This is a genomic window from Azohydromonas lata (assembly GCF_034427735.1).
GTDB classification, from domain to species: domain Bacteria; phylum Pseudomonadota; class Gammaproteobacteria; order Burkholderiales; family Burkholderiaceae_C; genus Azohydromonas; species Azohydromonas lata.
In genome coordinates this window covers 1-97,043 of record NZ_JAXOJX010000024.1, presented here as the reverse complement: position 1 = coordinate 97,043, position 97,043 = coordinate 1, and the positions used below count along the sequence as shown (strand labels likewise).

Here is a 97,043-nt window from a genome sequence, read left to right as displayed (position 1 = left end):
GATCCAGACCTGCACGATTACCTTAGCGATGAATTGGTCTAACTACCATCTCACCGCTATCACCTGTATTGCGTGAATTCAGTCCAGCTTCACCGCGGAACGTTGAATGCCTTGCCAGTTGTGAGGGCGGATTGGGGATTCCACCATACTCGGCTTAGATGGCGCTGCACTTGCCTGTAGATGTCGATTACAAGCGCTGCATCAATTGGTTTTGGCGTGAAATTAAGCGCCGAGCGTTCCGAATTTCGCTGCTTCCGCAATACATAAATTTCGTCGATACGCGACATTTCGGGCGCGGCGTCATCCATCTTCAAAAACTCCGCGACCACAAAATATAGGCAATAAGGAGTAGCCTTTTTGACCTTGTCTGCTGTGCCGCTGCACTCATCCAGCATGTTTCGCTCGAGATAGCGCTTACATTCAATGGCCACAGCAGGGACTACAATAATGTCATTCTGTGATTGATCCGCACCAGGCACGGTCATAGTCAGCTCAAGACTGGATCCAATGACAAAGTCGTGATCTTTGCGGCGAATTGTGTATGCCGGGCACGAAACGAGGTCGTGAAGAGACCGAGGATTAAATGCCAAGTCAATAAATCCGGATTCCGGACGTCGAAGTAGTTCCAGCTCGAACTCGGCATCCAAATGACAAAAGAGATACTCAAAGAACTCTTCAAGAATGGACGGTTGAAGCACTTCCTGTGCGCTGTTAGGGCGCGCATCAAGGACTGGTTCCACGGCATCCTTGTAAGCATTCAAAAGCGTCACAAGAGCTGCAATTTCTTCGTCAGATCGTCCCGCAATGGCGAGCGATGCTGCACGCCAATTGTCATAGAGCGGCAAAAGTGCACGGAGGTCGCTTGATTTCTCGGCTTTCCGATACAGCTTGCTGCCGTGTACGTAAGTTTGGGGTTCGAGCTTATTCGACACTGATTAATTTTCCAATTTCGAGGCGATCATAGACATGACCCATGGTAAAGCTCGCCCTTCTGACAATTTCCACAACATCGGATTGCAGTTGGGTGAAAACGTCTACCTCAAGTGGCTTCTTCTCTCGTCTGGCTTGGCTGCGAACCTGTTTTCGCAACGTGTAAATCTCGTCGATTGATCCAGACGCATAGTTTTGGTCAAGCGAAAAATCAATTGTTTCCGTTACCAAAATATACTTTGATGCTGGGAACGTTCGCTTGAGTCGTTCGGCCGAATAGTCCAACCCATTTAACTTGTTAATGTCGATGTTGGTCTTGACCTCCATCGCAATTAATGGAACGAGAAATAGCTCTTCGCCATTCTGGCGCACAATTTTTTCGCGCCGCAATCCGATGCACAGATCCTGATTCTTGCGTCGTACGTCCCAGCCACCTCCAGCAGTCCCGGAAAGCGATACCTCGACAATCGAGTCTCGTGTTGAGAACAGCGGTGGAAAACCACGAGCTGTAAGTGCTATGCCGAGCGTTCGATAAATGAATTCTGGCAGGATGCTCGCTGCAAAATCGCTTCGCCAATTGAATCTAGAGAACGTTGCTTCGACTTCTTTCGCAAAGTCTAAGTACGAACCCACCGCTGCAACGGCTGCTCCGAGGTCACCGACAGCGATTCTTTCCGGCACGAGGGCCGCCAAGTACGCGGTGTACTTTCTATCAATTTCCTGACAAAGCGCTTGGTGATCTCTATCCTGGCTCAGACGGCACTTTTGGAGCAGGTTGTTCCGGTGAGACAACAACGCATCTTCGGGCATGAACGGGGGACGCACTAGACTGACTCCTCAATAAGAAAGTCAGCCCCAGTGCTGCGATCATGTTTCGATTGGCACCGAGATAAGAGGGATTGCAGTTCTAGCCCGATAGCTCGACCCAACCTAGGAGGCACTGAATTTCCGATTTGGTTGTACTGACTCAGGAAATCCTCATGTTCACGCCCGTACTTCTTAAGAAATCCGCTGCTCATCTGAGTTCGTTTTCCACAGAAGTAAAAGTTGTCGGGGTAACTCATGAGGCGTGCGGCTTCACGCGCCGTTAGATTCCGCGGTTGGTATGGGTGAACATATGTTGATTGAAAGTTGGCCGTGATACAGAGGGAAGGTATGTCAGCAACCAAACGCTGATTATTTGACTTGTACACAGTGACAGGACCTTCGGGGTGGTCCTTGCCCGTGCGACCCACGTCGTAACCTTTAGAACCTTGTGGAAGAGCAAGAAACCGCTCAACAAGTCGCGGCGTGTGCTTCATCGCAATGTGGTTGGCAACTCCTGGCGACCCTGCGCGCATCGCTCGTTGATATGCGTTCGCAGGACCGCTTCCGTAAGCGACAAACTCGTCTACTCCCTCCGAGGCACGAAGCTCTGGCAAGTCGCTAATCGCCTCCCAGCATGATATGAATGGCTCCGAGTCGAGGCGGTGGTCAGCACTGTGCGTCGGTAGTGGAAATGGCGAGCATGGAAATCCAAACCGAGATCCCACTATAAATATTCTACTTCTCAGTGAAGGCACGCCGTAGTCTGTTGCCTGAAGAACTTTTGAGGCAACTTCATAGCCTAGCCCGCGTAGCGCTGCTTCAAGATATGCCATCACAGGGTTGCCGGGCTTTATGTGGCCCGTGCGAAATCCGCCGACATTTTCTATTAAGACCAAGTTTGGTTCAACGGCCTTCACGGCACGAACAAACTCTTCAACCAAAGTATTTTGGTCTTTGATGTGACCATACTGCCGTTTGCCAGAAACCGAGAACCCTTGACAGGGTGGCCCTCCAGCAACCAAGTCAATCTTTCCTCGAAAACGATCTCGCAACAGTTCGCTTTCGAGAGACCTAATATCTGCCTGAATTACCTCAACTCCTTGGTGATTGCGCCGGTAGGTGTCAGCCGCCCACTGATCAATCTCCACAGCAGCCGTTACGTCAAATCCAGCCTGAGAGAGGCCGAGCGACAGCCCTCCACAACCAGCGAAAAGATCTAGTACTTTAGGCTGCATGTCGTACCTTATTCTGCATACGCTCAAGGGTGTTCCATACGGCTTTGCCTACAGCAGCCCCAAGCTTAGGTGGGACAGCGTTGCCAATCTGCGCGCGCTGATCAAGGAATACATCGTCGATGTAACCCTTTTTCGCTGAAAGCTTCTTGCTCAGCACGGCTCTCTTTCCTTTCACTACAAACCAATCTGGGAACGACTGAATTCGCATCATTTCTCGAACCGTGAAGTTCCGATGCAAATAAGGATGAATAAAGTTTGTATGCGAAGAGGCAACAATTGCATTGCAAGGCTCATCTGGGTTTTGACGACGACTATTTTGATCGTAGACAATTCCAGAAATTTCTCCACTGCTCCCTCGCTTTCGCGGCCTCAAGTGCGCAGGAACGTCAGCTTCTGACTGTCCATGTCCGATTGCCGCGAAGCGCTCAACAATGCGCTGCGTGTGTCGCATTGGCTCATGATTTTCAAGAACAAGCACCTCTTTTTCACGCATCTCGCTCTGATAAGCATTTGTGGGTCTACTGCGATACGGAGACTTTGGGACTGGATCGCCTGCGCAAAGTTGATGCAAATCTGCAATTGCCTCCCACAACGTAATTTGCCGCTGCCCGTTTGCCGCAGCGAAGAGATCGTCTTGCTCGGTCGTCGAGTGAGTCGCTGTTGGCCATTCAAACTCAACGTCAGAAAGATCGTCTCGAATCGCCACGACAAATAAGCGCTCCCGTCTCTGAGGAACACCAAAATCCGCGGCATTGAGAATTTTCCAATGCGCGAGGTATCCGATATCGCGAAAAGCTTGCTCGATTGCCGAAATCGCAGGACGCCCTGAACTCATTTTTGTTCGAAGCAGTCCGGGAACATTCTCAACTAAGCAGATCGACGGGCGAACCACTTTAGCAAAGCGTACGAAATCCTGAAACAGTGAGTTTCTGGGGTCTTTGGGGTCACGTTTGGTGGTATTGGCATGCGAAAAGCCTTGACACGGTGGCCCACCAACAATCACGTCTACCGGGTACTTTACAAGGTTTGCGATTTCGGAATTATCAATCGTTTGAATGTCTCGCATATGGACCGGTATGCTTGGGTGGTTTGCACTGTAAGTTTCCGCCGCCCACTTGTCCTGCTCGACTGCTAATGTTCCTCTGAAACCAATTCGCTCAAAGCCTAGGGATAGCCCACCGGCCCCGGCAAAAAGGTCAATGTAATTGTATTGGTTCACTTCAAGTTCCTGAATGCACTTCGGCTCGAACAACGCGCAGGCGAGTCCAGCAGCAAAGCAAGAGTGCCACGACGTTGGGCCGGTATTTCAAGTGCTAGCCCGCTTCTGCTTTGCCGGGGCGGCTTCCTACTAGGTGTTCGAACTCTTGTCCGAATCGCTAAATTCTTGTGGCTCCGTGAATAAGGCAGCTTGGCGCCTGTCGCGGCAATAAACCTCCGCATTGCGGACAAACCAATCCTTCAAGGTGCTGCCCGACAGAGCAAGCGCGGAATAAAGTTCCCGCTTGAGAGAAGGATCGACCTCAATGACGATTCGACCAGAGTCACCTTTTGCCATGTGTGTTATGTTACATCAGGCATGTGACATGCGCAATCGCACGACGAGGAAGAGCTGATTGGTCCGCCGTGATGGTGTGCTCAAGAGAACTCACCAGCTTTAGGGTCCGTCCAACATCTACTGCTCCACTGTTGACTCGGGATTGAGTAGAGGCGTAGTAATGCCGGTGTTGTCTTGCCTACGCAGGAGGTGCCGCGATGCGCCCCTACCTTCATGTGTGCCAGTGTCCCGAGTGCCTGTCGCAGGCTGACTGCGTATTCCACTGATCGCGGACACCCATTCCAGGCTGATCGCGGACAGCGTTCGGCCTGATCGCGGACACCCCGGGAGGGGTGCCTGAGTGACAGGCGCAATGGTAGTTCAGCTGCCCGCCATCACCGTGGAACGCTGTCCGCCTTCGCGTGGAACGCGGGCGCTGCGCCATGTCGGCAACCGCGGACAGCGTGCCGCAGATGCCGTCAGCCCTGCGGCGGGTCCCGGCGCAGCGACTCGCCCTTGAGCTCGATGATGTGCGCCCCGTGCAGCAGGCGGTCCATGATGGCGTCGGCGATGGTGGGCTCGGCCAGCCACTGGTGCATGGCGTCCGTGGGCAGCTGACTGGTAATGAGGGTGCTGCGGCTGCCGACCCGGTCGTCCAGCAGCTCCAGCAAGTCCTGGCGTTCCAGGGCAGTGATCGGAGCTGTTGTCTCCCGGGCTTTTCCACCTCGTCTTTCCCACGCAGTTTTGTGACGCGGGACGCGCGACTTCCCGCATTGGGCCCCCAGGTGACGCAATGTGGGTGGGCCGGTGGCGTAATGCGGATGGGCAACGAAGACGGCCCGGGGATGCCTGGCCGTGTTGCTTGGTGAGGGAGCCGAACTGGATCAGAACGGCAGGCCGTCGTCCGGGGGCGGCGTGGGATCGAAGGGCAAGCCGGTATCGCGCTGGCGGCGCTGCCAGGGGTAGACGGTCTTTTCGTGCAGATTGGTGCGTTTCGAGGGCAGAAAAGAAAGCGCATCAACGAGTTGGCGAACAGCGCGCTTGGTCGTCGTACAAATTTTCGTAAGTGCTTGCCCGACAATAAGAATTTCGCAGTAACCGCACTAATTTGCACGAAAAGTCTGCCTACCCCGGCATCCAGCTGCAAAGACGCAGGGATGCCAGCCGGCCACCCTATGCCCAGTCCATGGGCCCGATTGCAGAAGGCGCTCGCCGAATAAATGGACCTGCTCGCGGAATTACTGGACTTCAACAGTCCAAGCGATCATCGGGCGTTGCTCAACCTGCGCGGAGATCTGCGTCGTATGGGCTCGGCATGCGGCGCCGCCGCGCCGTGACGTGCGATGAACTCCATGACTGCCGTCACTGCGATGACCAGCTATTCGACCGCCGCTGTATGCCAACCGCATCGGCGAACTGCGTATTTCAGGCCAACGTGGACGGCATTTCAGGATGATCGTGGACGCCGCGTGGCGCGCAGCGCAGCAGCAATGAATCAATTCGCCATTGCTTACGGAGAGAGATTCATCAGGACCGATGTGGACCTATGAATGGGGCCTCACACACAAAATTGGGGACAACCCCCTTTTCGTAAACCCTTGTTCGACAATAGGAGTCTTGCAGCGAGTACACCAATCTGAACAAAAAATCCGTCCACCCTTTATTTCTCAACTAGGAGCGCGTCGTGAGGAAGCTTTTCTTTGAAACCTTATTGAAGTTAAATGCTTTCGAATATCTTTAGCGATTTCCACAGATATACTGCCCCCTTCAAGCAAAACCACCAATTTCTCCTCTATTTGGAATGCATCAAGTTTAGGACCGTCCTCCAAAAATTCTTCAGCTGGCGCCAAAACCCCTAGAGACAGTAGCTCATTATAGATGTTAAGCACACTGTTGGCCGGATCGAGTTTGTGAACCAATCCTAATGCTCTTACTTCGTGCTTGAAGTGCCACCAGTCTGCCACAGCAACTCGATCCAGTTGAAGGGAAGGCTTTTTAATATTTGGAATTTTAGGAAGTCTAAAGTTAATTTTTCTTTCCAATTTTTTCGTGGACTCTGAAGCCTCAATTCTTGCTCTATTTGTCAATTGATCATCGTCGTCAATATATCGAAAATCAATTTTAACATTTGGACGGTTTTCGAGCGCAGTAGCAATCTGTTCGACTCTTGTCTTCAGTTCTGATGCATCACGCCGACGATTTACCACCTCTACAACGAACATTTCCTCTGTTTCGTTGTTTATGGCAACCAAGTCAAAAACCATGAATCTCCCATCAGGAAGTCTGTGACGAGATTCCAGCACAACCTTGCAGCCACGACGCTCATATTCAAGAGCGACCAATTTCATCTGATATAATTCTTTTTCGGCAAGTGTTACCATGCGACCTCCTTGTTATTAAAAATCTCAACCTTTATTGCGGTACCAAATTCACCATTATTTTGCAAATCAATTGCATCAGCGATTGCACGCGCGTGCGGCAAAGAGACTAGTATGCTAGTCAAGCGGCTTTTTATGACGCGTTGCGCCACCACCCTGTCCACTTGCTTATCATTCTTCAGCAAAGAAGGAACCATTCCATCAACTGTATATTTTAAAACATTATCAACATCAGTATATTGTTTCGAGGCCGGAAATAAATAAACTTTCACCATAACCGACGCATCATAAGGCGCGCTTATCTTGTGAGGCATTTTGGCGGCTAACGCGGTGCGCGTCGCTGCATCTACGCCCTTCTTCCACGCCTGTTTTTTTTTGGACTTTCCGTTGACTGAAGCCGGACGCCCAGATATGCAATATTCAATGGGAAGGCACATGATTAAAGTTCATTTTCGAAGGAGTGGTTCAAGTTTATCGCACGATCGCCTATAAGGACAAACGTCGAAAATGTTATTTTGCCTCGTTTCCATCTGGCGGCTTTGATGGTGTAAATATATAGTTTTAGATCGTTCATCGTCCGAGATTTCGTCAAGGAAACACAGCAGTGAAACTGGCAAGCAGCCCTTGGGAAAATCTTCAGTTTGATTCATAAAAAACGACAGCTTCGTACAAATTTAAAATTTCACAAGCTTGTTCTCATGTAGCTGTTTTGAGAACAGAGCCAAGAGGCACGGCAACTGATATTTATAGCTGACCAATAAGCACAATGACGGCCGCCAGCAAGGTTAGTACAACTAGAGTCAATGCGGACCATTTAAGCCTATAAAACCAAGGCTCACCACGTTTAACACGCTGCCATTCCTCTTTGAGAATTACTTGGCTCGAAGCAACCACCGCAGCTTGAAACTGATCAAAATATAACCCTTGAGCTGCCCCAAGTGGCTTCCCAGGCATCAGCAGATCCACAATTGACTCAATGCTTCCAATTAACTCAATATGATCGTCCTCTTTTGGATTCAATCTGAGCCTGATCTTATGCCTCACTTCGCTAAGCTCAGCATGCTTAGGCGCAACAAAATCGGTTATGGCCCCACTCTTTTTCTCTTCGCTTAAATTCCTTGCACCCCAGGACACAAACCGTCTTATTATGTTAGCCGTAGCAAGAAAGCTGGATATATCATTGCGAAGCTCGTTTATCCACTCCTGACGAAATTCCGACGTTTTATTTTCCTTGGATATTATTATTCCAAGAAATGCTATAGAAGCAGTGATACACGCTGCAAAGACCGTGGCGATTGCCGCGTAAATAGGGAGACTTCCGGCGGGTGGCACTTGTTTTATAGCTCCAATGCGTAAAAAAAGATTTTACTAGATGCTTTCATATCTGACCGGGTTCTTCCGTTGCCATGTGGCCGGCTTGCCGTTGCACGGCTGTCCGTCAGCATGTAGCACTAGCACCGCCAAGGAGCGCCCGCCAGCGGCCAGCAACATTGGAGCGCTCGCACGAGCATTGCGCGCATGGGCAGCGATGCGCTAGCAGCGGAGCAGCATCTTCAGCGTCGTGGCCGTGACGTACAAATTTCACCGCGGCGCCCACGCTCGCAACAAGCCGAGTTTTATTCACTCTTCGCGAGTCACTAAAGATGGAAACTGTAGGACTTAATATTGAAGTCCTCGCGAGCACACCCATACCTCGACATAACTTTTCCCCTCTAAGCGTCTTTCTTTTATGAAGTGGGCATACCTAAGATTTAAAGAAGATTCAATCAAGCCTCCGTTTTGATCTCTTTTTTCTTTAATGAAGTGGAAAGTTGCAATTGCCTCTCGTGAGCTTTTAAATTCAATAAATCTCTGTATTTCCCTATATTCTGGAAAGCGTCGTTCGATGGCCGCATTTAGCTCAACTTCAACGAAGGGCGGAGGCGTGTAGTAGCTCATAGGCTCTTGACAATTCAGTGGTATTCTTGATGTGACTTTTCACTTATCCTGCAACAGTATGCGTTCGACTCAGGGCAAACCTATCTCAATCTGCACAGAGGCGATATATTTTCGGCAAACCTCTTTTGAGAGTTTAGCATCTTTTTACAATCGACCGGCTCCGCGTGCATTTTCTCAATGCAATGGCAGTAAGTTCAGCGCAAGGCTTGACATAAAGCCCGTTGAAATATTCGCCGACACACCACGCAGGAGCCAACTTCATTCTGCAAATCGCAAAGTAGAACGGAGTCGTGCAGATATAAAAAGACCAACATATGGCGCAGCGTCAGTATTTGGGTATGGAATCTATTCCGCCGTGCCTCTATCCTGCCGAGCGTCAATAAACCTTTTGCTGCCTGGAGCGTGCGCATACGCATTCCCCGGCCCGTGCTGCTGTAGTCAAACCGGCCAAACATGACTTCGCCCATGTATGCGGCCAGATGCCTGAGTTGACTCGGCGCGCGCAGCCGCAGGTCAGCAAAGGGATGTGTTCCATTTTTTCTCCATTTTTCAGCTTCTGCAGTGAATTAGGAACACAATGCCTTGATGAGCATCGACAGCCACACCCAACGTCTTGTCGCCCTGACCCGGCACAAGGGCGTGGTGCGCACTCATGAGGCGGAGGAAGTCGGCATCCCGCGTGTGGTGCTGAGCCGGCTGGCCGCGCGCGGCGTGCTGGAGCGCGTGGACCGCGGGCTCTACCGGCTCGCCGATGCGCCGCCGCCGCAGGACGAGTCGCTGGTGGCCGTCGCGGCCCGGGTACCCCAGGCGGTGTTTTGTCTGCTCACCGCACTGCAGTTCCATGAACTGACCACGCAACTGCCGCGGCAGGTGTGGATTGCTATGCCGCGCGGCAGCCATGCGCCGCGCATGGGCTACCCACCGCTGCGCATGGTGCAGTTCTCCGGCGATGCCTATGAGCAGGGCGTGGAGGTCCACCCGCGCGACGGCGTTGCGCTGCGCGTCTACGGCGTGGCCAAGACGGTGGCCGATTGCTTCAAGATGCGCCACGTCGTTGGTCTGGACGTGGCGCTGGAGGCGCTGCGCGAAGTGAGGGGACACCGGCGAGCGTCCGCGGACGACATCTGGCAGCACGCCAAGGTCTGCCGCGTGGCCAACGTGATGCGGCCCTACCTGGAGGCCATCGGGTGAGCGGCCAGGATCTCGCCGCCTCGGTACGTGCACGGCTGTTGAACATCGCCAAGGCCGAAGGCTCGGACTTCAACCAGGTGCTGGTGCGCTTTGCCCTGGAGCGGCTGCTCTACCGCGTGGGTGCTTCACCCCATGCCGACCGGTTCTTGCTCAAGGGCGCGCTGCTCTTCACCCTCTGGTACGACATGCCGCACCGGCCCACGCGTGACGCGGACCTGCTGGGCTTTGGGCCAAGCAGCCTGGAGGCCATGCGCGGCGCCTTCCGCGAGATCGCCGCGGTTCACGTTGCCGATGGCATCGTTTTCGAGCCGGACAGCGTGCAGGTGCAGGAAATCCGCAAGGAAGCTGGTTACGGCGGCGTGCGCGTTCTGCTCACGGGTGACCTGGCACGGGCACGCTGCCGTACACAGGTGGACATCGGCTTCGGCGACGCCGTGACGCCGACGCCCATGCCAGCGGTCTACCCGGTGTTGATTGACGGCTTGCCGGCGCCGCGGCTGCGTGTCTATCCGGCCTACACCGTCGTGGCGGAGAAGCTGCACGCGATCGTGCTGCTGGGCATGGCCAACAGCCGCGTCAAGGACTACTTCGACCTCGCGGTGCTGCTACAGCGCGAAGAATTGGACGCCTACACGCTGGGGCACGCCGTCGCGGCCACGTTCGCGCGGCGCAAGACGGCGTTGCCCACGGCCGTGCCGATCGGCTTGAGCGATGAGTTCGCCATCGACGCCTCGCGCCAGACGCTGTGGCGGGCATTCCTGCGCAAGAACGATCTGGAGGCCACGCCGCTGGCGGACACCGTGACGATGTTGCGCGAGCGGCTGTGGCCGGTGCTGCAGCGGGCGCGGACGGCGCAGGGCTGAGCGTTGGAAGACCACGGTGTGGCCCGGCATTGCTTTCCCACCAAGCTGGATGCCCTCAGCCTCCAGGGCCTGTTCACGCCACCAGCAGGAAGGGCTCGCCCAGCGTCAGCATCAGCCGGTTGGCCCAGGAAAAAAAGGCCACAGAGCCAACCAAGTCCAGCAGCTCCAGTTCGCTCAGGCCCATTGCGCGCAGCGTCGCGAGGTGGCTGGCGTTGGCCGCCTGAGGCGTTGCGGCCAACTGGGCCGCCAAGCGAATCTGGGCCTGCCAACGCGGGTTCTGGTGGGCCGCCAGATCAGCGCCCGGGGCCACGGCCAGCAGCGCGTCCACCGCGTTCACGTCGCCCGCCAGATAGGCTGCCTTGCGGGCGTGTACCGAAGCGCAGTAGATACAGCCGTTAACCTTGCTGCTGACGGTGGCCGCCAGCTCGCGCTCTGCGCGTGGCAGTCCGCCATGGCTGTAGAAGATGCCCTTGTCGGTGCGAGTGCGGTGCTCCAGTACCGGCAAGTCGCGCGCCAGCAGCATGAAGTAGTCCGAGCGCAGGTGGCCGGCCTTCTCCAGCTTGGCTGCCTCGCTGCCGGTCAGCGTGGCGTGATCGCGTGGCGCCAGCCAAGGTTCCCAGCCCAGCTCGTCGCGGGTGAAGGCAGTGGGCGCGGGCTTGCCGCTGCCGGTCTGCGGCTGGGTGTGCCAGGTACCGGCACGCACTTCCACCGGCACCGCCATGGTCTGGCCGGCAGTGCCGGCAATCAGGCGCAGGCCGGCCACCAGCCGGCTTTGGAAGCTGGTGTAGGCGACGATCTGCGCCAAGGTCACGATGGCGTCGGCAGACCAGCCTGCGGCTTCCAGTGCACGCAGGCTGGCCTGGCCAGCGCTGACCGGCGCAGTTGCCAAGCGTTGGACATGGACCAGCGCCGCTTGCTGGCGCACATCGTCGGCAGGGGCACCACCGACCGCGGCCAGGCGCTGACCGTAGTGGGCGATCAGTTGCTCATCCGCCTGCGCCTGGCTGGTTGCCAGCGCAAAGGCCAGGCGCTGGGCCAGGCTCAGGCGCTGCAAGTCGCCGCCCTCGAACAGCACGTGGCCGCTGGCCTCGGTGTTCAACAAGAACTCCTCGCGGGTGGCCAGGGCAGCGGCCAGCGCGCTGCCGGGCTGCACGCCGGCGAGTTGGGCGACCAGAGTGTCCTGCGGTTGCAAGACGGGTGATTGAGCAGACGTGCTCATCGGCTGATCTCCGAAGGCGGCGTGCCGTGGCTCAGTGAATGAGTCACCCGACTGGCGGCCCATTCATCGCCTTGTACTTCCAACTCGTCGTAGTCGCGCACGGCCTGGAACTGGCGCTCTCGATCAGCGGCGTACAGCCGGGCGACGATGCCGCGGGCCAGCCGCTCGGCACCGTGGCTGATGCCGGGGATGTCGCCGGTCAGCTTGCCCAGGCTGAGCAGGGCCGCAGCGGTAAACAGGTGCACCCGGCCCAGCGCCGGGCAAGCGCCGGGCGTCTTCTCGCGCAACGCATAGTCAGGTTCCAAGTCAGGAAAGCCGTCAAGCGCGAACCCCGCCGCCAGCGGCGGCTGGCGGTCGCTCCAGAAACGGATGTGCGGCGCCAGGACTGTCAGTTCGGGGCGGGCAGCAAGGTCCAGCGCATAGCCCGTGGCCAGCACCAGGTGGTCGGCGCTGAACGCGCCATGCGGCGTGCGCAGTACCAAGGCCTGATCAGCGGCCACGGTCAGCGCCGTCACCGGGCTGCTGAAGTGCAGGCGGATGGCGGGCTGGCGGGCCACGCGCCGGACGGTGTCCTGGGCGGGCGGAACCTTCTGCGCCTTCAGGAAATCGAGCAGCGGCTGGCGCTGCTCAGGCGTCAGTGCCAGGAAGCCGTGGACATGGCCGGGGTGGGTGTAGGCCTTCCAGTGGTTGATGCGCGAGAAATCAGCATCGCGCACGAAGACGTCCACCTGGGCGGCCCCGGCCTCGGCCGCGGTGGCGGCGGCGTCCAGCGCTGAGTCGCCGCCGCCGATGAGTGCCACGCGCTTGCCTCGCCAGGCGGAAAAGTCGATGTGCTCGCTGGTGTGTTGCCAGCGCGCGCGTGGCAGGCCGTCCACCAGCTCGGGAATGGCCGGGCCGCCCAGCCCGTCCATGCCGGTGGCCAGCACGAGGTGGCGGGCCAGCAGGCGTTGAGGCTGGGCGCCGCGCTGATCTTCGGCCTGCCCTTCAGGCCAGGCCTGGAAGGCGACACCGGGGCTGCCGTCGGGCAGGGTGGTGCCGGTGATGCCTTCGATGCGCGTGCGGTGGGTCACGGGCAATTCCAGCACTGTGCGGTACCAGTTCAAGTAGTCCTGCCACTGTCGCCGAGGTATACGGCCCAGCGCGTCCCAGCCGGCACGGCCGTACTGCGCCTCGTACCAGGCGCGGAAGGTCAGCGAGGGTAAGCCGAGTGCCGGGCCGGCCAGGTGCTTGGGTGAACGCAGCACCTCCATGCGCGCATGGGTCACCCACGGCCCTTCCTGGCCGGCCGGGGCGCGGTCGAAGACGCGCACGCGCGCGACGCCGGCCAGTTGCAGGGCGGCGGCCGCCGCCAGGCCCGCCTGGCCGCCGCCGACGATGGCAACGTCCAGCATCGGGTCGCCGGCCGGCCGGCGCAACCAGTCCTCAGCGGGCAGGTCCAGGCGCTCCAGGTCCTCGCGCAGGCGCAACTGCAGGGCCGCCAGGCCGGTGGCAGTGGTAGTGACAGTGGGAATTTGCGCGGGCTGATGGTCCGGCGGCGAGTGGGTCATGATCAGGCGACGGCGACGTCGGGGATTGAGAGAGAGGGCGCAGCGCGGCCAGGCACGGCATCGATGAGGCTGCGGGTATAGGGGTGTTGCGGCGCCTGCCAGAGCTGCTCCGACGTGCCGGTTTCGGCGATACGGCCGGCTTGCATCACTATCACCCGGTCGGCGATGTAGCGCACCACCGATAGGTCGTGCGAGATGAACAGGTAGGACAGGCCGTAGGCCTGGCGCAGGTCCACAAGCAGGTTCAGCACCTGGGCCTGCACCGAGACGTCGAGCGCCGATACCGGCTCGTCGCAAATGATCAGGGAAGGCCGCAGCACCAGCGCGCGGGCGATGCCTATGCGCTGGCGCTGGCCGCCTGAGAACTCGTGCGGGTAGCGCTGCAGGCTGTCGGCGGGCAGGCCCACCGCGTCCAGCATCTCGCGCGCGGCCCTTTGCCGGCCGGTCCTGTCCAGGTCCAGATGCAGCCGCTGCACGGCGTCCAGGATTTCGCCCACCGTGTGGCGCGGGTTGAGCGATCCGTAGGGGTCCTGGAACACCATCTGCGCCTGGCGACGGAAGGGCTTGAGCTGCTTGTCGGACAGCTCCGTGATGTCCTGACCGGCAAAACTCAAGGCGCCACCGTCCTCGCGCAGCAGGCGCAGCACCAGCTTGCCCAGCGTGGACTTGCCACAGCCCGACTGGCCCACCAGGCCCAGTGTCTCGCCGCGCCACAGGTCGAAGCTGATGCCCCGCACCGCGGCCAGCGGCTCGCCGCCACGGTGGAAGGTCTTGGCCAGATCGCGCACGGCCAGCAGCGGCGCATCGTTGCGGGCAGGTTCGGCCGTTAGGGCCACGCCCGGTCGCAGCGCGGTGTCGCTGAGCGCGAAGTCGTGGCCACCCTCGGCGCGCGGTGTCGTGCGGATCTCGGCCAGGCGTTCGTGCCGGTAGTGCCGTGGCGTGTCCTTACGCAGCGAAGCACCCAGCAAGCCGCGGCTGTACGGATGGGCCGGGTGGCTGAAGAGTTGCCCGGTGGAGGCCTGTTCCAGCACATGGCCGTCGTGCATCACCAGCACCCGGTCGGCTTGCTCGGCCACGACGCCCAGGTCGTGGGTGATGAGCAGCAGGCTCATGTCCAGGTCGCGGCGCAGTTCGCCCAGCAGGGCCAGGATTTGCGCCTGGGTGGTCACATCCAGCGCGGTGGTGGGCTCATCGGCGATCAACAGCCGCGGATTGCAGGCGATCGCCATCGCGATCATCACCCGTTGGCGCTGGCCGCCGGAGAGCTGGTGCGGGTACTCGTCAAGCAACTGCACGGCGCGTGGCAGGTGCACACGGTCGAGGAGCTCGGCAGCACGCTGGCGGGCCTGGTGGCCGTCCAGCGCGGTGTGCTGGCGCAGCACCTCGGTGATCTGCTCGGCGATACGCAGCACCGGATTCAGACTGGTCAGCGGCTCCTGAAAAATCATGCCGATCTGCGAGCCCTGCAGCATGCGGCGCTGGCGAGGGGCCAACGTCAGCAGGTTGCGGCCTTCGAAGGTGACTCGCCCCTCAGCGCGGCCGTTGTCGGGCAACAGCCCGGCAATCGCCAGCGCGGTGGTGGACTTGCCACAGCCGGATTCGCCGACCAGGGCCACGCATTCGCCCGCAGCCACTGAGAAGCCGATGCCGTGGACCAGCGCCTGGCTGTCGTAGCGAACCACCAGGTCTTCGACGCCGAGCACGGGCGCCCGGGTGGTGACGATGCTCACTGGTCCACCCTCCGCCGCAGCCGCGGGTTCAGCGCGTCGTTCAGGCCGTCGCCCAACAGGTTGAAGGCGAAGACGACGGTGGCAATCGCAGCGCCGGGCAGCGCGGTCAGGAACCAGGCCGAGCCGATGTGCTCGCGGTTGCCCCCGATCATCGCGCCCCAGCTGGCGACGTTGGGGTCGCTCATGCCCAGGAAGGACAGACCTGACTCCATCAGGATGGCGCTGGCGATCAGGATGGAAGTGGTGACGATCAGCGGCGGCAGTGCGTTGGGCAGCACCTCGTGGAGGATGATGTGTCCATCACCAAAACCTGCGGCGCGGGCGGCCAGCACGAAGTCGCTGTCGCGCAGGCGTCGGAACTCGGCGCGCACCAGGCGGGCGATCTCAGGCCAGGCGGCGATGCCGATGGCCAGTTGGATAACGCCCAAGGTGGGGGTATGGATAGCCACCAGCACGATGACCAGCAGGAAGCCGGGCACGGTCTGGAACAGCTCGGTCATACGCACCAGCGCGTTGTCGATGTAACCGCCGAAGTAGCCCGCCAACGCACCGACGGCCACGCCGATGCTCAGGCTGACCGCCGCAGCTGTCAGGCCGATCATCAGCGAGGCCCGGGTGCCGTGCACCAGGCCGGCCAGCACGTCGCGGCCCAGCGAATCGGTGCCCAGCGGGTGTGCGGGATCTGCCCCTGGCCATTGCAGCGGCACGCCGGCCATGTCCAGCGGATCACCTGGCGAGATCACCCCGGCCAGCGCGGCGATGCCTGCCACGACCAACAGGATGGCGATGCCAAGGGCGGCCAGCGGATCGCGCAACAGGGCCCGCAGCGCGCGGGCTCCCGGTGAGTGGCCGCGGATGCGTGTGGGACAAGGAGTCAACACAGTAACGGTCAAGGCAAAGGCTCCGTGGTTGAGAGCTCAACGTGACTGGATTCGAGGATCCAGCCACAACTGCAGCAGGTCGGTCAGCACGTTGACCACCACCACCATCAGCGAGGACAGCAGCAGGATGCCCAGCAACAGGTTGAAGTCGCGGGTCATCACGGCCTCCAACGTCAGGCGGCCCAATCCAGGCCAGCCGAACACGGTCTCGGTGACGGCCGCACCGCCGAAAAGCGCGGCGAAGTGCAGCCCGGCCAGCGTGGTGATGGGCATCAGCGCGTTGCGCAGCACATGGCGCAGCGCCACCCGCAGCGGCGACAGGCCCTTGGCCCGCGCGGTGCGCACGTAGTCCTGCTGCTGCACCTCCAGCATTGCCGCGCGCGTCAGCCGCCCGTAGACGGCGATGAAGAAGGTGGACAAGGTGACGATGGGCAGCACGGCGTAGCGCAGGCGGTCCAGCAGCCAGTCGCTGCCGGTCAGTACGACGTTGATGCTGTGGTGTCCGTTGGCCGGCAGCCAGCCCAACTTCACCGAAAACAGCAGGATCAGCATCAGGCCGATCCAGAAGCCCGGCGTGGAGTACAGCAGCAGGTTCAGCACCGACAGCAGCCGGTCGGGCAGCCGGCCCGCCCAACTGGCCATCACCGCACCGATCAGCACGCCTACCGTGATGGCCAGTGATAGGCCCCCGGCCGCCAGCAGCAGCGTATTGGGCAGCCGCTCCAGGATCAGCTCGGTGACAGGCACGTTGTAGCGCGGCGAGGTGCCCAGGTCCAGGTGCGCCAGCTGCTGCAGGTGGATCAGCAACCGCTGCGTGGCCGTGCCCACCAGGCCAAAGTGCTCGCGCAACGCCGCCATGCTCTGTTGCGTGGCGCCACCGGACTCTCCGGCCATCACGTCCACCACATCGCCCGGCACCATCTGCAGCAGCACGAAGTTGAGGGTCAGGATGCCGACGACCGTAGGCAGCGCCTGGAGCAGCGTGCGTCTAAGGGCTGGCAGGAAGCGGCCGGGTGGTGGTGCCGCGGGAGGCGCCTGGAGATCGCCGTTATCGGTTTCAGCAAGGGACATGGCGACACAGCCTCAGGCGGGCGTGACCGTCACGTCGGCCAGGTTGCCGCGCAGGCCCGAGGCCGTGCGGTTGAAGCCGTCCACCCGCTTATTGTAGACCGTGACGTTCTGCACCTGCACGAGCGCGATGCTGGGAACGTCCTTGATGACGATGGCCTGGAAGCGCTTGAAGAACTCGGCGCGCTTGGCCGGGTCGGGCTCGCTGGCGGCGGCTTCCAGCAATTGGTCTACTTCAGGATTTTGATACTTGTTGGCGTTGGACCAGGGCACCTGGCGGTTGAAGCTCTTGGACCAGAAGATGCGCTGCAGGCCCACCGTGGGGTCGAACATCGTGCTCACGCCACTGACGGTGAAGTCGAACTCCCGGTCGGTGTAGACGCTGCGGATGTAGCTGCCCGGGTCCTGCTCGCGCACCGTCACGTTGATGCCTGCGCGTGCCAGCGCGGAGCGGATGTAGTGCGCCGTACGCTTGTAGCCCTCGTTGAAAGGGTTGGCGTGCAAGGTCACCTCGAAGCGGTGGCCGCTGCCGTTGCGCCGGTAACCTGCGGCGTCCAGCAGCTTGTTGGCCTTGTCGATGTCGTAGGGGTACGGGTCTTTCGCGTCAAGGTGCAGGCGTGGAAAGCTGGTCTTGGACACCGGCGAGATGGTGACCGAGGCATAGCCGTAGAAGGCGATGTTCTTGACCTGCTCTCGGCTGATGGCATGGGCGATGGCCTGGCGGACCTCGGCCTTCTGGAACACCTCGCGCTCGAGGTTGAACTCCAGCATGGCGATGTTGGCGTTGTCCTCATAGCCCGCGGTGCTGGTGCCCAGGAATGGGTACTGGCCCAGGTTGGACACCTCCGACAGCGGGATGGGGCTGGAGTCGCCAATGTCGAAGGTTTTGTTCTGAAAGCCGTTCAAGCGCGCGGCGATGTCGGGGACGATGCGGAATACCAGCGTGTCGACCTGCGGCTTGCCCTTTTGCCAGTAGTCGGCGTTGCGCTCGTAGACGATGTGGCTGCCGCGCTCCCATTGCTTGAAGCGGAAAGGGCCGGTGCCGATGGGTGTGGCGTTCAGGGGGTTCTGCACCGCGCCGTCGGCGTGGTATCGGTGAGAGGGCAGGATGGGCGTCTCACCGGCGGACAGCGCCAGCAGCAGGTAGGGCGCGGGCTTGGCCAACTTCAGGCGCAGCGTGTTGGCGTCCAGCGCATCGGCGGCGGTCAGCTGCGAGAACGTGGCGCTGCCACGCGGGTGGTAGCGCTTGGCCAGCAGGATGGAAAAGGCTGCATCGGCAGCGACGAAGGGCTTGCCGTCGTGCCATTTCACGCCCTTGCGCAGCGTGAAGGTGTATTCCAATCCATCGGGACTGACCTTCCAGACGGTGGCCAGCTGAGGCCGCGGCGTCAGGTCGTGGTCGTACTCCAGCAGGCCTTCCAGCACCTTGGAGCTGACGGTGACGGTGGTGCCGGCGGTGTTGGAGAAGCAAACGAGTGTGGGCGGCTCGGGGTTGAGGACTGCGGTGAGCGTGCCCTTGGCTGAACCGTCGCTGGCAGCGACGGTAGCGTGCGCATCGGTAAGAGCCCAGGCAGGCACACCGGCCATCAGGGTGGCATGAGAGGCCTGCTGAAGGAAGCGGCGGCGGGAAGTCCTGGTCATGGCAAAAGACAACGGCAAGTGGAAAAAGTCGGTGGCGGGGACGGAGGTAAAGACAACCCAGTCCGACCCGGCTATGTGAAAGTGCGCCGATTGCATAACGTCCCGCGCCATCGACCAAGCGATCATTCCACCTTAACTCATGCGGTTTCAATATTTGTACGGGCGTGGATGCCTTGGCAACGGCATGGTGCTCTCGCGCGGGCAGCGAATGTCGCAATGCGCCGCGGACATGTGCTCATCCGGAAATCGTCGTTCGCATGGGGCAGGCCGGTCTGGAAGATGGCGGCCAACGCAACTACAAGAGTCATCGACATGCGACGCTCCCACTTCCTTTCCTTGATCGCGCTGGCCCTGTCCGGCTGGGGCACGGTACCCGTGTTGGCGCAGGATGGCGCGGTACGCGTGGCCTACCAGACGGTGGTGGAGCCGGCCAAGGTGGCGCAGGCGGACGGGCTGTACGAGAAGGCCACGGGCAAGCGCATCGACTGGCGCAAGTTCGAAAGCGGTGCAGAGGTCATCACCGCCGTGGCCTCGGGCGACGTGCAAGTCGGCTACGTCGGCTCCAGCCCGCTGGCCGCCGCCGCCAGCCGCGAACTGCCCATCGAGACCTTCTTCATAGCCGCTGAGATAGGCAGCGCCGAAGCCCTGGTGGTGCGCAACGGCAGCGGCATTGCCAAGGCACAGGATTTGGCCGGCAAGCGCGTAGCGGTGCCCTTCGTCTCCACGACCCACTACAGTCTGCTGGCCGCGCTCAAGCATTGGGGTGTGGACGCCAAGCAGGTCAACATCATCAACCTGCGGCCCACCGAGATCGCTGCCGCATGGCAGCGCGGCGATATCGATGCGGCCTACGTCTGGGACCCCGCGCTGGGCCAGATCAAAGCCGGCGGCAAGGTGCTCACCAGTTCCGTCGAGGTGGCGCGCTGGGGCGCGCCAACCTTCGACGCATGGATAGTGCGCAAGGACTTCGCGCAGAAGAACCCGGACTTCGTCACCGCCTTCGCCCGCATCACCGGCGAAGCCTATGCGGGCTACCGCAAGGATCCCAACGCCTTCACCGCCAGGACCGAGAACCTAGACAAGATCGCCCGCGTCACCGGTGCGAAAAAGGAGGACGTGCCCGCGCTCCTGGCCGGCAGCGGCTTTCCGACGCTGGCAGAGCAGGCCCGGCTGTTGAACGCACCCACCGTGCAGGCCGTGTCCGACACGGCGGCCTTCCTCAAGGCCCAGGGCAAGGTGGACGCCGTGCTGGCCGACTACAAAGCCTACGTGACTGCGCGCTACGTGGTGGATGCAGCCAAGGGCGCAGTGGTGGCGACCAAGGCGCCTTGAGGCGGGGCAAACGGCCGTGACGGCGCCTTTCATTTCCCCAATGCTGGAGTTGGATCAGGTCAGCGTGGGCTACGCCGCAGAGGCAGGCACGGCGCCGGTACTCGACGGCATCTCGCTGCAGGTGCCCGCGGGCAGCCTGACGGTGCTGCTGGGTCCATCGGGCTGCGGAAAGTCCAGTTTGCTCAACCTGATTGCCGGCTTCGTGCCGGTGCATTCAGGCCACGCCAGGGTGGCGGGGCGGCCCATCAAGGGCCCCGGTGCCGATCGAGGCGTCGTGTTCCAGGACGACGCGCTGCTGCCCTGGCTGGATGTGCTGGACAACGTGGCGCTGCCGCTGCGTCTCAAGGGGGTGCCGCGCGCGCAGCGCGAGGAACGCGCGCGTCTGCACCTGGCCCTGGTTGGCTTGCAGGGGCAGGAGCGGCGTGCCATTTGGGAACTCTCCGGCGGCATGCGCCAGCGCGTGGGCATTGCGCGGGCGTTGGCCGCCGATCCCCAGGTGCTGCTCATGGACGAGCCTTTTGGTGCGTTGGATGCGCTCACGCGCGAGCGCATGCAGTTGCTGCTTCTCAAGGTCTGGCATGCCACGGGCAAGACCATCGTGCTGGTCACGCACGGCGTGGAGGAGGCCGTCTTCCTGTCCACCGACCTCGTGCTGCTGTCGCGCCGGCCGGCGCGCATCACGCGGCGCTACGCACTGGACTTCGGCCGCCGCCAGGTTGCCGGGGTGCCGGCACGGGCCATCAAGTCCTTGCCTGAGTTCGTGGCGACCCGCGAGCAGGTGCTGGCCGACATCTACGCTCAGGAACCTGAACAACTGGAGGACGCAGCATGAACGCTGTACCCGTCGTCTCACAAGCACGCGCCGCCGCTGGCTACCCGGTCGTGCCCGCGCCGGAAGACGACATCGCTGCCACGCCGGCCGCCCTGGGGGCCTGGACAACCGCAGCGCCCGCCCCAGGCTCCTGGCGCCGCCTGTGGAACCGTCCCGGCGTGCCGGGGCTCGTGGCGGTGCTGGGCGTGCTGGGCCTGTGGTGGGGCGTTACGGCGACGGGCTTGATCGCGCCGCTGTTCCTGCCGCCGCCCGCGGCGGTCGGCGCCAAGTTCGTGCAAGTGGCAAGCCGCGGCTTCATGGATGCCACGCTGCTGGAGCATGCCGGCGCCAGCCTCGACCGGGTAGCGCTGGCCCTGCTGCTGGCGCTGGCCACCGCCATTCCCCTGGGCCTGTGGATCGGACTGTCGCGCAGCGCGCGCGGGCTGTTGGACCCGCTCATCGAGTTCTATCGCCCGGTGCCGCCGCTGGCCTACCTGCCGCTGATCGTGATCTGGTTCGGCATCGGCGAGCTTTCCAAGGTACTGCTCATCGCCCTGGCCATCTTCGCGCCGGTCGTGATCGCCACCAGCACCGGCGTGCGCACGGTGGACGAAACCCGGCTGCGCGCGGCGCGCGCGTTCGGCGCCACGCCGCGGCAGTTGCTGCGCCATGTGGTGTTGCCTGGCGCGCTGCCGCACATCCTCACCGGCGTGCGCGTGGGACTGGGCGTGGGTTGGTCCACGCTGGTGGCGGCAGAGCTCGTGGCGGCCACGCGCGGGCTGGGCTTCATGGTCCAGTCGGCGGCACAGTTCCTGAGCACCGACATCGTCGTGCTGGGCATCTTCGCCATCGCGCTGATCGCATTCGCGCTGGAGTTGGCCCTGCGTGCGCTGCAGCGCCGCCTTGTGCCTTGGGAAGGCAAGGCGTGAGGCAACCATGTCCCGGTCGCGCAGTCGCGCAGTCGCGCAGTCGCACTCAGCTTTCCGCTTCGGCCAGCGCCCGCTGCACCGCGGGCCGCCGGGCCATGCGTTCGTGATGCGCCTGCAGTGACGGAAACCGGGCCATGTCCACGCCGTCTCCATCCATCCAGCCGGTAAGGGTGAACAGGTAGGCGTCAGCCACGCTGTAGCGTTCGCCCAGCACCCAGGGGCCCGCGCCCAGCTGGATCTCCAGCAGGCTTGCGCAGGCCGTCATGGTCTGCGGCACCTTGAGGCGCATGGCCTCGATGGCCGCCGCGTCGTCGGCCCAGCGCGCGCCGCGTCGCTTGTGGGCATGGGCCACGTGCACGGTAGAGGCCAGGTAGCTGGTGAACTCCTGCAAGCGTGCGAAGGCGAAGGCGTTGTCCAGCGGCGCCAGGCCGGCTTCGGGAAAGCGCTGCGCGATGAACGCGAGCAGTGCCGGCGTTTCGGTGAGCACGCCCTGCGGCGTGCGCAGCGCCGGGACGCGCCCCTTGGGATTGATCGCGAGGTAGTCGGCGCTTTGCTGCTGCTGTGCTCCCAAGTCCAGCTTCACCAGCTCGAAAGTGGCGCCCGCCTCGTGCAGCGCGATATGGGTAGCCAGCGCGCACGTGCCCGCAGCGGTATAGAAGGTCCATCGTTCCATACGAGACTCTTGCTCCGATCAATATTGAAAAGGTGAGAAGTCGAGGCTGGTTTCACTCAGCGTGGACCTTGCCAGAGCGCCTTTGCGTACAGGCCCTCGTTGAAGTCGGCCGCGACCTCAACGCCGATGCGCCGTGCATGCCAGTCCAGATCGGCGATGAGCAGATCCCGGCCGAGATGATGCACGACGTTCGGAATGTCACGCCGCATGCTGGGCACGTCGCCCAACGGCACGCCGCGACTGACGAAACCCGCCGGGCTGTGCACGTGTATCAGGCCCAGCCATACGGCGGAGTGCAAAGGCGTAGGCGCAGCCGTTCTGGCCACCACCCACCAGCACCACGTTGTGGTCGATGCCCTCGCGCCGCGGTAACCCAGTCCTCAGGCAGCGGGCCGAGCAGGCGCAGTGCTTCGCGGGCGCCGTGGTCGGGATCGCCTGCGGCGTGGGCGGTGGGCGTCATGCCGCGTTCTTCCAGTCCACGGCACGGGCGGCGTGCTCGAGGCCTTGTGCCAGGTCGGCGATGAGGTCCTGCGGGTCTTCCAGGCCGACGTGCAGGCGCACCACAGGTCCGGCAGGCGCCTGTGTGCGCCAGTAGCCGTGGTCGCGCAGCCGCTCCGGCGGCGCCAGCAGCGCCAGGCTCTCATAACCTCCCCAGGATGCGCCGATGGCGAAGTGCCTCAGTGCATCGACGAAGGCCCGCGCGGCGCGGTCGTCGCTGTCCTTAAAGGCAAACGACACCAGCCCGCTGGCGCCGCTGAAGTCACGCCGCCACAACGCATGTCCCGCATCTTCAGGCAATGCCGGATAATACACGCGGGCGACGGTGGCCTGCTGCTGCAGCCAGCGGGCCACCTCGGTGGCATGGCGCTGGTGCTGCGCCAACCGCACAGGCAGGGTGCGCAGCCCGCGCAGTGCCAGGTAGGCATCGTCGGCACTGATGCTCAGTCCCAACGCCTCGTGCGCCGTAGCCAGTTTCGCGGCCAAGGCGGGGCTGTCCACCACGACGATGCCCTGCATCACGTCGGAGTGGCCCGCGATGTACTTGGTGGAGGCCTGGATGGAGATGTTTGCCCCGAGCGAAAGGGGCTTGTGGAACCAGCCACCGCTCCAGGTGTTGTCCATGGCCAGCGGTACGCCGCGGTCTCTTGCGATGGCGGCAAGCGCGGGCAGGTCCAGCACCTCGAACAGCAGCGAGCTGGGGGACTCCAGGTACACCAGCCGGGTCTTTGGGCGGATCAGCGCAGCCAGGTCTTCGTGTGCGGGGGAGAAGTACTCCAGCTCTATGCCCAGGCGCTGCAGCAGCGTCTGGTCGACCCTGCGCACCGGGGCGTACACGCTGTCGGCCACCAGCGCATGGTCGCCGGGCGACAGCAGCGCCAGCAGCACAAGGCTGATGGCGCCCAGCCCGGAAGGCGCTAGGAAAGCCCGGTGGCCGCCTTCGAGATCGGTGACTGCATCCTCTAGCGCCCGGTGCGTGTCGAGCCCATGTCGGCCGTAGGTGGCCACGCGCTCGCCGGCACTGCGCTGCCGGTGGAGGTCTTCATGGGCAGCCACGCTCCCGAACCGCACCGTGCTCGTGCGGACCACGGGCACGTTCACCGGGCCGCTGCCATCGCGCAGCGGGGGCGTGCCGGCATGCAACAGCCGCGTGGCCGGACCTGCAGGACCTCGCGTCATGCCACGTCCTTGCTGGGTTCGAACTGCGTGGCGTTGTAGTTCACCACCTCGCCGCTTTCCAGGCGCACGCCGATGCGGCCGGTGTGCTGCTCCAGCGGCTTGCCATAGAGGTGGAAGTGCAGCGTGGGCTGGTCGCCGACCACGTGGATGCTGTGCAGGTCCTGCGCCAGGAACTCGATGGACGTACCCGGCTGCACGGTCGCCTCGCGTACCAGCTCCAGCCGGGCGTGGGTCGGGTCGCTGCCATCGTCGGTGCGGCGGTAGACGCGGTTCTCCTCGCGTCCTTCCACGGCCACGATCACCGCCCAGCTGTCGTGGTTATGGGGCAAGGTCGTCTTGCCGGGGTTGATGGAGTTCAGGTAGAGCGCCAGCCCTTGCGACCCGTCTTGTGGGTTGAGGCGATAGCGCGTGGAGGCGCCCACACCTTCGCTGGCGGCAGGCGGCGGAAAGTCGGCACGCGGGAAGAGGTCCTTGCGCTCGGCCAGGCGGGCCAGTTCGGCGGCAATGGCCGCCAGCCCCGCGCGGTCGGGCTCGCCCGCGGCCAGCGCACGGATGCGGGCCAGCGTGTCGTCGACGGCCTGGCGGCGCACGGTACTCAGGGTCGGGGTGGCAGTGGTCATGGAAGGTCCTTGCAAAGGTGGGGTCAGAAGGAGGAGGCCGGGACGCGTAGCGCGGCAGCAGCGGTGCCCAGGGTGCGCTGCAGGAAGCTGCGCGTGCGCTCGTGCCGTGGCCGGTTGAACAGCTCGGCCGGCGGGCCGTGCTCTACGATGCGGCCGGCCTCGGTGAAGTACACGTGGTCGCTCACCTCCTCGGCAAAGCGCATCTCGTGCGTGACCAGGACGCACGTCATGCCTTCGCGCACGAGTTCGCGGATCACGGTGAGCACGTCACCGACGGTTTCCGGGTCCAGGGCGGAGGTCACCTCGTCGAACAGGATCAATTGCGGCCGCATGGCCAGCGCCCGGGCGATGGCCACGCGCTGCTGCTGGCCGCCGGAGAGCTCACCGGGATAGGCATCGGCCCGGTGCGCGAGCTTGACCTTCTCGAGCAAGCTGCGCGCGTCCTGCTCGGCTTCGGTCTTTGAACGGCCGGCCACGCGGGTGGGCGCGATCACCAGGTTCTGCAGCACCGTCAAGTGCGGGAAGAGGTTGTACTGCTGGAACACGAAGCCCACGCGCCGGCGCAGCGCGATGAGTTCGACCTCGCCGCGCAGCGTGTGCACCGCCGTGTCGCCCACGCGGATGTCACCACGTTGTGGCCGCAGCAGCCCTGTGATGCAGCGCAGGATGGTGGACTTGCCCGACCCCGAGGGGCCAATGATGCTCACCGCCTGACCACGGTGGACTTCGACGTCGATGCCCCGCAGGACGTCGGTAGCGCCAAAGGCCAGGTGCACGTCGCGCAACTGCACCAGCGGCGCAGTGGACACCACCACAGGTTTTGACGTTTTGATGAAGGACTCAGTGGCGTTCATGGCGGCGCTCCAGGGCGCGGGTAGTGCGGGCAATGGGATAGCAGTAGGCGAAGAACACCGCCAGAAGCGTGCCGTACACCAGGATGGTGAAGTCGGTGCGGGCGACGGTGTTGCTGGCGATCTGGGCCGCATCGACCACGTCGTGCGTGCCCACCAGCGAGGCCAGTGACGTGCTCATCGTGATGCTGGCGTACAGGTTCATCCAGGGCGGCAGCATGCGCCGCACGCACTGCGGCAGCACGATCAGGCGGTAGATCTGGCTTCGGCGCAGGGCCAGTGACTGCGCCGCTTCCCATTGCGCACTTGGAATGGACTGGATGGCGCCGCGGAAGATCTCGGCGACGTGCGCGCTGGCCGGCAGCGCCAGGCCCAGCACCACCTTGAGCCAGTCGGGGAAGGGCACCGCCACGCCGCCCACGCGCAGCTCGAACGGGAAAACGTAGGTGGTGAAATAAATCAGCACCAGCAGCGGCGCGTTGCGAAACACCTGCACGTAGCCTCGCACCAGCGCACGCACCGGTGCCAACGGCGACAGCGCCAGCGCGCCCAGTACCAGCCCGGCCACGGTGCCCAGCGCCATGGCCAGCACGCTGATACCGATGTTGGCCAGCATGCCCCGGCCCAGCGTCGGCGCCCAGTGCGCCAGGTGCAGCAGCGCCTGCGGGGTAGTGCCGGTGAGCTGCCAGTACGCCACCAGCAGTGCCAAGGCCACCGCGCAAACCTGCCAGGGGCGGACCTGGTGTGGATGGGCCACAGGGCGCGCGGTACGCGCAGCGGCGGCCGGGACGATGAAGTCATTGGCCATAGCCGGGCATCCTCAAGTGCGCTTCCAGGCGGCGCCCCAGGACGCTCACGCCCCAGGTCAGCAGGCCGAACCAGAGCAGGATCAGCAGCAGCAGCTCCAGCACGTTGTCGCGCTGGCTCCAGATCATGATGGACTCGTAGGTCACGTCGCCCACGGCAATGGCAGAGGCCACCGCGGTCATCTTCACCAGGTCCACCAGGTTGTTCACCAGCGATGGCAACGCAAAGCGCAACGCCAGCGGCAGCTCCACCTGCAGCAGCAACTGTCGGCGCGAGAAGCCCAGCGAGCGCGCCGCCTCCAGCGTCGTGCGCGGCACCGCCTCGATGCCGGCTCGCAGCGCCTCCGCATGGAACACGCCCTTGTGCAGCGACACTACCACCACCACCCAGACGAACGGTGTGAGCGGGTTGGTCTGCCCATGCAACTGGAACCGCTGCGTGATCAGCATGTTGACGACCAGGAAGGCGCAGTACAGCTGTACCAGGGTTGGCGTATTGCGGGTCACTTCCACGAGCGCGCGGGCAGGCCGCTCCAGCCAGGGGCGGCCGGACGTGAGCAGCGCGGCCAGCACCACGCCGGCCAGCAGGCTGCACGGCACCGTCAGCAGGCACAACTGCAGCGTCACGCCCATGCCACGGATGAAGGCGCCTCGCTCGCCAGGGTTGAGCACGAACGCATAGTTCAACCCCAGGCCCTGCAGCGTCTGCACCACCTCGGCAAGCCACTCGCCGCTCATGGCGTGGCCTCGAGGAGGTCCGGTGCACGCTCCGGCAGGCGCAGCGCCGCCACCGCCCTGGCGATGCGGCGCACGGCTTCTTCAAGCCGGGCCTCGCTGGCCGCGGCGGAGAGCCGGAAGTAGGGCGATAGGCCGTAGGCACCGCCGGCCACCACGGCCACGCCCTCGGCTTCCAGCAGCCAATCCACCACGTCAGTGTCGGTGGCAATGACGCGCCCATCCGGGCGCATGCGGCCGATCAAGGCGGCGCAATGCACATAGGCGAAGAACGACCCCTGCAAGGGCAGTACCGACAGGCCGTCGATGGCATTGATGGCTTGCGTCACCAGCGCTGCGCGGCGCGCATACGCCGCGCGGGCCTGCGTGACGAAGGACTGGTCCGGCGCCTCCAGTGCCGCGGCAACGGCAGCCTGCGCAATCGAATTGCTGCCGGAGGACACTTGCGACTGGATGGCCGTCATGGCCTCGACCAGGGCAGCCGGACCCGCGCCCCAGCCGATGCGCCAGCCGGTCATCGCATAGGTCTTGGAAGCGCCGTTGACCAGCAGCGTGCGCTCACGCAGGTCAGGCGCCACGTGCAGCCAGTGCAGCGGCGCCTCGGCCGTGAACCAGATGTGTTCGTACAGCTCGTCCAGCAGTATCCAGACGTGCGGATGGCGGCGCAGCACGGCCGCAAGCGCTGCCAGCTCCACCGGGCCGTACAGCGCGCCGGTCGGGTTGCTCGGCGTGTTGAGCACCAGCCAGCGGGTACGCGGCGTGATCGCGCTCTCCAGCGCCTGCGCGCTGAGCTTGAAGCCGTCGTCCTTGCCGCAGGGCACGATGACGGGGACGCCGTCGTTGACCTTGACCATGTCCGGGAACGACGGCCAGTAAGGTGCGGGCAGCACCACCTCGTCGCCCGCGTCCAGCGTGGCGGCGAAGGCCGTGAAAATCACCTGCTTGCCGCCGTTGGAAACGATGATCTCCTGCGGGACGTAGCCTAGCCCCTGCTCGCGCTCGTACTTGCGCACCACGGCCTGACGCAGTGCGGCCGTGCCCTGGGTGCTGGTGTACTTGGTCTCGCCACGCTGCAGTGCAGCCACGGCTGCCTGCTTGATGGTTTCGGGCGTATCGAAGTCCGGCTCGCCGGCGTTGAGCGCGATCACATCGCGGCCCTGCGCGGCGAGCGCGGCAGCGCGGGCACCAGCCGCGGCGTTGGGCGACAGCGTCACCCGCTGCGCGCGCTGCGACAACTTGAGCCCTGGGGAGGCCGATGCTTGCGTCATGGGAGAGCGCTCCTTACGGCTTGCGGGCATCTGCATGGACTGCGAAGTCGAAGGGCGCACGGTCGAACTGGCCCCGTTGCGCGCGCTGGTTGCGGGAGGTGATGTATTCATCGGGCACGCCGTGCTTGCGTGCCGTGGACAGCAGGAAGCCCATGCGGTGCCAGTCCTGCACCGCCTTGTCGACAAAGGCCTGCGTGTCAGCCTCGCCACGGCGCATCCACACCACGGTGGGTGACGGGATCAGCTGGTCCTCGGTGGCCAGCGTGTACGCTTTCCACTCGGCCGCGCTTGGGCCGTTCAAGGTGTAATGCAAGGCCGGCTGGACATGAACCGAGGCCGTGCAACTGCCGCCCTTGAGCGCCAACAGCGATTCCGGAATGCCCTTGAGCCCCTTGACGATGGCGCCGTAGGTCTCCTGCAGCGGCTTGGCGAAGTTGCTGCCCTGCGAGACGCAGGCCACCTTGCCGCGCAAGTCTTCCCAGCGCTTGATGCCGCTGGCCTTGGCGACCACGGCCGCACCGCCCACCAGGTCGTAGGGCGTGGGCGCGAAGCTCAGGATCTCGCTGCGCTCCTGGGTCCACTGCATGTTGGCCACGAGCAGGTCCACCTTGCCGGCTTGCAGGAACTGCACCCGGGTAGAGGGCGTGACCGTCACGGCCTCCAGTTGCACGCCCAGGCGCTTGGCAAGATCGGCTGCCAGCTCCGTCTGGTAGCCGCCTGTCCGGCCAGTGGCTGCATCGAGACTGCCGAAAGGCGGACTTGCACCGTCAATGCCCACGGCAAGCACGCCGCGCTGCTTGATCTTGCCCAGCGTCGCATCGGCGTGGGCCGTGCCGGACATCGTGAGGCTGGCCAGGGCAGCCAGCGGAAGGAGGGATAGGGCTTTACGGAGCATGGCGTACAGGCAGGCGCGTGTGGCGGCATCACGCCGGTGCAAACGCAACGGCGCGGGCCATGGCAAGGCATCGTCAGGCGCGGCGGGCCGCGCCTGGGTCAGGGGGCGGACTTGTAGCGGGCGTGCAATTCGGCGAGCAACGGCTGGGCCGGAGAGATGCCCAGCCGCTTCTCGGTGGCGAGCAGCCAGCCACTGCGATGCCATTCCTGCACCACGCGATCGACGGCGGCGATGGTGTCGTCTTCGCCCTTGCGCGTCCAGACCACCGACACCGCAGGCAGTATTTCGGTGGCAATGGGCGCGTGGTGGCTCGCCCATTCGGACTGCTGGCGCAGCAGCGGGTGTATCAGCGTGGCGTCGTGCACCGCGGCCACGCAGGCGCCTCCGCGCAGTGCCAGAAGCGACTCGGCCGCGCTCTTGAAGCCGCGCACCTGGGCGCCGTACTGCTCCTGCAACGGCTTGACGAAGCTGCTGCCCTGCGATGCACAGACGGTCTTGCCGCGCAGGTCTTCCCAGTTGGTGATGCCGCTGGTCTTCAGCGCAGCGGCGGTGCCACCAACGCGATAGAAGGGCGTCGGCGCGTAGCCCAGTATCTCGCCGCGGTCGGGGTTGTACTCCATCGAGGCAATGAGCAGGTCCACCTTGCCCGACTGCAGGAACTGCACGCGGTTGGACGGTTGCACTTGCACCAGTTCAGGTTCTGCGCCCAGGCGCTTGGCCAAGTCTCGTGCCAGCTCGGGATTCCAGCCTACCAACTGCTGCGTGGCCGGGTCGATGGCACCAAAGGGCCCCCCGCTGGCGAGCACCCCAATGACCACCTTGCGCTGCTGGCGGATCTTGTCGAGCGTGGCATCGGCGTAGGCCGCTGAGGACGCCAGGCCCACGAGAGTGCTCAGGCCGAGCACCACGAGGGCGCGTGGACGTGACGGCAGGCTGAACGGGGAGCGTGATCTCATTGTGCGGGGTCTGGCATTGCCAAGGTTGGTATGCCTTCAGTGTCCGTGCCGCTGATCATGCAGACAAAGAATGATTCGACACATGAATATGCGCGGCGTTAGAGTTCCAGGCGGAACGCGGCCAGCTCGTCTGGTGCGCACTGGGCGACCAGGCCGGTTTCCCATTGCAGGTAACGGCGCGCAGCGTCGAGGTTGCCGTCGTGGCGGTCGTGCACGAAGAACAGGTAGTCGATGGACTCGGCGTCCGTTGGCTGCTGTGGCGTGCTTTCCTGTGGCCAGCCTGCATCGGCCAGGGCGCCGGCGCGTGTCCAAGCCAGCGCTTGCCAGCCGGCTTCGCGCAAGTCCTGCGCAGCCAGGGGGGCGATGGCCACATCGTCAGCCACCAGCCACAGAGGCCGCTGCTGCGTGCCGGCAAAGGCTTGGCCCAAGTGATCCAGGAGTCGTGGACGGATGGACCATATCGAACCGACGGTATGCCCTTGCCGGTACTGGGACGAAGCCCGCAGGTCCACCAGCAAGGGCCATGTACGCCCGGACACCCGCCACGAGTTCAGTTCTTCGAACCCGATCTCCGCGGGTGCATCCGGCAAAGGTGCGGTGGCCGCGGGTCTTATGCGAAGCGACGCGCCGATGCCGCCACTGACCGTTGCCGCCTCGTGGCCCAGGCGCCGCAGCCAGGCGGCGACCACGGCGGCGCGGATGCCGTCGTCATCGAGCAGCAGCATGCGTGCACCGCGTACGCCCACATGCTGGTCCGTGGTCTGCAGCAACTGCCCGCCAGGCGCGTGCAAGGCGCCGGGCAGGCTGCCGGCGGCGAATTCCTCGGCGGTGCGCACGTCGAAGACGAAGGTGGTGCGCTGCCTGTCGTCAAGCCAGAGCTGGGCCTGCGTGGCGCTGAGTTCGGGTACGCCGGTGCGGGCTGCCAGGGCGCGTGCCTGCCGCTGCTCGGCGTCCCTTTGCGCCGGATTCGGTGCCCGAGGCAAGGTCCGCGGGCTGCCGCGTTCGAGATCGAGCCCGGCCAGTGCCCAGCCCTGAGTGCCGTTCTCCAGGGCATATACCGGGTTGGGCACACCCAGCTCACGCAGGATTTGCGCACCCACGATGCTTCGGGTACGGCCCGCGCAGTGCACGACGATCGGTGTTTGGTCGTCGGCCACCACGCTGCGCCAGCGCAGCGCCAACTCGCCATTGGGTAGCGGTACCGCGCCGGGAATGGTCATCTTGCGGTGCTCCTGCAGCGTCCTGCCGTCGAGCAGCACCAGCGCCTCGCCGGCTGCCAGCCGGGCGTTCAGCGCCCGTGCATCCATGTGCGGCACGTCGAAGACCTGCTCGACCTGCTCGCCGAAAGTCTTGGAAGGCAGGTTCTGGCCCTGGAACAGGGAGCGCCCACTGGCAGTCCATGCTTGCGCGCCGCCGGCCAGCGTCCAGACCTGGGTGTAGCCCAGGTCGCGGAGCCGGTGCGCCGCACGTGCGGCCACGCCAGCCGACGCCGCGTCATCCAGAAGCACCATCCGAGTGGTCAAGCGGGGCACCAGGCGGGGCACGTCCAGCTCCAGGCGGCTGTAGGGCGTGGACACCGCCAGGAACGGGTGGCCCTCGCCATATTGGCCGTGCTCGCGCACGTCGAGCAGTGCGATCTCGGTGCCGTCGTGCAGCCATCGCTGCAACGATGTCGCATCCACTGCCGGAACTTCAGGCGTCGAAGCGCGGGCGTGAGGGAAGTGGTCGGACTCGCCGATGTCGGGGGTGATGGTGGGCATGCGGGCAATGAAGGTGACGGTGCTTGAGGGCCAGCACCCTAAGGGGCGGACCTTGGTCCGGCTACGAAGCGTCGCGCATAAGCATGTGCGCCTGCTGGCAGATCAACATGCGCGGTATGCATGTTCAGCGCATTTGTCCATGCGCAATCATTCGTTCTCCGGAACGCGGGGGGCTTGAAGAATCGGCGGGCCCTGGCATTCGGACATCGCGGGTGCCGCCATAGCCGCGGGCTGCACGAGTACCCGTGGCGCAGAACCGGAACGTGTGCCATGTCAACTTTTTCCCGTCGGCGCTGGCTGGCTCGGGCTGCCGCCACCGTGTCCACTGCCGTGCTGCCGCATGCCGCATGGGCGTCACCGGCGGGCGGATGGCCAGCACAGCCACTGCGGCTGGTGTCGCCTTATCCCCCCGGGGGCACCAACGACCTGGTGGCGCGCATCGTGGGCAAGCGGCTCACGTCGCTGCTGGGCCAGCCTGTGACGGTGGAGAACCGTGGCGGTGCCGGCGGCACGCTGGGAACGCAGTCGGTGGTGCAGAGCGTAGCCGACGGGTACACCGTGCTCAACGCCTCCAGCGGCAACTTGACATCTGCGCCGCAGGTGATTGGCGCGCCTTACGACCCGCTCAAGGACTTGGTGGCCGTGGGCTTCCTGGGCCATGTGCGCTTCGTGTTCGCCGTGCATCCGGATGTGCCGGCGCGGACCCTGCGCGAGTTCATCGCCTACGCCAAGGCGCATCCCGGCACGCTCAACTACGGCACAGCAGGCAACGGCACCGGCGGGCACATTGCGGGCGAATACCTGCGCCAGCGTACCGGCATCGACATCGTGCACGTGCCCTACCGCGGTTCAGCCTTGGCGCTGACCGATGCGGTGGCCGGCCGGGTACAGCTCGTGCTCGATCCGCTGGCGGCCCAGCACGTGCGTGCAGGCAAGCTGCGCGCGCTGGCCTACTCGGGAGCGACGTCCTCGCCTGACCTGCCCGGCGTGCCCGCCATCGACGCGGCCGGGCTGCCCAACTGGGAAGCCACCAACTTCTACCTCGCCGCGGTGCCCGCGCGCACGCCGTCCGCGGTGGTCGACCAACTGGTGCGGGCCTTCGCCGAGGTCGCTCGCGACAGCGTCGTGGTTGAGGAGCTCAAGGGGCTGGGCGTCGAGATCGCACCGCTGGCACCGGCGCAGATCACCGCACTGCTGAAGTCCGAGATTGCAGTCAACAACCGCGTGATCCAGCTCGCCAACATCCGCGCCTGACGTGCGTTTCCGCATCATCCCCAACCACGCAACACCATGGCCATCGAACTCTACGGCACCCTCTATCCCCGGCTGTTCTCCGAAGTGATTCCGGCTCAGGGCCAGGCTTTCGACGTTGCGCACATCGAGCACACCGCGCGCGCGCATGAGGACGCCGGCTTCGATGGCGTGCTGCTGCCGCACAACGCCGGTTGGGCCGACAACTTCCTCACCGCCGCGCGGGCCGCGGGTGTGACGACGTCGCTGAAGTTCCTGCTCGCGCACCGGCCGGGGTTCATTGCCCCTACGCTCGCGGCGCGCAAGCTGGCCACGCTGGACCACTTCACGGCGGGCCGCCTGCGGCTGCACGTGATAACGGGCGGCCGGGACGCCGAGCAGCAGCGCGACGGCGACTATCTTGCCCATGACGAGCGCTACGCACGCACCGACGAGTTCCTGGACATCGTGCGCCGCATCTGGACCAGCCCGCAGCCGATTGACCATGCCGGCACCCACTACCGCGTAGCCGATGCTTTCAGCGAGCTCAAGCCGCTGCAAAAGCCCGCCATCCCCATCTCGTTCGGCGGGGCTTCCGAGCCCGCGCTGAACGTGGCCGCGCGGCATGCGGACCTCTACGCCCTGTGGGGCGAGACGCTGGCCGGCGCCGCTGAGCTCATTGCCAGGGTGCGCGCGCTGGCGCGCCCGCTTGGGCGTGATCCGGGCTTCAGCATTTCGATACGCACCATCGTCGCGGACACCGAAGCCGAGGCCTGGCGCCGTGCCCGCGAGATTGCCGAGCAGACCCGCGAGGTCGGCCTGTGGAGTCCGAAGAGCAAGGTCTTTGGTGGGCACACGGCATCGCTGCGGCCGGAGAACGAGGGATCGCGGCGCCTGCTGGCGCAGGCTGCGCAGGGCGAGGTGCTTGACGAGCGGCTGTTCATGGGCGTGGCCAACGCCACCAATGCGCCCGGGAACACCACCGCCCTTGTCGGCACGCCGGAGCAGGTGAGCGAAGCGCTGCTGGCGTATTACGACCTGGGCATCACCAACTTCCTGTTCCGCGGCTTCGACCCGCGCACTGACGCCGCCGAGTATGGCCGGGCGCTGCTGCCGCTGTTGCGCGAAGGTGCGACGCGCCGGGACGCCGCGGCCCGCCGGCTACAAGCCTGAAGCCCCCCTGTCGCTTACCGGCTGATACCGGGGGCCGGACCAATCCGGTGGGCCACGGGCATGCCAGCGTCACAAGCGCCGGCGGGCCGCGTAACCGCAGCTATCGCAGCGTGATGCCGGCGGTCTGGATGGCCCGGGCGTAGCGGGGGCGCTCCGCCTTCAGGCTTGCCGCCAGGTCCGCGGCGCTGCCGCCGGCCACTTTGAAGCCCATCTCCTCCAGCCGCGCATGCACTTCAGGCATGCTCAACACGGTCTGGATGTCGCGGTTGATCTTCTCGACGATGCCTGGGGGCGTGCCGGCCGGCGCGAAGAAGCCTTGCCAGCTTTCCACGGCAAAGCCAGGCAAGCCGGCCTCGGCCATGGTCGGCACGGTGGGCAGCGCCTGCGAGCGGTAGGGTGTGGTCACTGCCAGCGCGCGCAACTTGCCTGAGCGCACATGGTCAGTGACGGCGGCCAGCGTGATCAGCGTGGCATTGGCGTGCCCGGCCAACACGTCCAGCGTGGCCGGCCCGCCGCCGGAGTAAGGAATGTAGTTGACTTGTGCACCGGTCTGCTGAGCCAGCAGTTCGTGGGCCACGTGGGCGATGCCGCCGTTGCCGGGCAGAGCCAGTGTCAGTGTCCCCGGCTGCGCCTTGGCGCGGGCCAGGTAATCGGCGAAGCTGCGGATGCCCGTGCCGGGATTGACCACCAGGATTTGTGGGTTCACCACCGCTTTGATGATGGGCGTGAAGGCCTCGTCGGTGCGATACGGCAACTGGTTGAACAGGATGGCGTTGAGCGTGATGCCTTCGCCCTGCTGCATCAGCGTGTAGCCGTCGGCCGGTGCCTTGGCCACGCGGGCGGCGCCTATGGTGCCGCTGGCGCCGGCCACGTTCTCGACCACCACGGTCTGCCCCCAAAGCGCGGTCAGGCGTTCCGCGACCAGCCGCGTAAGCTTGTCGGCGCTGCCGCCGGCCGCTACCGGGACGATGATGCGCACAGGGCGCGATGGATAGCCCGTGGCGTCGTGAGCGGCGGACGCCGGCTGCGATGCCCACAGCGCCGGCGATCCGGCCACCATGCCGGCAGCCAGCACCGCGGCGGCCGCCTTGAGGAAGTGGCGCTTATGCAGGGGACGGCGTGAATGCCAAGTGCCGAAGCTCATGCGCGCTCCTTCGAGATCAGACGAAAGCCGGTCTCGCCTTCGCGCTGCAGTTGGGCCACCAGCCCCACCTCCCAGTCGAGGTACTGGCGGAATCCGGCGTTGCGGGCCTCCACGTCGGCATGCTGGTAGGGGCTGAACCAGTGGTCCTCCTCGCCGGTGAGCACGCCGGCCGCGCCGGCGGCGGTGGGCAGCCCGGCGCTGGCCCAGCCCTGTGTGCCGCCGAGCAGGCTGCGCACGTCGCGGCCCGTGCGCGCGGCCAGCTCGGCCGCGACGCTGTGCGCCAGTACGCCGTCCGGCGACGTCAGGATCACCATGTGGTCCGCAGGCAGCTCGGCAACCAGGGCAGCCAGCCGATCAGGAACCGCGAAGCGGGCGCCTGCGACATGGCGTTTCTCGAAAGCGGCGCGCCGCTCGATGTCGAAGACGCTGGCGCGACCGGCTTGCAGAAGTTCCGCGGCCTGGCGCGGCCACAGCCGGGATGCTGGGCTGTGCAGGTCGAGCACACGTACGGGCTCCGGGCCGGTCACCACGTCGGCATTGGCGGGCGGTGCATGGACGAACACCTCATGTGTGCCAAGTTGCGCCAGCCACGCTGCGGTGGTGAGGGCGCGCACGCCATCGGCGTCGTAGAGCACCACGCGGGCGCCTCGCGTGGCCAGGTATTCGTCAGTGGCCTGCACCAGCTGCCCGCCCGGCGTCCAGCGCCAGCCCGGGAGGTGGCCGGCCTCGTATTCCTGGCGCGTGCGCACGTCGAAACGGTAGAGAGTGCGCAACGGCGCCTCGGCCTCGAAGCGCTCCAGTTCCGTGGCGCTGATGCGTCGGACACCGGCGCGGGCGGCCACTGTCTCGGCGCGCGCGCGTGCCGCCGCGAGGCTCGCTTCCCCGGGGGTGGGTAGCGAGGCGTCGCGGCCGTGTGCGAGCTCGTGTCCTGCCAGCAGCCAAGCCATGGTGCCGTCCTTCAGCGAAACCACGCGGTTCGGGATGCCGGCGTCGATCAGCGTTTGGGCGCCAACGATGCTGCGGGTCCGCCCGGCACAGTTGACCACCACCAGCGTGTCCGGGTCGGGTGCCAGCTCCTGGATGCGGTAGACCAGTTCGGCACCGGGCAAGCTGTGCGCGAAGGGCAGGCTGAAGTCCGCGAATTCTTCAGCCGTTCGACTGTCCACCACCACCAGCTTGTCGCCACGGGTGACGCGCTCGTGCAAGTCGTCCGCCGAAATCCAAGGCGTGTGTTTCTGATGCTCTATCGCCTCGCCGAACGCCTTGCTGGGCACATTGGTGCCGCTGAAGAGCTCGAAGCCCGCGGCGGCCCAGCCTTCGGTCCCGCCCGTGAGCACGGAAACGTTGCGCCAGCCCAACCGCACCAGCTTGGCTGCCGCATCGTGAGCCAGCGTCTCGTCGGCATCCACCAGCACGACACGGGTATCGCGGCGCGGCACCAGCCGGTCGATGAGCACCTGCAGCCGCCACAGCGGCGCGGACGCGGCAAACAGCAGGTGGCCGCGCGCGAACACGCCGGTCTCGCGCACGTCCAGCACCGTGATCTCCTGGCCGTCGTGCAGGGCTGCCTTGAGCGCCTGTGGCGAGATGGCGGCATGCCGGATGGACGCCGGTGGCGCAAAGGTACGGTAGCTGCCGCCTTCGCGGCTGTCGAAGGCCACGCGCTTGGTCAGCCGCTCCAGCGCGAGCCCGTAGAAGTGCAGGTGCAGGCCGGTTTCCTTGCCGACCAGCTCGATGGTGTGCACGTCGCTGGGCGTGAGGGTGACCGAGCGGCCTGCAACGACGTCGATGCTGCGTGCCGGGTACAGGCGGTCTTGCCCCGGGTCACCGGTGCGCTCCCGTTGGTAGAACACGTTGCGCTCGGTGCCCGCGATGCCTGCAATGACAGCCCAGGTAGTGTGGTCGTGAGGGGGTTGAGCCTTGCCCGGCAAGCCCGCTGAGACGTACAGCGCATACTGTCCGTTGCGGTCCTCGGCCAGACGGTAGACCTGGGCCGGCCTTTCTGCCGACACGGGAAAGTGCTCATGCGGGAACAACTCGCGCTGCAGGCCCAGGCGCTCCAGCGCATTGGCAATCTCTTGCAGTTGCGCCGGGCTGGCGCTGTACTCCGCAGGCGCAAGGCTCTGCACGGACTGCAGGAATGCAGAAACCGCATGGTGACGGCGGGTTGCGATGTCGGGGTGGCCGTAGTTGATGGCCGGAGATGTTGAAGTCATGGCCGCAAGGTAGGTGCGGGATCTCTGACGGCCAACGAATCAAACGGTTTGTCCATATGCGCTCGACGCTTGAGGCACCGACAAGCCAGCTGCGAGCCATATGCATCTACGCGATCCTTCGTTGGGCCGGGTGTCATGCAGGCCTATCGTGCTTGCGTGCGCATCAACCAGATATGCAAGCAGAGAGGCTTTGGAGGCGGCCATCATGACCACGACATCCGCTGTTGAACATTCGATCCGTGCGGTGTTGCATCGCATCCTGGCGGTGACCATGGATCAGTGGTGGCCCTCGCCGACTGATAAGGCTTCGCTCGCGTTGCCAGCGCCGAGTACCGGCAAGGGCTGCCAACAGCCGCTTGTGCGCGGGCTGTATGAGCATGAGCGCAATGCGTCGTTCACGTTGCCCGGTCAGGCGCCTATGGTCAAGGCAAGCCCCAGATTGAACTTGGACCATGCCCAACCGCCGCCATGTCATTGCCAGCGCATTGGCGCTGCCCGCCGTCTGGCCTGCCCGCGTGCGCGCCGCCCCTGAGCAGCTGCGCATCGGGTACCAGAAGTCGTCCACATTGATGATCTGGCTCAAGAGCCGTGGCACGCTGGAAACAGCGCTGGGCCCGCTGAACGTAGACGTGAGCTGGCGCGAGTTCACTTCGGGGCTGCCGCTGCTGGAGGCGCTCAACGTCGGCGCCGTGGACGTGAGTTCCGACGTGGCCGACGCGGTGCCGCCTTTCGTGCTGGCTGCCGGCGCGCGGCTGAGCTGCTGGGCCGCCGAGTCGCCCTCGCCACAGGCACAGGCGCTGGTGGTGCGTGCCGATGCGGGCATCACACGCGTCGCACAGCTCAAGGGCCGCGAGGTGGGCTTTGCCAAGGGCGCGGGCACGCATTACCTGGTGCTGGCCGCGCTCAAGCGCGCGGGGCTGTCCATGCGCGACATCGAGCCGGCCTTCCTCAACCCGGCCGACGCGCGTGCGGCCTTCGAGCGAGGCGACATTGCAGCCTGGGCCATCTGGGACCCATTCCTGGCTGCAGTGCAGCGCCAGGCCGGCGCGCGGGTACTGAGCGAGAGCGTGGGCCTGTCAGACTACCGCCGCTTCTATCTGGCCAGCAGCGCCTTCGCGCAGCGCCGCGGCGATGTGCTAGCCGTGGTCTACACCGAGCTGCTGCGCGCGGGTGTGTGGATCAAGCGCAATCCGGACCCTGCGGCGCAGTGGCACGCACCATTGGTCGGCCTGGACGCCGCCACGGTGGCCGCCGCCAACGCCCGGCGCAGCTATCAAGTGCAGCCCGTGGACGCCGACGGCCTGGCCGACTTGCAGCGCATTGCCGACGCCTTCACCGACGAAAGCGTGCTGCCGCGCAAGGTGCACTTGGCCGACCTGGGCGTGTGGCGGCCGCCGGTGTGAACGCCATGGACCGCTCCGACCCGATGTTCTGGATCATTGGAGGGCTCGCGCTGCTCATCGCCTTTTTGTTGCTGCGGGGGCCGTGGGATGGTGGCGCCTGGGGCAGCGAGTCGAAACGTACCAACCGCGCCGATCCACCAGACGATGACTGAACAGGTCAGATACGCGAAACCCGTTCATGGGACAGCGGCCACGCCTAACGGGGGTTCCATCACGCGCAGGCGCGGCACGGGGCCGGTCCAACGCTCCACGTCCACCCGAGCCGTCTGCGCCGAACAGCCCTGACTGAGCGCCGAGCTGCCCACGTCCGGCGTGACCGTGTTGGGGTTGCCGTGGCGGCACAGCACCGAATCGGCGCCGGGCGCGTCGTCCCAGGGGTCGAACCAGGCGCCGGTGGCGATCTGCAGCACGCCCGGGCGGATGTCGCCGCTGACCCGGGCGCCGGCCAGGAAGGCGCCGTGCTCGTTCCACACTCGCACGAGGTCGCCGTCGGTGATGCCGCGTGCTGCGGCGTCCCGGGGGCTGATGGTCAGCGGCTCCCGGCCCTGGATTTTCGATGCCTGGCTCACCGCGCCATGGTCGTACTGGCTGTGCAGCCGCGTTGCCGGTTGGCACGACAGCAACTGCAGCGGCCAGGGCGAGGCCTCCGGTTCGTGCCAGCGCGGGTGCCCGCCTCCCCCGGCGTAATTCGCGATGGTGGCGGACGTGATCTCTATGCGTCCGCTGGGTGTGGGAAGCGGGCAGTTGACCGGGTCGGCGCGGAAGTCCGACAGCAGCACCACCGGCCGCGCGGGCCGCGGCAGCTCCACCAGGCCATCCGACCAGAACTGCTCGAATGGTGGCAGCGCCAGCCCATGCGCCTGGGCTCGCTCCCGCGAGGCGTCGTACAGGTGCTCCAGCCACTGCCTCGGCGTGCGGCCCTCGGTGAACTTGGCTTCGAAACCCAGCCGCGCCGCCAGGGCCGCGAAGATGGCGTGGTCGTCCCGCGCCTGGCCCACGGGCGGCATGGCCGCGCGCATGGCCACCATCCAGCGGTCGCTGGCGGCGCTGCCGATGTCCTCGCGCTCCAGCGCCGTGGTGGCCGGCAGCACCAGGTCGGCATGGCGCGCGGTGCTGGTCCAGAACGGGTCCTGCACCACGATGGTTTCCGGCCGCTGCCAGGCCCGGCGCAGCCGGCCCAGTTGCTGGTGGTGATGGAAGGGATTGCCGCCGGCCCAGTACACCAGCCGGATGTCGGGGTAGCGCAGGCTGCGGCCGTTGTAGTGAAAGCGCTCACCCGGGTGCAGCAGCATGTCGGCCAGGCGCGCGACCGGGATGAACGCCTGCACCGCGTTGCTGCCCTGCGGCAGCCGCGGCCCGGAGAAGGGTGCGCGGCCGCTGCCCGTGTTGTTCATGCATCCGTAGCCCAGGCCGAAGCCGCCGCCGGGCAGGCCGACCTGGCCCAGCATCGCCGCCAGCACCACCGTGAGCCAGAAGGGCTGCTCGCCATGGCGCGCGCGCTGCAAGGCGTAGGCGCAGTTGATCAACGTGCGCTGCGCGGCCATGCGCCGCGCCAGCGCCACGATGGTGTTAGCCGGCACGTCGGTGCGCGCCTCGGCCCAGGCCGGCGTCTTGGGCACGCCGTCGTCCTCGCCGCACAGGTGGCGCGCGAAAGCCTCGAAACCCATGCAATGGCTGTCCAGGAAGGCGCGGTCGTGCAAACCCTCGGTGAGCCAGACTTGGGCCAGCGCCAGCATCAGCGCGGCGTCGCCGCCGGGACGCATCGGCAGCCATTGCGCATCCACGCCTTCTAGGTCCGAGCGCAGCGGGCTGACGTTGATGAAGCGCACCCCCGCGGCGCGCAGCCGCTGCAGCGCGCCGCGCAACTGGTGCTCGCCGGCGCCGCCGGGGCTCACCTGCGCATTGCGCAGCGGCAGGCCGCCGAAGGCGACGAACAGGCTGCCGTGCCGCGCGATCTCGTCCCACGAGGTGTGCTGGGCCAGCAGCGTGTCCATGTCGGCCACGACGTGCGGCATCAATACCCGGCCCGCACCCAGGCTGTAGGTGTCCACGCTGGCGGTGTAGCCGCCCAGGCCGTTGAGAAAGCGGTGCAACTGGCTTTGTGCATGGTGAAAGCGCCCGGCGCTGGACCAGCCGTAGCTGCCGCCATAAATGGCTGCGTTGCCGTGGGTACGGCGCACGCGCTGCAGCTCGGTGGCGGCCAGGTCCAGCGCCTCGTCCCATTCGATTTCGACGAAGGGTTCGTCGCCCCGTCGCCGCGTGGCCGCGGCTGCCTCGCCCCGGCGCGCGGCCTCCAGCCAGGACGCGCGCGCGGCGGGGCGGCGCACCCGCACCGCCGCGTCCACGCCCTGCACCAGCGACTGGGCGAGCGGCGAGGGGTCTGGGTCCCAGGGCGCGGGCTCCAGGGCTCGCAGCCTTGCGCCGTCCACCACGGGCCGGTACACGCCCCAGTGCGTGGAGGTGTAGCGCGGCGGCGCGGCCGTCATGCCAGCACGCGCGCCAGGTGGTCAGCCACCCGTATCTTCTGCGGCAGGATGCGGCGCTCGCTGAGCCAGTCGGCGGCGAACTGCAACTGCTTCACGAAGGCGGCATCGTCCACGCCGTGGAACTCGTAGCGGCGCTTGTAGCCCACGAGCGTGTCGCGCACGGCGTCGCTGTAGCCGCCTTCCTGCTGGTTGAGCAGCTCGGCCTCGCGCGGGTGGGCGCTGGCCCAGGCGCCCTCGGCCGCGAAGGCGGCATTGACGGCGCGCACCAGGTCATAGTTCTCCTGCGCGAACTTGCGCTGCGTGAGCCAGGAGCTGAAGTCGATGCCGAAGTCCAGGTCCGAACCCTCAAAGAAGATGTTGCGGCCCTTGTGCTCGGCACGGGCGATGTCCACGCCCGGGCTCCACATCGCCCACGCGTCCACCTTGCCCTGCGCGAAGGCCGGCGCCGCGTCCGGCGGGTTGAGGTACACGAAGCGCACCTGGGTGCGATCCACGCCGTGCTTCTCCAGCGCGGCCGCCAACAGGAATTCGCCCAACCCGGAGCGGTTCACCGCCACCGACTTGCCCACCAGGTCTTTCACGCCGCGAATGCCGGAGTGGTCCTTGACGATGATGGCCGTGCTGCGCGGATGGACGACCAGGAAGTTCGTGAACACCAGCGGCGAGCCGGCCAGGATGGCCGCCAACGCCGGCGTGGTGCTGCCCCCGAAGCTGAAGTCGGCGCTGCCGCCGGTGACCGCCTGCATGGAAGGCGCGTGGTTGGGAAAGGGCCCCACCCATTGCACTTTGATGTCCTCGGCCGCGAGCCGCTTCTCGAACTCGCCGCGCTGCTTGGCCAGCAGCGGGAGGCCGCCGCGGCCCCAGCACAGGCGCACGGTGTCGGTGGTGCGGCCGCCACGCGGCGCCGCGTAGGCCGGCGCCTGCAGCGCGGCACCGGCCAGCAGTGAGCCGCCGGCCTGCAGCAGCTGGCGACGGGACAGGGTTTCAACAGGCATGGGTTCTCCCGGCGTATGAAAGTCGTGATGGAGCGGGCCGCGCGCGGCGGCCGCATTGAAGGAAGCGGATGGCGGGCGCTTCAGGCAGCCAGGTCGGCCGCCACGCCCAGCTCGGCCAGCAGCGCCAGGCGCAGCGCGGCGGCCCGATGGTGGGCGCGATCGGCGCGCGCCGCAGCCGGCACCGCGTGCTCGGCGGCAATCGCGCCGCGCCGCATCACCAGCACGCGGTCGGCCAGCGCGATGGCCTCGTCCACGTCGTGCGTGACCAGCAGCACGCCGGGGCGGTGACGCGCCACGAGTTCCTGCACGAGGCCGTGCATGCGGATGCGCGTGAGCGCGTCCAACGCGGCAAAGGGCTCGTCCAGCAGCAGCAGTGCCGGTTCCTGCACCAGGGCGCGCGCCAGCGCCACGCGCTGGGCCTGGCCGCCGGAGAGGTTGCGCGGCCAGTCGTTGAGCCGCGCACCCAGGCCCACCTCGCCAAGCGCGGCTTCCGCGCGGGCGCGTGACGTCGGCGCCTCGTCCAGCGCCAGCGCCACGTTGCGCCACAGCGGCTCCCAAGGTAGCAGCCGGTGCTCCTGGAACACCACGGCCGGACGGCTGGGAGCGTCTATGCGGCCGCCGTCGATGGCGTCCAGCCCGGCCACGGCGCGCAACAGCGTGGTCTTGCCGCAGCCGCTCTCGCCCAGCAGCGCCACGAACTCGCCGCGGGCGATTTCCAGGTTCAGCGCGTCGATGACGGTGCGCTTGCCGTAGCGGCGGCGCAGGCGGTGCACGCTGAGGGCCGGGTGCGGGTCGCCGACAGGTTGGGGCAGGGTCATGTCATCAATCCTTGGTGCTTTGCGGGTGTGGATGCGCGTGAAACGTCATGGGCGCGGGTCGGCGGCATAGTTGGCATGCCAGGCCAGCAGCCGGCGCTCCAGCGCGCGGGCGATGGCGTCGGCCGCCACGCCAATGAGGGCGTAAATGAGCACGGCCAGGACGATGACGTCGGTGCGCAGGAACTCGCGCGCATCCATGGCCAGGAAGCCGATGCCGGCGCTGGTGGCCACCGTCTCCGCCACCACCAGCGCCAGCCAGGCGGTGGCCAGCGCGTAGCGCACGCCGGTGAGCACGCTGGGCAGCGCGCCAGGCAGCACGATGCGACGCACCAGGCGCGGCGTGGACAGGCCCAGCACGCGGCCCAGCTCCAGCAGCTTGGGGTCCACCTGCCGTATGCCCAGCACCGTGTTGATGTAGACCGGGAAGGCCACGCCCAGCGCCACCAGGAAGATCTTTCCCCCCTCGTCCACGCCGAACCACACGATCACCAGCGGCAGCAGGGCCAGGAAGGGGATGGCGCGCACCATCTGGATGCTGCGGTCCAGCACCGCCTCGGCCAGCCGCGAGAAGCCCACCAGCGTGCCCAGCGTGAAGCCGATGCTGCCGCCGATGACAAAGCCCACGGCCGCCCGCAGCAGGCTCACGCCCAGGTCATGCGGCAGCCGGCCCTGGAGCGTCAGCTCCCAGGCCGTGGCGGCGACGCGGCTGGGCGCGGGCAGCACCTGCGGCTCCAGCCAGCCCACGCGGGCCAGTGCTTCCCACACCAGCAGCACCAGCGCGGGCACCAGCCAGGACAGCCAGCGCAGTGCCCGCGGGCTCCGACGCCGCCGCGGCGCGACGGGGGTAGGCTCTCGCGCCATGGCGGCCGCAGTGGGGGTGGTCACCGTCGGCAGGGTGGCCAGCGCATCGGACATGGGACTTCACTCCAGGAAAAGGCAGGAGAAGGCGGGCGCCGTAGTGCAGGGCGCCAGCGCGGGCAGGCGCGGCAGGGCGGGCGCAGCGCCCGCGCAGGCGTCGGGCGTTCAGGCCGCTTCGCGCAGCGGCACCGCCGCTTCGCGCCGCGACAGCAGCAGCCGCGCGGCCTGGTCCACCGCCTCGGCGATGCGCTGCTGCAGCGCATCGCTGCCGACGGCGTAGCCGTCGAAGTCGCCCTCGCAGGCGTACACGGCCGAGGGAACGGTCAAGGCGCGGAAGAAGGCGAACAGCGGGCGCAACTGGTGGTCCACCACCAGCGCGTGGCGCGGGCTGCCGCCGTTGGCGGCCAGCAGCACCGGGCGGTCCACCAGCGCCTCGGGATGCACCAGGTCAAACAGGTGCTTGAACAGCCCGCTGTAGGAACCCTTGTAGACCGGCGTCACGGCGATGACGAGGTCGGCGTTCTCTATGGCCTGCACGGCCGCGCGGCCCGCGGGCGGCAGCTCCTGCGTGAGCGTACCCACGCCTATGGAGGGCGCGAGCTGATGGATTTCCAGCACGCGCAGCTGAATGGGCAGGCGCTGGGCCAGCGCGTCGGCAATGGCCTGCGCCAGCGCCTTGGTGCGCGAGCGTTCGCTGACGTTGCCGATGACGAGGGTGACTTGACGGGTGTTCATGGCCTCCACCGTAGCGTCCACCACGCTGGGCCGGAACGAAGCATTGTGCAGAACGGCATGCGTCTTGAGCATGATCAATATCTACGACAATGCGTTTTGATAATGGATGCACCTTGGCGGCAACCGGCCGCATGGAGCCCGCGCCGGGTGCCGGCGCAACCACGCGGCCGCGTCTGCCTTCAGGGCTTGACGAATTTGAGCGTCATGCGGTCGGACTCGCCTATGGCGAGGAAACGCTCGCGGTCCACCGCGCCGCCGCGCAGCGTGGGCGGCAGCGACCACACGCCGTCAGGGTGGTCATGGCTGTCGCGCGGGTTGGCGTTGATTTCGCTGCGCCCCGCCAATTTGAAGCCGGCGGCCTGCGCGCGTTCGATCACCAGGGCCTCGGTCACGTAGCCGGTGGCGTTCATGTGCTCCAGCGACGTCCCTGGCGGAGCACGGTGCTCCTCGATGCCCAACACGCCGCCGGGCTTGAGCGCGGCGCGGAAGGCGCGCAGCGAGGCGTCGAGGTGGCCGTCCTGCAGCCAGTTGTGCACGTTGCGGAAGGTCAGCACGCGGTCGGCGCCGCCCTCAGGCGCGATGTCCAAGAAGCCGCGCGCGTCCACGGGCTGCGTGCCCAGGCGCACGTCGCCGTACACCGCCGGATCGGCGGCCAGCTTGGCGGCAAAGCGCTCGCGCGACTGGCGCCGGCCGGGGTCTGCGGCGTCCGCCGGGTAGTGCGCCGCGTACAGCCGCCCGTTGCCGCGCAGGTAGGTCGCCAGGATCTCTGGTGTACCAGCCGCCGCCCGGCGCGATCTCGATCACGGTCTGCGCGGGGGCCACGCCGAAGAAGCGCAGCGTTTCAAAGGGATGCCGCGCCGCGTCGCGTGCGCGGTTGGCCGCGCTGCGCGTGGCGGGCAGGCACGCGGATGCCTACGCGCTGTGGGGCGAGTCGCTGGCGCGGACGCGCGAGCTCACGCAGCGCGTGCGCGCCAAGGCTGCCCAGCATGGGCGCGGCATGCGCTTCTCGGTGTCCTTCCGCCCCATCCTGGCGGAGACCGAGGGCCAGGCCTGGGACCGCGCCAAGCGCATCCTGGTCGACACGCGGCGGCTGCGCACCGAGGCCGGCTGGTCGCGCGGCGGCCCGCAGCAAAGCGAGGGCGCGCGACGCCTGCTGGCCGCAGCCGAGCGCGGCGACGTGGTGGACGAGCGGCTGTGGACCGCGGTGGCGCGCGAGACCGGCGCGCTCCAACAGCACCGCGCTGGTGGGCACGCCGGAGCAGGTGGCGCAGGCGCTGCTGAAGTACGTGGAGCTGGGCGTGGACACGCTGCTCATCCGCGGCTTCGATCCATTGGACGATGCCGTGGATTTCGGCCGCGAGCTCATCCCGCGCGTGCGCGCCCTGGTGGCCGAGCACGAGGACGGTTGCAGCAACGGCAGGATGCGCCGGCACTCGCCTGAGCGATAGACGCGCGGCAAAGCGCAGCACATGTCTCGCACGCCGCGCAGCGATGACGAATTTCGATATTCGCCTCGATTCGTTCGCAACCGCCGAGAGCCAACCTAAGGATTTATCCGTAAATAATATTGATCTTCAACGGAACCTTGCGGAAGGCGATGATGGCCGCGGCCAGGTGGTTGAGCGCGACGAAGCTGCGTTCGAGCTTCTCGTAGCGCACGAGCAGCTTGCGGAACCGGTTGAACCAGCCGTGACAAGCCTCTACTACCCACCGCCGAGCTCGCTTTTTCGGGTCACGCCGCTTGGTCTCGGCCTCCTTGCGACGATCGACGACGTGAGGGATGTAGCCGTGCTTCTCGATGATGCTCAAGCACTCAGCACTGCGAAAGGCAGCATCGGCACACAGATGCTTGCTACGGCGCACCGGCGGGGTCTTGCGCTTGACCACGATGGCGCTGAGCACCTCGTCAAGCCGCTGGCCGTCATTGATGTTGGCCCCGGTCACGATGAGGGACAACGGGACGCCACACCCGTCGACCAACAGGTGACGCTTGCTCCCGTTTTTTCCCCCGATCCGTCGGGTTCGGGCCAACAGCTTCTTGTGCCAGGGGAGCCTTCATCACCGCCCCGTCGATGCTCTGCCAGCGCCAGGCGATGCCCTGCATGTCGTCGTACTCGGCAAGGCCAGCCATCCACAGCGCCTCGAAAAACCCCGCTTCCTCCCATTCGAGGAAGCGCTTGTGAATGGCACTGGCGCTGCCAAAGCGCTCCTTGGGCAGCGCCTTCCACTGGCAGCCCGTGCGCAGCACGTAGACGATGCCCTCGAACACCTGACGCGCGGGCTTGGGCGGCCGACCTGCACCGGGCTTGCGAAGGTAGACCTTATCTGGTGAGGGCACACGCTGTGGCACCAGCGGTTCCACCCGCTGCCAGAAGTCGTCCGTCACTTCCCAGGATTCAACCCGCTTGCCCAACCTCGCGCTCCATCGCCGCGGCGCCGCAGCTCGGAGTCAGTTTACCTAATAACGGATAAATCCTAAGCTGAATGCCCGTTTGACTCAGTACCCGTTGCGGTTTGCCCATGAAACGACGTTTGCACCTGTTGGTGCTGGCCGGCCTGAGTGCCGGCCTGTTCTCCGCCGCCGTCCACGCCGACCAGGTCGATGACATCAAGAAAAAAGGAGAGATCGTGTTCGGCGTGCTCGGCACCGACGAGCCCAACAGCTTCGTGGATCCGAGGACGCGCGAGGTCGTCGGCTACGAGGTGGACTTGGCGCAGGCCATTGCGAAAAAGATAGGCGTCAAGCCGGTGTTCAAGCAACTCTCCGTGGCAGCCCGCATCCCCGAGCTGCAGCAGGGCCGCGTGGACGTGCTGGCTGCCTCGCTCACGCACAACAAGGAGCGCGAGGCACAGATCGACTTCTCGCTCACCACCTTCGTGACGGGCCAGAAGGTGCTGGTCAAGGCCGCAAGCGGTATCACCGACGTGCCGCAGCTCGCCGGCAAGAAGGTGCTCACCGTCAAGGGCGGCACGCAGGAGCCCAACATCCGCAAGGCCGTACCCTCGGTGGACGTGGTGACCTTCGAGACCACGCAGCATGCCTTCCTGGCGCTGCAGCAGGGCAAGGGCGTGGCCTACGTCAACGACGAGGCCTCCATCTACAACGACCACGCCAAGCTGGGCCCTGCCCGCAAGGACTACGTGGTGCTGCCCACGAGCATCAGCGTGGAGCCGCTGGCGCTGGGCCTGCCCAAGGGCGAGGTCGGCCTGAAGCAGGCCGTCGATGGCGCCTTGCACGACCTGGAAAAGTCCGGCGAGGCCGAGAAGCTGTTCTTCAAGTGGTACGGGCCCACCACCAAGCTACAGTTCGACAAGCGCAATTTCAAGATCGACAGTGACCGCATCTGAACCGGGCCTGCTGACTTTGGAGCTGTGGAGAGGGTTGCTGGAGGCGCCTCTCCCTTGATCTCTGCCGCGGCTCACGGGCCCCGGCAGAGTTCTTTTTTCCCCAGGTACTGATCTTGAGTTTCGATCCCGATTGGCTGCTGCACGGCACCTATGCCGGCTGGTTGTGGCAGGGCCTGTTGACCTCGCTGCAGCTGACGCTGGTGGCGCTGCTGTGTGCGCTGCCGCTGGCCGCGGTTGTTGCGATGATGCGCATGGCGCCGCAGCGGCCGTTGCGCGCGATGGCCGCCGGCTACGTGGAAGGCGTGCGCGGCGTGCCGCTGCTGGCCCACCTGCTGTTCTGGTATTTCGGTGCGCCGGAGCTGCTGCCGGAAAGTTGGAAGCAGGCGCTTTACGAACATGACGTCGAGTTCGCCGGCGCGGCGGTGGCGCTGACGCTGTATGCCGCGGCCTACCTGGCCGAGGACATCCGCAGCGGCCTGCGCGCCGTGCCCGTGGGGCAGTTGGACGCTGCGCGCGCCTTGGGCCTGGGCTACGTCACGGCCATGCGGCTGGTGGTGCTGCCGCAGGCCGTGCGCACTACGCTGCCGCCGCTGCTGTCGCAGACGCTGAACCTGTGGAAAGACTCCAGCGTGGCCACCGTGGTGGGCGTGGGCGAATTGATGTACCAGGCCGCGCGCGTGGAGTCGGCGAGCTTTCGCAGCGCCAAAGCCTTCACCTTCGCGACGCTGGCCTACTTGACCGTGTCGCTGGCACTCACGGCGCTGGCTGCCCTGCTGCAGCGGCGCTGGACGCCAGGCGGCGCCTGAGACCGCCATGCTGGACCTCATTCACGACTTTGGCCTTTACTTCCTGATCGGCCAGTATCCCAACGGCCCGCTGGGCGGGCTGGCCTTGACGGTGCTGCTGTCGGCGCTGGCGCTGCTGGCCGCGATGCCGCTGGGCTTGGCCCTGGCGCTGGCGCGCGCCAGCCGATGGCGGGCGCTGCGCTGGCCCGTGGCGGCGCTAATCACCGTGGTGCGCGCGCTGCCGCTGCTGATGGTGGTGTTCTGGGCCTACTTCTTCCTGCCGGCCCTCACGGGCCAGCGCACCGGGCAATTCGGCACCATGCTGATGGCGCTGGTGCTGTTCGATGCCGTCTACCTGGCGGAAATCGTGCGCGCGGGGCTGCGCAGCGTGCCGCGCGGCCAGCGCGACGCCGCACGCGCGCTGGGCATGAGCGAGGCCGCGACGCTGCGCTCGGTGGTGCTGCCGCAGGCGCTGCGTGCCGTGCTGCCATCGCTGGTGAACCAGTTCGTGGCCACGATCAAGGCCACCTCGCTGGGCTACATCATCGGCCTGGGCGAGTTCTCCTTCGTCGCCACACAGGTCAACACGCTGGTGTTCACCCGCGCCGCCGAGGTCTACACGCTGCTGGCCTCGGGCTACTTTGTCCTGTGCTTTGGCTTGTCGCGCCTGGCCATGACGCTGGAGCGGTGCCTGTCGATGCGGGGCGGCGCGGTCAAGGACCGTGGCGCACGCGTTAACACCGCGGTACGCCTGGAGACAGCCGCCGGCCGATAGTCACCTGCGCTTGAATGCGCACCCGGGTTGGCAACAAGCCGGCCCGTGCGCTGTGCGCTCTTGGGCGCACCGGCGGCGCCTGCTATCGAACGCGCCAGCCAAGGGCAGATCGTGGTGGCGGCCGAGATCCGCGCCCACGAACAACGACGCATTCCTTCGATGGATATGCGTGCGCCGTCGTGTCATGTGCGCTGGAGAAAGCAGCAGCGCGGCACCGGACGCGTATATGCGGGCAGCGGCTATGCAGCGCGAAATTCATTCGTAGGCATGCGGCGACCGCTTTCCTACATTGCATCGGCCGAAACCTGTCATGACAGGTCAGATCCGATAGAGATGCCAACGCAACTACATATGTCGTCGACTGAACAAGCCACGCTGCACGGCCGCATCCGCGAGGAGCTGCGCGAGCGCATCCTGGGCGGTACCTGGCAGCCGCACGATCGCGTGCCCTCGGAGAGCGCGCTGATGGCGCAGTACGGCGTGAGCCGCATCACGGTGCGCCAGGCGTTGGGCGAGCTCGAAAGCGCACGGTTGATCTTCAAGGTGCCGGGCAAGGGCTCCTTCGTGGCCAGCGGCAAGCCGTTCCAGGAGCTGGGCCGGCTGCAGGGCTTCGCGGAAGCCATGAACGGCATGGGCCACGAGACGTTCAACCGCGTGCTGTCGCTGCACGACGTGGCTGCTGGCGCGCAGGTTGCAGAGCGGCTAGGGCTGGAGCCAGGCGCACCGGTGACCGAGGTGCGGCGCGTGCGCTACCTCGACCAGCAGCCGGTGTCGCTAGACCTCACGTGGCTGCCGCAGCGGCTTGGCCAGCGGCTGCGGCGCGAGGAGCTGGCGCGGCGCGACATCTTCCTGATCCTGGAGAACGACTGCGCCACGCCGCTGGGCCATGCCGATCTGGCGCTGGACGCCGTGCCGGCCAACGCCGAGGTGGCCGGCGCGCTGGGCCTCCCAGAAGGCGCGCCGGTGCTGCACATCGAGCGGCTCACCCATGACCAGGCCGGGCGGCCTATCGACTACGAACACCTGTACTGCCGCTCCGATACCTTCCAGTACCGCATGCGGCTGCAGCGGCGCTGACCCCTTTCCCCCTAAAGGCACCCAAAGAGGCATGACGATGCAGAGGATCGAACAGGAAGTGGACGTGCTCGTGATCGGCGGCGGCACGGCCGGGCCGATGGCCGCCGTCAAAGCCAAGCAGGCCAACCCCGAGCTGCGCGTGCTGCTGCTGGAGAAGGCCAACGTCAAGCGCAGCGGCGCCATTTCCATGGGCATGGACGGCCTCAACAACGCCGTCATCCCCGGCCACGCCACGGCCGAGCAGTATGTGCGCGAGATCACCATCGCTAACGATGGCATCGTCAACCAGAAGACGGTGATGGCCTATGCGCGCAACAGCTTCCCGATGATCGAGGAGCTCGACCGCTGGGGCGTGCGCTTCGAGCGTGACGAGACCGGCGATTACGCGGTGAAGAAGGTGCACCACATGGGCTCGTACGTGCTGCCCATGCCAGAGGGGCACGACATCAAGAAGGTGCTGTACCGCCAGCTCAAGCGCACACGCGTGGAGATCACCAACAGGCTTGTGGCCACGCGGCTGCTCACGGGCGAGGACGGGCGCGTCGCCGGGGCCATGGCCTTCGACTGCCGCACGGCGGACTTCCACGTTATCCGTGCGAAGTCGGTGGTGCTGTGCTGCGGCGCGGCGGGCCGCCTGGGCCTGCCGGCCTCGGGATACCTGTTCGGCACCTACGAGAACCCGGCCAACGCCGGGGACGGCTACTCGATGGCCTATCACGCTGGCGCGGAACTCTCGGGCATCGAGTGCTTCCAGATCAACCCGCTCATCAAGGACTACAACGGCCCGGCCTGCGCCTACGTCACCGGTCCCTTTGGCGGCTACACCACCAACGCCGAAGGCCAACGCTTCATCGAGAGCGACTACTGGAGCGGCCAGATGATGTGGGAGTTTTTCCAGGAGCTGCAGGGCGGCAAGGGCCCGGTGTTCCTCAAGCTCGACCACTTGGCCGAGGAGACCATCTCTACCATCGAGACCATCCTGCACACCAATGAGCGTCCGAGCCGCGGGCGCTTTCACGCAGGGCGCGGCACCGACTACCGCGAGCGCATGGTGGAGATGCACGTCTCCGAAATCGGCCTGTGCAGCGGGCATTCCGCATCGGGCGTGTGGGTCAACGAGCACGCGCAGACGACGGTTGCGGGCCTGCACGCCGCAGGCGACATGGCTTGCGTGCCGCACAACTACATGCTGGGTGCCTTTGTCTACGGGCGCCTGGCCGGCGAGAGCAGCGCGCGCTTCTGCGCCGAGCACGACTTCGCCACGGTGAACGCGGCCCAGGTCGAGCGCGAGCAGCAGCGCGTGTGGGCGCCGCTGCTGCGCGAGCGCGGGCTGCCGCCCAACCAGGTCGAATACAAGCTGCGCCGCATGGTCAACGACTACCTGCAGCCGCCCAAGGTGACACGCAAGATGGAGATCGGGCTGGAGCGATTCGAGGACATCCGCCACGACCTCGAAGCGATCAAGGCCCGTGATGCGCACGAGCTCATGCGCGCGCTGGAGGTGCACGCCATCCGTGACTGCGCCGAGATGGCGGCGCGCGCCTCGCTGTTTCGCACCGAGAGCCGCTGGGGCCTGTACCACGCCCGCGTCGACTTCCCCGAGCGCAACGACGCCGAGTGGTTCTGCCATGCCCAGCTCCGAAAGGACGCCGCCGGCCGCATGGTGAGCTTCAAACGCCCGGTCGGGCCCTACATCGTGCCCATCGACGACACCGAGAAAACCGCCTACCACCGGCTGCGCATCCCGGCGGTACAGGCCGTTGCCGCCTGAGAAGGAGAGCCTCGCATGCAACTCGCCCCCATCGCCCAGCATCCCGCAGCCGTGCCCGTCACGGTCGATGCCGACAAGTGCATTGCCCACAAGGGCTGCACCGTCTGCGTGGACGTGTGTCCGCTCGACGTGCTGGCCATCGACCTGGTCAAGGGCTCGGCCTACATGAAGTTCGACGAGTGCTGGTACTGCATGCCCTGCGAGAAGGACTGCCCCACCGGTGCCGTGCACGTCGATATCCCCTACCTGCTGCGATAGACGAGGGAGCCTGCCTTGAATCCATTGAAATCCCTGCTCGGCGTGGCCCTGGCCACAACGCTGGCCGCTGCCCAGGCCGGCGAGACCATCCGCGTGGCCATCGGCACGCAGGACACCACCATCAACTGCGTCACCGGCGGCCTGCTCATCCGCGAGCTCAAGCTGCTGGAAAAATACCTGCCGCGCGACGGCCGCTACAAGGACGTGCAGTACGACGTCCAGTGGAAGAACTTCACCTCGGGCGCGCCGCTGACCAACGAGATGGTGGCCGACAAGCTCGACATCGGCTCCATGGCCGACTTCCCCGGTGCCAACAACGGCGCCGCCTTTCTCAAGGCCGGCAAGCAGAGTCTGTTCGTCACCGTGCTGTCGGGCAGCACGCTGGGCAGCGGCAATGGCATCGTGGTGCCGCGCGACTCGAAGGTCACGGCACTGTCGGAGCTCAAGGGCCGGACCATCTCGGTGCCCTTTGCCTCCACCGCGCACGGCATGCTGCTGCGCGCGGTGGCCAACCTGGGCTGGGACCCGCAGAAGGACGTCAACATCATCACCCAGGCGCCGGAGGTGGCGGGCCCGGCGCTGCAGGCTGGCAAGATCGAGGCGCACGCCGACTTCGTGCCCTTCGCCGAGCTGTTCGAGCACCGCGGCATCGCGCGCAAGATCTTCGACGGCGCCCAGGCCAACGTGCCCACCTACCACGGCTCGCTGGTCAACGCCGAATACGCACGCAAGTATCCGGAAGTGCTAGTGGCGTTCCTGCGCGCGGCCATCGAGGCCGACCGGCTGCTGGCTGCGGAGCCGGAGAAGTACAGCGAGCTCGTCGAGAAGGTCACCGGCATCGAGGCGGCGGTGGTCTACCTCTACCACGGGCCGCTGGGGCTGCAGACGCGCGACTTCACCTGGAAGCCCGAGTACCGTGGCGCGCTCAAGACCTCCATCGAGACTCTGAAGCTCATGGGCCGCGACTCGCCGCTGGACGCCGCCACCTTCGTGGACGACCGCTTCGTTCGCGCCGCCTTCAAGCAGTCGGGCCTGGACTACGAGGCGCAGCTGGCGCGCCAGGACAAGCTGCTGCTCAAGGCCAACGACGCGCTCAACGGCAAGCCCATCACTGACGTGCAGCGCGCCGCGGGCTTGTGGGTGCAGGGCGAGCCCCGGGTGCGCCACTACGCCAGCATCGAAGGCGCCTTCGCGGATCTGCAGAAGGTGCAGCAATCCGGCGGCAAGGCACGCGCCGTGTACGTGCACGACCTGATCCACCGCATCAAGCTGCTCGCACCCAACGCCTGGTTCGTCGCCGATGCCAAGGGGCAGCTCAGCGCCTTCCTGCAAAAGGACGCCGCCACGGCCTACGCCGCTGCCAACAAGGGGCGCGTGCTGGACTTCGGCGCCGCACAGGCCTCGGCCAAAGCCACGCTGTGACGGGTGCCATGAGCAGTCTTCATCCTCCTTCCGCACTGGCCGCACTGGCCGCCGTGGCCGCCGAAGCGCCGCGTGCGGCGCTGCCTGCAACTGCCCATGCGCGGCGTTGGGGCCGCCTTGGCGCGCAGTTGGCCTCGGTTGCGGCTTGCTTGCTGATGTGGCATCTGGCCGTGCAACTGCGCCTGAACTTGGGCCTCATCACTTTCGCAAACGTGCCCTCGCCGGCCGAGGTGCTGGAAGCGGCCTGGGCACTGCTGCACTCGCCCAAGCTCGCCGGGCACCTCGTCAGCAGCCTGCTGCGCGTGGGGCTGGGCTTTGGCATCGCGGCCGTGCTGGGCGTGGTGCTGGGTCTGGCGGTCGGGCGCTGGCGCTGGGCACGCAATTTCCTGCTGCCCCCGCTGGAGGTGCTGCGGCCCATTCCCGCGGTGGCGTGGATCCCGCTGTCCATCCTCATGTTCCCGTCGTCCGAGGGCAGCATGGTGTTCATCACCTTCGTGGGCGCGCTGTTTCCGATCCTGCTCAACACCATCCACGGCGTGGAGTCGGTCGACGCAAGGCTCGTGGCCTCGGCGCGCAGCCTGGGCACGCGCGGCTGGCGCCTCTTCAGCGAGGTCATCGCGCCAAGCGCGGCGCCCAGCATCGTCACGGGGTTGTCCATCGGCATGGGCACCTGCTGGTTCTGCCTCGTCACCGCCGAGATGATTGCCGGTCAGTTCGGCATCGGCTACTACACCTGGGAGTCCTACACCGTGCAGAACTACGCCGGCATCGTGGTGGGCATGCTGCTCATCGGCGCCTTGGGCATGGGCAGCAGCGCGATCATCCGCCGCGCCGGCGAGCGGCTCATGCCGTGGCACCGGCCGCAGGGAGCGGCGCAATGACGGCCGTGCCGACTCCGCATGGCGGGCGCATCGCCGTGGAGCGCGTGAGCATCGAGCTCGGCACGGGCGCGGGCCGGTTCGAAGTGCTGCACGACGTGTCGCTGGCGGCCGAGCCCGGCGAACTGGTGTGCCTGCTCGGCCCCTCGGGCTGCGGCAAGTCCACACTGCTGGGCGCCCTGGCCGGGCACCTGCAACCCGCGCGCGGGCGCCTGACGCTTGACGGTCAGCCCATCGCGGGACCGGACCCGCAGCGCGGCCTGGTGTTCCAGCAGCACACGCTGTTTCCGTGGAAGACGGTGCTCGACAACGTGGCCTACGGTCTGAAGATGAAGGGCGTGCCGCGCATGCAGCGGCAGGAGCAAGCCGCCGAGATGCTGGCACTCGTGGGCCTGTCCGGCTTCGCGCACCGCTACCCTCGCGAGCTCTCCGGCGGGATGCAGCAGCGCGTGGAAATCGCGCGGGTGCTCGTCAACCGGCCGCGCGTGCTGCTCATGGACGAGCCCTTCGGCGCGCTCGATGCGCTCACGCGCTCGCGCATGCAGGAACTGCTGCTGGAGCTGTGGGCGCTCCTGCGTACCACCGTCGTCTTCGTCACCCACGACATCGATGAGGCGCTGTTCCTGGCCGATCGAGTGCTGGTGCTGGGCCCGCGGCCCGGGCGCATCGTCGAGGAGCTGCCAGTGCCGTTTGAACGCCCCCGCCACGCGAGCCTGCTGACTGACCCTGCCTTCGTGGCGCTCAAGCGCCGTTGCCTGGAGCTCCTGCGCCCTGATGCCGGTGCCGGCGCTCCAGCCCTCGACCGCCTCTCGCCGCTGGGCGCTGCCCGGCCTGTTGCCCGTTACGCCGCCTGATGCCAATGACTGCCCCTGCCTTTAACAATTCCTTTGAGTACGCGGAGCTGCTGCGCCGCCTGGTCAGCGAGGACCCCTCCGAGCGCCGCGTGGCGCTGCTGGAGGCGGCCGACCTGGGCGACGAGGCGCTGCTGCCCGCGCTGGCGCAGCGGCTGCGCAGCGACCCCGAGGCGGCACTGCGCGCCGAGGCCGCGCGCGCCCTGGCCGGCTGGGACGACGCCGACGTGGTCGAAGCGTTGGCGCAGGCGCTCACCGACGAGGCGGCCGTACGCGAGGCCGCCGCGCAGGCGCTGGCGGAGCTGCGCGATCCCGCCACGGCGGCGGGCCTGGTGCAGCACGCGTGGCATGCGGACGCTTTCACCTGCGCGGCGGCGCTGCGCGGGTTGCGGGAGCTGCGCCTGGACACGGCGGCAGCGCCGGCGCTGGCCGCGCTGCAGCGGCCTGAAGGCCCGGTGCGGCGCGAAGCCATCGGCGTGCTGGGCTGGCTCCGGCACGCGCTCGCGCTGCCTCTGCTGGCGCGTACGGCGGTCGAGGATGCGGATGCCGAGGTACGCCGCGCCGCCACCGGGGCCCTGGGGTTAGCCGGCCCGGACGAGCTGGCTGTTGTGCTGCCGGCCCTGCTTGCGGCACTGAACGATGCGACTTGGCCGGTACGGGAAGAAGCGGCCACCACGCTGGGCAAGCTGCGCCCGGAGGACCCCGCCGCGATCCGGGCACTGTGCGCGTCAATGGAGGATGACTACTGGCAGGTACGGCTGCGGGCCGCGCGCGCCCTGGGGCGGCTGCGCTCGCGCGACGCGCTGCCGGTACTCACCGAGGCACTGGCACACCCGGCCGGCAACCTGCGCAAGGAGGCCGCGATCGCACTGGGTGAGATTGGCGACGCGCGGGCAGCGGTGGCGCTGCACGTGGCCGAGGCCGACCCGGACCCCGAAGTGCGCAAGGCCGCGCGCCTGGCGCTAACGCGGTTGGCCCCGCTTGCAGGCGCATGAGTGCCGCTGCGCCCGTGACCATCGAACTGAGCCCCGATCAGCTGCGACTGCGCTGGCCCGACCGGGACACGGCTCTCGATGCCGGCACGCTGCGGGCGGCCTGCCGCTGTGCCGGATGCCGCGCGGTGACCCTAGCCAGCACCGGCCCTGAAGCCAGGCAGCGCGTAGAGCTCACCGGCGCGGAGCCAGTTGGCCACTATGCCCTGCAGCTGCGCTTCAGCGACGGGCACGAGCGAGGCATCTACCCGTGGTCGATGCTATGGGAGCTCGCGCAGGGCAAGCAGGAAGTAACCGGCGGGTATGGTTGAACCAGTGACCCTTGTCTGTCCTGCCGTCGTGCTTGTGCGCGAAGCACCTCTTGCCAAACCAGATTATTACGGAGCAGTTGACGTAATGCTCGTAGTCAGCACGGAAGTAGGAAATAAGTCCAAATAGGCGGAGCACTGACGTATCACTACCGAGCCGCTATGCGGCGCTTAACGAACTGACATAATAAATTCCATGCACTGGTACCGGCGCGGTCAGGAATCAAGCTTTCCGGGGTCCCCTGCAGTTCCGTAGCCTTCGGTTCGGCCTGACCACTCTCGATTTCCCCTGCGCTTTGGCGCATTAGAGTTGGGCCGCTTTGAGCCCCAATCAACTGCCGAGCGCTGCCAAATTGAGTTCATAGGACTTGCCCAGCCAAAGCGCCGAGTCACGATGGTCACGCAGTTCATCGCCTGTGTTTGGATGCACGAACACATCCAATGTGTCGTGATTTAGCGCGAGCCAGCTAATGACCTGCGAAAAGTTTCCCGGTGAGAGCGCCAGCTGATAGCTCCACATAGGGTGCGGACCAACAGGTTTTTCATGAAAACGGCCAATTTCCACTTGGCTAGCGAGTTCTATGTCGATCGCCTCACGGAGCGCCCAAGCCTTAGATCGACTGGCTGAATCGAAATACACATGAGCGTGCCAGCTTTCAATGATCGAATGGTCCCGAAGCTCCATATTCCTATCCTTGTGCAAGCGACTACACTTTTACAAAGGCCGTCTTCTTTTCCTTCTTCCAGATCTTTCCAGATCTTTCCAGAAATTGCCCGCTGTGGCGGCCTCTTCGTACCTTATAAGCCTTCTGAGCCCTCTGCTTGACTCAAGGCAGTGGAAAACAACGCGCGCATGGAGGCGCTGGTGAAGATCACAAGCGCGGCTTCCTAGCCGTGATCGCCGCTCTCGCGGCGTGCAAGGCCATGGAGGAGGCGCTACGCCGGCGCGTGGCCGTTCTTAAAGCGTTGGTTCGGCCACGGCGCTGCTGTTTGATGCGCAGGGAGTTGCTGGTGTCAAGGAGCAAGGGTGCTGCTGCTGAGGCGCTGCGCGATGGCCGCCGCCGAGCCTCCTGCAGCACGAAGGGCTGCCAAGCTCTGCGCTACGAACTGGTGGACCTGAACCCCAATGACGGCATCACGCCCTACGTGCGCTTTACCGGCCAGTCCTATGCGGAGAGCTACCCGGCACACCGCTACCACTTCACCGTCTACGCCTTGAAGCTCGACAAGCTGGAGTTGCCGCCCAAGGCCACCGCCACCGCCACCGCAAGCCTGGCCGGCTTCATGGTCAACGCCAACGCCTTGGGCAAGGCTAAGTTCACCAGCACTTATCAACGCTGAGCGGAAGGCTGGCGTCGAGGATCGACGTTGCCGCTGCTGAGGTTTAAAGCTGGTGCCAGATGGCGGCACGCTTTGAGCCAGTCAGAGGTCTTGCATGTGCGATCTCGTCCACGCCGGCTCACCTGCGAGACGGCTGGGCAGCAGCACAACCGTGGCGCCATGCCTGGCCAGCGTGGAGCAGGCCTTGGTCCAGCCGGTGGCAGAGGCCAACGCCCGCACGCTCAAGGAATTGCGAATGCGGCCAGGGGCATCGCTCACAGACCAATCCGCGCCGTGCCGCTTCATTGACACGAACAGCCTTGGTGCGGGCTGGGGGCGAGCTCAAGGCGGAAATCCCGAGTCCATCCTCCTTGCGTAGTAGTGGTGCGATGCGCTGCCATCCTTCCATCAGCCGACACCGGCAGGCCAATGGGAGGATGTCGCGGCGGCCACGATGCGTCGACACTTCCATGCCCCGGCAGCATCAAGCCCGGCGCGGTTCGACGACGATCAAGAGGATGTCATGAGTGGATGTGGCGGTGGTTCGAGTGGCGGTTGTGGCTGTGGCTGTAGCGGCGGCGGGCGCTCGCGACAGGGGCAGACGGTGAGCGCGCTGACCGTGGACCCGGCAGCCCCGGTGGCGCGCGTCAACGGTGTTGCGTTGCACGCGCCGGACTGGTGCCCGCCCCAAGAGGAACTACGCCAGCGCGTGACTTTCGAGTTGCTGCGCCAGGCGGCACAGCGCGATGGCTTGCTCGACGCCCGCGACGTGCCCTATCTCGACGGCAGCCTAAGCACGACGGCCGGCTTGGCCATCGACACGCTGCTGGAGCGGGAGCTGAAGCTGCCGGACACCGGCGACGAGACACAGCAGCAGCAGGCCTGGGTACAGGCGCTGCGCCAGTACCTGCGCCAGTTGGTCGCTCAGGCGCGGCTGGAGCGCGTTGACTTCGAGGTGGTGAGCGACGCGCTGCTGGCGTAGTCCGTGCAGCGCCCTGCTGCATCGGGTGGCGTGCCAGCCGCTGCGTCTCCAGCACGTGCATGTCGGGCTCACTTGTCTCGGGCGCCCGACTGCTAGCGCAGCAGGTCGCCAACGCTGCACTGCAGCCTCCTGTGCAGCGAGCGGCCCGCCGGTGCGGTATACCGCTTCGCCACGCACGCAGCCCTGCCCAACGAAAGATGGGCTTGCTCGATGACCCGACGCCATTTCCAGCTGCGCAGCTTCGCCATGCGTTGAGCGTGAATGAGAGCCGCCGGCGCATTCGAAACCAGGGCGATGCGGCTTTCGGGCGCCGCCCTCGCCAGCGTGACCGTGGAGTCACGGCGGTTGCATGATCAACTCCGCATAGGAAGGCTTCACGCAGTCTCCCTGCCTGACTCGGCGCGCAGGAACTCGCGGTCCTGCAAGACGCGCCACAGCAGCTTGCCCGAGTCCAAACGCGGCAGCGAGGCCACGAACTTCACGACACGTGGGCACTTGTAGGCGGCCAGGTGCTGTCGTGTCCAGTGCATCAGCGCACGTTTGTCCACGTCGGCAGAGCTGGTGCGGCGCACAACCAAGGCCTTGACCGCTTCGCTGCGGCGCGCGTCCGGCGTGGCCACCACGCAAACTTCCTGCACCGCGGGATGGCGGTACAGCAGCGCTTCGACCTCGGCCGGCCAGACCTTGAGGCCACCGCAGTTGATCATGCGCTTGAGCCGGTCGGTCATGAAGAAGTAGCTCTCTTCGTCCACGCGGCCGAAGTCGCCGGTGCGCAAAAAGCGCTTGCCCTCGATGCACATGAACGCCGCGGCATCGGCTTGCGGCTGGCGCCAGTAGTCGCGCATGAGTTGCGGCGCGTGGACGACGATCTCGCCGCTGGCACCGGGGGGCACCTCGCGCAGCGTGCGCGGATCGATGACGCGTGCGTCGACGCCAAACAGCGGCAGTCCCAGGCACTGCGCCTTGGGACGGTGTGGCGGGTTCAGGTGCGTGGCGGCCATGGTTTCCGACAGACCGTAGCCTTCGATGTAGTCCAGCCCCGTGCGCGCCTTGAGCTGCTGCGCGACGGCCTGCGGCATGGCCATGCCTCCGCCGCGGATCCGCACGTGTCGTCGCCCGTGGGCGCGACGATGACGTGCTCCAGTGCCGGGCTCCATGGCGGGCCATGGGCTGTCACGAAGGCGACCTTCGCGCCGCTATCCGCGCAGCGCTCGTGCTGCTCCTGCTCGCTGGCGCCCGGATGCAGCGGCACCACGACCGCATCGGCACGCAGGATGGCGTAACAGGCCAGCGCCCAGTGCGGGCCGCTGTGCAGTGCCAGCACGACGCGGTCGCCACGCGCAACGCCGGCGGCGTGCTGCAGCCAAGCCGCGAGGACATCGGCCTGTGCGAGGAACTGGGCGAAGCTCAATGCCTTGTCGCCGCACACGATGAAGGGCTTGTGCGGATGGCGTCGCGCCGCGGTCTCGACAATGCAAAACAGGTGCGTCGCTGGTGGCACCACGTCATGGGGCACACCCGGCGGCCAGTGTGGCGAAGGCGCCGCTGCCCCGTGGCAGTCAATGGCTGGCAACGGAAGGCCTCCTTGCAGTCGATGAAGGTGCCACAGCAGTGCTCTCGCCGAGCGCGGGCTGCCGGCTGAGGCGCGGTCCTCGTCGTCCTAGAAAAAAGGCCGGCACTTGGCCGGCCTAAGAAAACATCCGGGGCGAAGGGTGGACGCCCAAGAAGGAGGACAACGCCGTCGCGCCTGGTCCGAACACAGCCTGGACTGGTTTCGGAGCCAATGACGTTGACGACGAAACGCATCGTAGCAACGGTACAAACGTTGTCCTTGAAGCAGTTCAAGACACGAGCAATGAATAGCCTGATGGAAAAAAGGCCCTTCGGCAACGAGGAAAACTTCGTGCGGGACGCAACACGCCTGCCATGGCGACCCGCCGCAGCTTCAACCTGGGTTGTGTAATCGTTTAACTTCGCAACCATACACAGAAAAATTACAGTCGCGACTCTGGATTTATGGAGTGTCGAGCCGGCTTCTTGCCGTACTGCTGGTGTTTCTCAAAACCACACCGAAGGGCTCAACGCGTTGCCGAACCAAGGTGTCGAGCCTGCAGGTTCGCCAATGTCTGACCCCGGTCAACCTCGGGTTGGTGACTCCACAGGGACACTATCCGTAGTGTTTTAAACCAGCTGCAGACCATACATCTAGCGCATCAGTATGATTGACTCCATCGCCTCACTGCCTCAGGAAGACGGCTGTACCTGCGCGCCCGTAGCTGTCGTCAAGCGCGAAGGGAAACTCGTGGCCTTTGACGCCTCGAAGATCGAGCGCGCGCTGGCATGTGCCGGAGCGGCCACTGGCGAGTACGACGCCCTGCAAGCCACGGAGTTGGCCAGCCAGGTTGTGGCACGGCTGGCAAGACGCGTGGCCAGCATTGAATACATCCAGGACCAGGTGGAGCGCGTGCTCAATGAACGGGGCCACTTCGCCACCAGCCGCGCCTACATCGTCTACCGCGAGCAGCATCGCGCCCTGCGGCTGGACCGTGCCACCGCCGTGAACGTCGAGCGCTCGGTCAATGAATACCTGGCGAGGCAGGACTGGCGGGTGCAGGCCAATGCCAACCAGGGGTACTCGCTGGGCGGGTTGATCCTCAACGTCTCGGGCAAGGTCATTGCCAACTACTGGCTCAATCATGTGTATCCGCCTGCGATTGGGCTGGCCCACCGGGAAGCGGACCTGCACATCCACGACTTGGACATGCTGTCGGGCTACTGCGCCGGCTGGTCGCTGCGCACGCTGCTGCACGAGGGCCTCAATGGCGTGCCCGGCAAGGTCGAGGCAGGATCGCCGCGCCATCTCTCCAGCGCCGTAGGCCAGATCGTCAACTTCCTCGGCACGCTGCAAAACGAGTGGGCGGGCGCCCAGGCGTTCAGTTCCTTCGACACTTATCTCGCGCCTTATGTGCGCAAGGACGCTCTGTCCTATGAGCAGGTGCGCCAGTGCATGCAGGAGCTGATCTACAACCTCAACGTCCCCTCCCGCTGGGGCACACAGACGCCCTTCACCAACCTGACGTTCGACTGGACCTGTCCGCAGGACCTGCGCGAGCAGGTGCCGGTGATCGGTGGCCAGGAGCAGCCGTTCTGCTATGGCGACCTGCAGGACGAAATGGACCTGATCAACCGTGCCTACATCGACGTGATGATGCAGGGCGACGCCAAGGGCAGGGCGTTCACGTTTCCCATCCCGACCTACAACATCACCCGCGACTTCGACTGGGAGCACCCCAATACGCTGGCGCTGTTCGAGATGACCGCGAAGTACGGATTGCCGTACTTCCAGAACTTCCTGAATTCCGACCTCGATCCGCACATGGTGCGCTCCATGTGCTGCCGCCTTCAGCTGGACCTGCGCGAGTTGCTCAAGCGCGGCAACGGCCTGTTCGGCTCTGCCGAGCAGACTGGCTCGCTGGGCGTGGTCACGCTGAACTGCGCGCGGCTGGGCTACCTGTACGCGGGCGACGAGCCGGCACTGCTGCGACGCACCGACGAGCTCATCGAGCTGGCGCGCGAGAGCCTGGAGATCAAGCGCAAGCTCATCCAGGGTCTCATTGACAACGGCCTGTTTCCCTACACCAAGCGCTATCTCGGCACCCTGCGCAACCACTTTTCCACGGTGGGGGTCAACGGCCTCAACGAGATGATCCGCAATTTCACGGACGACGCCGAGGACATCACCACGCCGTGGGGCGAGGAGCTCGCTTTGCGCTACCTCGACCATATCCGTGGGCGCATCGTGCAGCTGCAGGAGCAAACCGGGCATCTCTACAACCTGGAGGCTACGCCGGCCGAAGGCACCACTTACCGCTTTGCCAAGGAAGATCGCAAGCGCCTGCCCGGCATCCTGCAAGCAGGCACGGCCGAGCAACCGTACTACACCAATTCGTCGCAGCTGCCCGTGGGCTTCACGAGCGATCCCTTCGACGCCTTGCAGCGTCAGGAAGCGTTGCAGCGCAAGTACACGGGTGGCACCGTCCTCCATTTGTATCTGGGTGAGCGGGTTTCGTCAGCCCTTGCATGCCGCGAGCTGGTTCGGCGCGCGCTCATGCGATTTCGGCTGCCTTACATCACCATCACGCCGACCTTCTCGATCTGCCCGACTCATGGCTACCTGGCCGGCGAGCACGCCTACTGCCCCGAATGCGATGAGCAGGCGCTTGCGCGCAAGGCCCGAGCGGCGGCTGCTGAAACCGCCTGACCGACCGACTCTTTCACGACCCCACCTAGGAGTTTTCATGAGCAACCATCTTTCGACCACAGCCCACCCTCAACTGGCCGAACACGAACGCCAGCGCTGCGAGGTCTGGACGCGTGTCATGGGCTATCACCGCCCCGTGGCGTCGTTCAACATCGGCAAGCAAGGCGAGTTCAACGAGCGCCTCTACTTCGCCGAGCCGCCGCAGGCACGCACGACAGTGCATTCCGGTGTCTGAAGTACTCTTGGTGGGCGGCTTTGAGCCATTTTCCACGACCGACTGGCCGGGCAAGCTGTGTGCGGTAGTGTTTGTGCAAGGCTGCCCATGGCGATGCGGCTATTGCCACAACCCTGGCCTGCAGCCGCGGCAACGGCCGGAAGGCACGCCGCACTGGCGCGACATCCTGGTGTTCCTGGAGCACCGTCGCGGCCTGCTTGACGGTGTCGTGTTCAGCGGCGGAGAGCCCACCATCGATCCGGGCCTGGGCGATGCCATCACGCAGGTCCGGGACTTGGGATTTCAGGTGGGTCTACATACGGCGGGTATCCACACGCGACGGCTGATTTCGGTGCTGCCCCAAGTGGATTGGATCGGTCTGGATCTCAAGGCCGGTGAGGCGGCCCACGACCGCATCACCGGCGTTCCGGGCAGTGCCAGAGCCGGGCTCGACGCGCTCACGCTCGTGGCGGGCAGCGGCGTGGAGGTCGAAGTCCGCACGACTTTCGATCCTGGGCTGCTCGACGACTTGGACCTGTTAGAGATGGCGCGGACGCTACGCGGCACAGGTGTTGGACAGTGGACCCTGCAGCGACGCCGCTGGTTGCAGCCTGAACCGCACATGGCGCCACCGCCTTCGCAACGGCTGCTTGACGAGATAGGGCAGTTGGGCCTGCGTATCCAACTGCGTTGACCCGCAGTGGCAGCAAGGCTGCAGCGCCCATCCATCGGCACATGAAGGCGCGGCACATCCATCCAACAAGGCGCGCTGCCGGCGGCTGCAGTCGTGACATGCCAAGTCGAGGAAGAAACCCGCGGACGCGGCCTGAAACCGGCTTTTCTCCTTCACCGGCGCCCCGCAATGGGCTTGCTGCCGCGAGGCTGACCCACCGTATTGGGCGGTCAACGCATGTGTCGCTGACAAGGCTCAAAACCATGAGGGCGGCGGCCGGCAAGGATGCGCGCAACCGCCCTCGTTTCTACAACCTTGACTGCGCCGCCCATGCCTGCTGCACACCACCCGGATTTCCTGCCTCTCGTCTACAGCTGTTCCGGGTGCTCCAGTGCTGCGCAGTTCGCCAATGACCTCGCGTTGCGCCTGGATCGGGAGGGCGTGGCACAAATGTCCTGCATTGCTGGTGTTGGCGGCAACGTCCCCAGCCTGGTGCGTCGGGCACAGGAGGCCATTGCCAGCGGACGACCCATTCTGGCCATCGACGGCTGCGTGCTGGCATGCGCCAGGGCCTGCTTGGACCAACGTGGTGTGCGTCCCACGGAACATCTGCAACTGGGCCAGGAGGGCGTGAAGAAGCAGTACCACACCGACTTTGATCCGCAGCAATTCGAACGCCTTTATGCGCAGCTCAAGGCGCGCGTGCAGGTAATGGCAGTTGCGGCGCGACCGGTTGCCACAGCCACACGCCGCTGAAGCGAAAGGCCACGAACGCAGGGAAGTTCTGCACTTCCAATCCCCGGCCTGGTCGAACCGCAACTCGGTGCCACCCATGCCGGCAAGCTCACGCCGGCGCAATACCGCGAGCTGGCAACGCAGGTGGAAGCCGAGGTCGGCGGCATCGTTGCCAACTGCAGGCTCGAACCGAAGCCCGACGCGATGCTGCGCCTGGTGATCGCCGATATCGGCGCGGGCACCGACGCAATGGCCGGCAAGGACGCCAAGACCCGCCCGGCGCTGGGCCTGGTCAAGATGGCTGAAAACCTCAACCAGTACGGCAGCCATTTCGACTACCCTGGTTTCGAGCCGATCCACAACGCCCACTGAAATCCCAAGGAGACGATCATGAAGTTCACGACTCCTCAACCCCTACAACACGAACACGAAGCCCTGCACGAGCAGCTGTACCAGGCCACGCAGGCCGGCGGCGAGGTCAGCGAGGCGGCCAAGAAGTTGGTGCACCTGATGCACCCGCACTTCGCCAAGGAAGACCAGATCGCGCTGCCGCCGCTGGGCCTGCTCGCAGCGCTGGCGCGCGGCGAATGGAACGCCGAGATGGTGCAGGTGCTGCCGCTCACCGAGCAGCTTGAGGCTGAGCTGCCGCAGATGCTCGCCGAACACCAGAGCATCGTCGCAGCCTTGAACAAGCTGCGTGAGGTCGCCGCGCGCGCCGGCCGCGGCGACATCGTCGCGTTCGCCGAAGCCCTGGTCGAACATGCACGCACCGAGGAAGAGGTGATGTACCCGGCCGCGGTGCTCGTGGGCCAGGTGGTGCGGCAACGGCTGGGCCAGCGAGCAGCTGCGCCGGCGCAAGAAGTGCGAGCATGAAGACGCCCGCCTTCTTCGATGCAGTGCCGGCGATCGTGGTCGCCGATCCGTTGGCCGAGATGCTCGGTGCGGCCGAGGGCGGGCTGATCGAGTACCAATACGTCGATGCGGTCAAGCTCGCCGGCCACTCGTGCCCGACCGTGGCCGGTGCCTGGCTGATGACGCGTGCGGCGCTGGCGCGGCTGTACGCGAGCGAGACACCGCGGCGCGGTGAGATCCGCGTTGAGTTGCGCCAGGGCGTCGACGGGGGCGTGGCCGGTGTGATCGCTGGCGTGGCGGGCCTGGTGACCGGCGCGGCCAACGAGGGCGGCTTCAAGGGACTGGCGGGCCGCTTCGCGCGCCAGGGCCTGCTGCGCTTCGGTGTGGCGATGAGCGGCGACATACGCTTCACGCGGCTGGACAACGGGCGATGGGTCGAACTGTCGCACCGGCCTCAGGCGGTACCGCGGCCCGCCGGCTTGAGCGGGCTGCTGCGCGATGCTCTGGCGCCGCAGGCGCCAGCCGCGGCACGGCGCGCTTTCGCCGACGCCTGGCAAAGCTGGGTTCAGGCGATCCTGACCGAACATGCCGACGACCCGGCGTTGATCGGGTTGGTGTCCTGAGACACATGGCGCGCCGCGAGATCGCGCCCGCGGCCTTCCTCGCCGGCGTGCCGCTGTTCAAGGCACTCGACGCCGCCACCCTGGCCCGCCTGGCGGCCGCCACCACGCGGCGTGCGCTCAAGCGCGGCGAGACGCTGTTTCGCAAGGGCGATCCGGTCACCGGCATGTACGTCGTTGTCTATGGCGAGGTCAAGCTGATCGCCACCACGCCGGCGCGCGGGCAGCGGCTCGCGGGCATCGTCGGGCCAGGGCAGAGTTTTGACTCCTGATGTCGCGCCTTGCTCGACGCCTCGATCGTGCGCGCCGGCAGTGCGGTGGCGACCGTTGTTCTGCGAAGACCGCGGGGGTGGCAGCTTCTTTACGCGGGCAGTCTTCACTCCGCCAGCCAGCGCGCCGCGGGCCAGTGCTTGCGGTCCACGGCTTCCCGCATGGTTTCGACCAGCAACTCCACGACGCAGCGCACGGGCAGGGTCGTCTGCCGGTTGGTGGGCAGCGCCAGCACGATCTTGCGTAGCAGCGTAGGTTGCGTAAGCGGGGCTGCGTTCAACAGGCCTCGCGCGATGTCTTCCGCCACGGCGATGGAGGGCAGGATCGTCAAGCCATGGCCTCCTAACACCAAGCTTCTCTGCACGCTCAACGCATTGGTCTCCGCCACGACCTGAAGCTGCAGGCTCTGTAGCGCCGCAGCATGGTCTACCAAGGCCCGGATGCCGTGCGGCGCGCTGGGCAGTATGAGCGGCTTCGTCGCAAGCTCCCTCAGCGTCACAGGCACGTCCCGCTTCAGGCCGGAGTCGGGCAGCCCTACGGCCCACAGGCCTTCCTCCAGCAACTGCCGTGTCTGGATGGCTGGCGTGGGCTTCGGGTCGTAGAGCAAGGCCGTGTCAATCTCGCCCGCTTCCAACCAGCGTTGCAAGTAACCGGCGTACCCCATCGAGATGCGTACGCGAATGCCGGGATAGCGCGCCGCGACGGCCGTCACCAGTGCACTGGACAGCAGGTCGCAGGCGCTGGGCAGCAGGCCCACTGTGACGATGCCGCCGATGCTCCCGCGCGCCGGCGCGATCTCGGCGCGGGCCCGGTCGAGCTCGTTAAGCACCCGCCGGGCGTACTCGACCAGCGTGCGGCCTGCCTCGGTGAGGTCCATACCATGGCGGCTGCGCTCGAACAGCGTCACGCCCAATTCCTCCTCCAGCAGCTTGAGCTGGCGCGACACGGCCGGCTGGACGATGTTGAGTACGGTCGAGGCTCGCGTGACGTTGCCTGTTTCGGCAACGGTCACCAGGGCGCGCAGCTGCTTGAAGTCCATGAGGCTTGGCCGCCATGCGGCGGCGTGATGAGTGTCATCACCAAATTCTATTTTTCTTTGCATTCCATCAAAACCTAACATGGCTTCATTCAACGACAGCCACAGAGGCACACGATGGACACAGCGTCGAACGCCCCAGCCTGGCAACAGGCGGTTTTCAAGGCCTTGAAAGAAGGAGGCATCCAGCAGCTTGCCTACGTGCCCGATGCCGGGCATGCGCATGCCATCCGCAGCGCGGTGGCGGACCCTGACATCGAGGACGTGGTGCTCACCACGGAGGAAGAAGGCGTGGCCGTGGTCAGCGGCGCCTGGCTGGGCGGTCAGCGCGCGGCGCTGCTCATGCAAAGCAGCGGCGTGGGCAACTGCGTGAATATGTTTTCGCTGCTGCGCAGTTGCAATTTCCCCTTCCTGACGCTGGTGACGATGCGCGGCGAGTACGCCGAGTTCAACCCATGGCAAGGACCGATGGGCAAGACCACGCAGCAGGCACTGGAGCTCATGGGCATCACGGTGCTGCGCGCCGACAAGCCCGAAGAAGTCGGCGAGATCGTGAGCGCGGCGCTGGACGCCGCCTTCCTGGCCGGCGAACAGGTCGCCGTGCTGTTGTCGCAGAGCCTGATCGGCCGCAAGAAGTGGGAGCGCAAGTGATGAGCAACCAGACCCGAGTGGCGGTGGACCGCCGTGCCTTCGTCTCCACGCTGCTGGCCGCCGTGCCTGATGCGCTGGTCGTGACTGGATTGGGTTCGCCCTCCTACGACGTGTTTGCCGCCGGTGATCGCGACAAGAACTTCTATCTCTGGGGCGCCATGGGTGGTTGCACCTCGCTGGCCCTGGGCCTGGCGCTGGCGCAGCCGGATAAGTCAGTAGTGGCCATCACGGGCGACGGCGAGCAGCTCATGGGCATCGGCAGCCTAGCCACCATCGGCGCCAAGGCACCGAAGAACCTGACCATCGTGGTGCTGGACAACGGGCACTTCGGCGAGACGGGCATGCAGCGCAGCCACAGCAGCCTGGGCACCAGCCTCGTGGCAGTGGCCAAGGGCTGCGGCATCCGCACCGCATTCGCGGTGGAAAGTATGGACGCGGCCTCGAAGGTGGCGCAGCACGTCAACGCGCGTGAGGGCACCGCATTCGCGCAGGTGTTCATCAACGCCGACGAACCGCCGCGCGCCTTGCCGCCGCGGGATGGCGTGTTCGTGAAGAACCGCTTCCGTGCGGCGCTGGGTTTCGCGCCGTTCTGATCTCCCCTGCTGATCGAAGTCGCAACATGGCTTCGTCATGCCCGCAAAGGCGGGCATCCACGCGGGTCGGGTTGCCGCCCGGTGTGCGTGGACACCCGCCTGCGCAGGTGTGACGGGGCTATTTCAGCCTCTACGTTGAATTGGAATGACATGAAGCGCTACCAACTCCGCATCAATGGCGAGGCGCTCGATCCGGCGGGTGGCCGCTGGTTCGAGACCCAGAACCCCTACAGCGGCGAGGCTTGGGCCGAGATCCCGGAATGCGATGCGCGCGACGTGGACCGCGCGGTGCAGGTCGCGCACGCGGCGTTGACCACCGGGCCGTGGTCGCAGATGACGGCCACGCAGCGCGGGGCACTGCTGCACCGCCTGGGCGACCTCATCGCCCGCGACGCGCGCAAGCTCGCCGAGACCGAGGTGCGCGACAACGGCAAGCTGCTGGCGGAGATGCATGCGCAGCTCAACTACATCCCGCAGTGGTTCTACTACTACGGCGGGCTGGCCGACAAGGTTCAGGGCGCGGTGCTGCCCTTGGACAAGAAGGGCTACCTCAGCTACACGCGCAACGAGCCAGTAGGCGTGGTGGCGGCCATCACGCCGTGGAACTCGCCGCTGCTGCTGGCGAGCTGGAAGATCGCGCCGGCATTGGCCGCCGGTTGCACCGTGGTCATCAAGCCCTCGGAGTTCACGTCCGCCTCGACGCTGGAGCTGGCAGAGCTGTTCGAGGAGGCGGGTTTCCCACCGGGCGTGTTCAACGTCGTCACCGGCTTTGGCAAGGACGTGGGCTCGCCGCTGGTGGAGCACCCGCTAGTGCGCAAGATCAGCTTCACCGGGTCGGACGCGACCGGCCGCCTGATCAACGAGCAGGCGGCGCGCCACTTCAAGCACACCGCCATGGAGCTGGGCGGCAAGTCGCCCAACGTCGTGTTCGAGGACGCCGACATGGACCAGGCCGTGTTCGGCGCCATCTCCGGGATCTTCGCCGCCACCGGCCAGACCTGCATCGCGGGCTCGCGACTGCTGGTGCAGGACAGCATCCACGACCGCTTCGTCGAGAAGCTCCTGTCCATTGCGCGCACGGCACGCATGGGCAACCCCATGGATGCCGACACGCAGGTCGGCCCGGTCACCACGCCGCCGCAGTACCGCAAGGTACTGGAGTACTTGGACATCGCGCGCCAGGACGGAGCCACGCTGCTGCTGGGCGGGCAGGCCGCAAGCCGGCCGGAGTGCGGCAAGGGCTGGTTCGTGGAGCCCACCATCTTTGGTGACGTGACCAACAACATGCGCATCGCGCAGGAAGAGGTTTTCGGGCCCGTGCTCTCCATCATCCGCTTCAAGGACGAAGAGGAGGCCGTGGCCATTGCCAACGACGTGCGCTTCGGCTTGGCCGCCGCGGTGTGGACTCGCGACATCGGCCGTGCGGTGCGCATGTCGGAGCGGCTGCAGGCAGGCACCGTGTGGGTGAACTGCTACCGCGCCGTGAGCTTCATGGCGCCGTTCGGCGGCTACAAGGACTCCGGGCTGGGACGCGAGAACGGCATCGACGCCATCCGCGAGTTCCTGCAGGTCAAGACGGTGTGGATCAACAGCGGGGCCGTGACGGGCAACCCGTTCGTGATCCGCTGAGACCGGCAAGACAACACAACGAATAGGAGACAAAAACATGGAATTCTCGAACCCGACCCGGCGTAGCCTTCTGACCTGGATGACCGCCGTCACCCTGGGCACTGCTGCGACGTCAGCCTTTGCACAAGAGGCGGCCTTGCCGAAGGGACCGATCACGCTGGTGGTGCCTTTCGCCGCCGGCGGCGCCACGGATGTCGTGAGCCGTCTTGTCGCGCAGAAGCTCTCCGAGCGCATCGGTCGAACTATCGTCGTGGAGAACGTCGCCGGTGGCGGCGGCGCGATCGGCGCTGCGAAGGTAGCCAAGGCGCCGGCCGACGGCAGCATGCTGCTGATGGGCACGGTCGCCACCCATGCGATCAATCCGCTCTCGATGCGTCCGTCGCCTTATGACCCGCAAAAGGATTTCACGCCCATCTCGCTCGTGGCCACTGTGCCCAACGTACTGCTGGTGAACTCGTCGATCAAGGCGAAGGACGTGCATGAGCTGATCGCGCTGCTGAAGGCGTCGCCGGGCAAGTTCAATTACGGTTCGTCGGGTGTTGGCACGCCTCCCCATCTTTCGGGCGAGCTGTTCAAGTCCATGGCTGGCGTTGACATCGCCCACATACCTTACAAGGGCGGTGCACCGGCGATGAGCGATTTGGTCGGCGGCCAGATCCCGTTGCTGTTCGACGTGCTTACCGGTGCCGCCAGCCACATCAAGAGCGGCTCGGTGCGCGCGCTGGCGGTGACCACGGCCCAGCGCTCGCCCTCGTTCCCCGACGTGCCGACGATTGCTGAGTCCGGCCTGCCCGGCTATGAAACCTACACCTGGAATGCCGTGTTCGGCCCCGCCCGCCTGCCAAAGGCAATGGTCGACGTGCTCAGCCGCGAACTGCAAGCCGTAGTCGCGTTGCCTGACGTCCAACTCAAGCTGAAAGCCATCAGCGCCAACCCGGTCGGCTCGGCACCCGAAGCGTTGACGACGCTGGTGAAGGCCGAGAACGACAAGTGGGGGCCGATCATCACGTCGATCGGCGGCCTGAAGCGGGACTGAGGGCCAGCACATTTGTCGCTGCCGCACCGACTCCGGGTGCCTCGAAAAAGTGCACCTGCAACAACCTTTGATGGAAACACCGTGACTGAAGCTGCCTGCCTTGCGTTCGATCCCGTGCTCAACGCCCCGCGTGAGCGACTGCCTGCGGGAAGCTGTGACTGCCATTTCCACGTGTTCGAGGACGTGGCCAGCTACCCTCTGGCGCAGGGGCGTAGCTACACCCCCGCGGCAGCCCCCATGGCCGACTACCGGCGCATGATGGACGCCACCGGCATCGAACGCGCGGTACTCGTGCAGCCCAGCGTTTACGGATCGGACCATACGCTGTTCGTTGACATGCTGCGTGAGCACGAGGCATGGTTGCGCGGAGTGGCCGTGGTGCGGGCGGACACGCCAGAGAAGGACATCGAGCTATGGCACCGCGTGGGCGCACGCGGCTCGCGCGTGAACGCGCTGTACGCGGCCGGTGCTCCAGTGGCGGAGATCGAGGCCATCGTGCAGCGCATCCGACCGCACGGCTGGCATCTGCAGGTCTGCATTGACGTGGACGCGCAGCCGCATTTGCTGGAACGCATTGTCGACATGGGCGTGCCGGTGGTGGTAGACCACATCGGGCATCTGCCCGCTGAGCGGGCCGCCGAGTCGCCCGGCTTCGCCATCCTGGTGAGCTTGCTGCGTGAAGGGCGCGTCTGGACCAAGTTGTCCGGTCCGTACCGATTGACCGCGCAGCGCAGCGGCTTTGGCGATGTACGGCCACTGGTGGACCGCTTGGTGCAGGCCAACCCCGATCGTCTGGTCTGGGGCTCCGACTGGCCCCATCCGTCCATTGCCGCGCCGATGGTCAACGACACCGAGCTTGCTGACCTGGCCTGCGAATGGCTCGGTGACGCAGTGCTGCGCCATAGGGTGCTGGTGACCAACCCCACCAAGCTCTACTGGGGCTGAGAACAAGGAGACATGAGCCATGTCGCTCTGGAAAGAGTTCGAGGACGCGGAAGTCGTCCAATCATTCCGGGCGTTTGCCCGTGAACACGTCAAGCCCATGGCGGCCGAGATCGACCGCGACGACCTCTACCCGAACGCGCTCGTGCAGCGCGCGGCCGATGACGGGTTCAATGCGCTGATCGTGCCGCAGCAATACGGCGGGGCCGGCTGCTCGTTCCGCCGGGTCGTTTCGTTCTTCGAGGAAGTGGGAGCGGCCAGCGCATCCGTGGGCATTTCGCTGAACTCGAATTTCCAGGCTCAAAACGCGATCCTGCGCTCGGGATCGGAGGCGCTGCGTCAGCGCTACCTCCCGAAATTTGCGCAAGGGCTCAAGGCTTCCTATGCACTGACCGAGCGCAATCACGGCAGCGATATTCGCACGTTGGACACGCGCGCCGTGCGCAAGGGGGATCATTGGGTTCTGGATGGGCAGAAGTCGTTCATCACATCGGGTACTGGCGCCGACCTGTTCATCATCCTCGTGCAGATGGACGAGGGCTTGGGGGTGTTCGCCGTGCCGCGTGATGCGCAAGGCGTAAGCACCTTCGTGAGTGATCGCAGCGAAACCTTTGGCCTGCGCAACGGGCCACACGTGGAGTTGCTGCTGCAGGACGTGCACGTGCCGCTCGACCACCTGATCGGCAACGCCGGCGAGGGCCTGAAGGTCGTCTTGCGCAACCTGAACTACTCACGCACGCTCAACGCCGCCATGTCGATCGGCCTGGCGCGTTCAGCGTTCGAGGAGTCGCTCGCCTACGTGAAGCAGCGCAAGGCCTTCGACCAGTTGGTCTTCGACTTCCAGGGCATTCAATGGTACTTCGCCGAGGCTTTGGCCGAGATCGATGCCGCGAGGCTGCTGCTGTACTCGGCAGCCGACGCGATCGACGAGCAACGCGACATTGATCGCTATTCGAGCGAGGCCAAGCTGATCTGCTGCGGCGTTGCCAACCGCGTGACGGCTCAGGCCATCCAGGTATGCGGCGCCTACGGGACGATGGTCAATTCGCCATTCAACCGTTACTGGCGGGACGCCAAGACCTTCGAAATTGGCGGCGGGTCCATGGAGGTCCTGAAAAACAACCTCGGACGCTATCTGTCGCGCATGGACATGAGCCCGTATCTCGACCCGTCGGCGAACTGATCGTGCGCTGACGCAACTACACAAACCTTCTACCTCCACCGGCACTCATCATGTTCAGCAACCAGAACCTGGCTCAACTCATTACCAGCGCGGCCAAGCGGTCCCCGCAGGCACTCTTCGGCACGGACACTGTCTCGATGCAGCTGGCCGACGCGCTGGAGCTGGCCCGCAAGCTGGCCCGGCAGCTGGGTGCAGCCGGCCTGCGCAGGGGCTCCACGGTGGCCTTCATCGGCGTCACCAGCGAGCACTACCTGATTCTTTGGATGGCGTCGCAGCTGACGGGTCTGCGCACAGCGCTGATCAACCCGCACTATCCGCAAGAGCTGCTGCGCGACATGTTGGTCGATCTCCGACCGGACGCGGTTGCCTTCTTCGACGACCAATTCGTCGCGCCCGCCAGCGCCGATTGGCGGCAGCTGGACGCGCGCCGTGCCTGGGCTGGCGAGCTGACGTTGACGGGCGTTGCGCCGACGCCCGCAGAGGGCGATGCGGCCGAATGGGGCGCGCAGTGCGAGGGCGGCGAGATCGCCAGCTTCATGCACACCTCCGGCACTTCGGGGCGCCCCAAGTTCTGCGCGCAGAGCCACACGTACTTCATCCGGCTCGGCCGCTTCATTGCCGACTCGATGAACTACACCTGGCGCGACGTCGTCTATGCCCCGATGCCGATGTTCCACATCAACCCGCTGGGTTACGGCGTCGTGGCCGGGCTGACGGCCGGTGCCAGCGTGTTTGGCACCAAGCGCTTCTCCAGCGCCGACTTCTGGAGCACCGTCAAGCGGATCGGCGCAACGGCCGCCGTGCTGCATGGCACGCCGCTGAAGATGCTGCTGAAGGACACGACGCCAAAGGACAGCGAAGGTCACAACCTTCGTTGCGTCTTCTTTGCGTCGCAGGAGTTTCTGAGCCGCTTCTCGGTGCCCATGGGCATCACGTTATACGGCTCGACCGAAGCCGGCGGCCTGTGCCACCTGTGGCAACTGCGTCCCGGCGACGCCGAGCCTGCGGTGGAAGGCCCGACACAGTACGCCGGCCGCTGCCGCTTCGACATGGAAGCCACGCTATCCGACGAGGGCGAGATCCTGGTGCGCCAACTGTCGGAGAACACCATGTTCTCGGGCTACCTGCGCGATGGCGTGATCGACCCTTCTGTCGACGCGCAGGGTTGGTTCCATACCGGGGATCGCGGCCGCTTCGACCAGTACAACAATCTGGTCTTCATCGAGCGTCTGAGCGAGGCAATCCGGGTCAATGGCGAGTACGTGCCGATCGACTACGTGGAGCGCAAGCTGGAGACCGAGGCCGGCCTTACCGAGTTCGCGCTCTGGAGCCGGCCCGACGAGGTGAGCGGCCAGCGTCCAGTCCTGTTCGTTACCGATCCGAATTTCGACCTGGCCCGCACGACCGCCGTGATCGAAACCCTGCCCAGGATCATGCGGCCGGTGGAGATCCTGCGTATCGCTGCACTGCCGCGCGACACCGGCGTCAACAAGGTGCAGCGCCGACGCCTGGCGGGCGAGCCGGTGCTGGCTCGCCATGCTCTTGCCTGAAACGGAGCCCGGCATGACCGCCTTCCTGAAGTACGAACAGCGCGGCCACGTGGTCACGCTGTCCATGTCGCAGCCCGAGCACCGTAACCCGTTGACCGGCAATACCGCGGTGCCGGAATTCCTGGCGGCGGTGGAACGGATCGACGCCGACGCTACTGTGCGCGCTGTGATTCTGACCGGCGAGGGGCCGGCATTTTCCGCCGGCGGCGACATCCGCAAGATGAAGGAGCAATCCTTCGGCGACGTGAACGGCATGCGCATTCGCGAAGACTACCGCGGCGGCATTCAGCGCCTGCCGCTGGCGTTGTTCAACCTGGAGGTGCCAGTGATTGCCGCCGTCAACGGCCCGGCCATCGGCGCCGGGCTCGACTTGGCCTGCATGTGCGACATACGCATCGCGTCGGAGAAGGCGCGCTTCGCCGAAAGCTTCGTGAAAATGGGCATCGTGCCCGGCGACGGCGGTGCCTGGCTGCTACCGCGGGTGATTGGCCTGTCGCGTGCTGCTGAGCTGTCCTTCACCGGCCGCATGATCGACGCCACCACGGCGCTGGCCTGGAACCTGGTGTCGCAGGTGGTGCCGCAGGACGAACTGCTGGCTGCCGCCAATCGGCTTGCTGACGAGATCGCCGCCAATCCGCCCCAGGCTACGCGCATGACCAAGCGGTTGATTCGCGAAGGCATGCACATGAGCTTGGCCTCGATCCTGGATCTGTCAGCTGCCTACCAGGCGCTGGTACACCAGACCGCCGACCATCGCGAGGCGGTCTCGGCCTTTCTCGACAAGCGCACGCCGCAGTTCGGCGGCTGACCCCCTCACGAAACGCGAGCCCGTCATGACGACCGATCCTTTCCACGTCGTTCGCCTGGAGTTCTGGATGGATCCGGTTTTCGACCGCATCCTCGCCGCCGAACCGTTGATCTCACTGCAGACCTGTGCCATCGCGGGCGCAGACGAGTCGCTGTTCGGGGCCTTGGCGAAGGCTCATGTGCTGCAGACCAACTCCGCACGCGATGAGCTGCCTGAACATCTCTTCGCCGACTCGCGCCTGCTCAAACGCTGTCCGAACCTGCTGGCTGTCTCGGCCAATGGATCCGGCTGCGACACGATCGACATCGACGCCTGCACGCGTGCCGGCGTGATGGTGATGAACCAGGTAGGTGGCAATGCCGATTCGGTGGCCGAGATGTCCCTAGGCCTGATGCTCGCAGTGCTGCGGCGAATCGCCGAGTCTGACCGCCGGCTGCGCAGTCCGGAGCGTGGTTTCAGCCGCGAAGACCTGATGGGCCGCGAGCTGCGCGGCCGCACGCTGGGCTTGGTCGGGATGAGTGAGATCGGTCGCCGCACGGCGGCACTCGGCCGTGCCTTCGGCATGCGGGTGCTCGGCTTCGATCCGGGCCTGGATGCACAGGAGATGGCCCGGAGAGGCGCAGAGGCCGTCACGTTCGACCAGCTTCTGCGCCAGTCCGACATCGTATCGCTTCACTGTCCGCGCAACGCACACACCGTGGGAATGATGAACGCGGCGCGCTTCGCCGCGATGAAGCCAGGCTCGATCTTCATCACCACCGCGCGAAGCGGCATTCACGACGAGGCCGCGCTGGCCGATGCCCTCCTGAGCGGCCAGCTGGCGGGCGCCGGCCTCGACGTCTGGGAACAGGAGCCGCCGCCGCCCGATCATCCGCTGCTGGCGCTACCCAACGTGGTTGCGACCTACCACACCGCCGGCGTGACGCACGAGGCCCGGCGCAATAACGCCACGCTTGCCGCCACGCAAATCGTCCAGCTACTGACGGCCGCAAAGCGCCCTGACCGCCTGGTGAACCCCGAGGTCTGGCCGCAGGCCGCTGAACGGCTCGCGTCACTCGGATTGCAGGTGCCGCAATGAATGCGCTGAACGGCCACGACTTCGAAGACCTGGAAGAGGGGATGAGCGCAATCTTCTCAAAGACCATCACCGAGGCGGACATCGTCCGCTTCGCCGATGTGTCGGGTGATGCCAATCCGGTCCATCTTGACGAGGCGTTTGCGCAGACGACGCCCTTCAAGGGTCGCATCGCACACGGCATGCTCGCCGCGAGCGTGATCTCTGGCGCACTGGCCAGCCAATTGCCGGGTCCGGGTAGCGTGTACCTGGGACAGAACCTGCGCTTCAAGGCACCCGTGCGACCCGGCGACAAGGTCGACGTGACGGTGACCGTCAAGGAACTCATGTTCGAAAAGCGCCGCGTCACGATGAGCACGGTCTGTACCGTGCGCGACAAGGTGGTGATCGAGGGAGAGGCGCTCGTGATGCCGACATCCCGCGCGCCCCGTGCGGGTTGACGCTCGCGCCGGCTCGACGCCTCAGCCACCGATCCAGTGACCGGGCCAGCTGCCGGAGCGCACCATGTCGTGGATCAGTTCAGTGGCAAGGCTGGCTACGGCCGCTGCGGCGCGCGTCGCAGGTCGCGTGAGATTCACGGCCAGCACGACGCGCCTCGTCATTGACGCATCGGCAATAGCAGATGCTCTCAGTCGCTTGGCCGCGACCTCCTCGGCGACCGCGGCCAGCGGAAGGATGGTGCTGCCGATGCCGGCTTCCACGGCGCGCTTGACGCTGGGCAGCGAGTCGATCTCGGCCACCACGTTCAACTGTAGCCCGAGCGAGAAGCACGCGTCGTCGATGATGCGGCGCAAGCCATGTTCGCGACTGGGCAGTACGAGGTCTACGGTTGCCACCCTGGACAGTGCGATGCGCGCGGGCAGATGGCCGTCGACAGGTCTGGACACCAGGGCCAAGCGCTCATCGAGCAAAGGTTGCTTGCTCAGCACTGGATCGGCTGCATCGCCGAACAGGAAGGCAACGTCGAGACGGCCAGCCTGCAGCCATTCGCGCAGGAAGCCGCTGTACGCCTCGATCACCTTCAAGCGCACTAACGGTAGCCGCTCGCGGCAGGCGCTGACGATCGGCACCGTAGCGGCAAGCGCCACCGTCGTGGGCAGACCGATGGCGACCTCGCCACGCGGCGCATCGTCCGTCTGCTGCACTGCCGCCCGAGCTCGCTCGATGTCGTTCAGGACCACCTTGGCATGGTCCAAAAAAATCCTGCCGGCCTCGGTGAGTTGCATACCGCGGCTCGTGCGCTCGAACAGGCGAGTGCCCAGTTCCTCCTCGAGCGAAGAGATCTGCAGCCCGAGTGCCGGCTGAGCCACGTGCAAACGCGCGGACGCTTTCAGCAGGCTGCCCGCTTCAACAACGCCTACGAAGTACCTGAGTTGTCGCAGCTCCATAGGTAGTCATTTCATAGATAGCGCGTAGGTCAATTAAGTATTTCACAAATAGCGGACCGACTTTCAGAATTCCCCCAACAACCCACGATCGTCACACCGCTATCGGCGATCACAGACAGGAGACATCATGCCGACCTTGGCATCAACCAGCCACGCCGATACCGCTTCCTTCCAAAAAGGCGCCCATCGGCGCTCCGGCGTCATCCGCTCCATCCTGGTGGCGTGCTCGGGCAATGTGGTCGAGTGGTTCGACTTCTTTGCCTACGCGTTCACCGCGCTCTATTTCGCACCGGCCTTCTTTCCGAGCGGCGACCCGACATCGCAGTTGCTGAATACCGCCGGTATCTTTGCGGCGGGTTTCTTCATGCGGCCGGTCGGTGGCTGGCTGTTCGGGCGCATTGCCGACCGTCGCGGTCGCAAGGCGTCGATGCTGATCTCGGTGCTGCTGATGTGCTTCGGGTCGCTGATGATCGCGGTGCTGCCGACTTATGAGCAGATCGGTGTCTGGGCGTCCGGCCTGCTGCTGCTGGCGCGCCTGTTGCAGGGACTGTCGGTCGGTGGCGAATACGGCACCAGCGCCACCTACCTCAGCGAGATCGCGACACCCAATCGGCGCGGCTTCTACGGCTCTTTCCACTACGCCACCATCATTGCCGGACAGTTGCTGGCCGTTCTTGTCGTCGCCGTGCTCCAGTCATTCCTGTCGAGCGAGGAGATGAAGGCCTGGGGCTGGCGCGTTCCCTTCGTCATCGGCGCGCTCGGCGCTCTGATTGCTCTCGTGCTGCGCCGCGGCATGCACGAAACCGGTTCGGCCAAGCACCGTGAATCGCCCATGTCCGGCACCGTGCGCGGCATGTTCGCCCATCGCCGTGAGACCTTGATGGTGCTGGGCTTCACCGCCGGCGGCTCGCTGCTCTTCTATACCTGGACCTCGTACATGCAGAAGTACCTGGTCAACAGCGTCCACATGAATCCAAAGACCGCCAGCGCGGTGATGACAGGGGCGCTGTTCATCTTCATGTGCGCCCAGCCGCTGTTCGGGCTGCTGTCCGACGCGATCGGTCGACGCCGCCAGATGATCGCCTTCAGCCTGTTCTTCGTGGTTGGCACCGTGCCACTGCTCCACGCGATCGGCACAGCGGGCAGCGCCTGGAGTGCCTTCGGACTGGTTCTGTTCGCGATGCTCGGCATGAGCCTCTACACCTCGATCAGCGGGCTGCTCAAGGCGGAGTTGTTCCCGGCGGGGGTCCGCGCAATGGGAGTGGGGCTGCCCTATGCAGTTGCCAATGCCATGTTCGGCGGCACGGCCGAGTACGCCGCCCTCTGGCTGAAATCCCAGGGCATCGAGACGACCTACTTCTGGTACGTGGCGGTGATGAGCGCAGTGGTCCTGCTGTTCTCCCTGATGTTGCCTCGCTCCCATCAAGCGACCCATCTCGACGGCGACTGATACATAACCCGAATGCATATCTCACCGCGCCGGGCTTGATCCCGCTTTGTGCACAAGCTCAGCGTCGGATTACCGACTGAGGTCTGAGTGCCTTCCGCCGCTCGGCGTCGCTTCGACCGGATGGCGTTGCACGGGCAAGGCAGCGCGCTGGTGGCGAAATGCCCCCGCATGGGCTTGATCACGTCCGGCCTGCTGCATCGCACGGGGCAGGCCTTAGCTTGCTGTTGAACTCGCATGTCCGAAGCAAACCGAGTCGAAGTGGCCTGCGGTTCAGGGCCGCAAGCAGTGCTTAAGGGGAGCTTTGGCAATTGCAAATTGCCGCTCGGACCCGCTTGGGCCACCCTGACGGCTTCCACCCCAAGTGCGTTGCAGGCCGGCCGGCAGCATGCCTTCCAGCGGTTCGCCAGATCGCTTCCAGGGCTTTGCCTGGCTGGATGTCAGCGGACTGAAGCTTTCAGGATGAATGAATGATTTCCCAGCAACTGCTCGAACAGTACGGCCCGCGCGAGTCCATGGACTACGACGTGGTGGTCGTCGGCGCCGGCCCCGCGGGCCTGTCCACCGCCATCCGGCTCAAGCAGCTCGCCGCCGCGGCGAATGCGGAGGTCTCGGTGGTGGTGCTGGAAAAGGGCTCCGAGCCCGGCGCCCACATCCTCTCCGGGGCCATCATGGACCCGATCGCGCTCAACGAGCTTTTCCCGGACTGGAAGGCCTTGGGCGCGCCGCTGAAGCAGCCCGTCACCGAGGACGAGTTCCTGTTCCTCTCCGAGACCGGCCAAAAGACCACCCCGCACGGCCTGCTGCCCGACTGCTTCAAGAACCATGGCAACTACATCGTCAGCCTGGGCGAGGTGACGCGCTGGCTGGCCGAACAGGCGGAAAGCCTGGGCGTGGAGATATTCCCCGGCTTCGCCGCGGCGGAAGTGCTCTATGCCGAGGACGGCCACGTGCGCGGCATCGCCACCGGCCACATGGGCCTGGGCAAGGACGGCGAGCCCACCGAGAGCTTCCAGCTCGGCATGGAATTGCTGGGCAAGTACACGGTGTTCGCCGAGGGCTCGCGCGGGCACCTGGGCAAGCAGCTCATCGCGCGCTTTAAGCTCGACGAGGGCAAGAACCCGCAGAGCTACGGCATCGGTCTGAAGGAGCTGTGGGAAGTGCCGGCCGCCAACCACAAGCCGGGCTTGGTGGTACACACTGCCGGCTGGCCGCTGGACCCGAACACCTACGGCGGCTCGTTCATCTACCACGCGGCCGACAACAGAATAGCGATCGGCTTTGTCGTGGGGCTGGACTACCAGAACCCGTGGCTGAGCCCGTTCGAGGAGTTTCAGCGCTTCAAGACGCACCCGGCCGTCAGGAAGCACCTGGAAGGCGGCAAGCGCATCAGCTACGGCGCGCGCGCCATCACCGCCGGCGGCCTGCTGAGCCTGCCCAAGACGGTTTTTCCGGGCGGCGCGCTGGTGGGCTGCGACGCGGGCTACCTCAACGCCAGCCGCATCAAGGGCAGCCACGGCGCGATCAAGACCGGCATGCTCTGCGCCGAGGCCACCTTTGAGGCGCTGCAGGCGGGCAGGAGCGGCGACGAGCTCACGGCCTATCCCGAGGCCTTCGCGAAGAGCTGGCTCTTTGATGAGCTGAACCAGGCCCGCAACTTCAAGCAGTGGTTCAAGAAGGGCCGCTCCACCGCCACGCTCATGACCGGCGTCGAGCAGTGGCTGCTGCCGCGGCTGGGCATGAAGAACCCGCCCTGGACCGTGAATCGCAAGCTGCCCGACCACGTCAGCCTGCGCCCGACCGCCGAGTTCGCGCCCATCGCGTACCCCAAGCCAGACGGCGTGCTCTCCTTCGACAAGCTGTCCTCGGTGTTCATCAGCAACACGAATCACGAGGAAAACCAGCCGGCGCACCTGACGCTCAAGGACGCGACGGTACCGACACGCATCAACCTGCCCACCTTTGCCGGCCCGGAGAACCGCTACTGCCCAGCGGGCGTGTACGAGTACGTCGCGGCCGAGGGCGGGGGACAGCGGCTGCAGATCAACGCCCAGAACTGCGTGCACTGCAAGACCTGCGACATCAAAGATCCGACGCAGAACATCGTCTGGGTCACGCCCGAAGGCGGCGGCGGGCCGAACTACGCGGGGATGTAGCCCATCGTGCGGTGAAACCGCCTTTTTTCGAGACCGCTGGAGTTGATGCGTTCTTGCCAATAGCTAACTCGATGTGAGCCCATTGGCCACAGGTATCTCAGTAGAAGCTGGACATGGATGTCGGGGAAATTTTGCTTCTCCGGCATGGCTGCGGCGTGTCTTCTTTGCTTTGCTTCAAATGGCGTTAATGCCCCCCGAATGCCCTGTTTGTGATTTGCAAATTGAAGTGGCAGCGAAAGGCAACCAAACTACAAGCATCGGATGTTTGCAGTTAATGAACTCAAGAAAGGATTATGTCGTGGCATACCTTCGAGAGTGCCTGGAATCCTTACGGCGCAGCCAAGGCGAGCCCCAATGGCGCATTCCCATTCTGCAAATGGAATTTCGTGTGACGTCGAATGAAAACCCCGTCGAAGGTGGCAATCGCGGCCTCGTGGAGCGGTTTTCGGAGCAGCAAAGGATTGACTATGAAAGTATTGGTGGCCGTGAAGAGGGTCATTGACTACAACGTCAAGGTCCGCGTGAAGAGCGATGGCAGCGGCGTGGACATGGCCGGCTTGAAAATGAGCATGAATCCTTTCGACGAAATAGCCGTCGAGGAGGCTGTCCGTCTCAAGGAAAAGGGCGTGGCCACCGAGATCATCGCCGTGTCCTGCGGCGCAAGCGCGTGCCAGGAAACGCTGCGCACCGCCCTGGCGATTGGCGCCGACCGCGCCATCCTGGTCGAGACCCCGGCTGATTCCTCCTTCGAACTACAGCCGCTGGCCGTGGCCAAGCTCCTCAAGGCCCTGGTGCACAAGGAACAGCCGGGCATGGTGATCCTGGGCAAGCAGGCCATCGACGACGACTGCAACCAGGTCGGCCAGATGCTCGCCGCGCTCACCGACATGCCGCAGGCGACCTTCGCCTCCAAGGTAGAAGTGGCTGACGGCAAGGCGCAGGTGACGCGCGAGGTGGACGGCGGCCTGGAGACGGTGTCGGTGACGCTGCCGGCGGTTGTGACGACCGACCTGCGGCTGAACGAGCCGCGCTACGTCACGCTGCCCAACATCATGAAGGCCAAGAAGAAGCCGCTGGAGAACGTCAAGCCGGCGGACCTGGGCGTGGACATAACGCCGCGCATCAGGACGCTCAACGTCAGCGAGCCGCCCAAGCGCGGCGCCGGCGTGAAGGTGCCCGACGTGGCCACCCTCGTGGACAAGCTCAAGAACGAAGCCAAGGTGATCTGACATGACCGCACTCGTCATCGCCGAACACGACAACGCGAGCCTGAAGGCCGCAACGCTCAATACCGTGACCGCTGCCGCCGCCTGCGGCGGCGAGGTGCACGTGCTGGTGGCTGGGGAGAACGCCGCCGCCGTCGCTCAAGCTGCCGCGCAGGTGCAGGGCGTGGCCAAGGTGCTGCACGCCGACTCGGCAGCACTCGGTGCGCAACTGGCCGAGAACGTGGCGGCGCAGGTGCTGGCCGTGGCCGGTGCCTACAGCCACATCCTGTTCCCCTCGACCGCTGCCGGGCGCAATGCCGCCCCGCGCGTGGCTGCGAAGCTAGACGTGGCGCAGCTCAGCGACATCACGAAGGTCCTGTCGGCAGACACCTTCGAGCGCCCCATCTATGCCGGCAATGCCATTGCCGCCGTGCAGAGCATGGACGCCGTGAAGGTCATCACCGTGCGCACGACGGGCTTCAACGCCGCGCCGGCCACGGGGGGTCATGCCGCTATCGAAGCCGTTGCCCCGGTCGATGCCAGTCGCAACAGCACCTTCGTCGGGCGTGAGCTGACCAAGTCGGATCGGCCCGAGCTGACGGCCGCCAAGATCATCGTCTCGGGTGGCCGGGCTCTGGGCTCGGCCGAAAAGTTCACTGAAGTGCTCACGCCGCTGGCCGACAAGCTCGGCGCCGCGCTGGGCGCCAGCCGCGCTGCGGTGGACGCGGGCTACGCCCCCAACGACTGGCAGGTCGGCCAGACCGGCAAGATCGTGGCGCCCACGCTGTACATCGCCTGCGGCATCTCGGGTGCGATCCAGCACCTGGCAGGCATGAAGGACTCCAAGGTGATCGTGGCGATCAACAAGGACCCGGAAGCGCCCATCTTCAGTATCGCGGACTACAGCCTGGAAGCCGACGTGTTCCAGGCCGTCCCGGAACTCGTGCGCGCGCTCTGACGCCTGGCGGCCTTAACGCACGGCTAAGGCCGGCTTTGGCATTCGCAAATTGCCCGCGCGGCGGCCAGCCCCCACGCTACGCCCTCGCAGCGTTGCCCCTGAGCAGGACTCCTTCCATGACCGACAACTCCATCCACCGCTGGCTTGGCCAGGTTGCCGAAACCCACGACGTGATCTCGCCCACGCCGGTGAAGCTGCTAGCGGCCACGCTGGACCGGGACACCGCCCCGGCCAATGCGGGCGACGCGCTGCCGCCGCTGTGGCACTGGCTGTACTTCCTGCCGAGCGACCGGCAATCCTCCATCGGCGCTGACGGCCATGCCAAGCGTGGCGGCTTCCTGCCGCCGGTGCCGCTGCCGCGGCGCATGTGGGCCGGCGGGCGGCTGAAGTTCCTGCGTCCGCTCGTAGTGGGCTCGGCCGTGCAGCGTGTCTCGCGCATCGCCGACATCAGCAGCAAGCAGGGCCGCACCGGCGAGCTGGTGTTCGTGCGCGTGCTGCACGAGATCTTCGACGGTGAGGGCGTCGCCATCACCGAAGAGCACGACATCGTCTACCGGGACATGCCGCAGCCGGGCGAGGCGCCCGTAGCGCCCAAGGCTGCGCCGACCGATGAGCAGTTCGGGCGCCGCATCACGCCCGACCCCGTGCTGCTGTTCCGCTACTCGGCGCTGACCTTCAACGGCCACCGCATCCACTACGACCGCAGCTACGTCACGCAGGAAGAGGGCTACCCGGGCCTGGTCGTGCACGGGCCGCTGATCGCCACGCTGCTGATCGAGGAACTGCAGCGCGCGCACTCGGCGCGCCGTATCGCCACCTTCGATTTCAAGGCCGTGAGCCCGCTGTTCGACATCGCGCCTTTCGAGGTGTGCGGCCGACTTGAAGGCGACGTGGCCACGCTGTGGGCCCGCGGCCCCGCAGGCCAGCTCGCCATGCAGGCCACCGCCACCCTCGCACAAGACTGATTGGAGACAAGAGCATCATGAAGCACCACACGCCCGACGAGTTCCAGGACATCCGCGACGCCGTGCGCGCCCTGTGCGCTGAGTTCCCGGACGAGTACCACCGCAAGGTGGACGAGCAGCGCGCCTATCCCGAGGCGTTCGTCAATGCGCTGACCCAGGCCGGCTGGATGGCAGCGCTGATCCCCGAGGAGTACGGCGGCTCGGGCCTGTCCATGGCCGCGGCATCGGTAATCATGGAAGAGATCAACCGCTCGGGCGGCAACTCCGGCGCCTGCCACGGGCAGATGTACGTGATGAACGCCATCGTGCGCAGCGGCTCCGCGGCGCAGAAGGATTTCTACCTGCCCAAGATCGCTGCTGGCGAGCTGCGCGTGCAGTCCATGGGCGTGACCGAGCCCACCACGGGCAGCGACACCACCAAGCTCAAGACCACCGCGGTGCGCAAGGACGGGCGCTGGGTCATCAACGGGCAGAAGGTGTGGATCTCGCGCATCCAGCACAGCGACATCATGATCCTGCTGGCGCGCACCACGCCGCTGGCCGAGGTGCAGAAGAAGACCGACGGACTCTCCTGCTTCCTGGTGGACCTCAAGACCGCCGTGGGCAACGGCCTGACGGTGCAGCCGATCCTGAACATGGTCAACCACGAGACCAATGAGCTGTTCTTCGACAACCTGGAGATTCCCGAGGAGAACCTGCTGGGCGTGGAAGGCAAGGGCTTTCGCACCATCCTTGATGGGCTCAACGCCGAGCGCACGCTGATCGCTGCGGAGTGCATCGGCGACGGCTACTGGTTCATCGACCGCGCCACGAAGTACGCCAACGAGCGAGTGGTGTTCGGCCGGCCCATCGGCCAGAACCAGGGCGTGCAGTTCCCCATCGCAGACGCCTTCATCGAGCTGGAGGCGGCCAACCTCATGCGCTGGAAGGCGTGCGAGAAAATTGACGCCCGCGAGAACGCCGGCGCCGAGGCCAACATGGCCAAGTACCTCGCGGCCAAGGCCAGCTGGGAGGCGGCCAACGTGTGCCTGCAGACGCACGGCGGCTTCGGCTTTGCCTGCGAATACGACATCGAGCGCAAGTTCCGCGAGACGCGGCTCTATCAGGTGGCGCCCATCTCCACCAACATGATCTTCAGCTACGTGGCCGAACACGTGCTGGGCCTGCCCAAGTCGTACTGAGGAAGGAACAGAGCCATGAGCAGCCTGCCTCTTAAGGGCATCACGGTGGTGTCGCTGGAGCACGCCATCGCGGCACCGTTTTGCACGCGCCAACTCGCCGACCTGGGCGCGCGCGTGATCAAGGTCGAGCGCCCGGGCAGCGGCGACTTCGCCCGGGGCTACGACGAGCGCGTCAAGGGGCTGGCTTCGCACTTCGTGTGGACCAACCGCTCCAAGGAAAGCATCACGCTGGACCTGAAGCAACCCGAGGCCGCGGCGGTGCTGGCCAAGCTGGTGGCGCAGGCCGACGTGCTGGTGCAGAACCTGGCACCCGGCGCGGCGGCGCGCATGGGGCTGTCCCACGCGGCGCTGTCGCAGGAGCACCCTCGCCTGATCGTGTGCGACATCTCCGGCTACGGCGATGACCCGGCCGCGCCGGGGCCGTTTCGCGACAAGAAGGCCTACGACCTGCTGATCCAGAGCGAGTCGGGCTTCCTGTCCATCACCGGCACGCCGGACGAACCGGCCAAGGCGGGCTGCTCCATCGCCGACATCGCCGCGGGCATGTATGCCTACACCAACATCCTCGCCGCGCTGCTGGAGCGCGCTCAGACGGGACAAGGCAAGCGCATCGACGTGTCGATGCTGGAGAGCATGGCCGAGTGGATGAGCTACCCGCTCTACTACGCCTTCGAGGGCGCCACGCCGCCGCCGCGCGCCGGCGCTGCGCACGCCACCATCTACCCCTACGGGCCGTTCCCCGCTGGAGACGGCAAGTCCGTGATGCTGGGCCTGCAAAACGAGCGCGAATGGGCGCTGTTCTGCAGCCAGGTGCTGCAGCAGCCTGATCTTGCGGCCAGCCCGGACTTCGCCTCCAACTCTCGCCGTGTGCAGAACCGGCAGGCGCTGCGGGCGTTGATTGTCGAGGCCTTCTCCACGCTTACCGCCCAGCAGGTGGTGGACCGCCTGGAGGCGGCGCAGATCGCCAATGCGCGCATCAACGACATGCACGACCTGTGGGAGCACGACCAGCTCAAGGCGCGATCGCGCTGGGTGGACGTGGACACGCCGGCCGGCCCCGTGCCGGCACTGCTGCCGCCTGGCCTCACCGGCCACGGCGACGTGCGCATGGACCCGGTGCCGGCGCTGGGCGAGCACACCGAAAGCATCCTGGCGCAGCTGGGTTACTCGGCGCCCGACATCGCGGCATTGCGCGAACACAAGGCGATCTGACCCCCGGCGGTCCGATTGCGCCCGCCCACACCGAGCCTTCTTCACACGAGCCCGGGCCGCGAAAGCGGGCCGCAACCTCGCCATTCCCGACAGGAGACAAGAGCATGAAATTTGCCCCACCGCTGCTTGCCGGCACCGCACTGCTGTTCACGGCGTCGCTGGCCCTGGCGCAGGGTGACGCCTACCCGAGCAAGCCCATCACCCTGGTCATCCCGTTTTCCGCCGGCGGCCCAACCGACGTGGTGGCCCGGTCGCTGGGCGTGGCTTTGACCAAGACCATCGGCAAGCCCGTCGTGGTGGAAAACAAGACGGGCGCCGGCGGCACGCTGGCCGCGGGCTACGTGGCCAAGGCCGCGCCCGACGGCTACACGCTGCTGCTGCACCACAACGGCATGGCCACGGCGCCGGCGCTCTACCGCAAACTGCCGTTCTCGCCCCTCAACGACTTCGAGCCCATCAGCCAGGTCATCGACGTGCCCATGACGCTTGTGGGTCGCAAGGACCTGCCCGCGAAGAGCCTGAAGGAACTGCTGCCTTACCTGAAGGCCAATGCCGAGAAGGTCAACGTCGCACACGCCGGGCTGGGCGCGGTGTCGCAGCTGTGCAGCCTGCTGTTTCGCCAAGCCATCGGCCAGAACTTCCAGACCGTGCCCTACCAGGGCACGGCCCCGGCCATGAACGCGCTGCTGGGCTCGCAAGTGGACCTGCTGTGCGACCAGACCACCAGCACCACGACCTTCATCAAGGCCGACAAAGTCAATCTCTACGGCGTCACCACCACGCAGCGCATCCCGGCCATGCCTGACGTGCCGACGCTGGCCGAGCAGGGCCTCAAGGGCTTCAACATGGTGGTTTGGCACGGCCTGTACGCGCCCAAGGGCACGCCGCAGGTGGTGGTGCAAAAGATCAACACCGCCTTCCGCGCGGCGCTCAAGGAGCCTGCTTTTCAGCAGCAAATGAAGGAGCTGGGCGCGCAGATCGTGCCCGAGGACAAGCAGACGCCCGAGGGGCTGCGTAGCTGGCTCAAGGCGGAGACCGACCGCTGGGGCCCGCTGATTAAGGCTGCAGGCGTGTACGCTGACTGACTTGCCGCTGCAATGAAGGACACGCCATGCATGCACCGCTGACCCTGTTCGGGCGTGCCCTCGACACCCGCGGCGCCGTGCTGGTGGAAGGGCCTGCCGGCGCGATGGAGGTTTTCATCGACGCGCCAGCCCATGCATCCCGCGGCGTGGCGGTGGTGGCCCATCCCCAGCCGCTGCTCGGTGGCAGCGCGCAGCACAAGATCCCGCAGCTGCTGGCCCGCGCGCTGCGCGACGAGGGATGGTTGAGCCTGCGACCGAATTTCCGGGGCGTGGGCGCCAGCCAGGGCAAGCACGATCATGGCGTCGGCGAGGCACAGGACCTGCTGGCGCTGGCCGAGCGGCTGCGCGCCGAGCACGAGGGCATGCCACTGGCCCTGATCGGCTTTTCGTTCGGCGCCTTCGTGCAGGCGCACGTTGCGCGGCGGCTGGCGGACGCCGGTCGGCCAGCGGCGCGCGTGGTGCTGGCCGGCATGCCGTCCGGCGAGGTGCAAAGCGGACGGCGCTTCGAGACGCCGGCCGCTGGGGACGAGGCCCTGGTCATCCACGGCGAGTTCGATGAAACCGTGCCACTGCCCAACGTGCTGGACTGGGCCCGCCCCATCGCCAAGCCGGTGGTCGTCGTACCAGGCGCGGACCATTTCTTCTCCGGAAAACTGCCGCTGTTGCGCTCGCTGACCGTAAGTCACCTGTCGTCGTGCCGATGACGCAACCCGAAGCACGGCAACCCGGCACGACTTCTTCACTGCTCATCACGCTGGCGATGCAGTCGCTCGCCTCGGCCGCAGTCATTGCGCCGACGGTAGTGGCCGCGGGATTGTTGGCACGCATGGGCTTGCCAACCGCAGCGGTGGGCATCTACGTGGCGCTGGTGTACCTCGGGGCTATGGTCGCCAGCGTGCTTGGCATGCCGATCATCGCCCGGCACGGAGCTATCCGTACCAGCCAATGCGCTCTGGGCCTGTGCGCACTGGGCTTGGCCCTGGTTGCCACAGGCCTGCTGCCACTGGCGCTGGCCGGTGCCCTGGTGCTCGGCCTGGGCTACGGGCCGATGACGCCCGCGAGTTCCCACATCCTGGCCCGCACGACGCCCGCTCACCGCATGGGCATGGTGTTTTCAGTCAAGCAGACCGGGGTACCGCTGGGCGGCGTCATTGCAGGTCTCGTGGTGCCGGCACTGGCGCTGGGTGCCGGCGCTGCCATTGCCTTGTGGGTAGTGGCCGCAGCCGCTGCCCTGTGCGCGTTGCCTGCGCAAACACTGCGCGCCTCGCTGGATGTAGGCCTGTCGCGCGGCAATGGCTGGCCCGCGTTGGACGCGCTGCTGCAGCCGGTGCGGGTGGTGTGGCAGGCACCGAGGTTGCGCACACTCGCGCTGTGCTCCTTCATCTTCTCTGCCGTTCAGGTCTGCCTGACCGCCTACCTCGTGAGCTACCTGACAGCGCAGTTGCATTGGACGCTGGTAGCGGCCGGCGCGGCATTGTCGATGTCGCAGACTGCTGGTGTCGTGGGCCGGGTGTTGTGGGGATGGGTGGCTGACAACGGGCCAGGAGCGCGGTTCACGCTTATTGGCCTGTGCGGCCTGATGATGGTTTGCGGCATGCTGATGCCGCTGTTCGGCCCACCCACGCCCACCGGGGCAGTGCTTGCAGTCCTGCTGGTCTACGGCGCCACGGCGCTGGGCTGGAACGGGGTCTACCTGGCTGCGGTCGCGCGCCTGGCAGGCGCTAGCCAGGCCGGCATGGCAACAGGAGGCACGCTGGCCTTCACGTACCTGGGCGTGGTGATCACGCCGCCGTTGTTTGGCTTGATTGCCAATGAATGGAGCAATTTCGGACTGGCCTACGCAATCGGGTCCGTGCCGCTCGGGCTGTGCCTGGGGGCCATGTGGCGCGCGTGGCCACGTGAGAAGCCCACATTCGGTGGCGCGTAGCCGTTGGTAGGGCAACACGCCTGAAAAGACATCATCCATCCTGTAGCCTTGCAAGGCAGTAAAGGTACGTTCTCAACAAGTCTTGAATTGACTGTCTTCATGGGTATCACGCCCGAGCATGGAATGCCGAGAAAAATTCTATGGCAGTCATTTGCCGATCCATTTCTAAGATGGGCGGCTGGGACGCCTGGAGAGCGCCCCCGAAGAATACTCGGGCTGTCCAGCGCGCTTTTTGAGATCTTCTCTCCACTCGCTTTGGCAAGTACGCACATGACACTGAGTTCGAAACCGACCATGATCGCCGCCATGCTGGGCGCCGCACTGCTGTGTACGTGCGCATCCGCTCAGGTGCCCGACACGCTGCAGAAGATCAAGGACAGTGGTGTCATCAATCTTGGCGGGCGCGACGCCTCGTTCCCGTTCTCGTACAAGATCAATGCCAACAGCGACCCGATCGGCTACTCGGCAGACCTGTGCATGAAGATCGTGGAATCGGTCAAGACCAAGCTGGCCCTGCCGAACCTGAAAGTGCAATACACGGTCGTGACGCCGTCCAATCGCATCCCGCTGGTGCAAAACGGCACCGTGGACCTGGAGTGCAGTACCACGACCAACACCGAGGCTCGTCAGCAGCAGGTCGATTTTGCTCCCACGCACTTCGTGGCCAGCGTCGGTGCGGCAGTCAAGAAAGCCAGCGGCATCAATTCCTTTGCCGATTTGAGCGGTAAGACTGTCGCGACGGTGACAGGCAGCACGTCCATCCAGCTCATGCGCGGCTACCGCAGGGCGGAGAACGCGGACATGGTTGAGATTTCCGGCAAGGACACTTCCGAAACCTTCCTGCTGCTGTCCAGCGACCGTGCGGCGGCCATGATCCTTGACGACGTGCAGCTCGCCGGCCTCATTGCGCGTTCTGGCAATCCCGGGGGCTACAAGCTCCTTGGTGAGCGCCTGCGCAGCGAACCCTATGGCTTCATGCTGCGCAAGAATGATCCCCGCTTCAAGGAGCTGGTGGACCAGACACTCATCGGGTTGATGAAGAGCGGCGAGATCAACGAGATCTACGCCAAGTGGTTCACCCGCCCTGTGCCGCCGGCCAATGCCAATCTCAACTTCCCGATGAATGAAGGCACGCGCGAGGCGCTCCAGCGCCCCAACAACAAGGGCGTGTGATCAATCCGGACCGCCGGACTCACCAGCGGCATCGGCTTGCAGCATCTCCACCAACTCGCGCGCGAAGCCGGGCAGCAGCTCGAAGCTGCGCGCGCACAGCTGCAGCCGGCGCAGCGACCAGGCATCAGACAGCTCCAGGATTTGAATGGGTAGCTGTTCACGGTAGCGATGCGCCGCTGATTCCGGCATCACGCCCAGCCCCACATCGGCGGCAATCATGCGACAGCACACTTCGAAGCTGCCGGCCTGGATACGCAGCTTGAAGGCCCGGCCCACGTCCATGGCCTTTTGCGTGAGGAACGCGTGCAGCCCTGTGCCTTCCTGCAGGCCCACGTGGTCATGCTCCAAGGTGTCGGTAAACGAGACGGTGCCGTGACCGGCCAGAGGATGCTCCAGCGGCGTGACCAGTACCAGGCGGTCGCTGCGCCAGGGCAGCACTTCCAACCCTTCGGTGCGTACCGGGCCCGAGACGATGCCCAAGTCCGTCTGCCCTTCTGTCACCGCGCGCACGATGTCGCCACTGGGGCGCTCGCGCAGGTCGATGCTGACGTCGCGGTGAGTAGCCAGGTAGCGGCTGAGCACTGGGGGCAGAAACTCCGCCATGGCTGTGATGCTTGCGAACACCCGCAGGTGGCCCTTAACTCCCTCGCCATACTCCTGCAGGTCGCTGCGCAGGTGCTCTATCTGGCCCAGTACCGCGCGCGCGTGGTGCACGAAAGCCTGGCCCGGCGGGGTGAGCGTCACGCCCTGGCTGCTGCGGTAGAGCAGCCGTGCGCCGATGGCTTCCTCCAGGTTCTTGATGCGCACGCTGACTGCGGCGGCGGAAAGGTGGCACCGCTCGGCGCCGCGCGTGAGGCTGTTGGCCTCGGCAATGGCCACCAGCAAGCGCATGTCGGTCAGGTCGAAATGCACCGTCTTGCGCATGAAGAACTCCCAAAAAATGCGTCGGCAGGTTACCTCAGTGGCACACAACACGCCGCGGACCTGCCCGTGTTCGGACCTACTGACCGGATGCGCCGCCCGGCACTCCGGCGCGTTAGGTTTGGGTTAAGCCCACCTTCCAAATTCACAAATGGCACGTCAGGAGGCGGTTTCACACAATCGTGACACCAGCGCGCCCGCACTCGCCACGAGAGCGGCAGCTCCGCATGCCCCGACGCAACCCGGCTGAGTAGGCCCTCAAACCATGACCTCACCTTCCGCCCAGATTTCAATTAGTGCCGTGCACCCGGCCCTGGCCGAGGCCCGTAGCTTCCTCTTCGTACCCGGCAACCGGTCCGAGCGATTTGAAAAGGCCATCCGCGCCGGCGCGGACGCCGTGATCCTGGATCTGGAGGATGCCGTGCCGGTGGCGGACAAGGACTCTGCACGTGCGGCAATCCGCTCGCAATGGGACGCGCTTGCAGCGTTGGGCCTACCGTTGGTGGTGCGGATAAACAGCGAAGGCTCTTCTGCTTTCGAGGCCGACGTGCAGGCCGCGGCCGCGCTACCGGGCTTGGCGGGCGTAATGCTGCCTAAGGCTGAGTCCGCCGCCACGCTGCAGCGCCTGCACGAACGCCTGCCGGACGTCGCGCTGGTACCGCTGATCGAGAGCGCGGCTGGGTTGGACGCGGTCAAGGCAATTGCCGCGGCGCCGGGCGTACTGCGGCTGGCAGTGGGCCACATCGACTTCATGGCCGACTTGGGGTTCAGCTGCGGCGAGGACGAGTCCGAGTTGCTGCCGCTGCGCTTCGCGGTGGTCCTGGCCACGCGGCTGGCCCGGCTAGCGCCGGCCATCGACGGTGTCACGGTGCAGACCGGTGACGAGGAGCGACTGCGCAGCGACACGCTGCGCGCGCGCCGCCTGGGTTACGGCGGCAAGCTGTGCATTCATCCGAAGCAGCCGGCTGGGGTGCACACAGCCTTCGCGCCCGGCGAACAGGAAGTAGCCTGGGCGCGCCGCGTGGTGCAGGCCGATGCGCAGTCCGGCGGCGCCGCCGTGCAGCTTGACGGCCGCATGGTGGACGCACCGGTGGTGCTGCAGGCCCGGCGCACGCTGACGCGAGCCGACCGAAGCTGAGAACCCGACGCACGCACCCATGGACGCTAGCCGCTCTTCTCTCGCGCCTCTTCCCGATCACATTGCCGGCTATGGTCCTGTGCGTCCCTACGCCGGGCACTGCTCGGCCCCGGCGGGCGCGCAGGCGCATCCGGCCCCAGTGCGGCTCAACGGCGACAGCCGCAGCAAGCTGCTGTCCACCATCAGCCTGGCCTTCGACGCCTGCGGCATTCGCGACGGAGCGACGCTGTCCTTCCACCATCACCTGCGCAACGGCGACCAGGTGCTCAACCTGGTGCTGGCCGAGGCCGCCGCGCGTGGCCTGCGCGACCTCACGGTGGCGGCCAGCTCGCTGTTCCCGGTGCACGAGCCACTGGTGACGCACCTGCGCTCGGGCGTGGTGACACGGCTGCACACGGCCTACATGTCGGGGCCGGTGGCTGACGCGGTGTCGCGCGGCGTGCTGGCCACGCCGGTGGTCATGACCACGCACGGCGGCCGGGCCCGCGCCATCGAGTCCGGCGAACTGCGGATCGACGTGGCCTTCATCGCTGCGCCCGCGGCCGACCGCTGCGGTAACCTCAACGGCGTGGAGGGCCCTGCGGCCTGCGGCCCGCTGGGCTACGCCATGGTGGACGCGCAGCACGCGGCCCACGTGGTGGCCATCACGGACCACGTGGTGCCGTACCCGGCGTGCCCCATCGACATCGCGCAGGAACGCGTGGACTTCGTGGTGACGGTGGATTCCATCGGCGACGCGGGCGGTATCCTCTCGGGCACCACGCGACCTACTACCGACCCCGTCGGGCTGCAGATCGCCGCTAACGCCACCCGCGTCATCGAGGCCTCGGGCCTGCTGGACGAGGACTTCTCGTTCCAGACCGGCGCCGGCGGTATCTCGCTGGCCGTGGCAGACCAGTTACGCAGCGTGATGCGGCGCCGCAGCGTGCAGGGCAGCTTCGCCGCTGGCGGCGTCACGGGCTACCTGTGCGACATGCTCGACGAGGGGCTGTTCCGTGCCCTTTTCGACGTCCAGTGTTTCGACCTGCGCGCTGTGGACTCGTACCGGCGCGATGCACGCCATATGGCGATGTCGGCATCCCTGTACGCCAATCCGCATGGAAAGGGCGCGGTGGTGGACCAGCTCGGCGCCATGATCCTGGGCGCGGCGCAGGTGGACCTGGATTTCAACGTCAATGTCACCACCGGCAGCCACGGGCGGATTCTGGGGGGCTCCGGCGGCCATGCCGACACGGCCGACGGAGCACGTCTGGCCATCGTCACCACCACACTGACCTCGCGCGCCGGCCTCAAGCTCGTGGAGCGGGTGGGGTGCATTACCACGCCTGGCTCTACCGTGGACGTGGTGGTGACGGAGGCGGGCGTTGCGGTCAATCCCCGCCGCGAGGAAATGGCGCAGCGGCTCAAGGCTGCAGGACTGCCGGTGTGTGCCATGACGCAGCTGCAGCGCCTGACAGGGCAAGGCCCGACACGGCAAGCGCCTGCCCGTGACGGCCGCATCGCTGCCGTCGTCCAGTACCGCGACGGTACGGTCATCGACGTGGTGCGGGTGGCGAAATAGGCTTTCCCGGTGCGGCATGCGTCATTTGGCCTATAAGAGCAAATTGAATGGGCGCTCCTACTCAAATTGGCGTCAGCGTGCCAGGGGCAGTCAAGACATGATGACAGAGACCTATCCGAACGTTTAGTGTGATCAGTTCGGTATTGGTTGAGTTGACATAAAGCCCGATACCCCATTTTAGGCTGGCAATATCTGGCCGGGCAATATCCAAACCCTCGGCGCAATGGGTCCACGCTCTCCGCGGCTGTATTCATAGGACACGCGCATGCCGATTTGCAGCCGCTGCGCCTCCCCAGGCGCCAAGGAGCTGAAGGGGAAAAAGATATTGTCCCCGCCGGCATCGAGCTGGATAAAGCCGTAGGTATCCCGAAGATTGAGAATGTGGCCCTGCTGCGTGGAGCCGACCTCTGGCGGCGCCGTCAACACGCCGATGGTGGTGGTCAGCGGACTCGGGATAGAGGAGGGGCGGTATTCCGGGCGGTGGAACAGGCCGTCCAC

Annotated in this window: 94 protein-coding genes and 3 pseudogenes; 55 read left to right on the top strand and 42 right to left on the bottom strand. The window is 65.6% G+C overall.

Features of this window, described 5'->3' with window-relative positions:
• Positions 1–89: 89 nt before the first annotated feature.
• The 9 genes and pseudogenes from SM757_RS15675 to SM757_RS15640 all read right to left on the bottom strand — a co-directional run bounded on the left by SM757_RS15675 (position 90) and on the right by SM757_RS15640 (position 8,822).
• A complete protein-coding gene (locus SM757_RS15675; RefSeq protein ID WP_322466193.1) occupies positions 90–932 on the bottom strand; it encodes a Bpu10I family restriction endonuclease in 843 nt (280 codons plus the stop codon).
• A complete protein-coding gene (locus SM757_RS15670; protein ID WP_322466192.1) occupies positions 922–1,755 on the bottom strand; it encodes a Bpu10I family restriction endonuclease in 834 nt (277 codons plus the stop codon). The genes SM757_RS15675 and SM757_RS15670 overlap by 11 nt, the downstream gene beginning before the upstream one ends.
• Positions 1,755–2,972 (bottom strand): DNA cytosine methyltransferase, encoded by a 1,218-nt coding sequence (locus tag SM757_RS35565; RefSeq protein ID WP_407655765.1) that lies wholly within the window; start codon positions 2,970–2,972, stop codon positions 1,755–1,757. Before SM757_RS35565 ends, SM757_RS15670 begins: the two co-directional genes overlap by 1 nt.
• On the bottom strand, positions 2,962–4,191 hold the full coding sequence (locus SM757_RS15665) for a DNA cytosine methyltransferase (protein WP_322466191.1): 1,230 nt from the start codon (positions 4,189–4,191) through the stop codon (positions 2,962–2,964). The genes SM757_RS35565 and SM757_RS15665 overlap by 11 nt, the downstream gene beginning before the upstream one ends.
• 794 nt (positions 4,192–4,985) lie before the next feature.
• Positions 4,986–5,207 (bottom strand): annotated as a pseudogene (locus tag SM757_RS15660) (ATP-binding protein); the annotation flags it as partial.
• A 966-nt stretch (positions 5,208–6,173) separates the two neighbouring features.
• The gene (locus SM757_RS15655; RefSeq protein ID WP_322466190.1) at positions 6,174–6,887 is read right to left on the bottom strand and encodes a hypothetical protein; all 714 of its coding nucleotides are present in this window, start codon (positions 6,885–6,887) and stop codon (positions 6,174–6,176) included.
• Entirely contained in the window at positions 6,881–7,321 is a 441-nt protein-coding gene (locus SM757_RS15650) for a RusA family crossover junction endodeoxyribonuclease (RefSeq protein WP_322466189.1), read from the bottom strand. Before SM757_RS15650 ends, SM757_RS15655 begins: the two co-directional genes overlap by 7 nt.
• A gap of 307 nt (positions 7,322–7,628) precedes the next feature.
• Positions 7,629–8,216 (bottom strand): hypothetical protein, encoded by a 588-nt coding sequence (locus SM757_RS15645; protein ID WP_322466188.1) that lies wholly within the window; start codon positions 8,214–8,216, stop codon positions 7,629–7,631.
• Between the two features lie 327 nt (positions 8,217–8,543).
• A complete protein-coding gene (locus SM757_RS15640) occupies positions 8,544–8,822 on the bottom strand; it encodes a hypothetical protein (protein ID WP_322466187.1) in 279 nt (92 codons plus the stop codon).
• Between the two features lie 585 nt (positions 8,823–9,407).
• Here SM757_RS15640 and SM757_RS15635 point away from each other — a divergent pair.
• Both SM757_RS15635 and SM757_RS15630 read left to right on the top strand, forming a co-directional pair.
• Complete coding sequence (locus SM757_RS15635) at positions 9,408–10,013, top strand: type IV toxin-antitoxin system AbiEi family antitoxin domain-containing protein (RefSeq protein ID WP_322466186.1); 606 nt, start codon at positions 9,408–9,410, stop codon at positions 10,011–10,013.
• On the top strand, positions 10,010–10,876 hold the full coding sequence (locus SM757_RS15630; protein WP_322466185.1) for a nucleotidyl transferase AbiEii/AbiGii toxin family protein: 867 nt from the start codon (positions 10,010–10,012) through the stop codon (positions 10,874–10,876). The genes SM757_RS15635 and SM757_RS15630 overlap by 4 nt, the downstream gene beginning before the upstream one ends.
• A 73-nt stretch (positions 10,877–10,949) precedes the next feature.
• On the opposite strand, the gene SM757_RS15625 is transcribed toward SM757_RS15630, so the two are convergent.
• The 6 genes from SM757_RS15625 to SM757_RS15600 are packed head-to-tail and all read right to left on the bottom strand — an operon-like array spanning position 10,950 to position 18,962.
• A complete protein-coding gene (locus SM757_RS15625) occupies positions 10,950–12,095 on the bottom strand; it encodes an alkylhydroperoxidase domain protein (RefSeq protein ID WP_322466184.1) in 1,146 nt (381 codons plus the stop codon).
• Positions 12,092–13,642 carry a SidA/IucD/PvdA family monooxygenase gene (locus tag SM757_RS15620; protein WP_322466183.1) on the bottom strand — a complete coding sequence of 517 codons (1,551 nt, stop codon included), beginning with the start codon at positions 13,640–13,642 and terminating at the stop codon, positions 12,092–12,094. Before SM757_RS15620 ends, SM757_RS15625 begins: the two co-directional genes overlap by 4 nt.
• Positions 13,643–13,644: 2 nt before the next feature.
• Complete coding sequence (locus tag SM757_RS15615; RefSeq protein ID WP_322466182.1) at positions 13,645–15,372, bottom strand: ABC transporter ATP-binding protein; 1,728 nt, start codon at positions 15,370–15,372, stop codon at positions 13,645–13,647.
• Positions 15,369–16,253 (bottom strand): ABC transporter permease, encoded by an 885-nt coding sequence (locus tag SM757_RS15610; RefSeq protein ID WP_407655764.1) that lies wholly within the window; start codon positions 16,251–16,253, stop codon positions 15,369–15,371. Before SM757_RS15610 ends, SM757_RS15615 begins: the two co-directional genes overlap by 4 nt.
• A gap of 36 nt (positions 16,254–16,289) precedes the next feature.
• Positions 16,290–17,324: an ABC transporter permease gene (locus tag SM757_RS15605; RefSeq protein WP_322466180.1), complete on the bottom strand. Its 1,035-nt coding sequence runs from the start codon at positions 17,322–17,324 to the stop codon at positions 16,290–16,292.
• Between the two features lie 12 nt (positions 17,325–17,336).
• Positions 17,337–18,962, bottom strand: coding sequence for an ABC transporter substrate-binding protein (locus tag SM757_RS15600; RefSeq protein WP_322466179.1), 1,626 nt, complete (start codon positions 18,960–18,962; stop codon positions 17,337–17,339).
• A 312-nt stretch (positions 18,963–19,274) separates the two neighbouring features.
• On the opposite strand from SM757_RS15600, the gene tauA reads away from it, so the two are divergent.
• The 3 genes from tauA to tauC are packed head-to-tail and all read left to right on the top strand — an operon-like array spanning position 19,275 to position 22,034.
• Positions 19,275–20,294: a taurine ABC transporter substrate-binding protein gene (gene tauA, locus SM757_RS15595; protein WP_322466178.1), complete on the top strand. Its 1,020-nt coding sequence runs from the start codon at positions 19,275–19,277 to the stop codon at positions 20,292–20,294.
• A 40-nt stretch (positions 20,295–20,334) separates the two neighbouring features.
• Positions 20,335–21,126: a taurine ABC transporter ATP-binding subunit gene (tauB, locus tag SM757_RS15590; RefSeq protein ID WP_322466177.1), complete on the top strand. Its 792-nt coding sequence runs from the start codon at positions 20,335–20,337 to the stop codon at positions 21,124–21,126.
• Positions 21,123–22,034 carry a taurine ABC transporter permease TauC gene (gene tauC, locus SM757_RS15585; RefSeq protein WP_322466176.1) on the top strand — a complete coding sequence of 304 codons (912 nt, stop codon included), beginning with the start codon at positions 21,123–21,125 and terminating at the stop codon, positions 22,032–22,034. The genes tauB and tauC overlap by 4 nt, the downstream gene beginning before the upstream one ends.
• Before the next feature lie 46 nt (positions 22,035–22,080).
• On the opposite strand, the gene SM757_RS15580 is transcribed toward tauC, so the two are convergent.
• The 11 genes from SM757_RS15580 to SM757_RS15530 form a co-directional block, all read right to left on the bottom strand.
• Complete coding sequence (locus tag SM757_RS15580) at positions 22,081–22,707, bottom strand: glutathione S-transferase family protein (protein ID WP_322466175.1); 627 nt, start codon at positions 22,705–22,707, stop codon at positions 22,081–22,083.
• 56 nt (positions 22,708–22,763) lie between these two features.
• Positions 22,764–22,934, bottom strand: coding sequence for a hypothetical protein (locus SM757_RS15575; RefSeq protein WP_322466174.1), 171 nt, complete (start codon positions 22,932–22,934; stop codon positions 22,764–22,766).
• A gap of 229 nt (positions 22,935–23,163) precedes the next feature.
• Positions 23,164–24,384, bottom strand: coding sequence for a cystathionine beta-lyase (gene metC, locus SM757_RS15570; RefSeq protein ID WP_322466173.1), 1,221 nt, complete (start codon positions 24,382–24,384; stop codon positions 23,164–23,166).
• The gene (locus SM757_RS15565; RefSeq protein WP_322466172.1) at positions 24,381–25,004 is read right to left on the bottom strand and encodes a cysteine dioxygenase family protein; all 624 of its coding nucleotides are present in this window, start codon (positions 25,002–25,004) and stop codon (positions 24,381–24,383) included. Before SM757_RS15565 ends, metC begins: the two co-directional genes overlap by 4 nt.
• 23 nt (positions 25,005–25,027) lie before the next feature.
• On the bottom strand, positions 25,028–25,858 hold the full coding sequence (locus SM757_RS15560) for an amino acid ABC transporter ATP-binding protein (RefSeq protein ID WP_322466171.1): 831 nt from the start codon (positions 25,856–25,858) through the stop codon (positions 25,028–25,030).
• Positions 25,845–26,663 (bottom strand): amino acid ABC transporter permease, encoded by an 819-nt coding sequence (locus tag SM757_RS15555; RefSeq protein WP_322466170.1) that lies wholly within the window; start codon positions 26,661–26,663, stop codon positions 25,845–25,847. Before SM757_RS15555 ends, SM757_RS15560 begins: the two co-directional genes overlap by 14 nt.
• On the bottom strand, positions 26,653–27,399 hold the full coding sequence (locus tag SM757_RS15550) for an amino acid ABC transporter permease (protein ID WP_322466169.1): 747 nt from the start codon (positions 27,397–27,399) through the stop codon (positions 26,653–26,655). The genes SM757_RS15555 and SM757_RS15550 overlap by 11 nt, the downstream gene beginning before the upstream one ends.
• Positions 27,396–28,664, bottom strand: coding sequence for an aminotransferase class I/II-fold pyridoxal phosphate-dependent enzyme (locus SM757_RS15545; RefSeq protein WP_322466168.1), 1,269 nt, complete (start codon positions 28,662–28,664; stop codon positions 27,396–27,398). Before SM757_RS15545 ends, SM757_RS15550 begins: the two co-directional genes overlap by 4 nt.
• A gap of 13 nt (positions 28,665–28,677) precedes the next feature.
• Complete coding sequence (locus SM757_RS15540; RefSeq protein WP_322466167.1) at positions 28,678–29,559, bottom strand: transporter substrate-binding domain-containing protein; 882 nt, start codon at positions 29,557–29,559, stop codon at positions 28,678–28,680.
• 98 nt (positions 29,560–29,657) lie between these two features.
• Positions 29,658–30,515 (bottom strand): transporter substrate-binding domain-containing protein, encoded by an 858-nt coding sequence (locus tag SM757_RS15535; protein ID WP_322466166.1) that lies wholly within the window; start codon positions 30,513–30,515, stop codon positions 29,658–29,660.
• Positions 30,516–30,613: 98 nt separating this feature from the next.
• Complete coding sequence (locus SM757_RS15530; protein WP_322466165.1) at positions 30,614–32,275, bottom strand: rhodanese-like domain-containing protein; 1,662 nt, start codon at positions 32,273–32,275, stop codon at positions 30,614–30,616.
• 270 nt (positions 32,276–32,545) lie between these two features.
• Here SM757_RS15530 and SM757_RS15525 point away from each other — a divergent pair, with 270 nt between their 5' ends.
• Positions 32,546–33,529, top strand: a complete 984-nt coding sequence (locus tag SM757_RS15525; protein ID WP_322466164.1) for a Bug family tripartite tricarboxylate transporter substrate binding protein — start codon at positions 32,546–32,548, stop codon at positions 33,527–33,529.
• A gap of 36 nt (positions 33,530–33,565) precedes the next feature.
• Positions 33,566–34,678: an LLM class flavin-dependent oxidoreductase gene (locus SM757_RS15520; protein ID WP_322466163.1), complete on the top strand. Its 1,113-nt coding sequence runs from the start codon at positions 33,566–33,568 to the stop codon at positions 34,676–34,678.
• Positions 34,679–34,778: 100 nt separating this feature from the next.
• On the opposite strand, the gene SM757_RS15515 is transcribed toward SM757_RS15520, so the two are convergent.
• Positions 34,779–35,738, bottom strand: a complete 960-nt coding sequence (locus SM757_RS15515) for a tripartite tricarboxylate transporter substrate binding protein (protein WP_322466197.1) — start codon at positions 35,736–35,738, stop codon at positions 34,779–34,781.
• A gap of 80 nt (positions 35,739–35,818) precedes the next feature.
• Positions 35,819–38,038 carry a rhodanese-like domain-containing protein gene (locus tag SM757_RS15510; protein WP_322466162.1) on the bottom strand — a complete coding sequence of 740 codons (2,220 nt, stop codon included), beginning with the start codon at positions 38,036–38,038 and terminating at the stop codon, positions 35,819–35,821.
• Positions 38,039–38,490: 452 nt separating this feature from the next.
• Here SM757_RS15510 and SM757_RS15505 point away from each other — a divergent pair, with 452 nt between their 5' ends.
• Both SM757_RS15505 and SM757_RS15500 read left to right on the top strand, forming a co-directional pair.
• A complete protein-coding gene (locus tag SM757_RS15505; RefSeq protein ID WP_322466161.1) occupies positions 38,491–39,441 on the top strand; it encodes an aliphatic sulfonate ABC transporter substrate-binding protein in 951 nt (316 codons plus the stop codon).
• A 5-nt stretch (positions 39,442–39,446) separates the two neighbouring features.
• Positions 39,447–39,593 carry a hypothetical protein gene (locus SM757_RS15500; protein ID WP_322466160.1) on the top strand — a complete coding sequence of 49 codons (147 nt, stop codon included), beginning with the start codon at positions 39,447–39,449 and terminating at the stop codon, positions 39,591–39,593.
• 24 nt (positions 39,594–39,617) lie between these two features.
• Here the strand turns inward: SM757_RS15500 and SM757_RS15495 are convergent, their stop codons facing one another.
• From SM757_RS15495 to SM757_RS15470, 6 genes are all read right to left on the bottom strand, one after another.
• On the bottom strand, positions 39,618–41,927 hold the full coding sequence (locus SM757_RS15495; RefSeq protein WP_322466159.1) for a molybdopterin-dependent oxidoreductase: 2,310 nt from the start codon (positions 41,925–41,927) through the stop codon (positions 39,618–39,620).
• Positions 41,924–42,922, bottom strand: a complete 999-nt coding sequence (locus tag SM757_RS15490) for an NrtA/SsuA/CpmA family ABC transporter substrate-binding protein (protein ID WP_322466158.1) — start codon at positions 42,920–42,922, stop codon at positions 41,924–41,926. Before SM757_RS15490 ends, SM757_RS15495 begins: the two co-directional genes overlap by 4 nt.
• Before the next feature lie 80 nt (positions 42,923–43,002).
• Positions 43,003–43,740, bottom strand: coding sequence for an ABC transporter ATP-binding protein (locus SM757_RS15485; RefSeq protein WP_322466157.1), 738 nt, complete (start codon positions 43,738–43,740; stop codon positions 43,003–43,005).
• Positions 43,741–43,785: 45 nt separating this feature from the next.
• Positions 43,786–44,601, bottom strand: a complete 816-nt coding sequence (locus tag SM757_RS15480) for an ABC transporter permease subunit (RefSeq protein ID WP_322466196.1) — start codon at positions 44,599–44,601, stop codon at positions 43,786–43,788.
• 162 nt (positions 44,602–44,763) lie between these two features.
• Positions 44,764–45,333: an FMN reductase gene (gene msuE / locus SM757_RS15475; protein WP_322466156.1), complete on the bottom strand. Its 570-nt coding sequence runs from the start codon at positions 45,331–45,333 to the stop codon at positions 44,764–44,766.
• 179 nt (positions 45,334–45,512) lie between these two features.
• Entirely contained in the window at positions 45,513–45,971 is a 459-nt protein-coding gene (locus tag SM757_RS15470) for a class I SAM-dependent methyltransferase (protein ID WP_322466155.1), read from the bottom strand.
• Between the two features lie 239 nt (positions 45,972–46,210).
• Between SM757_RS15470 and SM757_RS15465 the strand changes: the two are divergent.
• A pseudogene (locus tag SM757_RS15465) lies at positions 46,211–46,781 on the top strand (LLM class flavin-dependent oxidoreductase); the annotation flags it as partial.
• 103 nt (positions 46,782–46,884) lie between these two features.
• On the opposite strand, the gene SM757_RS15460 reads toward SM757_RS15465, so the two are convergent.
• A protein-coding gene (locus tag SM757_RS15460; RefSeq protein ID WP_322466154.1) for an IS5 family transposase occupies positions 46,885–47,746 on the bottom strand; the annotation gives its coding sequence in 2 pieces (ribosomal slippage) (positions 46,885–47,338 and positions 47,337–47,746; 864 coding nt in all).
• 107 nt (positions 47,747–47,853) lie between these two features.
• Here SM757_RS15460 and SM757_RS15455 point away from each other — a divergent pair.
• The 11 genes from SM757_RS15455 (at position 47,854) to SM757_RS15405 (ending at position 57,801) form a co-directional block, all read left to right on the top strand.
• Positions 47,854–48,681, top strand: a complete 828-nt coding sequence (locus tag SM757_RS15455) for an ABC transporter substrate-binding protein (RefSeq protein ID WP_322466153.1) — start codon at positions 47,854–47,856, stop codon at positions 48,679–48,681.
• 110 nt (positions 48,682–48,791) lie between these two features.
• The gene (locus tag SM757_RS15450) at positions 48,792–49,487 is read left to right on the top strand and encodes an amino acid ABC transporter permease (protein WP_407655766.1); all 696 of its coding nucleotides are present in this window, start codon (positions 48,792–48,794) and stop codon (positions 49,485–49,487) included.
• Between the two features lie 7 nt (positions 49,488–49,494).
• Positions 49,495–50,241 (top strand): amino acid ABC transporter permease, encoded by a 747-nt coding sequence (locus SM757_RS15445; protein ID WP_322466152.1) that lies wholly within the window; start codon positions 49,495–49,497, stop codon positions 50,239–50,241.
• 351 nt (positions 50,242–50,592) lie between these two features.
• Positions 50,593–51,318: a GntR family transcriptional regulator gene (locus tag SM757_RS15440; RefSeq protein ID WP_322466151.1), complete on the top strand. Its 726-nt coding sequence runs from the start codon at positions 50,593–50,595 to the stop codon at positions 51,316–51,318.
• A 37-nt stretch (positions 51,319–51,355) separates the two neighbouring features.
• A complete protein-coding gene (locus SM757_RS15435) occupies positions 51,356–53,089 on the top strand; it encodes a fumarate reductase/succinate dehydrogenase flavoprotein subunit (RefSeq protein WP_322466150.1) in 1,734 nt (577 codons plus the stop codon).
• A 15-nt stretch (positions 53,090–53,104) separates the two neighbouring features.
• Positions 53,105–53,347, top strand: a complete 243-nt coding sequence (locus SM757_RS15430; RefSeq protein ID WP_322466149.1) for a 4Fe-4S dicluster domain-containing protein — start codon at positions 53,105–53,107, stop codon at positions 53,345–53,347.
• Between the two features lie 24 nt (positions 53,348–53,371).
• Positions 53,372–54,769, top strand: coding sequence for an ABC transporter substrate-binding protein (locus SM757_RS15425; RefSeq protein ID WP_322466194.1), 1,398 nt, complete (start codon positions 53,372–53,374; stop codon positions 54,767–54,769).
• 8 nt (positions 54,770–54,777) lie between these two features.
• The gene (locus SM757_RS15420; protein ID WP_322466148.1) at positions 54,778–55,650 is read left to right on the top strand and encodes an ABC transporter permease; all 873 of its coding nucleotides are present in this window, start codon (positions 54,778–54,780) and stop codon (positions 55,648–55,650) included.
• A complete protein-coding gene (locus SM757_RS15415; RefSeq protein WP_322466147.1) occupies positions 55,647–56,501 on the top strand; it encodes an ABC transporter ATP-binding protein in 855 nt (284 codons plus the stop codon). The genes SM757_RS15420 and SM757_RS15415 overlap by 4 nt, the downstream gene beginning before the upstream one ends.
• 5 nt (positions 56,502–56,506) lie before the next feature.
• Positions 56,507–57,493 carry a HEAT repeat domain-containing protein gene (locus SM757_RS15410; RefSeq protein ID WP_322466146.1) on the top strand — a complete coding sequence of 329 codons (987 nt, stop codon included), beginning with the start codon at positions 56,507–56,509 and terminating at the stop codon, positions 57,491–57,493.
• Positions 57,494–57,507: 14 nt separating this feature from the next.
• Complete coding sequence (locus SM757_RS15405) at positions 57,508–57,801, top strand: DUF971 domain-containing protein (protein WP_322466145.1); 294 nt, start codon at positions 57,508–57,510, stop codon at positions 57,799–57,801.
• Between the two features lie 328 nt (positions 57,802–58,129).
• Here SM757_RS15405 and SM757_RS15400 read toward each other — a convergent pair whose 3' ends face one another.
• Positions 58,130–58,483 carry a DOPA 4,5-dioxygenase family protein gene (locus SM757_RS15400; protein WP_322466144.1) on the bottom strand — a complete coding sequence of 118 codons (354 nt, stop codon included), beginning with the start codon at positions 58,481–58,483 and terminating at the stop codon, positions 58,130–58,132.
• Positions 58,484–58,809: 326 nt separating this feature from the next.
• On the opposite strand from SM757_RS15400, the gene SM757_RS15395 reads away from it, so the two are divergent.
• Both SM757_RS15395 and SM757_RS15390 read left to right on the top strand, forming a co-directional pair.
• Positions 58,810–59,139, top strand: a complete 330-nt coding sequence (locus SM757_RS15395; RefSeq protein ID WP_322466143.1) for a YbhB/YbcL family Raf kinase inhibitor-like protein — start codon at positions 58,810–58,812, stop codon at positions 59,137–59,139.
• Between the two features lie 583 nt (positions 59,140–59,722).
• The gene (locus SM757_RS15390) at positions 59,723–60,100 is read left to right on the top strand and encodes a hypothetical protein (protein ID WP_322466142.1); all 378 of its coding nucleotides are present in this window, start codon (positions 59,723–59,725) and stop codon (positions 60,098–60,100) included.
• Positions 60,101–60,474: 374 nt separating this feature from the next.
• Here SM757_RS15390 and SM757_RS15385 read toward each other — a convergent pair whose 3' ends face one another.
• Both SM757_RS15385 and SM757_RS15380 read right to left on the bottom strand, forming a co-directional pair.
• On the bottom strand, positions 60,475–61,179 hold the full coding sequence (locus SM757_RS15385; protein WP_322466141.1) for an AMP-binding enzyme: 705 nt from the start codon (positions 61,177–61,179) through the stop codon (positions 60,475–60,477).
• Positions 61,083–61,616, bottom strand: a complete 534-nt coding sequence (locus SM757_RS15380; RefSeq protein ID WP_322466140.1) for an AMP-binding protein — start codon at positions 61,614–61,616, stop codon at positions 61,083–61,085. The genes SM757_RS15385 and SM757_RS15380 overlap by 97 nt, the downstream gene beginning before the upstream one ends.
• A 702-nt stretch (positions 61,617–62,318) precedes the next feature.
• Between SM757_RS15380 and SM757_RS15375 the strand changes: the two genes are divergently transcribed.
• From SM757_RS15375 to SM757_RS15340, 8 genes and pseudogenes are all read left to right on the top strand, one after another.
• Complete coding sequence (locus tag SM757_RS15375) at positions 62,319–64,361, top strand: ribonucleoside triphosphate reductase (protein ID WP_322466139.1); 2,043 nt, start codon at positions 62,319–62,321, stop codon at positions 64,359–64,361.
• Positions 64,362–64,398: 37 nt separating this feature from the next.
• On the top strand, positions 64,399–64,596 hold the full coding sequence (gene nrdD / locus SM757_RS15370) for an anaerobic ribonucleoside-triphosphate reductase (RefSeq protein ID WP_322466138.1): 198 nt from the start codon (positions 64,399–64,401) through the stop codon (positions 64,594–64,596).
• Positions 64,589–65,269, top strand: a complete 681-nt coding sequence (locus SM757_RS15365) for an anaerobic ribonucleoside-triphosphate reductase activating protein (protein WP_322466137.1) — start codon at positions 64,589–64,591, stop codon at positions 65,267–65,269. Before nrdD ends, SM757_RS15365 begins: the two co-directional genes overlap by 8 nt.
• Before the next feature lie 309 nt (positions 65,270–65,578).
• A pseudogene (locus SM757_RS15360) lies at positions 65,579–66,008 on the top strand (putative zinc-binding protein); the annotation flags it as partial.
• Between the two features lie 119 nt (positions 66,009–66,127).
• Positions 66,128–66,355: a hypothetical protein gene (locus SM757_RS15355; RefSeq protein ID WP_322466135.1), complete on the top strand. Its 228-nt coding sequence runs from the start codon at positions 66,128–66,130 to the stop codon at positions 66,353–66,355.
• Positions 66,356–66,373: 18 nt separating this feature from the next.
• Positions 66,374–66,856: a hemerythrin domain-containing protein gene (locus SM757_RS15350; protein ID WP_322466134.1), complete on the top strand. Its 483-nt coding sequence runs from the start codon at positions 66,374–66,376 to the stop codon at positions 66,854–66,856.
• The gene (locus SM757_RS15345; RefSeq protein ID WP_322466133.1) at positions 66,853–67,458 is read left to right on the top strand and encodes a hypothetical protein; all 606 of its coding nucleotides are present in this window, start codon (positions 66,853–66,855) and stop codon (positions 67,456–67,458) included. Before SM757_RS15350 ends, SM757_RS15345 begins: the two co-directional genes overlap by 4 nt.
• Positions 67,459–67,463: 5 nt before the next feature.
• Entirely contained in the window at positions 67,464–67,727 is a 264-nt protein-coding gene (locus SM757_RS15340) for a cyclic nucleotide-binding domain-containing protein (protein WP_322466132.1), read from the top strand.
• A 104-nt stretch (positions 67,728–67,831) separates the two neighbouring features.
• Here SM757_RS15340 and SM757_RS15335 read toward each other — a convergent pair whose 3' ends face one another.
• Positions 67,832–68,764, bottom strand: a complete 933-nt coding sequence (locus SM757_RS15335) for a LysR family transcriptional regulator (RefSeq protein WP_322466131.1) — start codon at positions 68,762–68,764, stop codon at positions 67,832–67,834.
• 114 nt (positions 68,765–68,878) lie between these two features.
• Between SM757_RS15335 and SM757_RS15330 the strand changes: the two genes are divergently transcribed.
• The 10 genes from SM757_RS15330 (at position 68,879) to SM757_RS15285 (ending at position 78,668) form a co-directional block, all read left to right on the top strand.
• On the top strand, positions 68,879–69,412 hold the full coding sequence (locus SM757_RS15330; protein WP_322466130.1) for a phosphonopyruvate decarboxylase: 534 nt from the start codon (positions 68,879–68,881) through the stop codon (positions 69,410–69,412).
• Positions 69,412–70,005 carry a thiamine pyrophosphate-dependent enzyme gene (locus SM757_RS15325; RefSeq protein ID WP_322466129.1) on the top strand — a complete coding sequence of 198 codons (594 nt, stop codon included), beginning with the start codon at positions 69,412–69,414 and terminating at the stop codon, positions 70,003–70,005. The genes SM757_RS15330 and SM757_RS15325 overlap by 1 nt, the downstream gene beginning before the upstream one ends.
• Positions 70,006–70,155: 150 nt before the next feature.
• Positions 70,156–71,634: an aldehyde dehydrogenase gene (locus SM757_RS15320; RefSeq protein WP_322466128.1), complete on the top strand. Its 1,479-nt coding sequence runs from the start codon at positions 70,156–70,158 to the stop codon at positions 71,632–71,634.
• A gap of 37 nt (positions 71,635–71,671) precedes the next feature.
• Entirely contained in the window at positions 71,672–72,670 is a 999-nt protein-coding gene (locus SM757_RS15315; protein ID WP_322466127.1) for a Bug family tripartite tricarboxylate transporter substrate binding protein, read from the top strand.
• A gap of 81 nt (positions 72,671–72,751) precedes the next feature.
• The gene (locus SM757_RS15310) at positions 72,752–73,615 is read left to right on the top strand and encodes an amidohydrolase family protein (protein ID WP_322466126.1); all 864 of its coding nucleotides are present in this window, start codon (positions 72,752–72,754) and stop codon (positions 73,613–73,615) included.
• 19 nt (positions 73,616–73,634) lie between these two features.
• Positions 73,635–74,795 carry an acyl-CoA dehydrogenase family protein gene (locus SM757_RS15305; RefSeq protein WP_322466125.1) on the top strand — a complete coding sequence of 387 codons (1,161 nt, stop codon included), beginning with the start codon at positions 73,635–73,637 and terminating at the stop codon, positions 74,793–74,795.
• A gap of 50 nt (positions 74,796–74,845) precedes the next feature.
• Positions 74,846–76,345, top strand: a complete 1,500-nt coding sequence (locus tag SM757_RS15300) for a class I adenylate-forming enzyme family protein (protein WP_322466124.1) — start codon at positions 74,846–74,848, stop codon at positions 76,343–76,345.
• A gap of 13 nt (positions 76,346–76,358) precedes the next feature.
• On the top strand, positions 76,359–77,153 hold the full coding sequence (locus SM757_RS15295; protein ID WP_322466123.1) for a crotonase/enoyl-CoA hydratase family protein: 795 nt from the start codon (positions 76,359–76,361) through the stop codon (positions 77,151–77,153).
• A 25-nt stretch (positions 77,154–77,178) separates the two neighbouring features.
• Positions 77,179–78,231 (top strand): hydroxyacid dehydrogenase, encoded by a 1,053-nt coding sequence (locus SM757_RS15290; RefSeq protein WP_322466122.1) that lies wholly within the window; start codon positions 77,179–77,181, stop codon positions 78,229–78,231.
• The gene (locus tag SM757_RS15285; RefSeq protein ID WP_322466121.1) at positions 78,228–78,668 is read left to right on the top strand and encodes a MaoC family dehydratase; all 441 of its coding nucleotides are present in this window, start codon (positions 78,228–78,230) and stop codon (positions 78,666–78,668) included. The genes SM757_RS15290 and SM757_RS15285 overlap by 4 nt, the downstream gene beginning before the upstream one ends.
• A gap of 21 nt (positions 78,669–78,689) precedes the next feature.
• Here the strand turns inward: SM757_RS15285 and SM757_RS15280 are convergent, their stop codons facing one another.
• On the bottom strand, positions 78,690–79,616 hold the full coding sequence (locus SM757_RS15280) for a LysR substrate-binding domain-containing protein (RefSeq protein WP_322466120.1): 927 nt from the start codon (positions 79,614–79,616) through the stop codon (positions 78,690–78,692).
• 127 nt (positions 79,617–79,743) lie between these two features.
• Between SM757_RS15280 and SM757_RS15275 the strand changes: the two genes are divergently transcribed.
• The 12 genes from SM757_RS15275 to SM757_RS15220 all read left to right on the top strand — a co-directional run bounded on the left by SM757_RS15275 (position 79,744) and on the right by SM757_RS15220 (position 92,925).
• The gene (locus tag SM757_RS15275) at positions 79,744–81,066 is read left to right on the top strand and encodes an MFS family transporter (RefSeq protein WP_322466119.1); all 1,323 of its coding nucleotides are present in this window, start codon (positions 79,744–79,746) and stop codon (positions 81,064–81,066) included.
• A 467-nt stretch (positions 81,067–81,533) separates the two neighbouring features.
• Positions 81,534–83,219 carry an electron transfer flavoprotein-ubiquinone oxidoreductase gene (locus SM757_RS15270; RefSeq protein ID WP_322466118.1) on the top strand — a complete coding sequence of 562 codons (1,686 nt, stop codon included), beginning with the start codon at positions 81,534–81,536 and terminating at the stop codon, positions 83,217–83,219.
• An 82-nt stretch (positions 83,220–83,301) separates the two neighbouring features.
• Positions 83,302–83,721 (top strand): hypothetical protein, encoded by a 420-nt coding sequence (locus SM757_RS15265; protein ID WP_322466117.1) that lies wholly within the window; start codon positions 83,302–83,304, stop codon positions 83,719–83,721.
• On the top strand, positions 83,687–84,448 hold the full coding sequence (locus SM757_RS15260; protein ID WP_322466116.1) for an electron transfer flavoprotein subunit beta/FixA family protein: 762 nt from the start codon (positions 83,687–83,689) through the stop codon (positions 84,446–84,448). The genes SM757_RS15265 and SM757_RS15260 overlap by 35 nt, the downstream gene beginning before the upstream one ends.
• 1 nt (position 84,449) lies before the next feature.
• Positions 84,450–85,382 (top strand): electron transfer flavoprotein subunit alpha/FixB family protein, encoded by a 933-nt coding sequence (locus tag SM757_RS15255; RefSeq protein ID WP_322466115.1) that lies wholly within the window; start codon positions 84,450–84,452, stop codon positions 85,380–85,382.
• A 116-nt stretch (positions 85,383–85,498) separates the two neighbouring features.
• Positions 85,499–86,347 carry an FAS1-like dehydratase domain-containing protein gene (locus SM757_RS15250; RefSeq protein ID WP_322466114.1) on the top strand — a complete coding sequence of 283 codons (849 nt, stop codon included), beginning with the start codon at positions 85,499–85,501 and terminating at the stop codon, positions 86,345–86,347.
• A 17-nt stretch (positions 86,348–86,364) separates the two neighbouring features.
• Positions 86,365–87,528: an acyl-CoA dehydrogenase family protein gene (locus SM757_RS15245; RefSeq protein ID WP_322466113.1), complete on the top strand. Its 1,164-nt coding sequence runs from the start codon at positions 86,365–86,367 to the stop codon at positions 87,526–87,528.
• Between the two features lie 15 nt (positions 87,529–87,543).
• Complete coding sequence (locus SM757_RS15240) at positions 87,544–88,740, top strand: CaiB/BaiF CoA transferase family protein (protein ID WP_322466112.1); 1,197 nt, start codon at positions 87,544–87,546, stop codon at positions 88,738–88,740.
• A gap of 104 nt (positions 88,741–88,844) precedes the next feature.
• Positions 88,845–89,825: a Bug family tripartite tricarboxylate transporter substrate binding protein gene (locus SM757_RS15235; RefSeq protein WP_322466111.1), complete on the top strand. Its 981-nt coding sequence runs from the start codon at positions 88,845–88,847 to the stop codon at positions 89,823–89,825.
• A 26-nt stretch (positions 89,826–89,851) separates the two neighbouring features.
• Complete coding sequence (locus SM757_RS15230; RefSeq protein ID WP_322466110.1) at positions 89,852–90,529, top strand: alpha/beta hydrolase; 678 nt, start codon at positions 89,852–89,854, stop codon at positions 90,527–90,529.
• Entirely contained in the window at positions 90,526–91,752 is a 1,227-nt protein-coding gene (locus tag SM757_RS15225; RefSeq protein ID WP_322466109.1) for an MFS transporter, read from the top strand. Before SM757_RS15230 ends, SM757_RS15225 begins: the two co-directional genes overlap by 4 nt.
• Positions 91,753–92,046: 294 nt before the next feature.
• The gene (locus SM757_RS15220; RefSeq protein WP_322466108.1) at positions 92,047–92,925 is read left to right on the top strand and encodes an amino acid ABC transporter substrate-binding protein; all 879 of its coding nucleotides are present in this window, start codon (positions 92,047–92,049) and stop codon (positions 92,923–92,925) included.
• Here SM757_RS15220 and SM757_RS15215 read toward each other — a convergent pair whose 3' ends face one another.
• Positions 92,926–93,849, bottom strand: a complete 924-nt coding sequence (locus tag SM757_RS15215; RefSeq protein WP_322466107.1) for a LysR substrate-binding domain-containing protein — start codon at positions 93,847–93,849, stop codon at positions 92,926–92,928.
• Between the two features lie 262 nt (positions 93,850–94,111).
• On the opposite strand from SM757_RS15215, the gene SM757_RS15210 reads away from it, so the two are divergent.
• Together SM757_RS15210 and citF are read left to right on the top strand one after the other, a co-directional pair.
• Positions 94,112–94,984, top strand: a complete 873-nt coding sequence (locus SM757_RS15210) for an HpcH/HpaI aldolase/citrate lyase family protein (RefSeq protein ID WP_322466106.1) — start codon at positions 94,112–94,114, stop codon at positions 94,982–94,984.
• Positions 94,985–95,063: 79 nt separating this feature from the next.
• The gene (gene citF / locus SM757_RS15205; protein WP_322466105.1) at positions 95,064–96,545 is read left to right on the top strand and encodes a citrate lyase subunit alpha; all 1,482 of its coding nucleotides are present in this window, start codon (positions 95,064–95,066) and stop codon (positions 96,543–96,545) included.
• Between the two features lie 177 nt (positions 96,546–96,722).
• On the opposite strand, the gene SM757_RS15200 is transcribed toward citF, so the two are convergent.
• The coding region (locus SM757_RS15200) for a cold-shock protein (RefSeq protein WP_322466104.1) at positions 96,723–97,043 on the bottom strand (321 nt) is incomplete at its 5' end.

Excerpts from the sequence above, each read along its gene's own strand:
- SM757_RS35565 (WP_407655765.1), bottom strand. The coding sequence starts at position 2,972 with ATGCAGCCTAAAGTACTAGATCTTTTCGCTGGTTGTGGAGGGCTGTCG.
- SM757_RS15655 (WP_322466190.1), bottom strand. The coding sequence starts at position 6,887 with ATGGTAACACTTGCCGAAAAAGAATTATATCAGATGAAATTGGTCGCT.
- SM757_RS15650 (WP_322466189.1), bottom strand. The coding sequence starts at position 7,321 with ATGTGCCTTCCCATTGAATATTGCATATCTGGGCGTCCGGCTTCAGTC.
- SM757_RS15640 (WP_322466187.1), bottom strand. The coding sequence starts at position 8,822 with ATGAGCTACTACACGCCTCCGCCCTTCGTTGAAGTTGAGCTAAATGCG.
- SM757_RS15635 (WP_322466186.1), top strand. The coding sequence starts at position 9,408 with ATGAGCATCGACAGCCACACCCAACGTCTTGTCGCCCTGACCCGGCAC.
- SM757_RS15625 (WP_322466184.1), bottom strand. The coding sequence starts at position 12,095 with ATGAGCACGTCTGCTCAATCACCCGTCTTGCAACCGCAGGACACTCTG.
- SM757_RS15620 (WP_322466183.1), bottom strand. The coding sequence starts at position 13,642 with ATGACCCACTCGCCGCCGGACCATCAGCCCGCGCAAATTCCCACTGTC.
- SM757_RS15605 (WP_322466180.1), bottom strand. The coding sequence starts at position 17,324 with ATGTCCCTTGCTGAAACCGATAACGGCGATCTCCAGGCGCCTCCCGCG.
- SM757_RS15600 (WP_322466179.1), bottom strand. The coding sequence starts at position 18,962 with ATGACCAGGACTTCCCGCCGCCGCTTCCTTCAGCAGGCCTCTCATGCC.
- tauA (WP_322466178.1), top strand. The coding sequence starts at position 19,275 with ATGCGACGCTCCCACTTCCTTTCCTTGATCGCGCTGGCCCTGTCCGGC.
- tauB (WP_322466177.1), top strand. The coding sequence starts at position 20,335 with ATGCTGGAGTTGGATCAGGTCAGCGTGGGCTACGCCGCAGAGGCAGGC.
- tauC (WP_322466176.1), top strand. The coding sequence starts at position 21,123 with ATGAACGCTGTACCCGTCGTCTCACAAGCACGCGCCGCCGCTGGCTAC.
- SM757_RS15580 (WP_322466175.1), bottom strand. The coding sequence starts at position 22,707 with ATGGAACGATGGACCTTCTATACCGCTGCGGGCACGTGCGCGCTGGCT.
- metC (WP_322466173.1), bottom strand. The coding sequence starts at position 24,384 with ATGACGCGAGGTCCTGCAGGTCCGGCCACGCGGCTGTTGCATGCCGGC.
- SM757_RS15565 (WP_322466172.1), bottom strand. The coding sequence starts at position 25,004 with ATGACCACTGCCACCCCGACCCTGAGTACCGTGCGCCGCCAGGCCGTC.
- SM757_RS15560 (WP_322466171.1), bottom strand. The coding sequence starts at position 25,858 with ATGAACGCCACTGAGTCCTTCATCAAAACGTCAAAACCTGTGGTGGTG.
- SM757_RS15555 (WP_322466170.1), bottom strand. The coding sequence starts at position 26,663 with ATGGCCAATGACTTCATCGTCCCGGCCGCCGCTGCGCGTACCGCGCGC.
- SM757_RS15550 (WP_322466169.1), bottom strand. The coding sequence starts at position 27,399 with ATGAGCGGCGAGTGGCTTGCCGAGGTGGTGCAGACGCTGCAGGGCCTG.
- SM757_RS15545 (WP_322466168.1), bottom strand. The coding sequence starts at position 28,664 with ATGACGCAAGCATCGGCCTCCCCAGGGCTCAAGTTGTCGCAGCGCGCG.
- SM757_RS15540 (WP_322466167.1), bottom strand. The coding sequence starts at position 29,559 with ATGCTCCGTAAAGCCCTATCCCTCCTTCCGCTGGCTGCCCTGGCCAGC.
- SM757_RS15535 (WP_322466166.1), bottom strand. The coding sequence starts at position 30,515 with ATGAGATCACGCTCCCCGTTCAGCCTGCCGTCACGTCCACGCGCCCTC.
- SM757_RS15530 (WP_322466165.1), bottom strand. The coding sequence starts at position 32,275 with ATGCCCACCATCACCCCCGACATCGGCGAGTCCGACCACTTCCCTCAC.
- SM757_RS15525 (WP_322466164.1), top strand. The coding sequence starts at position 32,546 with ATGTCAACTTTTTCCCGTCGGCGCTGGCTGGCTCGGGCTGCCGCCACC.
- SM757_RS15520 (WP_322466163.1), top strand. The coding sequence starts at position 33,566 with ATGGCCATCGAACTCTACGGCACCCTCTATCCCCGGCTGTTCTCCGAA.
- SM757_RS15515 (WP_322466197.1), bottom strand. The coding sequence starts at position 35,738 with ATGGTGGCCGGATCGCCGGCGCTGTGGGCATCGCAGCCGGCGTCCGCC.
- SM757_RS15510 (WP_322466162.1), bottom strand. The coding sequence starts at position 38,038 with ATGACTTCAACATCTCCGGCCATCAACTACGGCCACCCCGACATCGCA.
- SM757_RS15505 (WP_322466161.1), top strand. The coding sequence starts at position 38,491 with ATGCCCAACCGCCGCCATGTCATTGCCAGCGCATTGGCGCTGCCCGCC.
- SM757_RS15500 (WP_322466160.1), top strand. The coding sequence starts at position 39,447 with ATGGACCGCTCCGACCCGATGTTCTGGATCATTGGAGGGCTCGCGCTG.
- SM757_RS15495 (WP_322466159.1), bottom strand. The coding sequence starts at position 41,927 with ATGACGGCCGCGCCGCCGCGCTACACCTCCACGCACTGGGGCGTGTAC.
- SM757_RS15490 (WP_322466158.1), bottom strand. The coding sequence starts at position 42,922 with ATGCCTGTTGAAACCCTGTCCCGTCGCCAGCTGCTGCAGGCCGGCGGC.
- SM757_RS15485 (WP_322466157.1), bottom strand. The coding sequence starts at position 43,740 with ATGACCCTGCCCCAACCTGTCGGCGACCCGCACCCGGCCCTCAGCGTG.
- SM757_RS15480 (WP_322466196.1), bottom strand. The coding sequence starts at position 44,601 with ATGGCGCGAGAGCCTACCCCCGTCGCGCCGCGGCGGCGTCGGAGCCCG.
- msuE (WP_322466156.1), bottom strand. The coding sequence starts at position 45,333 with ATGAACACCCGTCAAGTCACCCTCGTCATCGGCAACGTCAGCGAACGC.
- SM757_RS15455 (WP_322466153.1), top strand. The coding sequence starts at position 47,854 with ATGAAACGACGTTTGCACCTGTTGGTGCTGGCCGGCCTGAGTGCCGGC.
- SM757_RS15445 (WP_322466152.1), top strand. The coding sequence starts at position 49,495 with ATGCTGGACCTCATTCACGACTTTGGCCTTTACTTCCTGATCGGCCAG.
- SM757_RS15440 (WP_322466151.1), top strand. The coding sequence starts at position 50,593 with ATGTCGTCGACTGAACAAGCCACGCTGCACGGCCGCATCCGCGAGGAG.
- SM757_RS15435 (WP_322466150.1), top strand. The coding sequence starts at position 51,356 with ATGCAGAGGATCGAACAGGAAGTGGACGTGCTCGTGATCGGCGGCGGC.
- SM757_RS15430 (WP_322466149.1), top strand. The coding sequence starts at position 53,105 with ATGCAACTCGCCCCCATCGCCCAGCATCCCGCAGCCGTGCCCGTCACG.
- SM757_RS15420 (WP_322466148.1), top strand. The coding sequence starts at position 54,778 with ATGAGCAGTCTTCATCCTCCTTCCGCACTGGCCGCACTGGCCGCCGTG.
- SM757_RS15415 (WP_322466147.1), top strand. The coding sequence starts at position 55,647 with ATGACGGCCGTGCCGACTCCGCATGGCGGGCGCATCGCCGTGGAGCGC.
- SM757_RS15410 (WP_322466146.1), top strand. The coding sequence starts at position 56,507 with ATGACTGCCCCTGCCTTTAACAATTCCTTTGAGTACGCGGAGCTGCTG.
- SM757_RS15400 (WP_322466144.1), bottom strand. The coding sequence starts at position 58,483 with ATGGAGCTTCGGGACCATTCGATCATTGAAAGCTGGCACGCTCATGTG.
- SM757_RS15385 (WP_322466141.1), bottom strand. The coding sequence starts at position 61,179 with ATGCCGCAGGCCGTCGCGCAGCAGCTCAAGGCGCGCACGGGGCTGGAC.
- SM757_RS15375 (WP_322466139.1), top strand. The coding sequence starts at position 62,319 with ATGATTGACTCCATCGCCTCACTGCCTCAGGAAGACGGCTGTACCTGC.
- nrdD (WP_322466138.1), top strand. The coding sequence starts at position 64,399 with ATGAGCAACCATCTTTCGACCACAGCCCACCCTCAACTGGCCGAACAC.
- SM757_RS15350 (WP_322466134.1), top strand. The coding sequence starts at position 66,374 with ATGAAGTTCACGACTCCTCAACCCCTACAACACGAACACGAAGCCCTG.
- SM757_RS15345 (WP_322466133.1), top strand. The coding sequence starts at position 66,853 with ATGAAGACGCCCGCCTTCTTCGATGCAGTGCCGGCGATCGTGGTCGCC.
- SM757_RS15340 (WP_322466132.1), top strand. The coding sequence starts at position 67,464 with ATGGCGCGCCGCGAGATCGCGCCCGCGGCCTTCCTCGCCGGCGTGCCG.
- SM757_RS15335 (WP_322466131.1), bottom strand. The coding sequence starts at position 68,764 with ATGGACTTCAAGCAGCTGCGCGCCCTGGTGACCGTTGCCGAAACAGGC.
- SM757_RS15330 (WP_322466130.1), top strand. The coding sequence starts at position 68,879 with ATGGACACAGCGTCGAACGCCCCAGCCTGGCAACAGGCGGTTTTCAAG.
- SM757_RS15325 (WP_322466129.1), top strand. The coding sequence starts at position 69,412 with ATGAGCAACCAGACCCGAGTGGCGGTGGACCGCCGTGCCTTCGTCTCC.
- SM757_RS15320 (WP_322466128.1), top strand. The coding sequence starts at position 70,156 with ATGAAGCGCTACCAACTCCGCATCAATGGCGAGGCGCTCGATCCGGCG.
- SM757_RS15315 (WP_322466127.1), top strand. The coding sequence starts at position 71,672 with ATGGAATTCTCGAACCCGACCCGGCGTAGCCTTCTGACCTGGATGACC.
- SM757_RS15305 (WP_322466125.1), top strand. The coding sequence starts at position 73,635 with ATGTCGCTCTGGAAAGAGTTCGAGGACGCGGAAGTCGTCCAATCATTC.
- SM757_RS15300 (WP_322466124.1), top strand. The coding sequence starts at position 74,846 with ATGTTCAGCAACCAGAACCTGGCTCAACTCATTACCAGCGCGGCCAAG.
- SM757_RS15295 (WP_322466123.1), top strand. The coding sequence starts at position 76,359 with ATGACCGCCTTCCTGAAGTACGAACAGCGCGGCCACGTGGTCACGCTG.
- SM757_RS15290 (WP_322466122.1), top strand. The coding sequence starts at position 77,179 with ATGACGACCGATCCTTTCCACGTCGTTCGCCTGGAGTTCTGGATGGAT.
- SM757_RS15285 (WP_322466121.1), top strand. The coding sequence starts at position 78,228 with ATGAATGCGCTGAACGGCCACGACTTCGAAGACCTGGAAGAGGGGATG.
- SM757_RS15280 (WP_322466120.1), bottom strand. The coding sequence starts at position 79,616 with ATGGAGCTGCGACAACTCAGGTACTTCGTAGGCGTTGTTGAAGCGGGC.
- SM757_RS15275 (WP_322466119.1), top strand. The coding sequence starts at position 79,744 with ATGCCGACCTTGGCATCAACCAGCCACGCCGATACCGCTTCCTTCCAA.
- SM757_RS15270 (WP_322466118.1), top strand. The coding sequence starts at position 81,534 with ATGATTTCCCAGCAACTGCTCGAACAGTACGGCCCGCGCGAGTCCATG.
- SM757_RS15260 (WP_322466116.1), top strand. The coding sequence starts at position 83,687 with ATGAAAGTATTGGTGGCCGTGAAGAGGGTCATTGACTACAACGTCAAG.
- SM757_RS15255 (WP_322466115.1), top strand. The coding sequence starts at position 84,450 with ATGACCGCACTCGTCATCGCCGAACACGACAACGCGAGCCTGAAGGCC.
- SM757_RS15250 (WP_322466114.1), top strand. The coding sequence starts at position 85,499 with ATGACCGACAACTCCATCCACCGCTGGCTTGGCCAGGTTGCCGAAACC.
- SM757_RS15245 (WP_322466113.1), top strand. The coding sequence starts at position 86,365 with ATGAAGCACCACACGCCCGACGAGTTCCAGGACATCCGCGACGCCGTG.
- SM757_RS15240 (WP_322466112.1), top strand. The coding sequence starts at position 87,544 with ATGAGCAGCCTGCCTCTTAAGGGCATCACGGTGGTGTCGCTGGAGCAC.
- SM757_RS15235 (WP_322466111.1), top strand. The coding sequence starts at position 88,845 with ATGAAATTTGCCCCACCGCTGCTTGCCGGCACCGCACTGCTGTTCACG.
- SM757_RS15230 (WP_322466110.1), top strand. The coding sequence starts at position 89,852 with ATGCATGCACCGCTGACCCTGTTCGGGCGTGCCCTCGACACCCGCGGC.
- SM757_RS15225 (WP_322466109.1), top strand. The coding sequence starts at position 90,526 with ATGACGCAACCCGAAGCACGGCAACCCGGCACGACTTCTTCACTGCTC.
- SM757_RS15220 (WP_322466108.1), top strand. The coding sequence starts at position 92,047 with ATGATCGCCGCCATGCTGGGCGCCGCACTGCTGTGTACGTGCGCATCC.
- SM757_RS15215 (WP_322466107.1), bottom strand. The coding sequence starts at position 93,849 with ATGCGCAAGACGGTGCATTTCGACCTGACCGACATGCGCTTGCTGGTG.
- SM757_RS15210 (WP_322466106.1), top strand. The coding sequence starts at position 94,112 with ATGACCTCACCTTCCGCCCAGATTTCAATTAGTGCCGTGCACCCGGCC.